Annotated in this window: 81 protein-coding genes; 57 read left to right on the top strand and 24 right to left on the bottom strand. The window is 45.6% G+C overall.

All coding sequences use genetic code 11. The features are described 5' to 3' along the window. The first annotated feature begins 115 nt into the window (after positions 1–115). From J2736_RS11380 to J2736_RS11395, 4 genes are all read left to right on the top strand, one after another. On the top strand, positions 116–2,458 hold the full coding sequence (locus tag J2736_RS11380; protein WP_310226568.1) for a helix-turn-helix domain-containing protein: 2,343 nt from the start codon (positions 116–118) through the stop codon (positions 2,456–2,458). A gap of 124 nt (positions 2,459–2,582) precedes the next feature. Further along, positions 2,583–5,150: an exo-rhamnogalacturonan lyase family protein gene (locus tag J2736_RS11385; RefSeq protein ID WP_310226569.1), complete on the top strand. Its 2,568-nt coding sequence runs from the start codon at positions 2,583–2,585 to the stop codon at positions 5,148–5,150. A 95-nt stretch (positions 5,151–5,245) separates the two neighbouring features. Beyond that, positions 5,246–6,442, top strand: coding sequence for a hypothetical protein (locus J2736_RS11390; RefSeq protein WP_310499099.1), 1,197 nt, complete (start codon positions 5,246–5,248; stop codon positions 6,440–6,442). Between the two features lie 25 nt (positions 6,443–6,467). After that, positions 6,468–7,574 carry a rhamnogalacturonan acetylesterase gene (locus J2736_RS11395; RefSeq protein ID WP_310226570.1) on the top strand — a complete coding sequence of 369 codons (1,107 nt, stop codon included), beginning with the start codon at positions 6,468–6,470 and terminating at the stop codon, positions 7,572–7,574. A 547-nt stretch (positions 7,575–8,121) separates the two neighbouring features. Here the strand turns inward: J2736_RS11395 and J2736_RS11400 are convergent. Beyond that, positions 8,122–10,287 (bottom strand): S-layer homology domain-containing protein, encoded by a 2,166-nt coding sequence (locus J2736_RS11400; protein ID WP_310226573.1) that lies wholly within the window; start codon positions 10,285–10,287, stop codon positions 8,122–8,124. 465 nt (positions 10,288–10,752) lie between these two features. On the opposite strand from J2736_RS11400, the gene J2736_RS11405 reads away from it, so the two are divergent. The 6 genes from J2736_RS11405 (at position 10,753) to J2736_RS11430 (ending at position 21,523) form a co-directional block, all read left to right on the top strand. Beyond that, entirely contained in the window at positions 10,753–10,986 is a 234-nt protein-coding gene (locus J2736_RS11405) for a hypothetical protein (protein WP_310226574.1), read from the top strand. Positions 10,987–11,075: 89 nt separating this feature from the next. After that, positions 11,076–12,809 (top strand): AAA family ATPase, encoded by a 1,734-nt coding sequence (locus J2736_RS11410; protein WP_310226575.1) that lies wholly within the window; start codon positions 11,076–11,078, stop codon positions 12,807–12,809. Between the two features lie 135 nt (positions 12,810–12,944). After that, the gene (locus J2736_RS11415; RefSeq protein WP_310226576.1) at positions 12,945–14,600 is read left to right on the top strand and encodes an FAD-binding dehydrogenase; all 1,656 of its coding nucleotides are present in this window, start codon (positions 12,945–12,947) and stop codon (positions 14,598–14,600) included. Positions 14,601–14,961: 361 nt separating this feature from the next. Beyond that, a complete protein-coding gene (locus J2736_RS11420; protein ID WP_310226577.1) occupies positions 14,962–18,276 on the top strand; it encodes a discoidin domain-containing protein in 3,315 nt (1,104 codons plus the stop codon). 118 nt (positions 18,277–18,394) lie between these two features. Continuing rightward, positions 18,395–19,450: an S-layer homology domain-containing protein gene (locus J2736_RS11425; protein WP_310226579.1), complete on the top strand. Its 1,056-nt coding sequence runs from the start codon at positions 18,395–18,397 to the stop codon at positions 19,448–19,450. Between the two features lie 198 nt (positions 19,451–19,648). Continuing rightward, a complete protein-coding gene (locus J2736_RS11430) occupies positions 19,649–21,523 on the top strand; it encodes an LTA synthase family protein (RefSeq protein ID WP_310226580.1) in 1,875 nt (624 codons plus the stop codon). Positions 21,524–21,928: 405 nt separating this feature from the next. Here J2736_RS11430 and J2736_RS11435 read toward each other — a convergent pair whose 3' ends face one another. The 4 genes from J2736_RS11435 to J2736_RS11450 form a co-directional block, all read right to left on the bottom strand. After that, complete coding sequence (locus J2736_RS11435; protein ID WP_310226581.1) at positions 21,929–22,471, bottom strand: hypothetical protein; 543 nt, start codon at positions 22,469–22,471, stop codon at positions 21,929–21,931. A 389-nt stretch (positions 22,472–22,860) separates the two neighbouring features. Continuing rightward, positions 22,861–23,814: an NAD-dependent epimerase/dehydratase family protein gene (locus J2736_RS11440; RefSeq protein ID WP_310226583.1), complete on the bottom strand. Its 954-nt coding sequence runs from the start codon at positions 23,812–23,814 to the stop codon at positions 22,861–22,863. Positions 23,815–23,843: 29 nt separating this feature from the next. Then, positions 23,844–25,136: a UDP-glucose dehydrogenase family protein gene (locus J2736_RS11445; RefSeq protein WP_310226584.1), complete on the bottom strand. Its 1,293-nt coding sequence runs from the start codon at positions 25,134–25,136 to the stop codon at positions 23,844–23,846. After that, on the bottom strand, positions 25,133–26,119 hold the full coding sequence (locus J2736_RS11450) for a sugar phosphate nucleotidyltransferase (protein WP_310226586.1): 987 nt from the start codon (positions 26,117–26,119) through the stop codon (positions 25,133–25,135). The genes J2736_RS11445 and J2736_RS11450 overlap by 4 nt, the downstream gene beginning before the upstream one ends. A gap of 230 nt (positions 26,120–26,349) precedes the next feature. Between J2736_RS11450 and J2736_RS11455 the strand changes: the two genes are divergently transcribed. Next, positions 26,350–26,802, top strand: a complete 453-nt coding sequence (locus J2736_RS11455; protein WP_310226588.1) for a hypothetical protein — start codon at positions 26,350–26,352, stop codon at positions 26,800–26,802. A 224-nt stretch (positions 26,803–27,026) separates the two neighbouring features. Here J2736_RS11455 and J2736_RS11460 read toward each other — a convergent pair whose 3' ends face one another. Then, complete coding sequence (locus tag J2736_RS11460) at positions 27,027–28,169, bottom strand: glycosyltransferase family 4 protein (protein ID WP_310226589.1); 1,143 nt, start codon at positions 28,167–28,169, stop codon at positions 27,027–27,029. Between the two features lie 19 nt (positions 28,170–28,188). Continuing rightward, positions 28,189–30,135, bottom strand: a complete 1,947-nt coding sequence (locus tag J2736_RS11465; protein WP_310226591.1) for a CotS family spore coat protein — start codon at positions 30,133–30,135, stop codon at positions 28,189–28,191. 339 nt (positions 30,136–30,474) lie between these two features. Between J2736_RS11465 and J2736_RS11470 the strand changes: the two genes are divergently transcribed. The 12 genes from J2736_RS11470 (at position 30,475) to J2736_RS11525 (ending at position 50,425) form a co-directional block, all read left to right on the top strand. Further along, entirely contained in the window at positions 30,475–30,921 is a 447-nt protein-coding gene (locus tag J2736_RS11470; RefSeq protein ID WP_310226593.1) for a DUF1761 domain-containing protein, read from the top strand. Between the two features lie 131 nt (positions 30,922–31,052). Beyond that, positions 31,053–31,787, top strand: coding sequence for a phytanoyl-CoA dioxygenase family protein (locus J2736_RS11475; protein WP_310226594.1), 735 nt, complete (start codon positions 31,053–31,055; stop codon positions 31,785–31,787). A 65-nt stretch (positions 31,788–31,852) separates the two neighbouring features. Then, a complete protein-coding gene (locus J2736_RS11480) occupies positions 31,853–32,689 on the top strand; it encodes an AraC family transcriptional regulator (protein ID WP_310226595.1) in 837 nt (278 codons plus the stop codon). Between the two features lie 473 nt (positions 32,690–33,162). Beyond that, positions 33,163–35,919, top strand: a complete 2,757-nt coding sequence (locus J2736_RS11485; RefSeq protein WP_310226596.1) for a carbohydrate binding domain-containing protein — start codon at positions 33,163–33,165, stop codon at positions 35,917–35,919. Positions 35,920–36,043: 124 nt separating this feature from the next. After that, on the top strand, positions 36,044–37,555 hold the full coding sequence (locus J2736_RS11490) for a response regulator transcription factor (protein ID WP_310226597.1): 1,512 nt from the start codon (positions 36,044–36,046) through the stop codon (positions 37,553–37,555). Between the two features lie 120 nt (positions 37,556–37,675). Next, complete coding sequence (locus tag J2736_RS11495; RefSeq protein ID WP_310226599.1) at positions 37,676–43,477, top strand: S-layer homology domain-containing protein; 5,802 nt, start codon at positions 37,676–37,678, stop codon at positions 43,475–43,477. A gap of 157 nt (positions 43,478–43,634) precedes the next feature. After that, complete coding sequence (locus J2736_RS11500) at positions 43,635–44,960, top strand: ABC transporter substrate-binding protein (RefSeq protein ID WP_310226600.1); 1,326 nt, start codon at positions 43,635–43,637, stop codon at positions 44,958–44,960. Between the two features lie 80 nt (positions 44,961–45,040). Further along, positions 45,041–45,910: a carbohydrate ABC transporter permease gene (locus J2736_RS11505; protein ID WP_310226601.1), complete on the top strand. Its 870-nt coding sequence runs from the start codon at positions 45,041–45,043 to the stop codon at positions 45,908–45,910. Between the two features lie 4 nt (positions 45,911–45,914). Then, on the top strand, positions 45,915–46,742 hold the full coding sequence (locus tag J2736_RS11510; protein ID WP_310226602.1) for a carbohydrate ABC transporter permease: 828 nt from the start codon (positions 45,915–45,917) through the stop codon (positions 46,740–46,742). Between the two features lie 131 nt (positions 46,743–46,873). Continuing rightward, complete coding sequence (locus J2736_RS11515) at positions 46,874–48,655, top strand: sensor histidine kinase (protein WP_310226603.1); 1,782 nt, start codon at positions 46,874–46,876, stop codon at positions 48,653–48,655. Between the two features lies 1 nt (position 48,656). Continuing rightward, positions 48,657–49,454: a response regulator transcription factor gene (locus J2736_RS11520; protein WP_310226604.1), complete on the top strand. Its 798-nt coding sequence runs from the start codon at positions 48,657–48,659 to the stop codon at positions 49,452–49,454. Positions 49,455–49,516: 62 nt separating this feature from the next. After that, positions 49,517–50,425, top strand: a complete 909-nt coding sequence (locus J2736_RS11525) for a phytanoyl-CoA dioxygenase family protein (protein WP_310226605.1) — start codon at positions 49,517–49,519, stop codon at positions 50,423–50,425. Positions 50,426–50,454: 29 nt separating this feature from the next. On the opposite strand, the gene J2736_RS11530 is transcribed toward J2736_RS11525, so the two are convergent. The 3 genes from J2736_RS11530 to J2736_RS11540 form a co-directional block, all read right to left on the bottom strand. Beyond that, positions 50,455–51,309, bottom strand: coding sequence for a helix-turn-helix transcriptional regulator (locus J2736_RS11530; RefSeq protein ID WP_310226606.1), 855 nt, complete (start codon positions 51,307–51,309; stop codon positions 50,455–50,457). Between the two features lie 664 nt (positions 51,310–51,973). Continuing rightward, positions 51,974–52,726, bottom strand: coding sequence for a hypothetical protein (locus J2736_RS11535; RefSeq protein WP_310226607.1), 753 nt, complete (start codon positions 52,724–52,726; stop codon positions 51,974–51,976). Between the two features lie 37 nt (positions 52,727–52,763). Next, the gene (locus J2736_RS11540) at positions 52,764–52,994 is read right to left on the bottom strand and encodes a hypothetical protein (protein ID WP_310226609.1); all 231 of its coding nucleotides are present in this window, start codon (positions 52,992–52,994) and stop codon (positions 52,764–52,766) included. Positions 52,995–53,166: 172 nt separating this feature from the next. Here J2736_RS11540 and J2736_RS11545 point away from each other — a divergent pair, with 172 nt between their 5' ends. The 3 genes from J2736_RS11545 (at position 53,167) to J2736_RS11555 (ending at position 55,676) form a co-directional block, all read left to right on the top strand. Next, positions 53,167–54,261, top strand: a complete 1,095-nt coding sequence (locus J2736_RS11545) for a glycosyltransferase family 2 protein (RefSeq protein WP_310226611.1) — start codon at positions 53,167–53,169, stop codon at positions 54,259–54,261. Further along, a complete protein-coding gene (locus J2736_RS11550; protein ID WP_310226613.1) occupies positions 54,258–54,884 on the top strand; it encodes a glycerol-3-phosphate acyltransferase in 627 nt (208 codons plus the stop codon). The genes J2736_RS11545 and J2736_RS11550 overlap by 4 nt, the downstream gene beginning before the upstream one ends. Before the next feature lie 129 nt (positions 54,885–55,013). After that, complete coding sequence (locus J2736_RS11555; protein WP_310226616.1) at positions 55,014–55,676, top strand: hypothetical protein; 663 nt, start codon at positions 55,014–55,016, stop codon at positions 55,674–55,676. On the opposite strand, the gene J2736_RS11560 is transcribed toward J2736_RS11555, so the two are convergent. Beyond that, a complete protein-coding gene (locus J2736_RS11560; RefSeq protein ID WP_310226618.1) occupies positions 55,670–55,981 on the bottom strand; it encodes a hypothetical protein in 312 nt (103 codons plus the stop codon). The genes J2736_RS11555 and J2736_RS11560 overlap by 7 nt on opposite strands. A gap of 56 nt (positions 55,982–56,037) precedes the next feature. Here J2736_RS11560 and trhA point away from each other — a divergent pair, with 56 nt between their 5' ends. Then, on the top strand, positions 56,038–56,682 hold the full coding sequence (trhA, locus tag J2736_RS11565; RefSeq protein WP_310226620.1) for a PAQR family membrane homeostasis protein TrhA: 645 nt from the start codon (positions 56,038–56,040) through the stop codon (positions 56,680–56,682). A 124-nt stretch (positions 56,683–56,806) separates the two neighbouring features. Next, complete coding sequence (locus J2736_RS11570; RefSeq protein ID WP_310226625.1) at positions 56,807–58,219, top strand: HEAT repeat domain-containing protein; 1,413 nt, start codon at positions 56,807–56,809, stop codon at positions 58,217–58,219. 109 nt (positions 58,220–58,328) lie between these two features. Here J2736_RS11570 and J2736_RS11575 read toward each other — a convergent pair whose 3' ends face one another. Beyond that, positions 58,329–59,168 (bottom strand): helix-turn-helix domain-containing protein, encoded by an 840-nt coding sequence (locus J2736_RS11575; protein WP_310226628.1) that lies wholly within the window; start codon positions 59,166–59,168, stop codon positions 58,329–58,331. 4 nt (positions 59,169–59,172) lie between these two features. Beyond that, complete coding sequence (locus tag J2736_RS11580) at positions 59,173–59,826, bottom strand: TetR/AcrR family transcriptional regulator (protein WP_310226630.1); 654 nt, start codon at positions 59,824–59,826, stop codon at positions 59,173–59,175. Positions 59,827–59,970: 144 nt separating this feature from the next. Between J2736_RS11580 and J2736_RS11585 the strand changes: the two genes are divergently transcribed. Then, a complete protein-coding gene (locus tag J2736_RS11585) occupies positions 59,971–61,470 on the top strand; it encodes an MDR family MFS transporter (RefSeq protein ID WP_310226632.1) in 1,500 nt (499 codons plus the stop codon). Positions 61,471–61,534: 64 nt separating this feature from the next. On the opposite strand, the gene J2736_RS11590 is transcribed toward J2736_RS11585, so the two are convergent. The 3 genes from J2736_RS11590 to J2736_RS11600 form a co-directional block, all read right to left on the bottom strand. Continuing rightward, complete coding sequence (locus J2736_RS11590; protein WP_310226634.1) at positions 61,535–62,989, bottom strand: stalk domain-containing protein; 1,455 nt, start codon at positions 62,987–62,989, stop codon at positions 61,535–61,537. 220 nt (positions 62,990–63,209) lie between these two features. After that, a complete protein-coding gene (locus tag J2736_RS11595) occupies positions 63,210–66,191 on the bottom strand; it encodes a DEAD/DEAH box helicase (protein WP_310226637.1) in 2,982 nt (993 codons plus the stop codon). Continuing rightward, positions 66,188–67,747, bottom strand: coding sequence for an SWIM zinc finger family protein (locus tag J2736_RS11600; protein WP_310226639.1), 1,560 nt, complete (start codon positions 67,745–67,747; stop codon positions 66,188–66,190). Before J2736_RS11600 ends, J2736_RS11595 begins: the two co-directional genes overlap by 4 nt. Positions 67,748–67,980: 233 nt before the next feature. Here J2736_RS11600 and J2736_RS11605 point away from each other — a divergent pair, with 233 nt between their 5' ends. Continuing rightward, the gene (locus tag J2736_RS11605) at positions 67,981–68,355 is read left to right on the top strand and encodes a hypothetical protein (protein ID WP_310226641.1); all 375 of its coding nucleotides are present in this window, start codon (positions 67,981–67,983) and stop codon (positions 68,353–68,355) included. 199 nt (positions 68,356–68,554) lie between these two features. On the opposite strand, the gene J2736_RS11610 is transcribed toward J2736_RS11605, so the two are convergent. The 3 genes from J2736_RS11610 to J2736_RS11620 form a co-directional block, all read right to left on the bottom strand. Next, positions 68,555–69,346 carry a 3'-5' exonuclease gene (locus J2736_RS11610; RefSeq protein WP_310226643.1) on the bottom strand — a complete coding sequence of 264 codons (792 nt, stop codon included), beginning with the start codon at positions 69,344–69,346 and terminating at the stop codon, positions 68,555–68,557. A 49-nt stretch (positions 69,347–69,395) separates the two neighbouring features. Beyond that, positions 69,396–70,547, bottom strand: a complete 1,152-nt coding sequence (locus tag J2736_RS11615; RefSeq protein WP_310226646.1) for an MFS transporter — start codon at positions 70,545–70,547, stop codon at positions 69,396–69,398. A gap of 87 nt (positions 70,548–70,634) precedes the next feature. Further along, positions 70,635–71,429, bottom strand: a complete 795-nt coding sequence (locus J2736_RS11620; RefSeq protein ID WP_310226648.1) for an AraC family transcriptional regulator — start codon at positions 71,427–71,429, stop codon at positions 70,635–70,637. A gap of 127 nt (positions 71,430–71,556) precedes the next feature. Here J2736_RS11620 and J2736_RS11625 point away from each other — a divergent pair, with 127 nt between their 5' ends. The 3 genes from J2736_RS11625 (at position 71,557) to J2736_RS11635 (ending at position 76,914) form a co-directional block, all read left to right on the top strand. Next, positions 71,557–72,396, top strand: coding sequence for a phytanoyl-CoA dioxygenase family protein (locus J2736_RS11625; protein WP_310226651.1), 840 nt, complete (start codon positions 71,557–71,559; stop codon positions 72,394–72,396). Positions 72,397–72,655: 259 nt separating this feature from the next. After that, positions 72,656–75,058, top strand: coding sequence for a collagen-like protein (locus J2736_RS11630; protein ID WP_310226654.1), 2,403 nt, complete (start codon positions 72,656–72,658; stop codon positions 75,056–75,058). A 212-nt stretch (positions 75,059–75,270) separates the two neighbouring features. Beyond that, positions 75,271–76,914, top strand: a complete 1,644-nt coding sequence (locus J2736_RS11635; protein WP_310226657.1) for an exosporium glycoprotein BclB-related protein — start codon at positions 75,271–75,273, stop codon at positions 76,912–76,914. Between the two features lie 58 nt (positions 76,915–76,972). On the opposite strand, the gene J2736_RS11640 is transcribed toward J2736_RS11635, so the two are convergent. Further along, on the bottom strand, positions 76,973–78,700 hold the full coding sequence (locus J2736_RS11640; RefSeq protein WP_310226660.1) for a sigma-54 interaction domain-containing protein: 1,728 nt from the start codon (positions 78,698–78,700) through the stop codon (positions 76,973–76,975). 232 nt (positions 78,701–78,932) lie between these two features. On the opposite strand from J2736_RS11640, the gene J2736_RS11645 reads away from it, so the two are divergent. From J2736_RS11645 to murI, 7 genes are all read left to right on the top strand, one after another. Beyond that, on the top strand, positions 78,933–79,847 hold the full coding sequence (locus J2736_RS11645) for a proline dehydrogenase (RefSeq protein ID WP_310226663.1): 915 nt from the start codon (positions 78,933–78,935) through the stop codon (positions 79,845–79,847). A 33-nt stretch (positions 79,848–79,880) separates the two neighbouring features. Further along, complete coding sequence (gene pruA / locus J2736_RS11650; RefSeq protein WP_310226666.1) at positions 79,881–81,452, top strand: L-glutamate gamma-semialdehyde dehydrogenase; 1,572 nt, start codon at positions 79,881–79,883, stop codon at positions 81,450–81,452. A gap of 159 nt (positions 81,453–81,611) precedes the next feature. Beyond that, the gene (locus J2736_RS11655) at positions 81,612–82,694 is read left to right on the top strand and encodes a lactonase family protein (protein ID WP_310226668.1); all 1,083 of its coding nucleotides are present in this window, start codon (positions 81,612–81,614) and stop codon (positions 82,692–82,694) included. Then, positions 82,694–83,008: an MGMT family protein gene (locus tag J2736_RS11660; RefSeq protein ID WP_310226671.1), complete on the top strand. Its 315-nt coding sequence runs from the start codon at positions 82,694–82,696 to the stop codon at positions 83,006–83,008. Before J2736_RS11655 ends, J2736_RS11660 begins: the two co-directional genes overlap by 1 nt. A gap of 272 nt (positions 83,009–83,280) precedes the next feature. Beyond that, on the top strand, positions 83,281–83,811 hold the full coding sequence (locus tag J2736_RS11665; RefSeq protein WP_310226673.1) for an ATP-dependent Clp protease proteolytic subunit: 531 nt from the start codon (positions 83,281–83,283) through the stop codon (positions 83,809–83,811). Between the two features lie 92 nt (positions 83,812–83,903). Further along, positions 83,904–84,707, top strand: coding sequence for a Cof-type HAD-IIB family hydrolase (locus J2736_RS11670; RefSeq protein ID WP_310226676.1), 804 nt, complete (start codon positions 83,904–83,906; stop codon positions 84,705–84,707). 30 nt (positions 84,708–84,737) lie between these two features. Further along, complete coding sequence (murI, locus tag J2736_RS11675) at positions 84,738–85,511, top strand: glutamate racemase (protein WP_310226679.1); 774 nt, start codon at positions 84,738–84,740, stop codon at positions 85,509–85,511. 55 nt (positions 85,512–85,566) lie between these two features. Here murI and greA read toward each other — a convergent pair whose 3' ends face one another. After that, on the bottom strand, positions 85,567–86,037 hold the full coding sequence (gene greA / locus J2736_RS11680; RefSeq protein WP_310226681.1) for a transcription elongation factor GreA: 471 nt from the start codon (positions 86,035–86,037) through the stop codon (positions 85,567–85,569). 353 nt (positions 86,038–86,390) lie between these two features. On the opposite strand from greA, the gene J2736_RS11685 reads away from it, so the two are divergent. After that, a complete protein-coding gene (locus tag J2736_RS11685) occupies positions 86,391–88,142 on the top strand; it encodes a sensor histidine kinase (RefSeq protein WP_310226683.1) in 1,752 nt (583 codons plus the stop codon). A 48-nt stretch (positions 88,143–88,190) separates the two neighbouring features. On the opposite strand, the gene J2736_RS11690 is transcribed toward J2736_RS11685, so the two are convergent. Continuing rightward, the gene (locus J2736_RS11690; RefSeq protein WP_310226685.1) at positions 88,191–88,709 is read right to left on the bottom strand and encodes a metal-dependent hydrolase; all 519 of its coding nucleotides are present in this window, start codon (positions 88,707–88,709) and stop codon (positions 88,191–88,193) included. A 234-nt stretch (positions 88,710–88,943) separates the two neighbouring features. Between J2736_RS11690 and J2736_RS11695 the strand changes: the two genes are divergently transcribed. The 12 genes from J2736_RS11695 (at position 88,944) to cysI (ending at position 103,127) form a co-directional block, all read left to right on the top strand. Next, positions 88,944–91,649: an alpha-L-rhamnosidase gene (locus J2736_RS11695; RefSeq protein WP_310226687.1), complete on the top strand. Its 2,706-nt coding sequence runs from the start codon at positions 88,944–88,946 to the stop codon at positions 91,647–91,649. A gap of 51 nt (positions 91,650–91,700) precedes the next feature. Next, positions 91,701–91,970: a late competence development ComFB family protein gene (locus J2736_RS11700; RefSeq protein ID WP_310226689.1), complete on the top strand. Its 270-nt coding sequence runs from the start codon at positions 91,701–91,703 to the stop codon at positions 91,968–91,970. Positions 91,971–92,066: 96 nt separating this feature from the next. Next, positions 92,067–92,219, top strand: coding sequence for a hypothetical protein (locus tag J2736_RS11705; RefSeq protein ID WP_310226691.1), 153 nt, complete (start codon positions 92,067–92,069; stop codon positions 92,217–92,219). Further along, positions 92,200–92,367: a hypothetical protein gene (locus J2736_RS11710; RefSeq protein ID WP_157256816.1), complete on the top strand. Its 168-nt coding sequence runs from the start codon at positions 92,200–92,202 to the stop codon at positions 92,365–92,367. The genes J2736_RS11705 and J2736_RS11710 overlap by 20 nt, the downstream gene beginning before the upstream one ends. Next, complete coding sequence (sda, locus tag J2736_RS34300) at positions 92,360–92,530, top strand: sporulation histidine kinase inhibitor Sda (protein ID WP_397340517.1); 171 nt, start codon at positions 92,360–92,362, stop codon at positions 92,528–92,530. The genes J2736_RS11710 and sda overlap by 8 nt, the downstream gene beginning before the upstream one ends. 123 nt (positions 92,531–92,653) lie before the next feature. Continuing rightward, positions 92,654–94,456 (top strand): sensor histidine kinase, encoded by a 1,803-nt coding sequence (locus J2736_RS11715; RefSeq protein WP_310226695.1) that lies wholly within the window; start codon positions 92,654–92,656, stop codon positions 94,454–94,456. A gap of 3 nt (positions 94,457–94,459) precedes the next feature. Then, complete coding sequence (locus tag J2736_RS11720) at positions 94,460–96,049, top strand: response regulator (protein WP_310226698.1); 1,590 nt, start codon at positions 94,460–94,462, stop codon at positions 96,047–96,049. Between the two features lie 126 nt (positions 96,050–96,175). Next, the gene (locus J2736_RS11725; RefSeq protein ID WP_310226699.1) at positions 96,176–97,513 is read left to right on the top strand and encodes an ABC transporter substrate-binding protein; all 1,338 of its coding nucleotides are present in this window, start codon (positions 96,176–96,178) and stop codon (positions 97,511–97,513) included. Positions 97,514–97,594: 81 nt separating this feature from the next. Beyond that, the gene (locus tag J2736_RS11730) at positions 97,595–98,473 is read left to right on the top strand and encodes a carbohydrate ABC transporter permease (RefSeq protein ID WP_310226700.1); all 879 of its coding nucleotides are present in this window, start codon (positions 97,595–97,597) and stop codon (positions 98,471–98,473) included. Positions 98,474–98,488: 15 nt separating this feature from the next. Beyond that, positions 98,489–99,331: a carbohydrate ABC transporter permease gene (locus tag J2736_RS11735; protein ID WP_310226702.1), complete on the top strand. Its 843-nt coding sequence runs from the start codon at positions 98,489–98,491 to the stop codon at positions 99,329–99,331. A gap of 209 nt (positions 99,332–99,540) precedes the next feature. Further along, complete coding sequence (locus J2736_RS11740; RefSeq protein WP_310226703.1) at positions 99,541–101,367, top strand: assimilatory sulfite reductase (NADPH) flavoprotein subunit; 1,827 nt, start codon at positions 99,541–99,543, stop codon at positions 101,365–101,367. Between the two features lie 38 nt (positions 101,368–101,405). Further along, a complete protein-coding gene (gene cysI, locus J2736_RS11745) occupies positions 101,406–103,127 on the top strand; it encodes an assimilatory sulfite reductase (NADPH) hemoprotein subunit (protein WP_310226705.1) in 1,722 nt (573 codons plus the stop codon). Between the two features lie 549 nt (positions 103,128–103,676). Here the strand turns inward: cysI and J2736_RS11750 are convergent. After that, entirely contained in the window at positions 103,677–104,891 is a 1,215-nt protein-coding gene (locus J2736_RS11750; protein ID WP_310226708.1) for a PASTA domain-containing protein, read from the bottom strand. A 509-nt stretch (positions 104,892–105,400) separates the two neighbouring features. Here J2736_RS11750 and J2736_RS11755 point away from each other — a divergent pair. The 4 genes from J2736_RS11755 (at position 105,401) to J2736_RS11770 (ending at position 114,512) form a co-directional block, all read left to right on the top strand. Next, complete coding sequence (locus J2736_RS11755) at positions 105,401–107,047, top strand: hydroxysqualene dehydroxylase (RefSeq protein WP_310226710.1); 1,647 nt, start codon at positions 105,401–105,403, stop codon at positions 107,045–107,047. A 38-nt stretch (positions 107,048–107,085) separates the two neighbouring features. Next, positions 107,086–112,278, top strand: coding sequence for an AAA family ATPase (locus J2736_RS11760; protein WP_310226712.1), 5,193 nt, complete (start codon positions 107,086–107,088; stop codon positions 112,276–112,278). A 147-nt stretch (positions 112,279–112,425) separates the two neighbouring features. Further along, the gene (locus J2736_RS11765) at positions 112,426–113,595 is read left to right on the top strand and encodes an iron-containing alcohol dehydrogenase (protein ID WP_310226714.1); all 1,170 of its coding nucleotides are present in this window, start codon (positions 112,426–112,428) and stop codon (positions 113,593–113,595) included. Next, positions 113,592–114,512, top strand: a complete 921-nt coding sequence (locus tag J2736_RS11770; protein WP_310226717.1) for an EamA family transporter — start codon at positions 113,592–113,594, stop codon at positions 114,510–114,512. Before J2736_RS11765 ends, J2736_RS11770 begins: the two co-directional genes overlap by 4 nt. A gap of 104 nt (positions 114,513–114,616) precedes the next feature. Here the strand turns inward: J2736_RS11770 and J2736_RS11775 are convergent, their stop codons facing one another. Then, a complete protein-coding gene (locus J2736_RS11775; RefSeq protein ID WP_310226720.1) occupies positions 114,617–115,030 on the bottom strand; it encodes a hypothetical protein in 414 nt (137 codons plus the stop codon). Between the last annotated feature and the right edge of the window lie 313 nt (positions 115,031–115,343).

A 115,343-nucleotide genomic window follows, 5' to 3' on the forward strand; every position in this document is an offset into this window, starting at 1 on the left:
GTCGGAAAAGTCATGTATTTCCTCTGGAAATTAACTTACATCCCAGCGCCAATCGTTATACGCTCTAAGTTGAAGTCTTCGCTCCAAACAAAACTTTCGAACGGTTGGTGAGGGCATGTTGCGAGCCATTAAAGAAGGACTAGCAAAAAATTTAAACAAGGTGATCGGCGGTCAAGGACGCTTTTACAAAAAGAGCCTGATCACGATATTCATTGTCTCCGGCATACCAGGGCTATTAATGGGCGTGCTCGTGTATTGGATGGCAGGCGGGCGCGTGGAAAGCGAGTTGCTGCAACTGCATTACAGACAAATTGAACAACGATCGCAAAATATCGATGACCAATTAGCCAATCTAGAGCTGCTGCTATCCCATTGGGCGTTCGATAATAAATTTGACTATAGCTTAAATGGGTATGATTTTGTGCGGAATTTTGAACGGACACAGGATATTACTAGAACGCTAGTCGCGATGCAAGGCTCGAATGCCATGGTGAAGCATGCCGAACTTTACGTAGGTGGAACAAGCTCGGTGCTGTTCAATCCCGAGTACATGAAGATTGATGATCGTACAGCAGAGACCGCAACCAGATATGAACCGCTCATCCATGGTCAAAATACAACCTACTGGACGCAGTGGTCGTTTGATGCGAATCGTCCCGATAACAAGGATTTAACGCTCGTTCATCAAATTCCCGGAGGTAGTCTGAATCCGTTCGGGGTATTGGTTTTCCGTTTTGACAGCCAGAAGATGGCCAATATGCTCAATACGTTGACGCCTTATGATGGCGGGGAGACGTTTCTGATTCAAAATGCTGGAGAGTTGTTCGTATCAGCTAACGGAAATACGTCCACATCGCCTTTTGTAAGCGCTCTTCGTGAGAAAGTTGGCTCACTGGCAGGTAAGAAGGGGTCCTTCTTTATGGATTGGAAAGGCTCTACGTATACCGTTTCATACGGCAGCTTGGCCAGAATAGCAGAGGATTGGACCTATGTATCCGCGTCACCGATTTCGAGTATCACTTCACCGGTCGTTTTTATTTCCAAGTTGATTATTACAGTGAGTCTAGCGGTATTGCTGCTTGCGGCTTTGCTGGCCTGGCTGGCATCTAGACGTATTTATGTGCCTGTCAAAAGGCTTGTTACAATGCTGGGGGGCAGCTCATCGAACCCGCCGCAGTGCGAGTTCACCTTGCTCGAAACCCAATGGATGCAACTGCATAATGAGAGCTTGGCACTGAATACGAAGCTGACAGAACAGCTTCCCCACCTGCAGGATAGTTTTATGCACCAGTTGCTTCAAGGTTATTTGAATGCGTATTCAGAGGACGATCTGCGCCATAGAATGGAGCGCTTTAAGTGGGATGTGAAGAATAAGCAGTTCGTTGTTCTCTACGTCCAACTAATTGGGATGTCCAGCGTGGAAGGAAACTTCCGCCTTGGGGAAGAGGGTCTTGTGACCTTCGCGGCCGTGAATATGATCGAAGAGCTGGCTGCATCTTATTTTAATCAAAGTCATACACTCAATTTCCATGATCTAACGGCAGGCATTCTACTTATCTTGCCAGAGGATCAGTCCTATACAGAAGCTTGCCAAGCCTTTAGTGATGAATTGAAGCAGTCGATTAATCGTATTTTGAAAATGCGCATGACATTGGCCATTAGTCGGCCTGTCCCGTTAATTTCGGATGTCCCTATCGCATTTGAACGAGCCAAACAAGCGGTAAGCTATCGATACTTCGAGAATGTGAACCAGATTATCGATATGGAGCAAGACAATGATGCAGGAGATGAAGACATGGAATTGCAATATCCATTTACACAAGAGCGGGAGCTCATACAAGCCTTACGGACAGGAAAAGAAGGGGAAGCTAGCGAACTGCTGGTCTCCTTCCTGGACGTTTTGACCTGCAAAGGGGCCAAGGAAATTGAGGTACAGCAAGGGATGCTGCATCTGCTTGGGAATGTTCAGCATGCGATTATGGTCTCTGGGATTAATCCGAATCGTCTTTTCAAGGGTGCGAACTTGTATGAACAGCTTTCACAGATTCGGGAGTCCACGCGTATTCTTGCGTGGTTTCAGGAAAAAGTGCTTAAACCTTTTATGAAGGAGATGTCGGGTCGTTCAGATGCACAAGTAAAACGTATTATTGAACAAGCGATGATTTATTTGCAAAATAATTATAGACAGGATATTTCGCTGGATAATTGTGCGGAACATACGGGGACGAATCCTTTTTTCCTCAGCAGATCGTTTAAGCAAGTGACGGGCAAAAACTTTATTGATTACTTGACAGAGCTGCGCATGGACAAAGCCAAAGAGTTGCTGCGGGAATCAGAAATGCGGATTAACGATGTGGCCGATCAAGTGGGCTATCAGCATACGTATTTCAATCGGATTTTCAAAAAGCTGGAAGGCATGACGCCAACACGCTATCGCGAGCTCAGTCGAACTTCCTAAGCAACAATGTATTAATTCAGTAAAAAAGTGCAAACACCGGGATCACCTCCTAGCAATAATGTCCGCTTGTTAGCAAGATCTCCTCTTTTTACAATAGGGCTACATGTGAAAAGGAGATGATCGCTTGGCTTCGGATCTAGCAATTAAGCTGCGTTGGTTAAACAAAGAAGCATCTAACCCTGTAGGGATAACATGGGGAATTCCTTGGCGCGAAGGTGAGCTGGGGCGTGCGGAGTCATTGCGGTTGGAAACTGCCGACGGTCAAGGAGCTGTACCGGTGCAAAGCTGGCCGACGGCTTATTGGCCGGATGGCAGCGTGAAATGGTCCGCGCATTCGGCAACCGTCCTCCCTGAATCAACAAATGACTTAACAATTCGTAAAGGGAAAGGTCCCGATTCCGATCATCGTATTCTCGTAACGGAAACGGATGAGACCCTTACATTGGATACAGGTGTTATGCAATGCACAATAGGCAAGCAGGGGAAACAATTGCTTCACCGTATCGTACGTGAAGGCAACGTAATCTGCAACGGTGGCGTGCTGATTGGTTTGAAAGAAGACGTGAGCGAAGCGTCCGGTGTTCGCATTCGTCGCGAGGAGACGTTCGAAAGTCGAGTCGTACGTACGGTTGTTGAACAAGACGGACCCATTCGGGCCGTCGTTAAGCTAGACGGCAGACTCCGCTCGACGACGGGAACCAGAGAGTGGCTGCCTTTTACACTGCGTATGTATATGTACGCGGGGCAGGAAACGATTAAACTCCTGCATACGTTTCATTATGATGGGAATCCGCACGAGGATTTCATCCAAGGCTTAGGCATTCGTTTCACGTTGCCGATGCGAGGTGCCCAATACAATCGGCATATTCGATTGGCAGGAGATCGCGGGTATTTCAGCGAATCCCCCAAAACTTTACATACCCGTCGAACGAAAGGGAAGTACAGGGAGTTATTTGAGCGTCAAACAGCAGGTGAGCTGACCACTTTTGACCCTGCAAAAGATGCTTATTTTCTTGGACTGCTGGATGATTCAGCCACTTGGGATAGCTTTAAGCTCGTGCAAGATTCGTCGGAGCATTATCGTATTTGGAAGCGTACCCAAGCCGGCTGCAGTTGGGTTAAGGTAACCGACGGCGCGCGAGCTGGTGGTCTGGGCTATGTCGGTGGTGAAGGCGGTGGCCTAGCGGTGGGGCTGCGTCATTTTTGGGAGAAGCATCCTTCAAGCTTGGAGGTACACGGTACAGCGGGGGCGGAGGCTGCGTTTACAATCTGGTTGTGGTCACCAGACGGGGCAGCGATGGACCTTCGCCATTATGATACAGAAACACATGTAGAATCCTCGTACGAAGGAGCGGAAGAACTCCGTGCTACGCCATACGGCATAGCGAACACGAGTGAGTTGATGCTGTGGTGTACCAAGGAAACGCCGGATGCGGAACTTCTTGCGTATATGCAGGAGGAGACGCAGAATCCTTCGCTTCTTGTGTGCGAACCAGCGTATTATCACGCGTCAGGGGCTTTTGGCTATTGGAGTTTACCAGACCGCAATCATCCTGTGAAAGAGCAGTTGGAGAATCGGCTGGATGGGATTATTTCTTTTTATCAAGATGAAGTTGAGCAGCGGAAGTGGTATGGTTTCTGGGATTATGGCGATTACATGCATAGTTATGATCCTGTTAGACATGTGTGGAATTATGATTTAGGCGGCTGTGCATGGCAAAATACAGAGCTCGCGCCTAACATGTGGCTGTGGGTGATGTTCCTCCGCACGGGTCGAGCGGATATTTTTCGAATGGCAGAAGCCATGACTCGTCACACCAGTGAAGTGGATTTGTACCATTTTGGTGAATATGCAGGACTTGGTTCCAGGCATAATGTGGTTCACTGGGGCTGCGGCTGCAAGGAAGCCCGCATTGGGATGGCGGGCTTGCATCGGTATTTCTATTATTTGACCGCTGATGAGCGAATCGGGGATATCATGGATGAAGTGCGTGATTCGGATTTCACGACAGTGAATTTGGATCCGATGCGAGCTTATTTTCCGAAAGATGAGCATCCCACGCATATCCGTGTAGGTCCTGATTGGGCGGCTTTCAGCTCGAACTGGATGACGCGTTGGGAGCGCTATGAGGATACTTCCTATCGCGACAAAATTGTAGTAGGCATCAATTGTATTAAAAACGCTAACTATGGGCTCATTTCGGGACCCACCTATGGGTATGATCCCAAGACTGGCGTGCTCTCGCCGCTTGGTGATGATAATTGGGGCAGGCACTTGGCCATTTGTATGGGAGGACCGCAAGTGTGGTTCGAGCTGGCTGGTATGTTAAAGGACCCTGAGTGGGAAAACATGATGGCAGAGCTCGGCGTGTATTATAACCAAACACAGGAGCAAAAGGATAAGCTGACGTACGGTCAGATCTCGACGAAACATTTTGAGCATCCTGTGCTCAGTGCAGCGATTACTGCGTATGGCGCATTTTATAAGCGGGATGATGAGACTGCGGAGAAGTGTTGGTCCATTTTGCTAGGGAACGAGTTTGCCAAAGTAGACCTTCAAAAGGACGCTACCATCGTTACTCACGTGGACACCTTGCATGAGATCGATTGGATGAACACGAATGAGGCCGCTCAATGGTCATTAAATACGATTATCGCGCTTGAGCTTATCTCGGAATGGCTGCCCCAATAATGGAATGTGAGGAGAGATGTGCTGTGGAAGTTAGAACGAAAGAAGCTTATTTGGTTGGCAAAATAGATATCCGTGCCGCTGGTCCGCGCTGCAAAATGCTCCTAGGTGACCTGAACGGTGACGGTCGCATGGAGATGCTGCTTGTGCATCCCGACAACAGGCAGGATGTTCGATATATTCCCCATCAGGTGCAATGCCTGACAGCAATTGATCTGGAGGGCAATGTGCTATGGCAAACAGGCAAGCCAGATGCAGGAGCAGGCAGTGCGGGGTCTGACTACCCAGCACAGATCGCTGACATCGATGGCGATGGTCAGTTAGAAGTGCTCTGCGTAATGGATGGTCGTTTTCTTATCCTCAACGGGAGGACTGGTGAGGTGAAAGCTTCTCACGATCTTCCGAGTGAGCAAGCCCATGATTGCATCATCGTGGCGAATTTGACCGGTGGAGCGTATGCCAGTGACATTATCTTGAAGGATCGTTATCACACCATGTGGGCGCTCGATCGTCATTTTAATTTATTATGGACGCATGAAGGTAATCCTGGACATTTCCCATGGGTGTATGACTTGGATGGCGATGGCAGAGACGAGGTCATGGCAGGTTATGATTTACTGGACCATGATGGTCAGAAGCTGTGGAGTTGTCGGGATCTTGATGACCATGCCGACTGTATATGGGTCGGGGATGTGAATGGGGATGGACATCCGGAGCTTGTGATCGGCGGAAGTGTTACGGTAATGTATGACCGTTTCGGCAAAGAACTCTGGCGTTACGAAGGTTCTATTGAATCGCAGCATATCGCTCTGGGCAGATTCCGCAGTGATAAACCAGGGTTACAGATTGCTGGATTGGATCGTCTCGTTCGTGAGGATGATGGGAAAGGCTTGAAGGGGAAGGATGCACTGTTTCTCCTCGACAGCGAAGGTGTTGAGATATGGAAGGAAGACCGTCAAACGGACGGTTGGTTAACAATTATCGAGCCACTCCGCGGCTGGGAAGCGGGTGCTGCCGATTTGATACTTGCCTACCGTAGAGGAGGCGGGGTTTGGCCCTCTTTGTATGATGGTGAGATGAACGTTGTTGTTGAATTTCCGCAAAATGGATATGCCGTACATGCCGATGTATGTGGTAGTGGGACGGAGCAAGTCATTATTTATAATGATGACACGGCAGCGATTTATGCAAGTGGACCGCTTGCGTTGGTTGAAGGACGATCCGGCACACAACTGCCGCAGCCCAAACGCTTGTCCAGCTCAACCTTATATCCAGGCGGTGAAATTCCGTTGTAACGTTAGAAGAGGAAGGGAATCTAAGATGACACACGCATTAAAGTTCGATTTCGGGGTGGGGAACCCGGAGGCAGGCTACACGAAGATTACGCCGCATAGTGAGTATGAGAGAACGGCTGGCTATGGATTTAGCAATGTGAAGAATGTGCATGCCAAGGATCGAGACGAGCCTGGTACATTGCGTAGAGATTTCTGTATTCCGCTGGACACGTCGTTTCTTGTGGATGTTCCGGACGGGACATATCGTGTTTCGATCCTACTTGGCGATGAGATCGCTGAAACAGAAACGACGATCACCACGGGCGAAGGAAGGATGTTGCTTCATAAGCAGCGTACATCTGCGGGACATTTTGCGCGTGCGAGCTTCTCGATTTGGGTCACGGATTCGCAACTGAAGTTCACCTTCACAGGTAGAGCACCGCGCATCAATGCGTTGGAAATTGAGCCGATGCCTACAGCTTGTACGTTGTTTCTAGCAGGAGATTCTACCGTGACTGATCAGCCGTCAGACGGATATCCGTACGCGGGCTGGGGTCAAATGCTGCCACTGTTCATCAAAGCCGATGCGGCGGTAGCTAATTATGCTTTGTCGGGGCGGAGCTCATTGAGTTTTATCGGTGAAGGTGTCTTGGATACGATTTGGAGCAAAATCAAACCCCACGATTACCTGCTCATCCAATTCGGTCATAATGACCAGAAGCCAGACGAAGCGCGATATACGGAGCCATTTTCCTCTTACAAGGAAACGCTGAAAATCTACATCGACGGTGCCCGGGCGCGTGGCGCATACCCGATTCTGGTCACATCCGTACAGCGTCGGTTCTTCGAAGAAGATGGCACATTGCGTGATACACACGGTGACTATCTGATTGCGATGCGCGAGTTGGCAGCGGCGGAAGAAGTTCCCTTGATCGATCTGGCTGCAAGCAGCAAGGTATTGTTTGAAGCGCTAGGACCCGAGGGAACGAAACGGCTATTCATGTGGCTTGCGCCAGGTGAGTTCATGAATTTCCCGGATGGCGTGGAAGATAACACGCATTTTCAGCAGTTGGGCGGGATTGAAGTTGCGAAGCTGGTTCATGCTGGCTTGAAGCAATTGAAGCTGCAGCCGCTGAGCTTGTATTTGCGGTGAGGCCGTGCGTAAGAGCGGGGAAGACTAAGGCAGAGCGAGAGGGGAAAAGGAGCTAAGCGCGTATGCGCTTGGCTCCTTTTTTGGTGGTGTCGCTGCGACCAAACAGCGTCCGATTCTTCGCGGCCACCAAACAGCGTCAGAATCTTCGCTGCCACCAAGCAGCACCAGATTCTTCGCGGCAGCCTAGCTGCGCTCGAACACCTCCTCCACCCCCACGCCTCTCGCACTGAAATCCATCGTCAAAGATGCAAAAATACATCTATTTTATGCGAAAAAGCTAAAAATTGGGAAATTAATGCAAAAGTGCAGGCTTTTGCACCAAAAAGAGCCAAAAAGACCTATAACCCCAGAAATACCTGCATATTCGCAGGCATTTCAAATAGAGAGGATACATGCATCCCAAAAGGATGTACTTTTGCATCTTTGATGCGACGAACACGAACACGAACACAGCAATCTGTTTGTAAGTTAAGTGGCAGGTACACGACGCCAATTCAAAAAAGAAGGCCTCCCGCCATATTATGGCTTATGGGAGACCTTCTTTTGATTATTGAATGTTGATTTTCGTAATGGTGGCTCCAGTGCCTTGTAAGGTAATAGGACGGTTTTGTACCAAATTTGAAATGTTGCCTGTAATCGTCACACTGGATGACACGTTGTAGGTCGTTGTCACGTTACTGCCGTTCGTACCGGTTTGATTGATTGTGATGGTTGCCATTTTGCCTTGATTTGTAAAGGTAACACTGTTAAATGTCCCAGAAACACTGAAGTTCTGATTGTTGCCATTGGTAAGCTGTGTGACCTCGGCATAAATGGCTGAGTTATTGTAGGAGCGGAGTTTGACGACATCGCCGGGCTGAAGTGCGGAACCACTGACCTGAAGGCCGCTTCGATAGACGAAAGCTTTGTCATTCAAGGGAATCGCTTGAGCTTGATTGCCACTTACAACAACTAGGAGGCTGTTTGTCGCCGAAATGATGGTGCCGGTAAGTTGGTTGATGGTTGGCTGCGTCACAGCTGTGCCATCCGCGCGATTAAGTACTTCAGCATGCAGGATAACGCCGTTATAGTAATGCGCTTTGATGACTTGGCCTGGCTGTAATACGCCGCTCGTTGTTTGCGTGCCATCCAAGTAAATGGAGGTGTTCGCATGGAGTTGCAGGCTGTAAGATTGGCTGCCGCTCGTTAGTGTAATGGCATTATTGTTGAGCGTCCCCGTAACAGTTCCAGTCAACTCGCCTGTCGTCGTCAATGGTGACACACTCTTGGTAACTTCAATGACGGCTGCCACACTATTGTAGGCATAGGTTGTCAGGACATCGCCAACCTGCAGGGCGGATACGGTCGTGAATGCACCGTTTTTGTACACAATCGTCTGACTGCCAAGTGGAATGCCTTGAAGTTGAGTAGAAGTAGTTACCAGCATGGTGCTATCGCTAATCGGATAAGACAACGTACCTGTAATCGTCGAAGCAAAATTGGTTGGCGTGCCGCTGGTACCCACTGGCTGTGTCACTTCCACATAGCTGACGCCATAGTTATAGGAACGCGTGCTCACGATGTCACCGACTTGAATGCCAGAGGCTGTGGTTGGCGATCCGTTCCGGAAGTACAGCACATTGCTGTTCATAGGGAGTGAGATGGTTTGCCCATTCGTTAAGAGGGTAAGTGTATTCCCTGTAATCGCGCTTGTCACCATGCCGGTCTTTACGCCAATGGCCTGTGTAGGCGTTGAGGGATTGCTTCCGCTTGGCTGTGTGACTTCAATATAAATGATGTAGCCATCATTGGATCGAATCTTCAGGACATCTCCCGTTTGCAAAGCCGATGGGCTGACTTTAGCGCCGTTCCGGTAAATAAACACATTAGGATCCAAGGTCAGATTAAGGTTCTGGCCGTTCGTACGTACGGTCAAAATATTGCTATTGACTGGTGCTAACACGGTTCCTGTTACAAGACCGTCAATATTATTTGGCAATTGATTACCTGCCCGATCCAGCAAAGCAGCAATTTGTGCGCGGGTTACAAGCTGTTTGGGACGGAATGTGTTATCTTCGAAACCATTCACAAGCCCTTTGTCGACAGCAACTTTGACATACCCAACGGATCCAGCAGGAACGCTCGCTGCGTCCGAGAATGGCAGCCTTGCATTCATATTAGCTTCAGCTTCGTCCTGAAGTTTCAATGCTTTGACTAGGAGCGTCGTGGCCCACAACCGATCTGCTGGCTGATTTGGATTGACATTCGTATCGGACTCGGCGAATAGGTCGTTCTCTAGCGCTACCGCAACATATCCGACGGCCCAGGAAGGTACACTCGCTGCGTCGTTGAAATTCAACTTGGTTGCTTTCTCTTCGGCGGATTCAGCTTGATCGCGAAGCCCCATTAATCGAACCGCTGCCGTGATTGCTTCTATGCGAGAGACCGTTTCTTGCGGTTTAAAGGTACCGTCAGGATACCCATCGAAAATGCGTCTAGAGACTAGACTCATGATGTAGTTTAAAGCCCATTCAAATTCTTTACCTTTGATATCTTTGAAGTCGAACTTGATTGCCGCAGAAGGGCGTTTGTCAAAGGATTGGCGTGAGTTGTTGGAACGATCATCGTCTTTGTGGTCGCGACCATTCTGTGCGAAGGCCGTAGTTCCCGTAGCCATCACAAGTGTAAGGGCTAACGTGGGTACAAGCAGTTTTTTCATGCGCGAATACTTCATCTTTTCTTCTCTCCTTAATAAAATAAATGAGTAGAAAATTGCGATTATGCGGTGCTTGCTTGCGATGTTAAGCTAGTTAAACTATTCGGAAATAATTGGGTATTTCTGGGTGTTGACTTGCGAATAAAGGAAATTATTTTTTTATCGCTTCATATCATTAGCTTGGTTGCGCTTACGTGATACAGCGGCTATATAGAAGTGGATTTTCAAAGATTCTGGGGATATCCTCGGTCTTATTTTCAAAAATAAGTAATATATTTTTCTTAAAACCTCATTGAACGAGAAGGAAAATAAAGCTAAATGAAGTAAGTATTAGATTAGGAAACATTTTGGGCTCAAAGGTAGTGCCCACGCCTTTCTCACATGACACTATTCCTAGCATAGTATGTAGGAAGGTGGTGATGAAAAGTGACTAATACACTTGATGGGTGGATAATTTACACATTTTGGGGCATTTTTGGGTTTATGCTTATTGATTTTATTATCGCGTTCTTCAAATCCTTCTGGGAAGGCTCCTTTGGTCCTACACTCGTGTTAGGTTATTTAAAAGATGTCCTCTACTACGTACTGCCACTGACTGTACTATTGTCTATGACTGCCTTTGATCCTACAGGTTGGATTATCGTGATTTTTTACTTCCTGTGCGGTCTCGCTGTGATGATCAAGTACGTGCTAGATATCGTCAAAAGATTCCAATAGTGTCTTTGCTGAGGCCCTGCTTAAGCAGGGCCTAGATATGAGTTTTTCATAGGGATATTCAAACTTTATTATATGAAGGAAGTGTAGCCATGAGGAGATATCAATGGATTAGATGGCGAAAGTTAATCCTCTGGCTTATAGCCATTGCCTTGCTTTTTGGGCTGTTATGGGCAGGTGGGCCAACCGCTTGGGGGATTGCGATTAGTATTGCGACATTATTAATGCAACTGGTTTTCGCAATGGCCTTTATGATTATTCAGTTTGTTGCACTCTTCTGGTTCCTAGCGAGAGGGCGAACGTACTGGATTCTGCCTGGAGAGACGGGATCGACATGGGATGATTATCGTGGGAATCCTGAGATTGTGGAGAATGCGAAACGAATCGTTACCTTGTTAAAAGGAGTCAAGGAGTTCAAGGAGATGGGCGGCGAAGCGATTCGCGGATTGCTGCTCTGCGGACCGCCGGGGACCGGTAAATCCTACTTGGCTCAGGTTATTGCGAATGAGGCACAAGTACCGTTTGCATATGCTTCAGCGCCGAGTTTTCAAAACATGTTCTTCGGTGTTGGTAACTTAAAGGTTATGGGTATTTACAAAAAAGCGCGCAAGCTGGCTCGCGTCTATGGGGCATGTATCATCTTTATTGACGAGATTGATGCGATTGGGATGAGTCGTCAAGGCGGTGCTGGCGGTGGAATGATGGGCATGATGGGGATGGGCGGCGGTTCAGGCCTACTGAACGAGCTACTCCTTCAGATGGACCCTCCTAACATTGACACGTCTAAGATTGTAAAGATGCTTCGTTCACTCGGTCTACGCCGTAAAAAAGCAGAAAGACCTCCCGTACTAACCGTAGCAGCAACCAACCTGCCTGATGTACTGGATTCAGCTTTGTTGCGACCAGGTCGGTTCGATCGGCAACTGTGGGTAGATGTTCCTGACTATGACGGTCGGGTTGATATTTTCCAATACTATTTGAAAAAAGTCAAGCTTGATGAAACCTTAACCGCAGAGAAAGCTGGTCTTGATTCCATTGGATACAGCCCTGCGCAAATTAAACATATCGTCAACGAAGCTGTCGTTATTGCCCATCAACGTGGGGCGCAAGCTGCCAGTTATGAGGATTTCCGTGCCGCTATGGAAACGTATGAGTGGGGGCTCAAACAACCACTCCGCTCGATGCGTGATGATGAGAAGCGGAATGTCGCGTATCACGAAGCAGGTCATGCCGTGGCACAGTTCCTGCTTAAGCCTCACGAACGTGTTTGGAAAGTGACCATCGTTCGGCGTGGCGGCGCTCTTGGACTTTCGGCCACGAAGGAGACGCATGAGCGTTATAATCGCAGTGATTCTGAGATGCTGGCAGAGATTCAGGTTTGTCTAGCAGCTCGTGCGGTAGAAGATGAATTTTTGCACAAGAAATTAAATGGGGTTACTTCTGACCTTCAACATGCAACTCAAATTGCAGGTGCATATCTCGGAATGCTCGGGATGGGCGATGAGCTGTTCAGCTTCTTGGCGGTCGGTTCGCGAACGGACGGACTCAAGGCGCTGCGCCCACAAATCAATGAGCTTCTCAAAGAGCAAATGCTCGAAGTGAAGAAACTCGTACTCGATTATACGGATTTCGTTCATAAGATTGCGGAAGAGCTGTTGAAACGGGAAGATTTGACCGGTGATGAAATTGAAGAGATTTTCACGGAACTGTACGGGGATTCGCGTCCTAGAGCGATTGAAGTGAAACCTGTGGCATTGAAAAAGCTAGCCATGGAGAAATCGTTAGTCGTCATCGATGACATGGAAGAGGATCTCAAGGATTCTTAATTTTCTAATTGATATGGAATAAACTTGGCGTTGCCTCCTTTTTGGCTATTGTGGTCGGAAGGGGGCAATTTGCCATTGGAAGGGTAAGAGATCGATAGCAGCTATCTAGAGACGAGAACAAAGGAGAATTCGATCATGGATTATGATGCAATTGTAGTTGGAGCGGGACTAGCGGGCTTAGTGGCGACAGTGGAAATCGCGGATGCGGGCAAAAAGGTGCTGCTGCTGGATCAGGAACCAGAAGCTTCCTTTGGCGGACAAGCCTGGTGGTCATTTGGCGGTTTATTTTTAGTGAATTCCCCCGAACAGCGTCGGCTTGGAATTAAGGACTCTTTGGATCTAGCTTGGCAGGATTGGCAGGGTGCTGCTGGCTTTGATCGTGTAGACGACGAGGACTATTGGGGCCGCAAATGGGCGGAGGCCTATGTTGAGTTCGCCGCTGGGGAAAAACGTGAATGGCTGAAAGCCATGGGGATCCGTTTCTTCCCCGTTGTCGGATGGGCGGAACGTGGCGGCTACTTAGCGGAGGGGCATGGCAACTCGGTACCTCGTTTCCACATTGTGTGGGGGACAGGCCCTGGCATCATTGCCCCTTTTGAACAACGGATAAGGGAGCATAGGAAGCAGGGGCGCGTCGACTATATGCCCCGGCATCGTGTGAACGAGCTTATTCAAAGCGGTGGGGGCATTACCGGTGTTCGGGGATCTGTGCTTGTGGCTAGCACAGCCGCACGCGGGGAAGCGAGTTCGCGTGAGGTGCTGGGTGAGTTCGAATACCATGCGCAGGCGGTAATTGTAAGTAGTGGCGGTATTGGCGCTAATCACGAATTAGTCCGCCAATATTGGCCGAGTCGGCTGGGTGAAGCTCCCAAGCGGATGCTCTCAGGCGTGCCAGCCCATGTCGATGGTCGCATGCTCGCCATTACAGAGCAATCCGGAGGTCGAATTGTGAATCGGGACCGGATGTGGCATTACACAGAAGGAATTAAGAATTGGAATCCCGTGTGGCATAAGCATGGCATTCGAATTCTCCCAGGTACGTCGTCATTATGGTTGGATGCACGTGGTCAGCGCTTTCCTGCACCTAACTTTCCAGGGTTTGATACTTTAGGCACGTTAGAGACGATCCAGAAGTCTGGTTACGACTATTCGTGGTTTATTTTGACGCAGAAAATAATTGAAAAAGAATTCGCCTTGTCAGGCTCTGAACAGAATCCCGATTTAACGGGAAAAAGCATACGCAAAGTATTGTCCAGAGCACTGCCAGGAGCAATGGCTCCGGTGCAAGCTTTTATGGATAAGGGAGAGGATTTCGTCGTTGCTCCGACATTGGCAGAGCTAGTCGCTGGTATGAATGCAGTGACAGGGGAGACATTGCTTGATTTTGAGCATATTGAACGGCAAATGAAGGCAAGGGATCGCGAAATCGCGAACACCTTTACGAAGGATCTGCAAATCACGGCCATTCGAGGCGCGCGTAACTATATCGGTGATAAATTAATTCGTGTTGCGAAGCCGCATCGTATGCTGGACCCTGTGAATGGACCGCTTATCGCGGTGCGATTGAATATTGTTAGTCGCAAAACCTTGGGAGGCTTACAAACGGACTTATCCGGTCGCGTTCTGAATCAGGCGGGTGAGGCGATTCCTGGCATGTATGCTGCCGGTGAGGCAAGCGGCTTCGGTGGCGGCGGGCTGCACGGGTATCGTGCGTTGGAGGGGACTTTTCTAGGAGGCTGCTTGTTTACCGGACGCGTTGCTGGGCGAGCTGTTGTGAAGGAGCTGGAGTAAGGATAAAAAGTAAGATACGGGGACGATTGCTTGGAATTAATGAATCTTCTTCAGCACAGGCGAGTGCGAAAAAGATAGAACTAATGAATGATTGAACTATCCGGTAAGGTTAGCTCAAACAAACCTAGGAGCATATCAGTTGGCAGCTCTAAGTAAAAATATCCCAATACCTTAAATAACTCTCCTAATCTCCTTAAGTTTACCGCTTTCATTGAAAGCGGTATTTTTCTATGATTAAGGTATCAACTACGAGACAGCATCCTACTTTGCAAGAGGAGAGGGTGATCGGAGAAATTATGTAATCGCTTACCAATAGCATTTGAATCAGGGTTGATCGGTTCTAATCCAAGGGAGGTATACAATGCGTAGTTTCAAGAAAATGGTCTCATCCGTATCCATGATGGCAATTGTTCTAAGTTTGTGGAGTCCTGGTATTTCGAGTGCAGCAACACCAATTGCTGATGCCAATTCATCCATTTTTGGTCCGAATGTGTACGTATTCGACCCCGATATGCCTGCTGCTGACATTCAGAGTGCTGTAAATGCGGTGTTCACAAGACAAGAGTCCAACGAATTTGGGACGGAAAGGGATGCCTTTCTTTTTAAACCAGGAACGTATAATGGGAATTACTTTATTGGGTTTAACACACAAGCGTCAGGGCTGGGACTGAATCCAGATGATGTGTTGATCAATGGTGGACTGAATGTAAATGCGGATTGGGATAACGGCAATGCCACTCGTAACTTTTGGCGTGGAATTGAAAATCTGAGCATTAATCCAACCTTTAATTATACACCGCCTGCACCGGCTCATTTCTCAGCAGGTACGACGCAAATCGCTGTTTCACAAGCGGCACCACTCCGGCGATTACATATCAAAGGGAAATTAAATTTGTTCGATTTTGATGCGGGTTGGGGTGCAGGATGGGCAAGTGGCGGATTCCTCGCGGATTCCATCGTAGATGGTCAAGTAACACCGGCTTCACAGCAACAATGGTTTTCGCGAAATAGTCAGTGGTCGAGTTGGTCGAATGGGGTTTGGAATATGGTTTTTGTCGGTGACAAGAATACGCCAACAGGCAACTTCCCGGATCCGCCTTATACGGTTGTGGAGAACACACCAGTCATTAGAGAGAAGCCGTATCTCTACATCAACAACGCAAATGAGTATCAGGTATTCGTTCCTTCGCTGACTCAGAATACTCAAGGTGCAAGCTGGGCCAATGGTCCAACACCCGGAGATTCCATTGGGATGGACCAATTCTATATTGTTCGCGCCGACGTTCCTGCAACAACAAGTGCTGCGAATATCAATGCTGCTTTGGCGGATGGCAAGAATTTGCTATTCACGCCGGGAATTTATCACATTAATGATACGATTCGTATCACTCGTGCGAATACAGTTGTACTGGGCATCGGGATGCCAACGCTTATTCCAATGACAGATAAGCCAGCTATGACCATTGCCGATGTCGATGGCGTGAAGGTCGCAGGGTTGTTGTATGAAGCGGGGCCCAATGCAACCTCATCCTTATTAGAAGTTGGGCCAGCTGGCAGTTCAACGGATCACTCGGCAAATCCAACTTCGTTGCACGATTTATTTTTCCGCACAGGTGGAGCTGTCGTTGGTGAAAATAAAGCACAGATGACCATTAATAGTGATGACATTATTGGTGATCATTTCTGGATGTGGCGTGCAGACCATGGTGCTGGTGCAGGTTGGACAGAGAACGTTTCAACGAATGGACTTATCGTGAATGGCGATGATGTTACTCTCTACGGCTTATTCAACGAGCATCATAATGAATATCAAACCCTATGGAACGGGAATGGCGGTCGTGTTTACTTTTATCAGTCTGAGATTCCGTATGATGTTCCGAATCAAGCCGCTTGGATGGACGGAAGCAAGAATGGTTATGCCTCGTATAAAGTCGCTGACACCGTCACGACACATGAAGCTTGGGGCTTAGGTGTGTACTCCTATTTCCGAGATGCAGCGGTGAAGCTGGACAATGCCATTGAGGTACCAGATGCACCAGGGGTGAAAATCCATCATGCAACGACCATTTGGTTGAATGGTACGGCGGGAAGCGAAATTACACACATTATTAATGGTATTGGCGGTCGCGTGTATGGCACATCGGGCAGTTCACAGAGACAGACGCTTAACTTCTATGGTACGGATGCTGGTGATACGATAGCGCCAAGTGTGCCTACGAATCTGGTTCTCAAAGAAACAGCAGCACATGATCGTGTCAAAATCGGTTGGACCGCATCGACAGATAACCTCAACGTGACGGGATATGAAGTGTACCGGGATGGTACGCGCATTGGTCAAACCACGACGACAGAATATCTGGATACGACGGTAAAACCATTGACGACTTACAGCTATACGGTGAAAGCCAAAGATGGCGGGAATAACTTCTCCGCTCTCAGTTCAGCGTTAAGTGTAACAACGCCAAAGAGAGCATTAGACCGCTCGACCTGGACAGTGACAACAACGTCTGGAGGTTCGGCAGGCAATCTAATTGATGGTGATCTGGGAACGCGTTGGAGCTCAGGCAAGTCAATGTCGCCGTCGCCAGAGCAATCATTCACCATTGATATGAAAGTTTCAACAACGATCAACAGTATTGAAATGGATTCCTCGGGCAGCAATAATGACTATGCGCGCGGATATGCGATTTACGTATCCAATGATGGTGTCACATGGGGAAGTCCAATAGCAACGGGAGCTGGTACGAATAAGCTTGTGACGGCTGACTTTGCACCACAGCGTGTTCGTTATTTCAAAGTTGTGCAGACTGCTACGAATTCTAGCTGGTGGTCTGTCCATGAGGTGAGAGTGTATGGAGCTATTCCACCTTCAGCAGTCATTGAAGGCCCACCTACGGTTACAAGCGGGCAATCCTTTGATACGACAATAAGTCTGACGGATGTCGTTTCCAGCGTGTATGCACAAGATATTCAATTGACTTATGACGCCGGTTTGCTTGTTTTTGACTCGGTAGAATCTTTGAATCCTGCAATTACGATTATTGGGCAAAAGAATGAAGGCGGACATTTGCGCATTCTGACTGCGAATTTGTTGAATGGGGATGTCAACGGACCTTTGATGACCCTGCATTGGCGAGCTTTAGCACCAGCAGACAATGTGAGCACAACAATCTCGTTGGACAGTTTAGCCCTAGCAGATCTTCAAACAGCAACGAATCTATCCCCAGATTCTCAAACTATTCTGGTCAAAGCGATTATTGACCTGACGATTCTAAACGGTAAGATCGCAACCGCTCAAGCCATCTATGATGGCGCTGTGGAAGGAACGGCGAGTGGTCAATATGCGGTAGGGTCGAAAGCTGACTTGTTAACGGCAATTGATACTGCGCGAAGTGTGGCGGCGAGTCCTAATGTGACGAAGGCGCAAGTCACACAAGCTATAGCTAATCTTCAACAGGCCTTGGAAGACTTTGATGATAAGAAATTCAGTGGTATGGAAGGCGATCTGAATAATGATGGCATCTTTAATATCATTGATTTGGCAAATGTAGCAGCAGCTTATGGTAAGACATCCGCAGACACGGATTGGGCACAGTTTAAGAAAGCGGACTTTAACAAAGATGGCAAAGTAGATCTGGTTGATCTAGCAGCAGTGGCACAACGTATTCTGCAATAAAAGTCGTTAACTAAGCTTAAGCTCGCCCGTTATGATACGTTTCGTATAGTTTTATGGCGGGCGATGCTTCTTGTATAAGAGTGAATTGCTCGGAATGGAATGCTGAAAGGGGAGATGGATGATGGCATTGCGAAAATGGATCACCTCCAGCTTGGTTCTCATACTTGGTATAGGTCTTATTCTTCCTACTATGATTTGGGCCTCTGAGGCCGAACAGTCAGGTACATTTACAATGAAAGTTTCTTCACAGATGCCAAATCAAGGTGACACCATTGAAGTTGTCATACATGCACAGGAATTAATAGATGTTTATGCTTTTGAAATCAATATGGCGTATGATCCTACAAGGTTAACATTTATAGATGCAAAGTCTGATGTCCCTGGCTTCTCGGTTCCACCGCTTGTGAAGGGGACAAACATTCAAATCGCGCATACAAAGATCGGTCAAGGGAAAGGATTAGAAGGAGAGCAGTCCTTATTTAAGATGCATTTTAAAGCGATTAAAAACGGGAGGAGCGATCTCACACTAAGTAGTGTGAAACTTGTAGACTCCAAATTGATAAGTAACACGAAGCTTACGAATACACGAACAACACTGACGATTCACGATCCCTACCATTTTGATGATCTAGATTCTTTCGATTGGGCTGTGGAGGCGATTGAAGCGTTGGCATCAGCAGGGATTGTCAATGGCACGGGGGAAAGACAGTTTAGTCCAGGAGCGGCCGTAACTCGAGCCGATTATCTTGTGCTGTTAATGAGGGCGCTTGGGCTCCAAGGCACAGATCGGGGTGAACCCTTCGATGATATAGAGGAGGGAGTCTACTACGCGCAGCCTGTAACTATGTCAAGGGCTTTGGGCATCGTGCAAGGCGACGAATCGAATCAATTCCATCCGAAAGCTTCCATTACGAGAGAGGATATGATGGTACTTACGGATCGGGCGATGCGCGTTTCAAAACATCTGACTGTTGAGGGGGATCAAGAAGATCTCACAGCTTTCGAAGATAACGCCATGATTTCAGAGTATGCTCGGAAGCCTGTTGCTACTTTAGTTAAAATAGGTCTGGTGCATGGCTATGAGAATGGTGTATTCCCAGTAGAGACGACGAATCGTGCTCAGGCTGCTGTTCTGATCTATCATCTCCAAACTTTTATTAAGGTGAAAAACTAAAGTAACCATTAAATGTTGTGAAATGGCTTGTTGAAAGAACCTTGGGACTGCGTTGTCTCGAGGTTTTTTAATCTGATGAACAGTCCCATGCACAGCTGCTTGTCGCTATATTGCAATAATTGTAAGCAACTTGAGGCAAGAACTTGTGTTAAAATGGGAAAATCGGCTTGAAATCAACAGGTATGAGGTGAAACGTTTTTGCTGCAATTATCATCCTATAAAAGAAGGGGCATCCGCTCCACGCTTCAAAGTTTTTCGCGCATCCTCGTCAGAAACGACAAGCTGTCGCTGTATACGTTCATTGCTATCTTGTGGAAGTCTCAACTTCTACTAGCAGCATTGCATGCACCAGAGAATACGGGAATCAATATTGGGGATATGTATTTTACAATTCCGCCGGTACTTTCCCATTTAATGTTTATTCTGTTTGTAGTTAGTATAGGGCTTTTCTTTAAAAAGAAAGGTCGTCGCTATTATTTGGTAGGGATTCAAGTACTATTTAGTCTACTTCTGATCTGTGATCTCGTTTATTACAGAGCCTATGGCGCGTTCCTATCACTTCGCTTCCTTGTTCACCCGAATGGATTTAACCCGCTTGATTATAATCTTTGGACATTTCTACGTCTATTTGATTTGTGGTTCATCCTTGATCTCGTCGTTATTGGTGGCATTGCACTTTTCCGATATAACAATATGCCAATCATGTCGCGCCGGTTAGAGCGAAAAAGACAGCCAGTACTAGCCATTACGCTAATGCTGCTAGCTGCTGGAGTTGTCTCATATGAGCATTACCGAATTGATGTTAAGGATACGACAGATGGGCAAATGATGTTTTTTAATCTGAGTTGGGCGCCTTTTCAATCTATGTCAGATATGTCACCTATTGGTTATCATTTGTATGACGGATTACGGCTATTCGGTAGTGCCAAAACAATCAAGCTTGCCGATCAAGAACATACACAAGTACAAACCTGGCTTGCAAGTAATGAAGAAGGTTTACCGGATAATAGTTACAAAGGGATGTTCCAAGGGAAGAATCTCATTGTTATTCAGGTAGAATCACTTGAAAACTTCGTTATTGGTGAGAAGGTGAACGGGCAAGAAATTACGCCGAACATAAATCGCTTGCTAGGTAATAGTCTGTATTTTAACCACTTTTATGAACAGGTTAACAATGGGACAAGCTCAGATAGTGATTTACTAACGACGACATCCGTATTTCCAGTGCGATCTGGAGCGAATTTTTTCCGTTATCCAACCAACACCTATAATTCCTTACCTAAACTGATGGAGGGGATGGGGTATCAAACCATTTCCACGCATTCGGAACCCGCGGGCAGCTGGAACTGGGTCGAGGCGCATCATAATATCGGGTACCAAACGAGCTGGGATCTTCGTAGGTATAAGGTAGATGATATCGTTGGACTGGGATTGTCCGATGAATCCTATCTTAGACAACTAGGCGATAAACTGACGGATGTTCAGTCTCCTTTTATGCTCCATGTCATTACGTTGTCTAGTCACGGTCCTTTCGATTTACCGGAGAAAACGAGGAAGCTCCAGTTGGATCCAAGTTTGGATAAAACGATTATGGGTGCCTACTTCCAATCCATCAACTATACCGACAAACAGATCGGTGCTTTCCTAGACAAATTGGATCAGTTAGGCCTGTTAGACCAATCGGTAGTTGCTATTTATGGCGATCATACGGGGGTGCATAAGTACTATCAAGATCAAGTAGACACGATTCCATCCTTGGAAAATGAATCATGGAGAACGCATTCGCTGCAACTTCCTTTTATCGTCTACAGTAAAGGCATACAAGGGGAGCAGATCCCGACAATTGGTGGCCAAATCGACACCTTACCTACGCTTGCTTACCTAATGGGTGTTGATAAAGCGAAATTTGAACCAACGGCAATGGGGAAAATCCTCGTGAACACGAATCGTAATTTCACGATTCTAAATAATGGGACTCTGGTTGGCGAGCCGCGGGATGCGGAAAGAGCGCATATCATGCAATCGTTCCAGATCGCGGATTGGCTGCATGAGAGTAATTATTTTGCGGAGTGAGTGATATGAGGGAGACTGTTAGGGGAGAGAGCAAAGGGGAAGAGCTAAGCGGATGCTTAGCTCTTTTTTTGCGGTGGCGTGCTGGTGGAGCAAGCTGTAAGTCGAATTTATCGACTAACAGCAGCAACATGGCCTCAATCTGTTTCCGTAAGTCGAATTTTTCGACTTCCAGCAGCAACATGGCCTCATTCTGTTGCTGTAACTCGAATTTTTCGACTTCCAGCAGCTACATCGCCTGATTCGCCTCCCGTAACTCGAATTTTTCGAGTTACAGCACGCTATCGCGTCGACTTACCTCCCTCGTCCAGTTCCCGCTCCCCAAAGCTAGCCCCGTGGGGATAGCAACGTGAAAAAGGCTGTTTACAAGTAGTCAATCTACTCGTAAACAGCCCTTATTTCTACTACCTATTTCACTTCTGCAAGAAGGTATTTATCGTTCACTTTTTTCGTTGTATACGTCGCGCCATCTTTTGTCGTGAATTTCACGAGTTCAGCGGTGTTGGCTGCATCAAACGTAATGTCTTCTTTTTTGGTCGTTAAGATATTGGAAGTGAAGTACGACTTCGTGTTCGTAAGGAATGCTGCTCCAGCTTTTGTATCTGTTACATAATGATTCACTAACGTATCAAGCATAGTAGCATCGACGTAGCTAGATAGGAATTTCTTTGCTGTTTCTTTATCTGTTGCTGCAATCGGATTTACAACGAAAGCGCCATCTGCTGATTTGGCTTCAGCGAACAAGTAATCAACTTTCTCGCGAGCAATTCTAGCTGCAATATAGCCTTTCATATTCGTTGTATCTTGCGATACAGCTGCCGTAGCTTGTGGCGTTGCTGTTGTTGTAGCAGCAGGGCTTGGAGAAGTTGCTGAATCTTTGGAAGAACAAGCAGCACCCGTGATTGCCATAGTAAGTATAAGAAGCCCTGCAGCTGTTTTTTTCAATGTCATTTCGGTACACCTCATTATGATTTATCTACTGACTGAAATTGTTAAATCATCCGAATTCTATGTGAATAGGATAGCCAGCAAGATAAAAATATAAACGATGATGTTCAAAATTGCAAACCAATGAGACCGATTTTGGCTTTATAAATGACAAAACATTTGCTTGTTAGCTATGGAAACGCTTGTAATTGTGACGGTTTGTGTGAGACCTAACGGTAATGTTTTCATTTTACGGAATAACAAGGTGTGAAAACGGCACTTTCTAGCTATAAATTACAAGATAATGGTTAATATATGGTTAAATGGGTCAATTCTTTGTCTAAATTACGAATATATTCCGAACGTAAGTTTCAATTGGAGTTAAATTCAGTTTTTCGTCCTATGTAGCCCCTCTATAAATAGGGGGTCTGTGATAAATCTAATATTTCTGCTTGAAGTCCAGTGCGCAAATCTGTTCTGGGCTGATAGCCGAGCAAGGTTTGTGCTTTTTGAATATCTGCCCATGTATGGCGAGGCTCTCCAGATGCTTTCCCCAGTAATTGCATGTCTACTTTCTTACCAAAAAGATCTTCAAGAATAGCAATGCAATCCAGTACCGATGCACGTTCTTTGCCTCCGATATTAATGGTCTCACCTATGATATTGGCTGCGTACGCCGTTGCGGCGATGGCTTCTACGCAGTCACCGACATACGTAAAGTCACGCGTTTGCAGACCATCACCGTTGATGGGGATTGGTTTGTTTTGTCGGATGTGTTGGATAAATCGATGAAAGGCCATATCCGGACGCTGTCTAGGACCGTACACAGTGAAGAATCGTAAGATAACAAGGGGTAACTCGTCTGTTGTCGCGTAAACCTTACAGAGCTGCTCTCCAGTCAGTTTGGTGACCCCATAGGGCGAGAGAGGCTCTGTCTTAGCATCTTCATTCACTTGATTCGTTTTTTCACCGTAAACCGAGGAGGTCGATGCATACACGAATTTGCTAACGGGATATTTCCGACACCCTTCGAGTAGTCGTTGCGTAGCTTCGATGTTATTCGTGACATAGGTTTTGAAATCTTCGCCCCAACTTGAACGCACGCCAGGCATCCCAGCCAAGTGGTAGATGATATCGACACCTGGAAGAATCTCTGACAACGGAACCTGCAATAGATCTTGGTTGATAAAAGTAAATCGATCGTGCGCCAGCAAATACCGAAGGTTATATTCCCTAACATGTATAGGCGTTGGTGATTTATAGACTAACGCATCCAATCCAATGACTTCGTGGTTTGGGTTTTGAAGAAGTTTTTCACACAGATGTGAGCCTATAAAACCTGCTGCTCCTGTTACGAGTATTTTCATTCCTAGTAACTTCCTTTCTTTCAGCTTAGTTATCTATTTCCGATGCCGAAATAGGAATAGCCTAGCTTGGTCATTTCTTTGCCGTCGAGCATGTTTCGTCCATCGAAAATCACTTGTTTGTTCATAACCGTTCGTAATTGCTGCCAGTTGGCTTCGCGATAGTCTTTCCATTCCGAACATAAGATGACGGCATCGCATTGCTGCAAGGTGATTTCGATGGCATCAAACTGTTGAACCGATGCAGAACGCAGATGTTCTGGCAGCTTAGCAATGGGATCATGTACACGGATGTTCGCTTGCTTATCGATTAATTGTTGAATGATGGCTAGTGCAGGAGCTTCTCTTAAATCATCGGTATTGGGTTTGAAGGAGATTCCTAGTATCCCAATGGTTTTATCTCTGAATCCGCACAACTGCTGCTCCCACAGGTTCAAGAAATGGGTAGTTTGTGAGTTGTTAACCGCAACTACTTTATCAAGAATGCTTAGATCTATTTGGTTTTCTTTTGCTGTATATAAAAGCGCCATGCTGTCTTTTGGGAAGCATGATCCGCCATAACCGATCCCTGCTTTTAAGAACTGAGGGCCTATCCGTTGATCCATCCCCATGCCTGTCGTGACGTCAGAAATGTTAACGCCTAAAGTTTCACAAAGTCTTGAGAGTTCATTGACATATGAAATTTTCGTAGCTAAGAACGCATTAGAGGCATATTTAATCATTTCCGCAGTTCGAGGTGTCGTAACAAAAAGGGGGGCTTTGATTTGATCATATAAGGATTGAATGACTGTTGATGCATGCTCAGAAGTACTTCCAATTACAATTCGATCGGGATGAAAGGAATCATATAAAGCACTGCCTTCCCGTAGGAACTCTGGGTTTGAAACAACATCAAAAGGGTGGGGATAGCTTTGTGATTCTTGAACCCATTGCACTAATTTACGGTTTGTGTCTATAGGAACTGTGCTTTTCACAGTAATGATTTTATATTCGTTCATGAATGAACCAATACTTTGGGCAACCCCTCGTACAGCCTGGAGATCGGCGCTTCCATCCTTATCAGAAGGAGTGCCAACACAGATAAAAATAATGGCGTTTTCACGAATACCTTTCTCCGGAGAAGAAATAAAGTTAATATTCCCGGATTCAATGTGTTTTTTTAATAGAAGATCTAGCCCTGGTTCATAAAAGGAGAGTTTTCCCTCAGATAAAGCCTGTATTTTTATCGTATCCGTATCTAACCCCGTAACTTGCCAGCCAAGCTCAGCAAATAACAAACCCGTTGTCACGCCTACATATCCCATACCCATAATTAAAATGTTCATTTGCCTGTCCCTCCATCTTTTTGAACAAAAACTGACTGTGGACTGATAATGGAGTTCGTCATTGGATAATGGTTAGGATTCAAAATGGCATACTCTAACAAAATACTGTTCTCTAATGTACAGCTTTCGAGTCTAACATTGGGGCCGATCGTTACATAAGGTCCGATAACACAGTTGATTAATTCCGCACTAGGATCAATACATACTGGCGGGATAAACGTGTTCCCCGGATGGTGTTCAATCGGACTTGGAAGTAAACCCTCATCATCCATGAGCTGTAACATCCACCTGTTCGCTTCGAGCCAACCTTCCATCGTTCCGACATCGGAAAAATTCTTTGCTGTCATTTGATAGGTGACTGAATATTGTTGATGAATGAGCCACTGAATGGCATCTGTGATCTCATATTCGCCTCTGGCCGATGGTTGGATGGCATGTACGGCTTTGAAAATGCTTGATTTAAACGCATAACTTCCCAGAACCGCAAGATCTGACTTGGGCTCTGAAGGTTTTTCTTCTAGACCAATGATTCTATCTTTATTCACTTCAGCAATTCCGAAAGCTTTGGGATTCGCTACTTTTCTTAATAGAATAGCAGCATCGTGATTGTCTTGGGTGATGGCATGACATAATTCATGGAGATCTTGTGTAATCAAATTATCCCCCAGAAGTAGAATGAATGGCTCATTATCTATGAAAGATTCAGAGAATTTCACAGCGTCAGAGATGCCTAGCGGATTCACTTGGAAAATATATGTGATATTTACATCCCACCGTTCTCCATTACCTACTTCTTCCATAAACATGGTGTGGAGATTGGGCCGGATGACGATACCGATCTCGTTGATGCCTAATTCAACTAGTTTTTCGATTCCATAATAAATTAAGGGTTTATTCGCCACAGGAAGCAGGCCTTTAGGTTTAATATTAGAAAATGGTTGGAGTCTAGTACCCTTGCCTGCACAGAGAATTAATCCTTTCATAAGCTTTACCTCCCTGTCTATATGAAGACATTATTAATTTATGATGAAACTTATGAAAGGTAAGGGCTTTTAACAGGGAAAATACGCTGATATGTAGATTTTTAGTATAATTTGAGCGAACTGGACAAACATAATCCGCGAATTTACTCTATCAACAGCCTAAGCAGGCGATATGAAAAAACATAGTATACAAGGGGAGACAATTAAGTTTCTAATTTAGGCTGAGAGGAATGGTTATTTTGCAAAATCTAGACAAATTAATTAGTTATCTGAAAAGCAATCCAGAAATCACAGAAATTTCTTTGGAGTACGTGGATGGGGAAAAAACTGACGTGGAATTTGAGGATATCGACGATTTAATGAAGGACATTGATTGGGATACTGTTGACGAAGCTGAGGTGGAATTAGCAGACGGATCCAAATTGGAGTTTGGTGAAGAAGATGGAGAAGACGATGAAGATGAAGACGAAGAAGAAGAAGAAGAAGAAGAAGAAGAAGATGAAGAAGATGAAGAAGAAGATTCATACAATGAAGAATCAGATAACGAAGACGACGAAGATGATGAAGAATCTAGCGACTTAGTTGAAGAGTCAGACAATGAAGATGAAGAAAACGATGACGAAGAATCAGACGATGAAGACGAAGATGAAGATGAAGACGACGATGAGGAAGAAGAAGCGTAAGGATAGGCATAAGTTGATTTAAAGCCCGATACCTTAGGGTAATTTATATAAAATAACCTCTTACTCTTGTAATGGCTTCTGCACGTGCTTGCAGAGGTACCATACTCGTAGTTAGGGGTTTTTCTATTAAATAGTAGATGAAAAAAGGCTGACCTTAAGTAGAGTTGACTACTTATTGGACAGCCCTCTTCACCAGTCTCTGATTTGAAAGAGATTAAATCAACTTATCTTTGTTCCCAGACGGCTAGAATTTCCTGAGCAACACGTTCCCAAGGATAATTTTGCTCTGCTAGTCTTCGACCGTTAAGGCCCATTTGACGTGCATGATTCATATCAGATAATAACGAGTTTAATTTTTGTGCATATTCACTCGGGTTTTCTGGATTATCAATGAGCAGTCCGTTGTTATTTTTTACAATCTCTGGATTGCCACCTCTAGATGTTGTGAGGAAAGGTAGTCCAGCGGCCATCGCTTCGTAATGAACACGTGCCAACGGCTCCTGCCAAATAGATGTGCAAACGAAGATATCGCCTGCGCAGAACCAACGGTGAACATCTTGCGCTGGAATATAGCCTGTCGTAATGACAGGAAGAGGCGAGCGTACGGCAAGTGCTCTCACGTATGCGATATAGTCGCTCACGGAGTTATCACTGAACCAAGCGCCTCCAACGACAACGAGAACAGCATCGGAATGTTTGATTTCAGACATCGCACGCACTAACACATGTGGTCCCTTATTGCGGGTTAGCCTTCCGACAAATAGGATGACTTTCTTGTCAGTTAGATTGTGTTCAGCCCTTAGGCTCTCACGAGCGTTTCTTGCCTGTTCGGACTCTAGCCACGGAGCAAAACGATTTAAGTCAACGCCTGAATAAATCGGATTTATTTTGCCAGCTGCTTGGGGATAGTAGTCACAAATGGCCGTTCCAATATATTGACTGATGGTGATAATACGCTCGGTTTGTTCGAGAACGTTAGTCGCCTCGGTACGCTCGATCTTGTGAGGGTTGAACATATCATTGTGCATACTTAGAATAATCCGGGAGGTTGGCGCAACATTTCTAACAGGAAGAACTAGTAAAGGGCGATTGTATATTTGAATAATGTCATAGTGTTCAGCTGTATTTTGTAGAAATTGGACTACGCCTGCTGTGTATGCTTCTAGTAAGCCATATGATTCCACACGAACATAGCGGATGCCATTGCTGACTTCATCGTTGGGTAAAGCGGGGTCGGATCTACCTAAAATGGTAATTCTATGATGTCTACTTAGTAGTGTAGCTACACCATCAATATAAGTTTGGATAGCTCCTCCTCGAATATTGGGGACAGGCAGCTTTTCCGTACAAATCATCAGAATGTTCACAAGTTAACAGCTTCCTTTCTCAGGCAGTCCGTCTTCTGGGTTGAATCTGCCGTTTTTTAAGCGGTTGTGAGGCCTTTTGATCATTTCGCGGTATTACCATTTTTTTCAGATATGGCTTCGTTAATTGTTTAATAGGCTTCTTAGCCCCACTACTTCGTTTCAATTGTTTCTTCTTCGATCTGAGGAGAGGCCGTAGTTTTTTCTTAGTACGCCATTTTTTGCTGCTTTTAATAAGCTTTGCCCCAGAAGCATATTTCCATTTTGCAAGCCGTCTGCGTTTTCTGCGATATAAATAACGTGTTTTCTTGATAATTTTTGTTTTTCTCCGAGCACGTCTCTTTTTCGGAACACGCAGCGTAAATCTCGTCTGTTCTTGAGGCGGTAATGAAATAGGTGCAATTCCAGGATCAGTCAAGAAAGGGATAACGGCTGGTACCTGAGGAATTTCTTGAGCAGATTCAAGTGGCTCACGTGCAGGCGCATCTGAATAGATAGGCTCTTGGAAAGAAGGAACCTTAAGCTTATCTCGCTTAACAGGCGTATCGGAATATATCGGTTCCATGATAGGTTTGGCAGCAACCACATCTGGTGTATCGGAATAAATCGGCTCCATAATTGGTGTGGTGTCAACCATCTCTGGCATATCAGAATAAATCGGCTCCAAGATAGGATCGGCAGCAACTTTATCTGGCATATCGGAATAAATCGGTTCCGTAATTGGATTGGCGGCTATCGGTTCCATGATTGGTGTGGCAGCAACCAGGTCTGGCATATCGGAGTAAATTGGCGTCAGCAACTCGCCTGGAACAACGATTGGGCTTTGAACAATTGGTTTGACGTAATCGGATGAGTATTCTCCAGCAGGGTAGTTGGCTTTATCCTTTTCAAGTTCGCTTAATGCTTGCCATTTACTTGCTTCTGTTGTCATCACTCGTTGAAGAATAGGTGCGAGCTCTGTATCAAGGAATACTTGAGGATTGAACACGATTTCTTTGACATGCTTATAGAATTCATTAGGGAAAGCCATATCGATCCATAAAATTTCGAACGTTTCTTGGTCGATTGGATTAGCCTGATGGTAAGCTTCAATCATGCCACGAATCCACGTTATATCCCACACGCCCATGTCATCCATGGTGCTAGTAATGAGTTTCCGTAGATCTCGAATAGGCAGATCGTAAGAAACGCCGTCTAAGTCGATAACCCAGATCCCGCCGGGTCCCATTTGACCGTTCGACCACCCGAAATCTTGATGGGCAAGCCCCCAGTGAGGTTCACCTTTGGCTAACATCTGGTTGTAAGGGGAGTTTTGGAAACGGAGATACATCTCGTTAGCTTGCCGCTTGAATTCCTCAATGACGGCTAGCAAATCTGCGCTACCTGCAGTATCTGAATAGGCATTGGCGATATCCTGGAACCAGTTGATTTTGGCAATAATTTTTTCGTAATATTTGCCCCAACCGAAGATACGTGAAGACTTCTCCGATCCACTGGGTGGAACATAACCTTTGGAGTTCTTGTGAAACTCGCCGAGACCGAAGCACAGTTGAGATGCGCCTTCGAGGTCGACTTTGGATACAGGCACCAGAGGTTCGATCCAGTCGGTAACGATCCACAGCTTACCACCAGCTTCGACATACATGTGCCCTTCCTTGGTAGGAATGAAAGATGGAACCCGGTAACCTAATCCAGACATGTAGGCTTGAGCGCCGACACTGAAGAGACTTCTTCTAGGCCGTCTATGCAAACATTTGATACTGAGATTACCCTTGCTTGTGCCGATTTTCCAAATTGCGCCGCCTTTATCCGGTTTAGAGGTAATCAAGAGCATATCATGCAACTGCAAGTCATAATTACCCAAGACTTCTCGCGCCAGATTTTCTAAACCAGGAGGTACATACATGTTAGCTACGATTCCAGGATCTAAGACGTCATTAATCCATGGAACGACTTGATAATTGTCCACCACCATCACTCCATCACGTATTTTAAAGTGAATTGTACGTTCTAATACATTTACAAATGCTGCGGTACTGCTCTTGTTCTTTCTTCTGTACGACAACGCACTTCATGCAAAACGAATAATCACCTCACATAAACCAATTTAGGTTTATCTAATTCTATGCATATGTCATTAGGTGAAAGGTTGATATGTACAAGAGTGGAACTTCATGAAAAACGAATAGACTTTTGCATACATAAGGACTGAAACAATGGATTGACGTGAAACCAAACGGTTGTATATAATATAAAACGAAACCAAATGGTTTCGTAAAATTCGAGGGACAAGAATAGGGGATTTGCGATGTTGCTGAGTTCGATTAATTATTGGGCAGTCTTGGTTACAGGAATTTTATCGTTAGTGTTAGGCTTTTTATGGATGGCAGTCTTATGGGCGAAGCCCTATCAGCGACGCATGTATGGCAACATGAATCAAACGGATTCAACCGTGAGCACGTCTGTCAAAATTCAATCTTTTGTCCTGTACATTCTGGTATCCTTCGTCACCTCTATCGCATTTGCTGTCTGTTTAGAGCTGTGGAAAGCTGGTGGACAAGCATTCGCGTACGATGGAGAGCGATTGTCTAATGCGTTCTGGTTTACTATGTTACTAGCAGCGGGCTACACACTTCCATTTACAATTGGCAAAAAGGTATGGCAGTTTAAAAGCTGGATCGTCGTAGCCGTAGACACTTCCTATGAGATTGTTCGTTTCACGATGCTCTTGCTTATTTTCTGGTACTGGGTGTAATACGCTAAGCGTGATATCGTCAACTAATCTGAAGATACGCTAACTTCTTCTAAGCTTACGATAAGCCTCCGGATCCTATTTCAGGATATAGTTAGTGTGTAGATAAGATCACACTTTCAGGAGGAATTACAATGAGCAAATTAACACAAGAAGAAGTCGCATTTTATAAGAAGAATGGGTATTTTCTGTATGATAAGCAGTTATTCTCCGCTGAAAAATTAGCTGAGTTAACGGATGTATTTGAGGATCAGTTGAAGCAAAAAGGCAGCAAACTGTCTGATGAGTTAGACACGCCGCATTTCCGTGAGGATCGCTTGTTGAACTTCTTATTATCCGACGATGTGTTGGATCTTGTTGAGCCAATTATCGGACCTAACATTGGTCTGTGGTCCTCCCATTTTATTTGTAAGGATCCGTTTGTTGGCAGAGCAACGCCTTGGCACGAAGATTCTGCTTATTGGAAAGGCCGTGTCAGCAGCTTCGATAACATTATTACCGTATGGTTGGCTATTGATAATAGCACGAAGGAAAACGGCTGTATGCAAGTCATTCCTGGAACGCACAACAATGGATTCTCGGAATATGAGCAAGTAGACGGTGCTAGAAATCTTTTTAATACACAAATTAAAAATATGGACACCTCCACAGCTGTTCATTTTGAATTGCAAAGAGGTCAGTGCTCCCTGCATGATTCACGTATCATTCACGGTGCTGACCCCAACAAGAGTGAATTCCGTCGCTGCGGCTATACTATGCGTTATTTCTCAACAGATACAAAGGTCTTTCTAGATAAAAATCCAAATCACAAAGTATGGCTCGCTCGCGGCAAAGATCTAGCTGGAAATAAATATGCAAATGTAGAGTAGAAGGGATTTTTACTGCCACTAGCGAAATCTTATGATATACAAAATTAGAAATGAGGAGGACGCGGATGAAGAAACAACCGGTGAGACTAACGAATGAACAATTTATTCAACCTGCATCCTCCTTTCAAATTTACTTTCAGTATATCAATGAGCGTCATGAACTTCATTGGCATGAATTCTATGAGCTTTGCTTCGTAGTTCGAGGCAGAGGTATGAATATAGTGAATGGAACAGAACGTGAGCTGCGAAATGGCAGCTTGTTTCTGTTAACTCCTGCTGATTTCCACGAAATCTATTCGTATCCGAATGAGCCCATGGAGCTGTATAATCTAGTGTTCGATGAGGATTTGCTGGATCAAGAACTGCGAGAGTTCATGTTTGGGCAAGTGGCGGAATATATGGTAGATCTGAACGCAACACATCATGAGATTATAGAGTCTGAGTTTCAACTGATTCGTGATGAGGTTCAAATGAAGAAGCCAGGACATGCTATTTTGATCAAAGGAGCTTTTGAACGAATTCTTTTGTATTTATTTCGAAATTACCACGATCAGAAAGAACAGCTAGAGTTGCCGGTCACGCCATCTCCGTCCTCAACGCTTCAACGAGCGCTTGTATACATGCATCATCATTTTCGGGAACCTCTGCGTTTGGAGGATGCTGCTAAGCAAGCGGGATTGGCGCCGAATTATTTCAGTCTCGTATTTCATAAAATGACAGGCATTTCGTTCCAAATCTACTTGCAAGGTTTACGGTTGCAATTTGCCAAGTCACTGCTGCAAGCCTCTGATATACCGATTACGGAAATTTGTTTCGCATCAGGATTCAATACATTAACGCATTTTGAACGAGCATTTAAGCAGAAATATGGCAGTTCTCCACGAACCTTCCGTTCGCATTAAGGTGTGAGCGGCTCTCCAAATGTGTATAATAGAAGTATCTTATGTACACAAAGGGGACAACTTCTCATGATTACTTGCAAATCGTGTTCCAAACCAACAGAACTCCAGATGCAACGTTGTTCACACTGTGGAGCAATGCTATCATACACGGTTGCTGAGAAATTCGATTTGATGGCTGAGATGGTGGAACAGGCGTTGAAGCAGGAGCTCGAAGCGAGAAGAAGATTGAAGCATTAATCGAAATGGCAAAGCATAGAAGAGACAGGGGCTACCCAGTGCGAGACACCTGACGTGGTCTGGTGTTTTTTTTGTCATTCATAGATTCCAGTTTAAGGTCAAGTTTTTGATGCTGAGTCCAATTCAATCTGGGATTGAACCGCGTATACTTATTTTGTAGGCGCTTACAGTGTCTTCAAAATATGGTGACTGGGGTGATAGTGATGGACACAGGTTTAAGAAGCTTCAGGAGCAGGTTGAAAATCATAAGATGGATTTTGCCACTCTTGCTGCTGTGGGGAATTATGTATACACCGCCAGCGGCAGAAGCGGCCGTGACGGGCTATGTAACGCGATCAGGCAATCAGCTGCAATTGGATGGACAGCCGTTTCGGTTTAGCTCAGCCAATATTTATTGGCTAGGCTTGGATGAGAATGTACCGACCAATGGTACGATCGATTTCCCAACAAACTTCCGAGTAGATGATGCACTCGCAACGGCCAAAGAAATGGGAGCAACCGTTGTACGGTCACACTTGGTCAACTCATTTGGTTGTGCCAAATGTATTATGCCGACACTCGGCAATTACAACGAAGCCGCTTGGCAGAAGGTAGATTATGCCATTAAAGCCGCAGGAGATCAAGGCATCCGACTCATCTTACCAGTTATTGATATGTATAATTACTACCATGGTGGCAAGAAAACTTGGACCAAATGGTACGGGTATCCGGATGATGGCGTTATTTACACCGGGTACGAGTTTTTCAGTGATGCGAATATTATTACAGCGTTCAAACAACATCTGAGTGTCATGTTAAATCGGGTGAACACCTATACGGGAGTTGCCTACAAGAATGACCCGACAATTCTGGCATGGGAGACAGGAAACGAGCTAGGCTGGTTCGACAATCCGACGCAATTGAAGAATTGGACGCAGCAAATTGCCGATTATTTGAAAGGGCAGGATGCTAATCACTTAGTAGCCGATGGGAATTACGGAATTGCTGATGCCCATTTGACGATTTCAAGTATTGATATGTATTCGGATCATTTCTATACATGGGGGAATAAAGGATTATCCGTCCCAGTTCTTCAGACCCAAGCCAATAAAGTTAGAAATGCTGGCAAAGTCATGTTCGTTGGCGAGTATGATTGGAAAAGCGAGCAATTCGGCACTTTAGCCGCTTTCCATACGGCTATCGAGAATGACAATGTAATCGCAGGTGACATGTACTGGGCATTATTTGGCCATAACGATAATTATGGCTATGTACAGCATCCGGATGGCTATACAGTCCACTATCCAGGTGATACCACTTTCATGCGCACACAAGCACAGCAAATGAGGAATCATGCTTACAAAATGCGAGGCATCACAACGCCTCCTGCACATGGCATTCCTGGTGCACCAACCATTACCGGTTCCACAACCTCCGGTGGTAAATATGTGCTGAGCTGGCGCGGTTCTGTGCCATCTGATACCTATACCGTCGAACGCTCCACAGCAGGCAGCAGTGGCCCTTGGACTGTCGCATGCAATCAGTGCGTCACCGATAATCAAACCCCTTGGACCGATACGGGTTCCACAGCAGGTGCGGCAACCTGGTACAGGGTCAAAGGACACAACTTATCTGGCACAGCTGGCGCTTATTCAACGGTGTATGCCATATCGGGTACACAGCTCCAAGCACCTGGAAGCTTTACGCAATCTGCTCCAGCCAGTGGAGCAACAAGTGTGAATGTGACACCATCGTTTACATGGGGCACCGCCACTAATGCGGCTACCTATACACTTGTTGTCGCCGATAATACGTCGTATTCGAATCCAGTTATCAATGTGAGCGGACTTACGAGCACAAGCTACACACCTTCGAATGTGCTAACGAACAACAAAACGTACTATTGGAAGGTAACCGCTGTGAATAGTACTGGCTCAACGAATGCCTCCAATTCGGGAATCGCGTTCACGACGGTTGCACTTCCAGCCCCAACATCGACGGTTGATAATTTCGATGGCTATGCCTCCGATGCAGCCTTGCAGGCCGCCTATGTGAAAAACGCTAGTGGCAACACCTTCACGATGACTCGTGAAGCAACGACGAAGGATGCAGGCGCGTATGGCGCCAAAATCGTCTACACCGTCAACGCAACGACCAGTTATGCAGGGGCTGTACACACACTCAGCAATGCCAATTGGACGGGGAACACAAGCTTCAATCTGTGGGTGAAACCAGATGGATCGAATCGTACGTTAACGATTCAATTTAAGGAAACCAATGGTGAACTATGGGAAACGTATTATACCCTCACTGGTACGACTGCAACGACGTTGTCCATTCCTTTCACGAACTTCCAGCACCCAGGTTGGTATAGTGGAGGCAATGGTGTCATTGATTTGGGCTCCATCGCAGAAAGCAATCTTTATATCAATAAAGGCTCAGGTGCAGATGGCAGCGGCACCATTTATGTAGATTCCATTAGCCTAGGCAATGGCACAACACCTCCACCGCCAACGACAGTTATCATCGATAACTATGAAGGTTACGGTGGCTCCAATCCGAGCGTGCTTGCAGCATATGTGCGTAACACGGATGGAAACGCGATTACACCGACTTTGGACGGGACTAATAAATCGCAGGGTTCTTATGGGTTAAAGCTAGCGTACACCATGGGGACACCTAATTTTGCAGGCGTTGTGCATAGTATTAGTCAGAACTGGTCAGGTAAAACGGGTATCCAATTGTGGCTGAAGCCAGATGGGTCGAACCGTACCTTAACCATTCAGTTCAAAGAACCGAACGGCGAGCCGTGGGAAACCACGTATACGCTATCTAGTACTACAAGCGGAACGATTCAATTTCCGTTCACAGCGTTCCAACATCCACCTTGGTACTCGGGAGGCAATGGGACGAAAGATTTGGGTGCCATTTCTGAATTTAACTTATATGTGAATCAAGGCTCAGGCGGAACAGGCAGCTCTACGATTTATGTGGATGATATTCAAGCTTATTAAGCAGGAGTGTTCGTGATCACAACTGAAGCCGTCATACGGAAATCCGTATGATGGCTTTTGCCTATATGATAGAATGAAGGGGACCAGAGTTGTATGCTGGAATGCCCTCAAGGGTGGGATGAACATGATCCGCATCATGGTTGTTGAAGATGAGAAGGCAATTCGATTGGGCATCGTAAGCATGATAGAGCAAATGGAACTTCATGTCAGCGTGATGGGTTCGTTCGCAAATGGCTTGGAGGCGGTTCAGTTTCTGAGCAAACAAGCCGTAGATGTCATCATTACAGATATCTCAATGCCAAGGATGGACGGGTTCGAGCTTGCAGAGCATGTCCGACTCACGTATCCAGAAACCAGCATCATTATCTTGAGTGGTTACAATCAATTTGATTATGTGCGTCATGCGCTGCGGTCAGGAGTCAGTGATTATTTAGTCAAACCCGTGAATAAGAAGGAACTTCACCAAGTACTTCAGAAGCTAATAAATCAAAGACTGCAAGAGCGAATACGCAAGGGGCACACGACAGATTTGTTGTTAAAAAGCTATTTAGCAGGCGAGTTGAAGATCGATCAACTAGAAGTGCTCTGGGAATCGTTCTCGACCTTTAGCGGATGTGCCATACCTTGTGTATTTGTCGTGTGCAAAGCTAAGCAAACCATACCCTTAACCATTTCACAGACGTCACCTAGGGACACAATCATACCAGAAATGATGGCATGCACACTAACACCTAATCTGCATCTGTACATCGTATTTGGCGTAGGAGATATCGAGGCGTTAGCACAAAAAATCGGAGGAGATGAAACGGTTATACGAGGCATATCGTCCGTCATTTCGCGCTTTGAAGACTGGCCAAGAGGATACTCGGAAGCGATTTCGGCTTATTGCTTGCAGTGGCATAACGGAGATAAACTTCGTATCATTCCTTATTTAGAAGCTAATTACCATCGCTCTGAAATTACCATGATGGTATCTCAGATCGATTCTTTATTGCAGAATTCCTCGAAGTGGATGGACCGACAGGAACTGAATAAATTAAAAGACCAGCTTTTTCTAAGAGCGAGACGCATTCAGATTCATTGGTCTGATTTGTGTCGTGTACTTGGCTACTTATTGTATCAGATGCGAATGCGTATTTCGGACGCAACCAATCGGTCGCTTCATCCTCAACCCGACGCAAATGAGCTTGAGCTGCAGCTATGCGAGCATACGGTTTTGCAGGATGTCTTTCATGATATTTTTGACAGGATGGATCGGATGTTAGGGGAGATGGAACTGGAGCCCGGCTCCTATGAACGTAAAGTGGTGAGCACAGTCAAAAAGAAGATCGAACAAACCTACAATCGTGAGATTGAATTGTCTGAATTGGCGAGTCAAGTGTATTTAACAGCTAACTATGTCAGTTTTCTCTTCCGCAAAGAAACAGGAATGACCATTACCGAATACATGATCGATCTTCGAGTTACGAAAGCCAAGGAGCTGCTCCTTAACCAGTTGGAAATGAAAACCTATGAAGTTGGGCAAGCCGTTGGCTATCCCGACGCAGCTTATTTCAATCGTCTTTTCAAAAAGGTCGTAGGCACCACGCCTCGCATGTACAGGGAACAAACACAAATTACCCAAATGCCCAATTAACGGAAATGGATGGGAGGACAATAGAGTCCAATAAAATGCCAAGCCAGTACATTTCAACTGCCATATATCCCTCCTATAATTAAAATGATACAACATGTAGGATACGAGGGGGATAACGTTATGCAGTTGAAGAGCATGTGTGCGAAGCTTGTAGTTGCCATGCTGGTGGTGTCTATACTCATGAGCGGGTTTGTAGGCATTCCAGAAATGAAAGCGGAAACAAACTCCGTGCTGAACCACTTTATTACCCGATCTGGTGATAAATTGATGGATGGCGCCAATGATTTTCGCTTTATAGGGGCGAATGTACCCACATTGACAATGGTTGAAGATGGCTATTGGCAAGTACCCACAGAATGGGAGCAGCGAGATGCGTTTGAAGCTTTGAAGCAAATGGGAGCGACAGCAACGAGAACGTATGTCCTTTCTGTTAAAAAGAAAACCGATTACCCAGGCATGATACGCCATGTGATGGGTCCAAGACAATTCAATGAGGAAGCCTTCGTTGCGTTAGATCGTGCACTTGCTCTCGCCAACGAGTATGGGATACGTCTTATCATCCCATTTGTTGATCAATATGAGTGGTGGGGCGGAATCGGTGAGTACGCGGAGTTCTACAAGAAGAACAAGGAAGCGTTCTGGACTGATCCTGCAATTAAACAAGATTTTAAGGACACGATCTCGTATGTATTGAATCGTAGAAATACGATAACAAACGTACTGTACAAGGATGATCCTGCCATTCTCGCTTGGGAAACAGGCAATGAATTAACACCGCCAACTGCGGCATGGACGACGGAGATGGGGAATCACATTAAGGGTATTGATTCGAATCACCTGCTCATTGATGGCAAATATGGGATTGACCCTGCCTCGTTAGAAGAAAGTTCGCCGATTGATATCGTAAGTAATCACTATTATCCAAATCATTATGCCAGCTTTGCTGATCAAGTCAATATTGATAAGAATTTGTCCAGAGGGAAAAAACCATTCTATGTAGGAGAATTTGGATTCATTCCAAAATCAGAATTAACCCAATTCTTGAACAATGTGATTGAAAAGGGTACAAGTGGTGCCTTGATCTGGAGTCTACGGTATCACAGTGAGGATGGCGGCTTCTTCCGACATACAGAAGGCACATATGGCGGGACCTTTTATGAAGCATACAAGTGGCCAGGATTTCCGGCAGGAGAGCAAGGCTTTGAAGAAATGTCAGTGCTAAATGTTCTGCGGGATAAAGCGTATGAAATTCGCGGAATTGCCACGAAGCCAACGCTACCCGTGCCGAATGCACCTGTCATGCTGCCGATTGATACCGTTTCTCGTATCGGTTGGAAAGGCTCAACAGGGGCAGCCTCATATACGGTGGAGCGTTCTGTGTATGCCAATGGGCCTTGGGATATTGTGGGAGCTCAGGTGTACGACGCTTACAAAACTGATTTATTTGACGATATGACCTCTGTGACAGGTGCGACCTACTTCTATCGAACGAAAGCAAGAAATACCGTTGGTGAATCCACGTACTCACCAGTCGTAGGTCCAGTCATTGCCAAACATGCCATTCAGGATGAGCTTCTTGATTATAGCAAGATGTATCAATTCTCAACGGATTTGAAATTTACCACAGATGATCTAGATCCGGCGTTGTTCGGAGGAGATCATTATCGACTTAAATTGCAGCCGAATGCGGTTGACCAATTCGTAGCGTACGCGCTTCCTTCGACACCAACGAATTCGAGTGATTTGCGAGCTTTGTCATTAAAGACGACTGCATTCCGGAAGTCTAACCATCCGAATACTGAATTCAAGTTCTGGATTTCTGCGGATGGAACGAATTACACGGAGTTACAGGTAGATCAATCGGATGTTGGCGGTGGTGAGTGGCGTCGAATTGTGTATAGCACGAATACGCTGCCAGTGTCGGCGAAATATTTTAAAGTAACCTTCCCGCAAGGGGATGGAGAGTCTCAGCTAGGCGATATTGAAATCGTATACAATCACACAAGTGGCGAAGAGCTCCTCTATAAAGAAGCAATCTCTAGCGTTGCAATCACGAATGGCGTTCTGGCAGACGAAATGAATAATATGCTGAAAATGGCGGACCACTCGCCGAATTTAGGCTTCGATTCCGGTGGCGCATATTTTGGCAACGATTTGAAACGACTCTTCCGAACAGCTAATACGGCAGAATCATTCGTGTACAAAACGGCAGGGGATATGAATTATTTCGTCATGACGAGCTTTGCTAGACAAGAACCAAGTAAGTACCGACTTCCCAATTTCACCTTTTTAACATCGCCAGATGGTGAGCACTACACGAATGTTAGCCAAGTTCAAGTAGATGAAGTGCCAGGCGAGGGTTGGTGGAGCCGAATGGTGTACACAGCCTACACGTTGCCAACTGGAACGAAATATTTGAAAATTGTGTTCCCCGTTATTCCAGCGAACTTCGCTTCCGAATATTGGAGTCCACAAGTAGGGCGCATTCAAATTGGTGTAGGTTCAGAAAAGTTAGAGCCGCCTTCGAATGTGAAAAGTGATAGTATTGAAAACTTTGAGAGCTATACAGGCTCAGATAGTATGCTCAAAAGTGCGTATTCTGTGAATACATCCGGTTCACCACTCCAATTAAGTTTGGATAACGTTCATAAATCCGAAGGAAATTACAGTTTGAACTTGACCTCATCGCTCAGCAAAGGCTGGGGGGGCATGGAAAAGCAAATTACGAATACGGATTGGTCGGGCAGCAGTGGTATCTCTTTCTGGGTACAACCTGCAGAAGTCTATACTGGCATTTCTATTCAGTTCAATGAAGGAAGCGCTACGAAAGGTGAGGTTTGGAAAAAAGATATTGGGGTATCTGGCACTGAACCGCAGCTAATTAAGTTACCTTTCAGTCAATTTTATGTGCCTGATTGGTGGAAAAACTCGCATCAAGGTGTAGGGAACAATGTGGTGGATCTTTCGTCTATTACGACCTTTAGTATCAACATTGATGGTGCAACCGACGTTCCACGCTCCATCTATTTGGATGATTTCCGATTGTATAAATCACCTGTTGTAGACAATTATGAGGACTATGGTTCGGATAATACGAAGCTGCAAGCTCAATATCATCGCAATACGAGTGGAGATCCGATAACGGCAACTCTTGATGCGGAGACGAAGCAATCGGGGGCATTTGGACTAAAGCTTGCCTTTGATCTGACTGCTGCGAAAGGATACGCGGGTGTAACCAAAACCATCGGAGGAGCGGATTGGTCGGCCAACAACGGTGTCCAACTATGGTTGAAAGCAGGGGAAGCTGGACGCGGAGTTACGATTCAATTGAAGGACGCCAGTGGCGAATATTGGGAAGCCAAATTGTTTCTAGAAAATACGGTAGGATCCCTATTTCAAATACCATTAAGCGCTTTTCATTTGGCTGGTTATCAGAATGTACCCATAAATGGCATACTTGAACTTGCATCCATGAAGGAGTTCTCCATTTATGTAGACAAAGGTTCGAATGCCAATGGGGCTGGTACGCTGTATGTAGATGATATTCAAGCTGTTTCACTACGTGAGATTGATAACTTTGACTTCTATTCAAGTGATGCACAGGTATTGAAAGATTATGTGAAAGATCCGTGGGGAGACGAAATTACGGCTTCACTCGAGAATGGAACAAAGCAAGCAGGGAAACACGCGCTGAAACTTGCCTATACGTTGACAGATGAAAAAGGCTACGCGGGAGTCAAGCGCACACTCGGTGATCTCAACATATCCAGCGGTGGTAATGCACTTAGCTTCTGGTTGCAATCAAGTAAAGCAGGACACGGTCTGACGTTCCAACTAACCGAAAGTGATGGCGATATTTGGGAAGCTCAAACGACGATATCTGCTGCGAATGGAAGTGTTGTCCAAATTCCTTTTGGCGGATTTGCACGAAATAAACAATGGTCAAAAGGTGATGGCAAGCTCAATCGTGCAGCAATTGCATCCTATGCGATTTTTGTCAATAAAGGAGCAGGGCAAGCAGGAGCAAATACCATTTACATCGATTCAATTACGGTTGATCAAGTCCCAACGATTGATGATTTTGATTACTATGGCGGCGGTGAACTCGTTTCAGGCGGTACTTACACGACGAACCCGTGGGGGGGAGACGTCAAGTTGACACCTGTTAGTGATTACAAGGAATCAGGTCCAGCTGGAGGTAAGTATGTCTATGATTTTAAATCATCTAATTTTGCCGGAGTAAACAAACAACTAGGTAGTTTGGATTGGCGCGAGTATGAAGGAATATCTCTATGGTTGAAAAAGGATGCCTCCAATAATCGATTAGTTATTCAATTCTTAGAGTCAGATGGTACGGGTTGGGAATCCAATATTACGTTAGATAATGACCAATCAGGTGTATGGAAGTTGCCATTTAATAAGTTTGAGAAAGCATCTTGGAGTAGCGGTGATAATGTCATTGATCTTGACGCGGTAAAAGAGTTTTCAATTTATGTAAATCAAGGAGAAAAAGGTACACCTAGCCAAGGAACACTGTACTTCGATTCGATTAAGGTTTATAAAAAAGGTGAGGAAACGGATCCAGTAGATCCAGTTGACCCTGTCAACTCAGTAGAACAACCATCATCCGGCGGTTCTATGCCAGCACCAAGTGTAGTTGAGAAGGAAAATCAAGTGAAATTCACGAATGAGGCAATCAAACGCCAAACAATCACAAGTTCCGAAGGTAAAGATGTGCATCAAGCCATCATCCAAGAAGAGGATATGAAGAAGGCATTGGAGCTTCTATTGAAGAAAGAGAAAGGGACTCCATTAGTCTTCACTTACAGCGCTGCGGACATTGATGAAGTCGTGATCCCAAGTGCAGTCTTGTCAAAAGCACTCGCAGCGCACACAGAGCCGCTAAATAACACGGTATTCATTTTGAAAAGTGATATTGGCTCGTATGAAATTCCTTTACGCATCCTTTTGAATCCTGCAGTGCTTAAAGCTTTGGGTACAGACACGGAGGGAGCCCTGCACATTGCCATCACACCTGTGTCACCAGAGCAAACTGAGCAAGTTCGCAAAGATGCTGAGAAGCAGGGAGTAACCCTTATCGGAACGCCAGTTTCTTTCCGCCTTCAGGTGTCTAGTGGAGGCAAACAAATTGAGATTGATGATTTTGGCTCTTTGTTCGTCAATCGAAGCATCATCCTGGACGGCACTGTCGATCAGCGTACAGCTACAGTTGTTGTCTACGACGAAGGAACAGACTCGCTGATGTTTGTTCCAGCGTCATTCCAAACACAGGATGGTGTTCAAGAAGCAAACATCCGTCGAAATGGCAATAGCGTATACGCAATTGCCTCTCATCAAGCTCATTTCACAGATGTTCCGCTTACATATTGGGCTCATTCTGCGATTGGAACCTTAGCATCCAAGCTGCTGTTGAATGGCTTGACGGATACGACGTTCGCACCAGACCGAGCAGTCACACGTGCCGAGTTTACCACGATGTTAGTAAAATCGTTGGGCATCGTACCGTCAAAAGCAACACAAGCCACATTCACAGATGTAGCCGCACAAGACTGGTATGCCTCCGTGATCCATGCTGCAAGTGAGTTAGGTCTCGTAGATGGCTTCGAAGACCATAGCTTCAAGCCGAATACGACCATCACAAGAGAGCAGATGGCTGTCATGCTTAGCCGAGCACTGGCCTTAACGGAGCTGTCTCAAACGGTGAAACCAACTGCAACACTTTCATTCACAGATGCTGCAACGATATCCTCTTGGGCAGAGGAATCCATTCGTCTAGCGACAGCCGCAGGCTTGTTAAGCGGTAATCCAGACGGATCCTACCGACCTCAAGCTTTTGCAACGCGTGCGGAATCTGCCATTGTCTTCTATAACCTGCTGCATAAGCTTGGTTATATAAATTAAACATATGGGGGCTTCGGCCCCCTATTTTACCTCTTTTCCAGCGAAAAGTGGAAATACAGTACAAGGAAAAACAAATGCGTGCCATTTTACTCGAGGCATGGACGTTTTATAATGAAAATGTAAGCGCTACACAAACTAGTTCATTGGGGGAAATAGGATGAAGAAGACATTAGTAGCCACAACATCGATTTGTTTACTCGCAACTTTACTCGCAGCATGCGGATCGGAATCCACGACGACAACAGCCAGCCCATCACCAGAAGCCAAGGCAACAGCAGCGCCTACGGCAGCGGCAGCGACAGAAGCTCCCAAAGCAGCAAATCCGAATGATGATATTAAAGGTAAAATCGTGTTCGCAACGAACCGTACAGACTTAATTGATACGAAGCTGAAAGATTATAAAGCAGCGTTCAAGAAGAAATACCCGAATGCCGACGTGGAATTCGAAGCGCTGAAGGATTATGAAGCCGCTATCAAACTACGCTTGGCTACGGCGGAAGTTCCTGATGTTGTCATGATTCCGAACATTCCGAATACACAGCTCCCTGATTATTTTGCCCCGCTGGATGATCTTGGTCTGAATGATAAAATTCGTTTTAAAGACTACAAGACAGCTAACGGCGGTACCTATGGTCTCGTAACGGGCGGTTCCACAACAGGGATTGTTTACAATAAAAAAGCATTCGCTGACGCTGGTATTACAGCGCTTCCGAAGACATTGGATGAATTCTATGCGGCCTCTGAGAAGTTGAAAGCGAAGGGAATTGTTCCGCTTGCAACTAACTACAAGGACAAATGGCCACTCTACACATGGCAGCACGTAGCAGTAGCGATGTCTGGTAATCCGAACTTCTGGAATGATCGCATCAAGCAAGAGAACGCTTTTGACCCGAATGGTGCTTTCGCCAAGTCCTTAGGCATCCTCAAAACGATGATCAGCAAGGGCTACGTTGAGAAAGATATCAACTCCTCTAACTGGGAGCAGTCCAAGAAAGATGTAGCCTCAGGTAAAATGGCGATGTACCTGCTGCCGAACTGGGTTATCCCGCAAGTTATTGAAAATGGCACAGAAAGCGCGAACGTAGGATTCTTCCCAATGCCATTTGATAACTCTGGTAAGTTGACTACACTAATGACACCTGATTATTTCTATGCCGTAAGCAAAAATAGCAAAAATCTGAAAACAGCAAAAGCCTTCGTTAAATGGCTCATTGAGGAATCTGGCTATGATGATTTCGCTGGCTTCATTCCAGCTTTAAAGGATAAGAAGTCCTCTGTGACACAATTGTCAGACTTCCTAGCAACAAAAGATTTGAATTTCGTTGAAATCGCAGCGGATAACAGTGACGCAATGGCGATTCAAAACAAAGCCCAAATCGATCTGAACGATATTGCACAAGAGGTTGCAGTCACGGATGTAGCCAAAGTATTTGATAAATACAATAAGAAATGGGTAGAAGCGAAGAAAGCGCTAGGCAAATAGGAGAAAACATAGGAGGGCTGAATGGGACTTGGGAAGCATTCGGCCTTTCTTTTCAAATTAACAAGCAATGAGGTATGGAGATGAGCTACCAACAACAAAAAATCACATTGATTGTATCCTTCCTAATCGTGCCACTCGTGCTGTTGCTGACTTTTACCTACTATCCGGCCTTGAGGCTCATTTATTTAAGTTTTACGTCATGGGATGGTTTAACGCCGGGCAAAACATGGGTTGGATTCCGTAATTATCAAGAAATCATGGGGAATATGGAGGTTTTCTATATTTTCCTCCATAATGTTGCTTACTTCGTAGGCGGCATTCTGCAGAATGTAGTTGCCTTTTTCTTCGCGGTTCTGCTAAACAGTAAGCTCAAAGGGCGTAACGTGTTTCGGACCGTATTATTCCTGCCCTACATTATGAATGGGGTTGCCGTAGCGTTCATGTTTGGCTATGTTTTTGATACCAATACGGGTTCCTTAAATTATTTCTTAAGTTTGCTAGGCATTGATCCTATCTCTTGGTTAGGTAAACCTGGACTTGTCAATATTTCTTTGGCTTCGATCAGCGCATGGAAGTTTATGGGTTTTAATATGGTAGTCTACTTAGGGGCTCTACAGTCATTGCCTGAAGATCTCTATGAAGCAGCTAAAATAGACGGTGCACGAAGATGGCAAGTACTTCGCTACATTACATTACCTGGTATGAGGAAAATTATCGAGCTTAATCTGTTTCTGACTGTGATTGGGGCTTTGGAGGTATTTGACCTTCCTTTCGTCCTAACCAAAGGTGGCCCGTTGGCCGCAAGCAAAACGTATGTTCAGCAAACAGTGGAGACCGCGTTCCAATATAACAACTTTGGACTCGCTTCAGCGATGAGTGTCCTATTGATGATCGTTGTCATCGTCGTAGTATCTGCACAACGGAGAATTGTAGGAGGAAAGGAGGAGTGACAGCATGAAAGCCAGACCGATGACAACGACATTGAAATATACGCTTTTGTCGTTCGCAAGCTTTATCATCTTTTTCCCATTGTATATTTTGTGTGTCAATGCGTTTAAGGGAAGTAAGGAATACGGCTTGTCCAGCGCGTTTTCACTGCCGAACTCCTTTCTTTATTTCGAGAATTTCCGCATCGTATTTGAACGAGGGAATCTAGGGCAAGCATTTTTGAATACGAGCATTGTGATTAGCTTATCCTTGATCGGGAATATCGTCATGGGGACGATGGTTGCTTACGTGCTCGGGCGATTCAAATTTCCAGGCCGATTTCTTATTCTTGGACTTTATACCGGAGCAGCGATTATTCCAGTCATTACGACACAGGTAGCGATTTTCTCGATTATCAAATGGTTGGGGTTATTCAATACACATTTCGCCCCTGTGCTCCTGTACATTGGTGCGGACGTCGTTCAAATTTATATTCTTCTTCAGTTTATTCGGAATATCCCGTATGAACTTGATGAGAATGCCATGATTGAAGGATTATCCTTGTACGGCATCTTCTATCGAATCATCATTCCACTGCTAACACCGGCAATTTCAACGGTCATTATTTTGAAAACGATCTCTATTTATAACGATATGTATACGCCATATTTGTATATGCCTTCGCAAAAATTAGGCGTAGTTTCCACGACTTTGATGAAATTCACAGGAACGAATAGCGCGGAGTGGCAATTAATATGTGCGGCAATTCTGATCATTTTACTCCCAACCGTCGTTCTGTATTTATTCTTACAACGGTATATCTTCTCGGGGATTACGAACGGTTCTGTGAAATAATAAGTTTGCAGGACACGGTAACATGTAAGTCGAAATAGTAACCCAAGGCCCTTGCTATGGAGCCATGGGTTTTCTTGGCTTTATAAAAGAAAGGGCTTACATTTCTGCTAGATAGCTGGGGGGAACCTGTTGTGTTAAGCGATATATGGCATTGGATTATCAGGCTATCACTTACTCAAAAGCTGATTACGGTTTTTGTTATTTTGATCACGGTGCCGATTGTTGCGATCTCGATGATCTCCTATTCTAGTTATTCTAAGTCTATAGAGACGAACACGGCCCTCTATGTGAACCAAATATCACAGAAAATTTTGGAGCGGGTTGACCAGTACGTATCTGATATTAAGCGTGTGACTGGGAGTCAAATTTATATGCAGGATATTCAGGAGTCACTCGCCAATCCCAATAAAACGGTCGAAGAGAATAACCGCCTCCAGAACTTCGTCAAAGGTTTAAATAGTTTAAAGAATGATACGGAGTCCGTGTACATCTTTGATAATTATGGCAACATGTACGACAGTACCAAAAATGATACGATTCGCGCCGATATTCGGCAGCAGGCCGTAGATTTACGGCAGCAGGTGCGTAATGCCCAGGGGTCCTCTATTGTGATCTCTACCCAAAAAATGAGGATGGGTCAAACCGATAAATATTACTTTTCGATCGCGCGAGAATTGAAGAATACGAATTCCCTGGAAGGGATTGGCATGATTATCTTTGATTCTAGAATTCAGGTTATTGCGGATGCCGTGCGTGAACTAGATGCGGTAACCGAAGGCCGAACGATGGTTATCGATGATCAGAATACAGTCATTTACGATAGTGAGCAGAAATGGATTTCAACGAACGTAGCAGGCAATGATCTCGTACAGAAAGCTGTCGGCGCACAAGGAAGTTTTAAGGTAACGATCGAAGGAAAGACATATTTGACCTCTTATACGACTTCTGAAGTGACGGGCTGGAAGCAAATCGTTCTCATTCCTGTGGATCATTTAACAGAGGAAACAAGGGTGACGCGGGATTTCACGATGATTCTCGTGTTACTCTCGATCACTGTCGCCTTAGTGACATCCGCCATAATTGCAATTGCGTTGACGCGGCCGCTAAGGACGCTGATGAGGACGATGAAGCAGGTGAATAAGGAAAATTTGGATGTCCAAATTCCCGTGAAGTACTCGGATGAATTTGGCATACTAGCGAAGCATTTTAATAATATGATTAGAAGAATTAATGAGTTGGTGGAAGAAGTCTATCAGACGCAGAATCGCAAACGTGAGGCAGAACTGAGGTCGCTGCAGCATCAAATTAATCCTCATTTCATCTATAATACGCTGGAAGTCATACGCATGACGGCGGAAGTAAAGCGAGATTATGAGATTTCAGAAATGACCTACAATTTAGGCGAGTTGCTGCGATATGGCATATTGCGAGGAACGGATCAGGTGACGATAAAAAAGGAGCTTGATCATTTAGATAAATATCTTTCGCTCCAAAACTTTCGTTTCTCAAAGGACATACAACTTGCTATGAACATCAGTCAGGCGCATCTCAATTACCCCGTTATTAAGCTCTTATTTCAGCCGATTGTGGAAAATGCGATTTTGCATGGGTTTGAAATGAAAGAAGAAGATTGCCTCATCACGATTAGTTCCTACGAAGATAAACAGGCGATCTATTTCACGGTTAGGGATAATGGGTGCGGAATGGAAGAGGGGCAACTGCGAATTATTCGAAATGCAATGCTAGGTGTGCAGCAAGAAAATCGTTCTAACATCGGGATTGCCAACGTGAATGAGCGTATCGTTTTGCAATATGGTGCCCCTTTCGGTTTACGCGTGGACAGTGAAATCGAAGTTGGCACAACGGTGACTATAGTCTTGCCCATTCTAGAGGCATGGAAGGAGAGTGCATGAGATGACGATGAAAATGTTGATTGTCGATGACGAACAGCGGATTCGGCTTGGTCTGCAGGCCATGATTGAAGGAATGGGTTTACCGATAGAAATCATTGGATTATGTGCACATGGCATTCAAGCTTTAGATAAAATGAGCGCCTGGGAAGCGGGGGACTGCAAGGTTCTCCTCACCGATATCAAAATGCCCATGATGGACGGGATGAAGCTGATTGAGAAAACGAGAGCGGAGTATCCGGATGCGCATATTATTCTATTAAGTGGATTTAATGAGTTTGAGTATGCCCGTCAAGCGATTCGGTTCGGTGTGGAAGAATATTTATCGAAGCCAGTGAACAAGAAGGAATTATTTCAAGTGTTGAAAAGGGTTGGGGAGCGCTTGAGTGTGCCTGTTCCGGATGCAAAGGAAAGCACGGATCACATGCCTGCTGAGCCTAAGGTGCACAAGAAGCAAATAATTGCGGATGTCATTCGCATGCTGGAGTCGGATCTCAATCAGGCTTTTGAGTTGAATGAGCTCTCTGCGAAAGTGGGGCTGAATCCTAGTTATTTGTGTAAATTGTTTAAAAGAGAAACGAACAAGACGATCACCGACTATGTCACGGATTTGCGAATGGTGAAAGCCAAGCATATTTTAGAGGATCACCCAGATGTGAAAATGTATGAAGTCGGCTCCCTTGTGGGCTATTCGGATCCGGTTTATTTTACGAAGTTGTTTAAAAAGTCAGTCGGCATGACACCAAAGGAATATCAAAGTGGACAGTGTGCTTTTGGCAACCATAATGCCTGTTTAGACTAAAGATTTTCTCTGATTCTTGCAGTAAAGTAAAGGTATGAAAGATTTCTGAGGAGGTTGTGTATATGAGCCAACAAGAGATTCAAATACCGGAAGCTGATGCTTTATTGCAAGAGGAGATCACGAGTGAACAAGCCCAATTTTTCCTGGATAATGGCTTTCTTGTCATTCGTAATGTAGTGGTTGGGGAAGAGCTTCGACGCTTACAGGAACAAACGATGGAGGCTGTAGAGATTGGGATGGCTGGAAGCGGTGATGAGGATTATTTCTACCGTGTGAGGAAAAATGGTGAACGCAAATATTGGCGGACCGAGTATATTATCGACAAGCAAGAGGCGAATAAGGTGTTGCTTGCGCATCCTTTCATCCTACGTTCTGTTGCGAAAATTCAAGGGATCAACTTCATTCCTACTTGGGATTCTTTAGTTGTCAAAATCCCGAATCAAGCGGCCAGCGTGCCTTGGCATCGCGATGCTTTAGTACCTGTGGGCTGTTCAGATCCACGACCGATTTTCAATGTTGATTTTTATATGGATGAAGCTGATCTGAAGTCATGTTTGTGGGTAATTCCTGGTTCGAACCATTGGGCAGCTGAGGTTGCCGAGGAACGTATTGGGCGTCCAGGCTTCGATGTCAGCGATGCGGTACCCGTACCCATGAATCCAGGGGATGTCATTTTCCACAATATTCAATTGCTCCATGGTTCACCTGAAGGAGATGGCAATGCGCTTCGCCGTACAGTCTATTACGAGTTCCGTCCAGGTGAGATTGAAGCGGAATTTGGGCCGCATACGCTAGAGTATCTATCGTTGAAACAGCATATGCTCGTCGATTGCATCGAAAAGCGCAAAGCAGCGTCATATACGTTGGGAGAAACACCATATGACTATCAGCCAACAGGCGCATTTGCGATAGGGAAGAAGCAAGCACCGAAGACTTACCGATATGCACATTCAGATTATTGGCGTGCTTAAATAACGATGAGGCCGTTCCTCCAAACTAGTTAAGAATAGATCAAATTGGAACAAAACTGGGTTAAACTTTGCCCCGTTTTTTTCTTATACATACGGCCGAATGTATGGACATCCGAATAGCCGACACGATCGGCGATTTCACTGAAGGATAAGCTGCTGTGTATAGCCAACTCCTTCGCCTTGTTGATGCGAATCCATGTCAGGTACTGCATGGGTGACATACCGACATGTTGGCGGAATAAGGTCAAAATGTAGTTTTTGCTCAAACCAGATACGTCTTCCAATTCTTTAATTTGGATTTCTCGGCTGTAGTGCTCGGTGAGATAGTTCTTGATTAAGACGAGTTTGGGCATGGTGAGGGAGTCAGTCTTGGTGCGAGTCGTATTGGACTCGATGGCTTGAGCAGCTTCAGCAAGAATCCGCATGAGTAAGCTTTGGCAATGCATCTGATGCAGGAGTCCTGGCTGGCGATAATGCGAAACAAGCTGAGATAACATCGTTTCCACCGGATGGTCCGCGAAATTCCCGAGCAGATGTTTATGTTTGAATATTTCCTCGTAAGGGAAAGATGACGTCCCAAAATGAAACACGAGTGAAATACACACATAAGGACTATGGTCCTCTTTTATAATCGAGTGGCGTTCATTCGGACGATGAAATAAGAGATCACCGCGGCGCGTCTCATAGGGAATATCGTTAACGGGATAGTGAGCAAAACCATCGACGACATATTGGAGAATGAACTGCGACATCTCTCGATTGCGTATCGCCCATCCCTGCGGAGCATGGAACATATGCGCTAACGTTATGTAGGGTGGAAAATGATAATCGGCAAGCATACCGATCGTTTCTGCCGGCTGCATGGTTGTCAGGTTGGGAGCCATGGGATCAGCACCTTTCTCAATGCTAATTATAGCATGTGAGGTTGAGTTTGCGGAGTGCCTTTGGCAACAGCAGGTGGAGTGAGGGGGGGAAGAAATAGCGCCCTTTTGGGGCGCTAAAGCGCCCGAAGCGGCTGAAAAGCGAGCGCGGCGAAGAAAATAGCGCCCTTTTGGGGCGCTAAATTGAGTTGGTAGCCGCCGCGCGAAGAAATAAGGCCCTTCTGGGGCGCTAAAGCGCCCGAAGCGGCTGAAAAGCGAGCGCGGCGAAGAAAATAGCGCCATTTTAGGGCGCTAAATTGAGTTGGTAGCCGCCGCGGGAAGAAATAAGGCCCCTTTGGGGCGTTAAAGCGCCCGAAGCGGCCGAAAAGCGAGCGCGGCGAACGGAATAGCGCCCTTTTAGGGCGTTAAATTGAGTTGGTAACCGCCGCGTGAAGAAATAAGGCCCTTCTGGGGCGTTAAAGCGCCCGAAGCGGCTGAAAAGCGAGCGCGGCGAAGGGAATAGCGCCCTTTTGGGGCGCTAAATTGAGTTGGCAGCCGCCGCGTGAAGAAATAAGGCCCCTTTGGGGCGTTAAAGCGCCCGAAGCGGCCGAAAAGCGCCATCGTGCTAGCCGCGCAGTCCGCCCCGCAAACCAAAAAGCTTCAGCCCCCTTGGAGGCTGAAGCTCAAATTACTCCGCTACCTTTTGCATCTTCCCCGGATTGTTGATCTTATACGGCACGGGATGCTTGCTTAGTTTCTTAGCAACGATTTTGCACTCGAAGGTGACGGTGTCGCCGACGGCGAGTTCAAGCTTTTTCAGCGTTGCGCTGTGGCTCGACCAAGCAGTGCCGATGTCCAAAGCTGGGTCTAAGATGGATACCGCTTCGTAGATAATCACTTCATCATCGGTATCCGAAAAATTGTTCGGCACAGTCGTAAACTCCGTAACCGTTGCTTTCATTTTCACTTTTTCTTCAGGAAGCTCCAGTTTAGGTGCTTTCTCTTTTTTTGTTTTTTCCTTAGCGGGAGCTTTTTCTACAGGAGCTGCTTGTCCGTCTTCGGAACTTACTTCAGCTTTAGCAGCTTTTGTTGCTTTGGCCGGTTTGGCTTCCGGTTCAGCGGCTTCAAGCTCGTCCGTGGCGGAAGCGTCCTCTGCTAACGCTGCTCCACGCTGGCTGTAATTTGCAGCCTGCATTTCCTTCAAATAAGAGGGGTGAATACAATGCAGCTGCTTTGTATCCAATTCAATGACTGCCGTCATGGGATCTACGAGACCCACAATATGGCATGCCACATTAAGGCTATTCCCTTTATAAAAGAAGGCTTTCGCTTTTGTTGCTTTTTCAGAAACTAATCCCCATTCTTTGCATTGTTCGATCAGCTCGGATTCTTCGTCAAAACGAGTAAACGCAGCTGGTTGAATCGCGAACGCATAATCCATATGTAATCAACCTTTCTATGTCAGCTAGAGGGAAGGCCTACTTCACTTCTTCCTCCGTATTCTCATCTTCATCTTCCGATTCTTCCTCTTCGTCTTCTTCTAAGCGAAAATCATCGGTTTTTTCCCCATCTTCCCAGATTTCCACGAATAGTGCATCACAATTTTCAAAATCGGCAGGCTTGAACGCAAGCGCTTTTTCCTCATCGGGACCGACATAAACATTCTCAAGTGTTTCCCCATCAAAAGAGAGGATGACATAAATTTTCATAATAAGGATGCCTCCAATAAGGTGATAAGCATTATTATAACATACCGAGTGAATTGTTCGCATGAAGAGCGATTGATCTTTCATATACATCTATATAGCCTGTATGTCTTGAGCGATCACAGGGATCGTTCAGGATTCGTCGACACTGGGATGTGAAGGAGGAGTTCGAAGGATGGCATTTCTAATCTTATGTGTCATAGGATGTCTGTCTGGTTTCTTGATTTTTAGAAGACATGTGATACCTCGCAAAACCGATCAAGCTCTCCATGAGGTTAAGCTATCTATTATTATTCCGGCTAGGAATGAAGCGGACAATCTACCCCACCTTCTTCACGCCTTGAAGATTCAAACTTTAGTGCCCTATGAAATTATTGTCGTAGACGATTTTTCGGATGATCATACGAAGGAAATTGCTGAACAATATGGTGTTACTGTAATTTCCAATCCGAGGCTGCCAGACGGGTGGACGGGCAAAAACTGGGCAGTCTGGAATGGTTATTCCCACGCGACGGGTGATCTCATAGCATTTTTAGATGCGGATATCCGATTTGCACCTCGAGCGTTAGAATGCTTGGTTCATACGCGAAATCAATTAGGCGGCGTGCTGTCCGTCGTACCCTACCATTATACGGAGAATATCAGAGAGAGGCTGGCGCTCATTTTCAATGTGCTCGGCGTATTCGCATTTACTTCACCTTTTGAGAAAAAGAACACACAGAAGGGCCTCTATGGGTCCTGTATTTTGACGACTAGGGAAGATTATGAATCGATCAAAGGCCATGAAGGCATTAAAGCGGAAATGCTGGATGATCTGAATCTCGGCGCAACATATGCAAGTGCAGGTATCCCGGTCAATAATTTTATTGGTTATGGACTCGTTTCATTTCGGATGTACCCGCAAGGGATGAAAAGCCAGATCCAAGGCTTCGGCAAGGGCGCCGTTTTAGGAACGTCTAAGCTCAAAGCAGGCACACTTACACTAACGGCCATTTGGGCTGTCGGGTTGATTGTATCTTCAGCATTTCCCTTTTTCCTAGCAACTTCATGGGGCATTCCGCTGTTGATTGGCTACCTCATGTATATGGCACAGCTCTTTTATTTTGTAAAATACGTTGGTATTTTTGGCATGGTCACGCCTGTTTTGCACGGTGTATCGACGTTGTTTTTCATTGTGGTCATGCTGTACTCGATGTATCAGGTCGTGTTTCTCGGGCATGTAGCCTGGAAAGGCCGGCAAGTCAAAGTAGGAAGCAGGCGAGAGCAATGATCATCTTGTGGACGCTTTGTGCTTTTGTATCAGGTGCGCTGATGTTTAGCTATTGGCTTGGTCGCTTGGCTCGGAAAAACCTCCAAACCGTTGGAGACGGTAACCCTGGTGCGCTCAATTTGTGGAAAGCAGCTGGGTATCGGCTGGGGATTGTCGGGATCCTGCTCGATTTTGCAAAGGGATATGTAGTCATCTTACTGGCCGTTGAGGCTGGCGGGATGTCTGGGTACGGATTGATCCCCATCGCGCTTGCGCCGATTTTTGGGCATGCGTTTTCTCCATTCTTACGCGGAAAAGGGGGCAAAGCCATAGCTGTCACCTTCGGCGTCTGGAGCGGGTTGACACAGTTTGAGGTGTCTCTTGCATTGGCTGTTATTTTGGCAGTGATGCTGGGTGGAATGAAGGTTATCAACAAATGGAAGCCCATTTCCTCGGAAGTGGATGGTCAGCAGGTTGTGATCGGGATGCTGCTCTTAGGCGTGTATCTTTATGTGAGGGATGCGGCGGCTGATCTGTTATGGGTTTGGGGCGGGAATACACTTCTGATTATGTTGAAGCATCATAAGGAATTAAGGGCTTTGCTTCGCCGAAAGCGTAAGCAGGGGGAAGGATCAGCAGATTGATTTTTGCTTTGCTAATTACCATGGAATTTGATATGTTGAAGATATCAATCGTGTACAGCGTGAAGCACACGCCGTTAGCTCCCTTTGTTGGAGCTGGCGGCGTTTTTATTTTCTGAGGAGGTCGTCGCTATGTTTGAGAACGTGTATGAAGACTTTTGGTTGGAGCAAATTCGGCATGCAGAAGGTCAGAGACTGGAGATGCTGCGACGAGATTTAACGGGGACGAAAAAGCTTTTGGAGGCGGTGCTGTTTCCTGTTCTCAAGACGTTCGAAGGCTTGGTGCTAGAATTTGAGATGTTAAGTTTGTCGGGCGTGAAAATATATGGGGACGCGTGCCATCCCAAGCTGCGAATCGTGTTCGAGGAGGAAAATTTCATTACCCATGCCGAGAAAATCACGAGAGAGCGGTTCTCATTCGAAAGGGCGCGAGCACGTTCCGTTGCAATGCTGGGGTACACATACTTCCCGTACAGCCGAGATGAATTAGAGAAAAGACCAGAATTCTGCCAGCGGAATTTGTTCGAATGGATTGGCCGATTCGGCAGTATGGAGGGTGGCGGGTTGCACCAGTTGCCGGTGTACGAGCGGGAAGTGTTGAGACTTTCTTTGTTTAGCAATAAACCATTTGGATTAGCAGAAGTATGTGGCTGGCTCCAGTTAACGAAAGAGTCGTGCAGGAAAGTATTACGTGATTTGGAATCAAAACAGTTCATTTACTCAGTTGGCGGGAGTGCGAGTAGATGCCATAAATTTATGATCACGGAAAAGGCGGTGGCACTTTTGCATCAATGAATGTGAGATAAACGAAAGAGAAAAGCAGTGAGATACTCGAGAAATTCGAGTATCTCAGCCCCGCCAGCGCGAAAAGCACTGAGATACACGGAAAATTCGAGTATCTCAGCCGCGCCAGCGCGAAAAGCAGCGAGATACACGAAAAATTCGAGTATCTCGTCCGCGCCAGCGCAAAAAGCAGCGAGATACACGAAAAATTCGAGTATCTCAGCCGCGCCAGCGCGAAAAGCAGCGAGATACACGAAAAATTCGAGTATCTCCTCCGCGCCAGCATAGCGCCAATACGAAATGAAACAATCATACATACGCGCTCCCCTCCTTGGGAAAAACTAGGACATATGTGAAAGGGGTGTCCCGGCTCATGGAGGATCCAATTGTACGCAGAGAAGAACGCTTAAACACGGTCAGCCATGGAATTGGCGTGTGTTTGAGCGTCTATGGGCTGATACTGTTGCTGCAGAGGTCTGCGCTTTTTGAAAATGGGTTGTACACAGCAAGCAACGTGGTTTTCGGTGCTTCCTTTTGTCTACTCTATGTCGCCTCGACACTGCTGCATGGCGGTCGCTCCCCCAAATGGGCTAGACGCTTTGAAAAGCTGGACCACGCCGCGATTTTCATCGCTATGGCAGGCTCCTATACGCCATTCCTGCTGATCACTATCCAAAGCCGACTAGCGATAGAACTGCTCATCGTCATTTGGGCGCTAGCCTTCGGCGGTGTGCGATATGTACATGTCATTATTTCAAAATTTATGCCATGGGGGCTGCTGGTCTATATGGTTATGGCTGCATTCATGGTACTGGTCATCATACCTTTATATGTGCGACTGCCTCACTTGGCCTTCATCTGGCTTGCACTCGGATTGGTGAGCTATATGGCAGGACTGCCTTTTTTCCTTTGGCACAAATTACGCTATCACCATACGATCTGGCATCTCTTTGTCCTGGCAGGAAGTGCTTGCCACTTCATAGCTGTGTATAGTTACGTTATGCCCGCACTTTTATAAGAGGATAATAATACCTTAATTTTGTGCTAGCACGGATTAAGATTGTTTATTTAATGTCCGATTCAACATTCATATAATAAAAGCATGATCCACTCATTCCTTACATGCCAAGGAGGCAGAGACCATGCAAAGCCATACACCATTATTACTTACCGATGAGCAAATGAGAACATTTATTACGAACGGTTGTCTAATTCTCAAAACAGATTTCCCTCGTGAATTCCATGAAAGTCTAGTGGAGCAATTGAACACGGTGTATACCGAAGAAGGCAATCCAGGTAACAACCTTTTACCTCGTATACGTGAATTGGGAAAAGTATTTGATCATCCCGTTGTAACAGGTGCGTTAACGAGTGTGCTTGGACCTAACTATATGATGCATGCGCATCGTCATGGACATTTCAATGCATCTAGCGTAGCTGGTGGTTGGCATAAAGATAGTTATTGGGGTTATAAAAGGATGCGCAACCATCACCCACAATGGGCGATGATTATGTATTTCCCACAAGATACACCCGTGGAATTAGGACCGACTGGTATCCTGCCAGGCACACAAAACTATGAATCTCGTACTTTTGAAGGCAATGAACAAGAAGCTGAGGTGTTGGCTAATGGGGAAGCGGGGACTTTCGCGTTGATCCATTATGATATATGGCACCGCTCCACGCCAAATGTGTTGGGCCAGCCTCGCTATATGCTGAAGTTCGAATTCATGCGCACGGAGCTGCCACTTTCCCCTAGCTGGAACAATCAAGAGCGTGAATGGCGCAAACCGGAAGGCTTGCAACTGCCGATTGCAGAGCATGATCTAATGTGGGAAGAGACGTGGAATTGGTTGTCGGGACAAGTCGGCAGTATCGCCAATACAATTGATTCTAATCCTGATCGGATCAAAGAATTGGCAGCAGCGTTGCGTAACTTTGAACCCCATGCAATTAATGCTGCCTATGAGCTTGCGGCAAGCGGTCAGCAAGGTGTAGATGCATTGCTTCAAGCGCTTCATAGCGATGATAAAAATGTATCGCGCATTGCCGCATATGGGTTATCCGTGGCGGGAAGCGAAGCTGTGAGCGGCTTGGTTGCAGCCTTAACGGAAGAGAGTTCCGAAGAGATCATCTCGCACGCGGTGTTCGCTCTCGGTGAGTTGAGAGGATTGGCAAGCGAGGCTGTACCTGCACTTGTTAATTTAATGCAGCACGCATCAGAGACGATTCGTTGTGCAATTGTGGATGCTCTTGGACTCATGGAAGAAGGACACGCTCAAGTCGTGGACTGTTTAGCTAACTCGCTGCAAGATGAAAGCGCGCAGGTACGATTTATGTCCAGCTTAGCTTTGTCCCGTCTAGGAGCTCATGCAGAGGCGGCGATTCCTCAATTGGCAGTCGCGCTGGATGACGAAAACCGCTATGTTCGTGCACATGCCGCGGAATCCTTGCGCTACGTTGGAACGGAGCGAGCGAAGGATACACTCATTAAGTTCTTGCTAGACGCGCGTTGGTGCCCGACGACGACAGCGAAGAATGCTTTTTATCCTTAATTGGACTAACAACAGTCTAAACGTCTACCAATAAAAAGGGACCCATTCGCCTATAGTGGCGCGTGGGTCTCTTTTGGCTATTTCGTGGCCGTGCCAACGAACCCGAACATTATCGCGGCCGCAAATCGCGGAACGCCGTTGGCTTAAATCCCGTTTGTTCCTTAAACATACGGGAAAAATAAGATAATTCCATGCCGAATGAATCGGCAATTTGGGAGACATTCAGCTCCGTCGTTAGGAGCAGATCTTTTGCTTTTTCCGATCGCAGGTGGTTCATATATTGAATGGGAGAGTACCCTGTAAATTGTTTGAACGCGTTAATAAAATAATTCGGATGATAGTGAGCAAGTTGGGCCAACGTTTCGATTGAAACCTGATCTGCCATATGCTGCTCCATGTAGCGCAGAACGCCATTCATTTTCTCATGCGTAGGCGTCGTTGCTAGATTCAACTTTACGGAAGTATTGCTCTCCATAAATTCAGCGATAAGCTCATGGACGATGCCGGTGACTCGGAATTCAGCGGATAAAGCATCGCTTCGCCGATACGCGATCAGCTTCTCAAACGTTTGTTGGAGCGCTGCTGGATCCTTGACGACAATGAAGGGGTTCGTCTGCACGATCTGAAAAAGATCCAAATCCCCAATTTTCGCTGTGAAATGGAACCAATACTTGCCGAACGTATGATCACTAATCGTCCCATAGGCTTGGTCGCTGCCAGCAGGAAGGATGTAAAGCTCACCGGGCCGCGGGTAGTAGGTTTGATCACCTATTTTAAGAAACCCTTCACCTTCCATAATAAAATATAGCCGATTTACCGGACATGCAGGGATCTCATCATTCCAACTGCGTGATACTTTCGTGTAGGAAGGGTAATCGACATCGATTCTAGCTTTCGCAATATATTTGTTCCAAAATGTGCGCTGGCTAGCATTCATATCTGATTTCATAGCATTATATTCCCTTTACAAAGAGTCGACATATGCCATCCGTAAATTCCTCTTTCGTATAGCCAAGAACGTCTTTATGGTACAAATATTGTTCTGGAAAAAGTGAAATGAGGATCGTATTGACGGTCAGAGTGACATCAATGGCCGCGATCTCACCTTGCTGAACCGCATGGTGCAGGAGTGGAGCCAGGATATTGTTGAGCCGGATAAAGAATGGCTTTTTGTGAATGCTGACGCTTCGTTTGTCCGCATGCATGGATGAGATGACGGACAGAAGCGTGACGTTCTCATCGACGAAATCGATGACGTCATGAATACAGGCGGACACTTGAGCCATGCCAGATTCGGTGGATGCTGTCAGTGTATACTTCGCCTCAAGCGAGTCGATGAACCGTGTGGTTGTGGACTTTATAAGGTCACTACATACATCGCCAATATGTGTATAACGACGGTACAACGTGCCTTGACCCACGCCGGATTCCTTCGCAATTTGATGCATCGTTACATGATCTATATCATTCGTTTCCAGAAGTGAACGAGCGGCAGAAAGGATGCGGCGACGGTATTCCGTATCTCGTTCTCCACGTCGGGTGATAGGAGGTGTGGCTTCCTTATCGGGTTCACAAATTTCGGGATGATGCTCATCTGGATGTTTCATTGTTTCGTTCCTCCTGGTCGATAGATCGTCCATGAAAAATTAATTTGACTTTGCGGACAATTGTCCGTAATATGAGATAGCGGACAATTGTCCCGTAACTATTGTAACACGTGAAGAGAGAGATTGTCTAAGGAGGAGTTAGGAATGAGTCAAAGCGCTGTATCCGGTGGAACAGAGCCGGAGTTTAAGATTACGAGCATTCTCGTGCCGCTAATCGCAATTATTTCAGGCATATTCATGGTTATCCTCGACACGACAGCAATGAACGTTGCTTTGTCGAAGTTGGTCGTTGACTTTAAAACAGATTTACCTACGATTCAATGGGCGGTTACAGGCTACATGCTGGCATCCGCTGCGGTAATTCCCTTAGCAGGTTGGTTATCAGATAGGTTCGGAGCCAAAAATGTCTTTTTGACATCCGTATTGCTGTTCACAATTGCATCCCTCTTATGTGCGACGCCAAACACAGCCGAAATGCTAATCTTTTTCCGCATCTTGCAAGGTTTAGGCGGAGGATTTGTTATGCCTGTCGCGATGGCTTACGTATACAGACTTAGTCCTCCTAGCAAAATCGGGCAAGTCATGGGTATGCTAGGCGTACCTATTCTATTAGCTCCAGCAGTGGGGCCGATCTTGGCAGGCTGGTTAGTTGAATACCACTCCTGGCACTGGATTTTCCTTATTAACTTGCCAGTTGGTATTTTTAGTTTGATATTCGGTTATTGGAAATTGCCTGTTGTTGCTCGTAAAAAGGTAGCTGGCTTCGATCTGCCAGGGATGATCTTGGGTCCGATTGCATTCGCATCGCTATCTTACGGCATCTCACAAGGCGCTTCAGGTTGGACGTCCGATAAAGCGCTTGGCGGTATCATCGTTGGGGCACTTGCCCTGATTGCCTTCGTTATTGTTGAGCTCAAAACGAAAATTCCATTGCTTGAGCTTCGCGTGTTCAAATCATTTGATTTTTCATTTAGTATATTCATTCAATGGGTGATCCAATTCTGTATGTTCGGGGCGATCTTCCTTCTTCCACAATTCCTACAGCAAGCCCGTGGTTACGGTGCGTTTGATACAGGTTTGACACTGTTCCCACAAGCCATCGCATCTGGACTTATGATGCCAATTGGCGGTTATTTATTTGATAAAATCGGCGTGCGTTGGTTAGTTGTCATCGGTCTTACCTTGGTTTCAGGAGCGATTTTCCAATATTCACTGATGGATTTGACCGTTCAAAGAACGGATCTCATTCTACCGCTAGCTATGGCAGGTGCGGGAATGGGGCTCATGATGATGCCAATTAACTCGCATTTGATCAAAAAAGCACCGCAAGACCTTGTCAGCCGGGTTACTTCGTTGACAAGTGCGATGCAGCAGGTTATTAGCTCGTTCGGTGTTGCGATCGTAGTGACGATTCTGACTTCACGTGTTACAACGTTGATAACAGAGCAGAAACTACCTATGGGATCGCCAGCAGACATGCAAAAGTCGATGCTTTCCGTAGCACCAGATGCCTTCGGTTATACCTTCAAATGTATGATGGTTATCGCTCTGTGCGGGGTTGTCCTTGGTTTATTCTTACGCCGTGGCAAAACAGAAGCACATCAAGAAACACGTACAGATGTAGCGTTAGAAGGTCTGCACTAAGGCTCCTAAAGAAAAGACAGCTCGTAAGTAGTGGATTACACTACTCACGAGCTGTCTTTTTGTATTAAGGCAAGCGAACGGAGGCGCGGTACAGCTTGCTATTCCATTCGACCGTGCTTTTGAGCGATTCCGCAACTAAGCGAAGCGGGACATACATCCGGCTGTCACTCATGATTTGCAATGGGACAGGGACTGAGACGGATTTTCCATTTACCGTAGCGACGGAGCTTCCATCTTTCAGCTTCAACGTGACACCCGCATTGGTAATGGTCGCCGTTCTAGTTGCCGTATCCCAGGCAAAAGTAGCATTCATCGCCGTTATAAAAGGACGAATCGGCACAACCGTCGTTTCCTTGTCGATGAAACCCGTGAAATCCGAAATGTATTGACCGTTAATATCAATTTGAACTTTAGGCTTGTCTAGCTTGCGAACAACGAGCACGTTGCTGAGCTTACGCCCCGGATAAGACATCATTGTGCCATTCGCATAAAGCCCTGAGCTGGAGCCGCCATCCATGTTCATGGCTTCTTTCAACCCCAGAGCAATCGCAATGGCGGCAAGCTCGGATAAGGTTGCACTCGGAACTGTCCCCATCACAAGACGATTCGAGCTGTCTATGCCAACGAAGCTTCTGGCTGCGGAAGATTGCGTAACTTTAGGGTCTGTGAACCCATCTCGTTGCACATTAATATCAGAGGCGCCGTTCGTAACGAGCTTGGGCCCAACGCCAATTGCGGACAGCCATGTTTTGGCATCGAGATTACTTCCGCCTTCACCCTTAGCGATAATATCCTTCGTGATTCTGTCACCGACATCTAATTTGGTCAGGACATTTTGCTTATTGTTAGCGCTGTTACCGACAAATAGTACATATCCGCCATCCGGCACCGATACGGAATCTTGTGTAATCCGAGTGACAAGTCCATCGCTGATCACGACTTTAGTCCCATTGGGAAAACCGATCCAACGACCAAAATCTGGCGTATACCAGACAATCTGGTCCGTACTCGTGTCTCCGTAATATTTGTTAATCCCCCAAGGATTAATTGTGTAAGTGCCGCCACCTTCGCTTGTGCGAATCGCTATGTCGAGATTGACGAACTGGATGTCTGGCACCTTATCTTTGTTCAGAAACAGCGTCTGATTCTCCCCAGAATGCATGGGTTCACCTGACTTTAGCAACGTTCCGTTCGGGTAACGGATATAAGGATTGGACTCATAGGCGTTAAAAAAAGTACCATTAATCGCGGCGACTCCGTTCTCTCGCTCTACGATGGCTTGCATCGCTTCATCATGACCGATCCCGCCATCCGCTAGGGCAGGAACGAGCTCCAACGTGGGATCTGTGAGATCAACCATAACGACTGGAACATTGAAGTTTTTGCCTGCGGCATAAACTAATTTCGTAACAGCATTCACAGATGGGGAATAAGCAGCAGATGCTGGTGCCCCTCCGGCAACAAGTGCTGCAGTTAATAGTAGGGAAGTGGCTGGAATGAATAATTTCCTATACAACATATATGGGTCTCCTTTAGTCAATTGAATAGCATGTCGAAACATGCTGAAATATAGACAGCTTAACATACCATTCGGATGAAACATGGCGTTTATGACGCAGTGTGTGGGGAAAGGTAGGCATGGAGAACCAACTGGTGGAGAAGCCCCCCTGGCCTCCTCCACATGCACAAAAAAGCAATCCCCACGCAGATGAATCCACGCTGAGATTGCTCATCTTACACTACCAAGTCTTCCGCAGGGTGAATAAATCCTGCAGTTCATCATTCGAAAGCTCGGTAATCCAGCCTTCAGAAGAAGAGATGACGTTGTCGCTTAGGCTCATCTTGCTTTCGAGCATCTCGTCAATCCGTTCCTCGAGTGTGCCGAGTGAAATGAACTTATGGACCTGCACGTTGCGCGTTTGGCCCATCCGATAGGCGCGGTCAGTCGCTTGATTCTCGACCGCGGGATTCCACCAGCGGTCGAAGTGGAACACATGGTTCGCCGCGGTCAAGTTCAACCCAACGCCGCCGGCTTTCAGCGACAGCACGAAAATATTCGGCCCATCGCCGTCTCCGGCTTGGAACCGATCAATCATGCGGTCGCGCTCCTGCTTCGGCGTGCTCCCGTTGAGGTAGAACACGTGCTCTCCGCGCTGCTTGGAGAGCACATCTGCCAGCATGCGGCCCATGCCCACATACTGCGTGAAAATCAAGCACGAATCGCCCTCGTCCCGCAGCTCATCGACCATCGCAACAAGCCGCTCCAGCTTCGCGGAGCGCTGCACGAGCGCTTCGCGCCCATCCTCGCTTTGCAGCATCTCCTCAGCCAGCTCCGCTTCCTTCGTGAGCAGCATCGGATGATCACACAGCTGTTTCAGCTGTGTCAGAGCGCCGAGGATTGCGCCTTTACGCTCCATGCCCTCGAGCTTCTTCATGCGCTCCATCAGGTCCTTAACGGTCTGTTCGTACATCGCGCCTTGTTCGGCGGTTAAGTTGATGTAGACCTTCATTTCCAGCTTATCCGGCAAGTCGAGTTGGATAGCAGGATCTTTCTTTTTGCGGCGCAGCATAAAAGGTTTAACCAACTGCTGAAGCTGCGCGGTTCGTTCCGCATCCTGATGTTTCTCGATGGGGTTCGCGAAGCGAACTTGAAAGCCACGCTGATTCCCAAGGTAGCCCGGATTGAGGAAATCGTAAATCGACCAAAGCTCTGATAATCGATTCTCAATTGGCGTGCCCGTGAGGGCTATGCGATGAACAGCGTTCAATGAACGAATGGCGGCGGATTGTTTATTTTGCGCGTTTTTAATATTCTGTGCCTCATCCAGACAGAGGGAGCTCCATGTGTAGGGTTGAAGCGTTTCTTGATCCATGAGGGCTGTCGTATAGGAAGTGAGGACGATATCCATGCCTTTCAAAGCATCATCCAGAGCGCCGCCGCTTAATCGACCTTTCCCATAATGCAGCATAACCTTAAGCTCTGGAGCAAAGCGTGCCAGTTCCTTCTGCCAGTTACCAAGTACAGAGGTTGGGCAAATGAGAAGAGCAGGCTGCTCAGAAACGGGTTTGTGCTGCAATAAATAGGTGATGAATTGAACGGTTTTACCAAGTCCCATATCATCAGCTAAGCAAGCGCCGAGCCCGAATTTACGCAGGTAACTCAGCCAAGTAAACCCTTGGTGCTGATAGCTTCGCAGCTCAGCGCGCAGTCCTTGCGGTACAGGAAGCAGCTCAAGATCGGAAGGCTGTGCTAGCTGCCTTAAGATCTTTAAGAGATGCTCATTTAGTTCCACCTCTAGCTGCAGACGGGCTTCTTCTTCCGGGTCGATATCGTCGGGAGGTATGCCATCGCCATCCCATGAGGATTTGGCCTTATCTCGTTCCAACTCACTTAATAAATGAAGCTGGAAAATATCTTGCAGGGACAAGCCCTCAGCCGGATCAATGCTATCCATCAATCTGCGAATCTGATCTAAGAAGGCAGGATCCAAATAGATCCACTGTCCGCGGAAACGAATCAGTCGTTCATTACGACTGAGCAGACTATTAAACTCCGCTTCACTTAATTCGGAATCTCCGATTGCAATCCGCCAATCGAAGTTGACGAGTGAGTTCATTCCGAACAAGGACTCGGTTTTACCGCCACCGCCGCCGCCACCAGCTCCTCCGCCTGCGTCAGCAGCGACCTTAGCGCTCAGTCTAGGCTTTCTTTTGGCAGCAGCTTCCCACCAAGCAGGAAGCATAACGTTCCAGCCATCTTCCAGCAAGATGCGACTGTCCTTGGTCAGGAACGTCCAAGCCGAGTCATCGCTCATGGGATGAGCGAGCAGTTCACCGTCGTCGGCCATGCGAGGCAGCGCTTCTAACAAACGCGTAACCCAACCAGGGGCGCGCTCCATCACGAACGGGCTCCATTCAGATGCCCATGCGCCTGAAGCTGTTCCATCCACATGCAAACGAATTGGTGTGAGAAGTGTGCTGTCATGTTTGTCCTGCAGAACGAGTCGTAGTCGCCACTCGTCTTCCAGTTCATCCGGCTCAAGCAATTGCAACGCTGGGCGGAACGGTGCTAGATCCGGACGCCATCCCATGGTGGAGAGCCATTCATTTTCTGTAAAAGCTGCGGGAGAATCGTCAGCTATGTTCGACTTTCGGTTAGCCGAGAATAAGGCGGGATAGTCACGGCGCAAATCCGCCATAGCGGCGTCATCCCCATAATGCGATTTAAAGACTGCCGCTGAGAAAGCCGCGCGCAATCCTTTTAAACCCTGGCCAAGGTCATCCATGTTATCTAACATAGCCCAATCTATAGCAGCGAGTTCTTCTGTACTGTGATCCCACGTCCAAATTAACTGACCATTGCGGAAGTCTTCGTAGCTCGGAATATACTGACCTTTTTGAGCAGCTTCAAAGAGGAGAGGAGCTACTTGCAGCATACGTTGTGCGGACTCGGTGCCCATTTCCCAACTCGCAATGTCGATGAAGTTCGGAGCTGCAAAGAAAGGGAGCACTTGCTCCACAGGGAGAATTGTTATAGTCAGCTCACCAGCTTGTTGCGTCTCAAGCAGGGTGCCATAGAGGGAAGGTTCGTGCCAGGTGAACAGCAACTTCCGGAAGTGATCACCGGAGACGTCTCTTCCATCTTTGAAGCCCCAAAGCAAGGCATCGCCGCCATCCGTTAGGGACATACATAGTGACATTTCATGCAATTTGGTACTCATTCTAACAGCTTCCCTTTCTTCAATTCTTCCTGCAAGGCGCGCAGCCTGCTAAACCGACTGACGAATTGGGTGAAGAATGCTTCCCAACGTTCGGGTTGCTTCAATTTTTTATAAACTTTTTCTAAGCGTTTCAAAAGCCGTACAGCCGATTTGTAATCATGTCGGTTTTTAAGTCGAATATAGTGTTCGATCGCTTGGTGATAATAAGGGAGGAGTAGCTCAGGCGACTCCTTCTCAATAGGCTGCAGAACATTCACGCGATGTGTGAACGGGTCGTATCCTTGCGCTATTTGCATTTCGATCCATGATTTCCATTTGCGTTGTTCATAATAGAACGCTTCGATGATGCGATAGGAGGCAGGCAGCAGTTCCACTAACGACTCCCACATCAAGTCATCTGCATCAGGAACGTGAGCAATCGCGACTTTCCAATAAGCGGCATAGGATTCGATGTCATGGTGCCTTTTGCCGCTATAGAACGAACTTAATCTGCGCAGCCAATGTACAATTTCTTGCCACTTTTGAACATATTCCAAGTAAGCAAGAAATGGTGTGAAAAGAAGCGATGGCGCATCTTTGAAAGAGGCATGGGATGTAATGGTGCTCCAAGCTTCATCAGACATCGATTGGCGGAGATACAAGAAAGCTCGTCCTGCAATCAACGAAAGAGAGAGCTCAGCAGCTTCCATCGCTTCGAAAGCAGCTACTTCCGCGGCTAGTAAGCCTTCATTCTCTGGCGCTTTAAAAGCCCACAACGTCGAAAATACCCGGAAGTGATGCAGTTTTTTCGGCGATTCAATGGCCATTTGTGCACGAATATAGGTGAAGGTTTGTGTTAATCTTTCCTTATGTTGATCAGCATCCAATGTAACGCTGACAGGCTCTTTTAACCAGTCATCTAGCTCATCACTCAAGTGATAAATGGTTGCGGCTGTGTAGAATGTGACACCAGCTTGTGCGTTCTGTTCTACAATTTTGCGTAAGATAAAAAGTCTCTGATGCAAATCAAAGTAAAACAGATCCGTCTCGGAGAAAGAAATGGCTGTTCGTTTGAGATTCGAGAATTGCCCACGAAGTAATTCAACATAGTTCCATTGATCGTAAGAGGGCTTGAGATGATAGGTGTAGTGCTCCATGAATTTGTGCCAGCCATCTACGGTCATCCCTGGTAATTGTTCCAAAGAGGATACCGAAGAGGATTGAGCGGCCACCCGTTTCAGAGCCATCTTGGCATTCATTATTTGAGAAGCGGGATAGCCTTGTCGATCTGCCAGCTCCATTAAGGCTGCCGCTACATGTTTGCAAGCTGTCTTAACAGGGCAGGTACAAGAGCTGGCTTTAAGCTGGTTGAGATCAATCTCGACCCTACATTTTTCGCCAAACTCTTCCACAACAGCATTAACCTTCTTGTGCTCGGTTGTAATAAGTAAAGATGTGACCATCTGCTGTTTATAAAAATGAAAGCCTCGACTTAGCGTAACTTCATTATACGTTTCAGCTACATATTCAAGTAATTTCGACCATTGGTCATCGTTCAAAACAGGTGTAGAAGACATGAATAAACTCCTTCGGCTGCTTACAATAGGAACACATGTCTCTATTATAAAATGTTGAGATCAACTTGTAAATTTTACAAAGGTAATTTATAATTGCCCAACTACAAAGATCAGACCTATCCCTCTTAAGGAGAGGGGCGTTTCACCAGCGTGTAACGATCACTTGACTTTATATACTGTAATAATTATAATTACAGTATGCAGTAACATTTCTAGTGAAGGTGGCGAGGCGTATGTTGAACGTAGCAATTAGTGATTGGGTTGTCGCAACAACAAGTGAAGATGAAATGGTTCATGGGTATGTAGAAGCGATTGCTTGGCAGCATGGAATCGCGTTCGTACATGTCATCGCGTCTGATCAAGACGAAATCATTGGCCATCTCATTGAAGTGAAGCTTTCCAGTGTGAAGGCATTGCCAACAAGTGGTTTGGATACAGAAGCAAGTGTTCGCAGTATGATCGATATCGCGCTTGAAATCAAGGATGAGCAATGGTTTATGGAGTTAACAGATAGCTTGCTTTCTCTACAATCCAATGAATCCAAGACGCCTACAGATAAAGTGATTCGTGGATCCTATTCGAACCGATTAGGTGTGGATCAGCTGTAAACGTGCTATGCGTAAATGTATAACGATAGAACTCATAGATGTGCGACCGCCAATATACACGATAACTTGCGCTGCAAGCTTATTCGGTAGATTGGCTTTTTGTTTTGTGGATTTCAGCATGTAAAAAGGGATCTTCGATCCGCGGAGAGCAATTATGAAACAATTGCTTCCTCATGTGGAACGTCGATCCCTTTATGGATTAGTTCGTTGTTGCAGAATTCCCTGCTGGCTTCGAGGCAGGCACGCCTTTGGCGACTTCCGCCGCGAACAGCGTCTGCATTTCGGCGATCTTCTTGGCATCGGCAGCCTCGATTTTATCTGCGAAATATTTTTCAACAAATAGCTCCCAGGTAGGAACGACTTTCTGTGTTGTAATGGTCTTTACGGCTGTTTTGATCAGCCGCCGTTCTTTCGCATTCGTAAACATATCCACGTATTGTTGCTTACGATCAAAGTCGAGATCTGTGAAGATTGCGCGGAACACTTCCGCTGTCATGCGGGCATCATCCAAAGCACGGTGCGCAGATCCTTCTGCTTCGATATTAAGATCAAGAAGTGCGGCTTCTACGCTGACGTCATTGGTTACTTTTTTGAAACGAGTGAAGCCTTTGAGCAAATCAAAATAACCTACAGCCATCCAATAGGCATCGTCCAGCTTGTGCATGCGCGTATCAAAGACGATTCGTTTGACATCTTCGCCGCCCCACGTGACCAGCAGCAGTTCCTCACTCCGATTCAGCCACTCCAAGAAATCAGTAATAACTTTGCGAAAACCAGCTGCTTCATCAATATCTTCCTGGGGAATTCCCGTTTTCTTTTTAATAAAGGCATTTAGTTTGGAAAAATAGACTGGTTTGATCAATGCTGAGAATTCATCGACTTGCTGAAGGGAAGCGTCTAGGCGAACAGCGCCTATCTCGATTACCTCCATCGGTAAATCACTGGCGAACTTGCGGCCGTTAAATTCAATATCTAATATAATGTAATCCATGCTGTGGGCCCCCGTTTCATCTCTATCCTATCATTTTAGCAGAAAATGCTTAGGTTGCCAGCTTCTGTTTCCGATACACGGCACGTAATGCTAGGCTGAACAAGAAACCGGAGAATGACATAACCGATACCCAGATAAATAATGTGTGTCCTCCGAACTGTTGATAGAACCATCCGCCTAAGTAAGAAGCGACAATACCCGAAATACCGAAGAAGATAATAGCAAGCACGGTTTGTCCCGTAGCACGCCACTCTTCAGGGACAATCTGATATAAATACTGAATCGCAGCCGAATAGAAAATAGGGAATGTGAACGTTTGGAGAAGCTGGATCGCAACGAGTACATGGGGATCGGTTACCCAAGCGCTGACGAGGAAGCGCAAAAAATAGAAGAAAGCAGCAAATGAGATTAATGCTAATTCTTTCCCTTTACGAAGCCACCAGAAGCTTAAAGCAAATACTAGAATTTCACTGCCAGCTGCTAGGAAGAAAGCAATACCCACCAGATGATTGCTGCCGCCTAATTCTCGAATATAAACCCCTAGAAATGTATCGTTAATCCGTTGTGGAACGGCACAAATGAAAATGAGGACCATGAACCATATCGTTTCTTTATTTCCAAGAAAATTGCGAAGACTACGAAGTGAAATCGGTTTTCCAGTTACTGGTGCATCCGGTAAAGCTAAACAAATGATGAGGGAGATAATACCAATACCGCCAAATAGGTAAGCTAAGCTATGAATTCCGAAGTACTGTGCGGCATAACCGACGATTAGTGACATGACGGCATAGCCGACTGCACCAAAGGTACGGATGGAGCCATAGCTAGTGCCAAGACGTTCGGCTGTCTGGAAATTAAGACTTTCCGTTAATGGATCTAAGGGCATTAAGAAAAAGTAGAGAAGCATTGTAAATAGAAGCAGAATAATAAAGCTCTTGGAGTCATACAGCAGGTAGCCGATGATCGTTGAACAAAATAGAAGAAGTAACATAATTTTCTTAATGGTTTTCGTACGATCGCTAATCATCCCCCATAACGGCTGGGAAAAAATCGCGATGAAGCCACCAGTTCCGATAATGAGCCCAATTCGAGAGGTGGAAAGTCCTTGTGCATCTAAGTAAACAGGTAAAAATGAAACGAATAGTGCAAGTAAAGCAAAGTACATAAAGTTAAATGATCTTAATAAGTTGGATGAATGCATGATAACCTAACCTTCCTTGATGAACTAGCGCATGCTGTTGTAAAGGTACATTCTATCATGTTGTGTAAAAGATGCAAAAATATTTTATCAAGATCGTATCCCAGAAGGCGGAATCCCGGTAACCTGTTTAAATTGGCGGCTAAAGAAATAAATGCTGCGATAACCAAGCGCTTCTGCGACTTCACTTACATTCATGCCAAGCTTTAGCAAATAAGTTGCACGCTCAATTCTTTTGTGAATGAGATATGATTCAATGGTTTGTCCCATAATTTCTTTAAACTTAAGAGAGAAGTAGCGCGGGGAGAGATGGGCTTCCTTGGCTAAATCTTGAATGCGATGTTGTCGCCCGGGATCCTGCCGAATATGAGCCGCGATATCCATGATCACCTTGTTCAGTGATCGTTTGGCTGGGTCACCTAAAGTTTGATGAGCGGATGCTTGACGTTCAAACAGCAAGAGAATCAGTCTAAGCAACCCCTTCGCTTCTTCCTCATGACCAAATGCTTGAGTCAGACAAACATGAACGAATCGATCTAGATAGGTTTCATGGAATTCTGCAGGATCGAAGTGCACAAATGACGGCAAAGACGCAAGTAGAGAAGAATCTCCAGTGGCAGTGAAATGGATATAAGTCACGGTCAATGGGCGTTCAGGATTATGCTTTGCTCGAGTAAGATCACCTGGCTTGAAGAGGAAGCAATCCCCGGATCGTACAGGGTAAACCTTACTATTTAAAGTGACCTCACCTTCACCATCCCATACATACCAGAAATCATAGTCGGTGAAGGGGTCATTCTCGCGACTCCATTTCCAATTGACTTCACAATGTACTTTCCCATAGTAAGTCGTGAGTTCTAGGGTGTGCGATGTGAAAATAGACATACATGTCACTGCCTTTCTATGTAAAATAGTGCAAATAGTTATGTGCAAGAATGCATTTATTTTACTACCTTTCGATTCTATAATAAAGCTATTAGTAGTCGAATTATTTAAACGGAGGGTTATCGCTATGGCTATATTCGAACAAAGCAATCCAACACCTGAAGAAATTTCGGCACAATTGTATCGGTATGATCGTATTGCAGAGAAAATCAATGGGTTTACGAACTGGAATGAGACTCATCTGGTTAATTACTGGCGTGAGGGCTATGCCGCTGTTGAGCATATTTTAAATGAAGAAGAAATTCAGATTTCGAAAGAAGCTTTGTATGATCTTATTTATAAAGATGATAAAGGAGCTCATATTCAGTTCACGAAACCGAAGAGTGAGTTGAAAACGGATGAAGAGAAGGAACTCGCGATAAGAAAAGTGAATGATTTTGTTCAAGTAGAGGAGCGCTTACAAAGGATTGCGGAGCATCCTGCGATTCTAGCCATGGTTCAAGATATTTTGGGGGAGACACCGCGGCTCGTTCAGAACATGGCTCTACTCAAACCTCCTCATGGTGGAGGGGAGAAGCCGTGGCATCAAGATATGGCTTATGGGAATTTGGCTTATGAGAAACCTGTGGTTGGTGTGTGGATCGCACTCGATGAAGCGGCATTAGACAATGGCTGTATGCATGTCATCCCTGGCTCACATGCCGATGGGGCAACGCCTCATTACGCCATTCGAGACTGGCAGCTTTGCGATGCTCACGTGCAAGTAGAGAGGGATGTTGCGGTGCCTTTATTGCCTGGCGGCATTCTTTTGTTCCACGGATTACTTAAGCACGGAACACCTTATAATCTATCGATTAAGAAGCGTCGTGCCTTGCAATTTCATTATGTAGGAGAATCAGCAACGAAACTTACACCGAAAGAGTATAAACGGTTTTTTACGAATGAGATGAGTGGCGCGGAATGTTAATTTAATCATTTATTTAATAGATAATCCTCCTTCCGAGAGTTTGGGCAGGAGGATTATTTGTTATGTATACGCGGTGTTGAAGGAGAGGAATGATGTCATCTTGGTTAAAAAAGATAGACTTTTTTAAATAGTTTAGTGTCTAGTAAATGTTCTAGTAGTCAAAGGCATATTTTACCAATCTTAAAGTCTATTGCCGTATTGTACAAGCGATAATAGTAAATTGTTCATATGATGCATTATTAATTAGGAGGTGTAACTTATGAGTGATGGAGTAACAGGACCAACGGGTCCTATTGGGCCAACGGGTTCGACGGGTCCAAGAGGTGCAACTGGAGTACCGGGAGCAACAGGGCCAACAGGTGCACAGGGAGCGACAGGTGCAACTGGGGCTACTGGTACAACAGGAGCAAAAGGTTCAACGGGGGCCATTGGAGCAACGGGGCCAACTGGAGCACATGGCGCCACAGGAGCAACAGGTGCAACGGGGACAACAGGAGCAAAAGGCTCAACAGGAGCCATTGGAGCAACAGGACCTACAGGCGCGCATGGTGCAACAGGAGCGACAGGGGCAGCAGGAGCAACAGGAGACGAAGGCGATACTGGAGCAACAGGTGCAACAGGACCAACAGGTGCACATGGTGTTACGGGTGCAACTGGACCAGCTGGCGCAGCAGGCGCTGAGGGAGATACCGGAGCAACAGGAGCAACAGGTCCAACTGGTGCAACAGGAGGAACTGGTGCAACGGGACCAACCGGAACGACCGGATCTACAGGAATTGGTGCAACCGGAGCTACAGGAGCAACCGGAGCAACAGGTGCTACTGGTCCTGGCGTAGGTGCAACAGGAGCGACAGGTGCAACAGGAGACACAGGGCCAACAGGACCAACGGGTGAAATGGGATTGCCAGGTGAAGCTGGAGCAGCCGGAGCAACTGGGGCTACAGGAGCAACAGGAGCGACAGGTTCGACAGGCGCAACCGGAGCAACGGGAGATGCAGGATTGCCAGGAGTTACTGGACTTCCTGGAGCTACAGGCTCGACAGGACCAACTGGTCCAACCGGACCAACGGGAGCAACGGGTGACGCAGGATTGGCTGGTGCAACCGGAGCTACAGGAGTAACAGGTCCGACTGGTCCAACTGGAGCAACAGGAGCAACGGGTGACGCAGGATTAGCTGGCCCAACTGGGGCTACAGGAGTAACAGGTCCGACAGGTCCAACTGGAGCAACCGGAGCAACGGGAGATGCAGGATTAGCTGGTCCAACGGGAGCCACAGGAGTAACAGGTCCGACAGGTCTAACTGGAGCAACAGGAGTAACGGGTGACGCAGGAGTAGCTGGCCCAACGGGAGCAACAGGAGTAACAGGTCCGACAGGCCCAACTGGAGCAACAGGAGCAACGGGTGACGCAGGATTAGCTGGTGCAACCGGAGCTACAGGAGTAACAGGTCCGACAGGTCCAACGGGAGCGACAGGAGTAACGGGAGATGCAGGATTGGCTGGTCCAACCGGAGCAACAGGAGTAACAGGTCCGACAGGTGTAACAGGTCTGACAGGTCCGACAGGTCCAACTGGAGCAACAGGAGCAACGGGAGCAACGGGTGACGCAGGATTGGCTGGTCCAACCGGAGCAACAGGAGCAACAGGAGCGACAGGTCCGACAGGTCCAACGGGAGCAACCGGAGTAACAGGTGATGCGGGATTGGCTGGTCCAACCGGAGCAACAGGTGTAACAGGTCCGACAGGTCCAACGGGAGCAACCGGAGTAACGGGTGATGCGGGATTGGCTGGTCCGACCGGAGCAACAGGTGTAACAGGTCCGACAGGTCCAACGGGAGCAACCGGAGTAACAGGTGATGCAGGATTAGCTGGTCCAACCGGAGCAACAGGAGTAACGGGAGATGCGGGATTGGCTGGTCCAACCGGAGCAACAGGAGCGACAGGAGTAACGGGTGACGCAGGATTGGCTGGTCCAACCGGAGCAACAGGAGCGACAGGAGTAACGGGTGACGCAGGACTTGCTGGTCCAACCGGAGCAACAGGAGCGACAGGAGCAACGGGAGATGCAGGATTGGCTGGTCCAACCGGAGCAACAGGAGCGACAGGAGCAACGGGAGATGCAGGATTGGCTGGTCCAACCGGAGCCACAGGAGCTACAGGAGCTACAGGTACAGCTGTACTTTCAGAATCGTTCTCAGCATCTAAAACTTCGTTAAGTACAGATGAGTCAACTCAACTCGATGCTTGGTCCGTTGCAAGCCCTTATTATAATGGAACAACGTTTGATCCTACTACTGGAAACTTCACGGTTCCAGCAACAGGCAGATACCAATTTGAAGCGACAATTAACTACACCACAACCGCAGCATTAACCGTAAGTCTTGGAGCTGGTGTAACTCCATCGTTGGTAATCCGTAGAACATCACCAACGACTACAGATTTACTATCTGCATTGTTCCCTGTATTAAATGTTAACGTCGCGTTAATTTTAACTTTAAGAGCGATTTTAGGAGATGGGACGGTTACAATGTCAGGTACAGTACAATTGACAGCAGGAGATGTAGTTGGTCTCTTCTATGAAGCGGATGGTTTAACGATTTCGCTTAATTTAGGAGCAGGAAGCACGGCTGGAATCGTATGGTCAGCGTTCCGCATATTATAATAAAGTAAAACTTATGCAACAATTTAAGTTGTCCTGGCAAGTTAGTAAGAGCTGACCATGAGGTCAGCTCTTATCCTATACATAACTTATTGCATGTCATATGGACATATAGTCATATGCATATTTTGTGTTGGACAACCATCTATTGCCAAATAGTACAGACAAACCTTGTGCGTAATTCGTATGATGAATCATCACAGGAGGTGTTGTAGTTGAGTCTCTTAGTTGGCAAGAAGAAAAGTGTACTACCGTTGAAAAAACGTGTAACCATTAAAAAAAGTGGAGTTAAGCTCCACAAAGTAGGTGGCTGTGGCTGCCACAAAAAAAGAAAAACTGGAAAAAAAGGTTGTCACAAAGTTGTTGTAGTCAAACTTCGTCGCAGATGTTGTAAGAAAGGCCCGAAAGGAGATCGTGGTCCACGCGGTTTCAGAGGCTTCCGTGGTGAAATGGGTGCGACAGGAGCACAAGGTTTACACGGAGTAACCGGAGCGACGGGAGCAACAGGTGCAGCAGGTACAGGTTCTACAGGAGCAACGGGTGCGACAGGAGCAACAGGTGCAAAGGGTGCAACCGGAGCAACTGGCCCAACAGGTCCGACAGGACCAAAAGGGAAACACGGTGAAGATGGAGAACGTGGGCCTAGAGGTGCAACAGGTGCAACGGGTCCATACGGGGTAGGTCCGATGGGACCAATGGGACCAATGGGTCCAACCGGAGCTACTGGTATACAGGGATTAGCAGGAGCGACAGGAGCAACTGGATCAACAGGAGCCACCGGTGCAGGAACAACAGGAGCAACAGGAGCGACAGGATCAACGGGAGCTACTGGTGCGACAGGACCAGGAGTAGGTGATACAGGAGCTACCGGTGCAACGGGATCAACAGGAGCGACAGGAGCAACCGGATCAACGGGCGCTACAGGAGCAACTGGGGATTTAGGAGATACGGGAGCAACAGGTGCAACTGGATCCACAGGAGCAACTGGTGCAACAGGAAGTACAGGTGCAACAGGAGCAACTGGCGATATAGGTGAAACAGGAGCAACAGGTGCGACGGGATCAACAGGAGATACAGGAGCAACAGGTACAACAGGCGCGACAGGAGCAACCGGAGACGTTGGTGAAACCGGAGCAACCGGAGCAACGGGATCAACAGGAGATACAGGTGCAACTGGAACAACGGGAGCAACAGGAGCAACCGGAGACGTTGGTGAAACCGGAGCAACCGGAGCAACGGGATCAACAGGTGCAACCGGAGCAACTGGAACAACGGGAGCGACCGGAGCAACAGGTGATGAAGGTGCAACGGGAGCAACAGGAGCAACGGGCTTAGATGGATCAGGTTCTATTATTCCTTTCGCATCGGGGCTTCCAGCTACTTTAACTACGATACTTGGTGGTCTAGTCGGAACATCGACACTTGTAGGCTTTGGTAGCAGTGCTCCAGGCGTAAGTATTGTTGGTGGAACAATTGATCTTACAGGTGCTGGTGGAGGCTTGCTAAACTTTGCTTTCTCAGTTCCACGTGCAGGAACAATTAATTCACTTGCTGCTTATTTCAGTAATGTTGTAGCACTTACGCTTGTAGGTTCAACGGTTACAATTACGGCACAATTGTATAGCTCAACTACGCCGGACAATATTTTCACAGCAATACCTGGCGCAGTAGTTACATTGGCACCTCCGTTGACTGGTCTTATCTCACTTGGAGATAATTCAAACGGAGTAGTAACAGGGTTGGGCATTCCAGTTACACCAGAAACACGCTTACTGCTTGTTTTCTCAGCTACGGCTACTGGTGTTACATTGATCAACACAGTTGTAGGATATGCAAGCGCTGGGCTTGAAATCGTTTAATTGTAAGCCAAAGAGAGCTAACCCAGATGGGTTAGCTCTTTCTCTTTTTCAACTTTCGTTACTCGATGTCGAATTCTTTCATTTTATTATAGAGTGTTCCACGCGAAATGCCTAGGAGCTTAGCTGCTGCGCTTTTATTTCCTGCCGTTTTGGCTAGTGCCTCTTCGATTAATGTAATGTCATCACTTATACTCCCTTTTTCCTTTAAAATCATCGTCACTGACTCATCGTCCTGAACCAAGCGCGATTGCTGCTCTTGGAGAGCTGGAGGGAGTTGGTCTAAAGTCAACATTTCATCTTCATTTAAAATAATGCTGCGCTCGATGACATTTTTCAATTCTTGTATATTGCCTGGCCACTCGTATTGTGTTAATGCCAAAATGACTTCTGGTGCTAACGATGGAGCAGGTTTCTGATAGTGCATCGAAAATTGTTTGAGATACATATGAACCATCGCTGGAATATCCTCGATACGCTCACGTAGAGGCGGAATTCGGATGGACACAACATTTAGGGCGTAGTACAGATCTGTCCGGAATTCATGCGCAGCAAGCTTGCTGGCAAGATCCTGTGTCGTAGCAATAATAATGCGTGTCCTCACATTGATAGGTTGGTTCCCACCAGATCGGACAAGTGTCTGCTGTGTGATATAGCGATATAGCTTGGCCTGGAGATCCAGTGACATTTTCTCAATATCGTTAATAAATAGTGTACCCTCTTTGGCCTGTTCTAATTTACCGGGTTGTCCACTTTCGCTTCCGCTGAAGGCGCCGCCTTGATAACCGAAAAGTTCGGTTTCCAATATCCCAGCAGGTACGACACCGCAATGAACGGTTAAGAAAGGCTGTGCTGAGCGCGAACTAGATTGGTGAATGATCTGCGCCAATTGCTCTTTTCCTACCCCGGATTCGCCTATTAGAAGGACAGGGGTTTCGGTAGCGGCGACTTTTTTGGCCCATTGGATGACCTTGCCGATGGCAGGCCCTTTTCCTTTGATTAGAGCAAATGGGTCATCATGTGATGCTTCCAAAGGGAGTCCGACAGACTCGACAGTTGTTAATTGTTCATTCAATCTCACCAATTGTGTAATATCTTGTTCGGTTGCAATTCCGCCAATAATGGTGCCCGCGGCATCTTTGATCGGTGAGGCATTGATAAGGACATGCGTTTCAGGTCGTGGGCGGTGATACGTATTACGGATGAGTCGGCCTTCATCTAACATTTTCAGAACCATCAAAGTTTCGATGTCAAAATGCTCTCCAATCCGCTTGCCCACAATATCTGCTCGCGGCAGTCCGTAAAGATCTTCTGCGACAGGGTTCCAGCAAATGACGGCACCTTCCCGATCAACAACGGTTACGGCATCGGTCACGGTATCTGCTAGCGCAGCGAAGTAGGCGTACCACTTCTGTGCTTCTTTCATCGCATAGTCCGCATACCCAACTGAAGTGAGATAACCAACAATCGTACCTTCTTCATCTAGGCAAAGCAGGTTGCGTTTCATTCGATTTTGGAGTTCGTGCTTATTTGCTTGTGTGGTTAAATGCGCCAGAGCATGCAACGGAGTAGTGAAAAAAGATGTCATTTGCAGTAATTCAGTCACATACACAGCCGAAAAAGCATGCAAAAACGCCATATCCTCAGGAGTGAATAACGCCACGGTTTGATCGGAATGAACAAGTACAGCCGTGCCGTTATGAAGCAAAGCAGTAACCTCCGAAAGCTCCGTCTCAATAGGAAGTGTTTGAAACTGTGTGTTCAATGGAAAGTGTTCAGGAATGAACATGTTGACCCTCTTTTATCCGCCTTATTTGGTATTAATTTACCATGAAAAGGTAGGTGATTCAACACACCTTGGCCCTCGTATGAATATTGTACAGATATGAAACGGTTTTAAAGGTTATATGTACAATTTTAAAATTATTTTGAACAAATAGTGTTCAAAAACAAAAATAAAGTGTATAATCCAATTATAAATTAAACATAAGTGTACAATTTCTTCTTGGAGGCAACCACAGATGGAACTCTTGATGCGTAATATGTTTCAATCCCTAGGAAAAAGTCGCGCAGCCAATCGCTTAGCGAAGAAATATGGACTCCGCTTTGGTGCTGCTCGTTTTGTGGCTGGAGAAACGATCCAACAATCGATTAACGCGGTGCGTGGCTTGAATCAAGATGGCCGCGTAGCAACACTGGATCATTTGGGTGAGTTTGTTTTTAGCGTGGAAGAAGCATTAGAGTCAGCTGCCATGTGCATCCAAACGTTGGACGCAATTGCTGAGTCGGGTGTGCGCTCCAATTTATCTTTGAAAATGACTTCCTTGGGATTGGATATCAGCAGAGATCTATGCGTAAGCAGCATGAAACGAATTCTAGATCGCGCTCGCCTCCATGGGAATTTTGTTCGTATTGATATGGAGGATTATGCGCACTGTCAAGTATCGCTTGATATTTACCGTGAGCTTCGCCAGGAATATGACAATGTTGGGATTGTGATTCAAGCATACCTGTTCCGTACCCTGCAGGATATGGACGATCTGAATCAGCTTGGTGCCAATTTGCGTTTGGTAAAAGGCGCTTACAAAGAGTCTCCAGAGGTTGCTTTTCCAGAGAAAAGTGCCGTCGATGAGAATTACAAAGTTATTATTCAGAAGCATCTATTGAATGGACATTATACAGCTGTCGCCAGCCATGATGAGGCGATTATTCATTTTACGAAACATTTTGTACGTGAGAATAACATTGGAAAAGACCAATTCGAGTTCCAAATGCTTTATGGCATCTGTGAAGATTTGCAAAAGCAGTTAGTGAAAGAGGGATACCGCGTTCGCATTTATGTGCCATATGGTGTGGACTGGTTCGGTTATTTCATGAGAAGGTTAGCAGAACGTCCAGCTAATGTCTGGTTTGTTCTTAAAAATATGTTCAAATAAATCTGCTTTCAATTCGGAGAGGAGCCATTATACATGACTACATTAACAACGAAGGTTACACCATACGCGAATGAAGCGTTTACGAATTTTGCACTAGAGGACAATGTGAAAGCTATGCAAGCGGCGATCGCGAAGGTGAAAGGTGAACTCGGACTTGAGTACCCCCTATACATTGGTGCAGAGAAAGTCATGACTGAAGCGAAAATTACTTCGATTAACCCAGGTAATGTGGATGAAATTATTGGTTATGTGAGTAAAGCGGACCAAGCTTTGGCTGAAAAAGCAATGAACGTTGCACTCGAAACTTTCGAGTCCTGGAAAAAGGTTCCCGCTAGAGAACGAGCGGAATATTTGTTCAAAGCGGCTGCGCTTATGCGTGAGCGAAAGCATGAATTCTCGGCGTTAATGATCCTAGAATCCGGCAAAAACTATGTAGAAGCCGATGTGGATACCGCGGAAGCGATTGATTTCATCGAGTTTTATGCGCGTGAGATGATCCGTTTGAGCCAAATCAATGAAACGCAACCTTTGGTAAGAATTCCTGGTGAGAACAATCAGATTTCGTATATCCCGCTAGGCGTTGGTGTTGTGATTCCACCATGGAATTTCCCTTTGGCGATTTGTGTAGGGATGACAGTTTCTGCTGTTGTTTCAGGTAATACGGTGTTACTGAAGCCAGCGTCTACGACGCCTGTGATCGCGCACAAATTTGTAGCATTGATGGAGGAAGTGGGGCTGCCAGCTGGTGTCATTAACTTCATTCCAGGTAGTGGTGCTGAAGTTGGTGACTATCTGACGACACATCCGAAAACACGATTCATTTCCTTCACAGGTTCCAAAGAGATTGGCTTACGTATCAACAGACTTGCTGCTGACGTTGCCCCAGGTCAAATTTGGATCAAGCGTGTGATCGCTGAAATGGGTGGCAAAGACGGTATCGTCGTTGACGAAACGGCAGATCTGGATGGGGCAGCGGCTGCCATTGTAGCTTCCGCTTTTGGCTTCCAAGGTCAAAAATGTTCCGCGGGTTCCCGCGCCATCATCGTAGAATCGGTCTACGATGAAGTGGTTGAGAAGGTTGTCGCTTACACGAACAGACTGCAAAGCGGACTGCCAGAATTGAACTTCGCGGCAGGTCCGGTTATTGACAAAACGTCGTATGAACGGATTTTGGACTACATCGAAGTAGGTAAAAGCGAAGGCACACTGTTAGTTGGTGGCGGCAAAGCGGAAGGTAATGGCTATTACATTCAGCCAACCGTGTTCGGTGATGTTAGCGGCAAAGCTCGCTTGATGCAGGAAGAGATCTTCGGACCCGTACTCGCGATTGCGAAAGCAGCGAATTGGCAAGAAGCTATTGCGATGTATAATGATACGGAGTTCGGATTGACGGGTTCGTACTTCTCTACGGATGAAGAGCGCATCGCAGAAGCATTGGAAACCGTGCATTGCGGCAACTTGTACATTAACCGTAAATGTACGGGAGCACTTGTTGGCGTGCACCCATTCGGCGGATTCAACATGTCCGGTACGGACTCCAAAGCTGGCGGCTACGACTACTTGATGCTGTTGACACAAGCGAAGATGACTTCGCGCAAAGTGTAAGAGATTGGAAGGCCCCACTTCAGATGAAGTGGGGTTTTTGGTGTAGTTACTTGTTCCAATATGAACTGCCACATACCCCTCCATCTATAAAAAGTTGCCCCGTAGTCAAGGATTTGAGATAATGCACATAGTGAAAATAGATGAATGGGAGTGACATCCGTGGACAAGCAGCAACCGACACAAACACTAGCTTTTATTGGTTCTTACGCCGATGCGAAGAATCCAGGGGTATATACAGCACAATTTGATGCAGAAACAGGGAGTCTGACATTAAAACACAACGTCTCTGGGTTGCAAAACCCAACTTTTCTTGCTGTAGATGCAGACAATGCAAGACTTTACGCACTTGGTGAAGGTGTTGGTACAGAGGGGCAGAAATGTGGAGCAGCTAGCGCCTACACAATTAATCTGGAGACTGGTGAATTAGATCTACTCAATCATGAAAACACCTTGCCAGCTACAACTTGTCACATTCAGTTAGACAACACGAACCAAGTGGTGATGGTGACTAGTTATCATGGTGGTATGGTGGGGTTATCGCCGATTCTAGCGGATGGTCAAATTGGGATTACTGCTGATATTCGGCAGCATGAGGGTGCAAGTTTACTTCCTGTACAGGATCGACCGCGTGCGCATTCTGTTTTCGTAGATCGTGCGAATCGCTTTATCGGTGCTTGTGATTTAGGACTTGATAAAATTTTTCTATATAAATTAGATCTCGTAGCGAAGCGTCTCATCCTACATGATGAAGTCTCAGTCCAACCTGGGTCCGGACCACGACATTTTGTATTTCACCCATCCTTCGAGTTTGGATATGTTATTAATGAGCTTGGATCTACAGTGACGGCGTTTGGCTATGACGAAGAACGAGGACAACTTTCTGAATTTCAAAATATAACAACTTTGCCAGTCTCCTACGATGGTGAAAATGCTTGCGCCGACATCCATATCTCACCTGATGGGCGTTTCCTGTATGGTTCCAACCGTGGACACGATAGCATTGTTGTCTATGCCATTGATGAACTAACAGGCCATCTCACGCTTGTAGAGCATGCACCTACTTTAGGGAAGCATCCGCGTAACTTTGGGATTTCACCAGATGGTAAATTTGTATTAGTAGCGAATAAGGATTCTGACAATATTGTAAGTTTTTCACGTGATGAGGCTACCGGGAAGCTTGTTCCGACTGGGAGTGTGCTCGAGATGTCACAGCCAGTGTGCATTAAGTTTCTCGAGGCATAATGACTCCTTTTACAGAGAGGGTACTCCACGTTATTAAATCTATTCCTGAAGGCAATGTTATGACATATGGTCAGGTTGCGCGGCAAGCAGGAAGTGCTAGAGCGGCAAGGCAAGTTGTACGCATTTTGCATGCGATGAGTAAGAAACATCGACTGCCTTGGCATAGAGTACTTAATGTTCGAGGTGAAATTGCCATCCAAGATGATGAAGGTGCGCAGTTGCAAAGGTTTTTGTTAGAGTCGGAGGGTGTTCATGTTACGGATGAGTTAACAGTTTCCCTTGAGAAATATCAAGTTCGATCGGAAATGGAATAATAAACAAATAATATGACATTGGTCGTGAAGCACATGCCGTTTTTATCATGGTTACTGAGGATGAAGTCCTTTCAGTGATCGTGGTGAGAGCGGCGTTTTGTTTTGCCTTCATAGGAGGAGAGAATGGAAGAGCCCCTCTGGGTCGATGGACATGAAGATCCCGTAGGTAGTTAAACGCCCAAAAATCTGAAAACAACACATAAAGAGTTACAAAGTTTCAAAGTGGCGAATAGACTACTGTAATACAAGGCCATACGGACAGGAGGCATGTTATGAGTGACAGAACCCTTTATCTATTCGATGGCATCAATAAGACCTCAGTGAAACTGATTGTCGAGCAAATTATGAAGATTAATCAAAGTGATGATGACAAAGACAAGAAGGAAAAGGACTTTAAACGCGTGCCCATCGATCTGATCATTAATAGTAACGGAGGCAGCGTATACGATGGCTTTGGTCTGATTAATGTGATCGAGAACAGCAAAACACCCGTTCACACCTATGTGTACGGACTCGCCGCCAGTATGAGTCTGTTGATCGCGGTTAGCGGTCACAAGAGACACGCAGGCAGGCTAAGCACCTTCATGTATCATTCCGTGTCAACACATATTGATGGGCATTTGGAGCATTTGAAGAATCGGGTAGATGAAACACAGAGGCTGCAGAATATCTACGATGAATGTATCTTGTCCAAAACGAATCTGCAAGCCGAAGAACTGGCTCGCGTGAAAGAGCATCAACGAAACTGGTATATGAGTCCTGAAGAGGCGTTAACCTATGGTATCATTGATAGCATCGTATAGGCATAGCGGGAGAGAAGCCCAAGGGATTCTCTTTTTCTTTGTTTTTTTCGAGCATTTGGTGTTTAATTGAGAGAAAGAGACATGGAGCGGCAATGACTGCTTCCGACTGCAAAGGAGAGCCTACTGTGTACAAAATTGTATTTTTTGATATTGATGGCACGTTAATTAATGAGGACAAGCAGGTGCCTGAAAGCACCGTTAAGGCGATTCACGAATTGAAAGCAAGCGGAATTGAACCCGTTATTGCAACAGGACGAGCTCCTTATTTCATCAAGCCACTGGCCGAGCTGCTTGGCATTGATTCCTATGTATGTTTAAATGGCGGATATGCCGTGTACAAAGGCGAGCCACTTTACCACCGTGTAATCGCCAAGAGTGCAATTGAAGCTCTAGTTGCAATAGCTGCTAAGCATCAGCATTCACTTGTATTTGAGGGCCAGCATGCGTTTGCGACGGATGCGCAGGATCACCCATTTGTACATAGCTCAGTTTCCTCGTTAAAAGTTGATTTACCAAGCTATGATCCGCATTTTTGGAAATCGAACGATATTTATCAAATTTTCCTCCATATTGAATCGAAGGATGAACATCTGTACGAAGAGCTGCTTTCGGAGTTTAAGCTCATCCGTTGGCACGAGCATGCGATGGATGTATTGCCAGCCGGCGGTTCTAAGGCGCAAGGTATCGCCGCGATGCTGGAGCTGGTCGGTTTGAAGCCGGAAGACGCCGTTGCTTTCGGTGATGGTTTGAATGATATGGAGATGCTGTCTTATGTCGGTTTCGGTATCGCAATGGGCAATTCCCACAAAGATTTATTGCCATACGCAGATCATGTTACGACACATGTGGATGAAGAAGGCGTACGTAACGGACTTGTCACAGCAGGACTACTATAAGATAGAACGCTAATAAATAGGGTGATTAGGATGAAAATTGCTTTTTTTGATTCAGGTCTAGGTGGAATCACGGTGTTGAACGAAGCCATGAAGAGAATGCCGCATGAAGATTATATTTATTTTGCAGATACGGCGCATGTTCCCTATGGTATTAAATCAAAAGATGAGGTTCTAGCCTTCGTCAAGCAATCCGTTGATACGATTATTCAGGAGGACATCAAGGCGCTAGTCATTGCATGTAATACAGCGACGAGCATTGCGATAGCTGAGCTGCGTAAGATGTATGCGATCCCCATCATTGGGATGGAGCCTGCCGTGAAGCCAGCCCTAGAGATGAATCGCTCATCAGGCAAAAGAGTGCTTGTATTCGCCACGCAGCTTACGTTACAGCAAGCGAAATATAGAGAGCTCGTTTCCCGGATAGATGATATGGGAATGGTAGATTCAGTGCCGCTGCCTGAACTTGTAGAGTTTTGTGAAAATCTCTTGATGGATGGACCGCAGATTATGGATTATTTTAATCAAAAATTGGCGCCTTTCGATCTGACAGCCTACGGTACCGTCGTGCTGGGCTGCACACATTATCCCTTTTATAGCAGGATTTTAAGTCGGATTCTACCGAGTCACATTCACATTGTAGACGGAAGCAAAGGGACTGTGAATCACTTAATGCAAGTGTTACAGGACAGCGAACAGCTGCAGGGCACAGGGGACGCACAAGTGAAATGGATGTGCTCGAGCTCAGATGCCGCTTACATAGCGAAAATGAGAAAGGCGCTAGCCGTTCTGCAAGCTGCACAATAACAAAAAGCAGTCTAAACCTAGAAAAAATAGGTGTAGACTGCTTTTTTGTGATGAATTAGATACGAATCTCGAGAAGCTCGTAACTAATGATGCCCATAGGTGCGTTCACACTAATGACATCACCTACTGATTTATTCATGAGAGAAATGCCAAGTGGGCTTTCGTAAGAAATTTTATTTTCGTTGACATCGGCTTCGGAGCTGCCGACGATTTTGTATTCGATCTTTTCGGCAAATTCCACATCATTCAATACGACCGTAGAACCAACTTGTACTTTGGATGTGGAGGTATTCGTTACTACCTTTGCTTTTTTTAGCATTCGTTCAATCGTTAGAACGCGTGTTTCCATAAAAGACTGGTCATTCTTCGCGGAATGATACTCACTATTTTCCTTGAGATCACCGTAGGAGATAGCCAATTTAATACGTTCTGCTAATTCCCTGCGTTTCACTGTTTTCAGATCTTCAAGCTCTAGCTCTAAACTGCGTAAACCCTCCGGGGTCAATATGATTTCATCATTAGACAAAAGCCAAGCACCTCGTTTCATTCGATATTAGCTATACTACTAAAGTCTATGAGACAAGTAAAGCAATCGGCACAAGGAATTATTTGTGGAGAGAGCACTAGACGGGATGTTTACACGGTAAGGTTGCTTTTATTTCCTAAAATATTCCTACAGAATCTAGGGGATTATGAATATTTAAGTAATTTTAACAGATAAAGGCGGTAAATACTTTTAATTGATAGACAACCTTTTGTTCAGCTACTATACTAACATAGCATGAGAAGTTTCTGCGCCTTCACACAACTGAATATGAAAAAATTTTCGGAAAAACTGTAATTTTTAGCATACAAAATAAGGAAAGTGTGACAACCTACATGAGAATTAATACTAGAATTATTTATATCACTTTTATTATTGTTATTTTGTTGTTAGTTACGAACAATACGTCCTACTATTGGTACACCAAATCACTGTTAACCAAGTCGCTATCCGAGCAGATGGCATCCGCAGCGAACCAAATTCGAACCTCGATTGAGCAGTCGGAGGCAGGGGCCTTTTACGTCGAGGATTTAATTGGCGAACAATTGCGTTCCGCAGCCATCTTTGCTAAGAGTAAGCTTAACCCAGATATTGATAAAGTAACGAATGAGCAATTAGTTGCTCTTGCCGCTGAAGCGAATGTAGATGGATTTTCACTCATGAAGCGAAGTGGTGTTGGGGATGACATTATGGTTGGTAAATCATCTGAACCTAAAGAGCTTTCTATCACAAGTACAAGTTCATTTGGCTATTGGTTCACAGCTTTTGATCAACTGCTAAAATTCAAAAACGTCACCATCTCGGAGGGTTACAAGCTACCGAATTTCTGGACAGGTATTTATGAAGTGCCAGCTTCGGGGTCCAGTGATATTAGCAAATTCGGTTATTATTACGACGGAACGACGAATTATCTCATTTGTGCGTTTGTGAATGCGAATAAGATTCAGAAGTTCAAGGACATCGTTGGTTCAGATACGATAGTGAAAAAAACACTGGCTTCAAACCCAGAAATTTTGGAGATTGCTGGACTTAATGGGAAGACATTTGGAACCCAACCGAAGGAATTTAGAAAGGCTAATGGTGAAAGTTTCGTCTCTGTCTATGATCGCCCCCTGCTCTTCGGTACGTATAATATGAAGAATGTGAATGATTATAACAATTTTAAGCTTGCCATAGCGAACGGTGAACCTGTAAGTGTAGTAGAAAGTTATCATGGGAAGCCGATTCTAAAGACATTTGTGTATGTCCCGATTAAAGCGAAAATAACGGAAGTTCAACGTGAAATTCCTTATGTTATTACGATCGTTTCCGACTATCAGACCATTCAAAAGTCGTTATCCAGCCAGCTTGTTCGTGTATTAATAATCATCGTACTCTTTACCGTGTTTAGCTGTATTCTTGTGATTCTGATATTTGGCTTCTTTTCAATATCACGTGAAACAGCTGTTCAGACCACACAGGAAATGTACATTCAAAATGTGGATCTCATGTTTGCGACGATTCGCAGTCAACGTCATGATTTCCTTAATCACGTGCAAACACTTTATGCTTTATTGACCAATGGAAAGAAAGAAGATCAAATGAAGTACATGGAAGAATTAATTGAGGAAATTAATGAGGTCAATGACATTATTCGAATTGGTCAGCCTGCTATCGCCGCTTTAATTCAATCGAAAATTACTCTCGCCATGAGAACCAAAGTTGCCTTTAGCTATGAATTCAAGGGTCTGGATGGGTTATCACTCGGAGTGAAATCGGTGGATCTCGTGAAAATTATCGGCAATTTAATTGATAATGCTTTTGATGAGGCAAGTAAATTTCCAGTTGAAGAGCGTGAAGTGTCTGTTACCGGTTGGAAGGAAGCGAATGATGTCAAGATTTCCGTGAAGAATCGGGTAAGTTCTGCGTTTAATCTCGAGGAAGAGACGGATTTATTCACAATTGGTTATAGTACGAAGTCAGAAGGTGGGCATCAAGGGCTCGGCCTGCCGGTAGTAAAAGAACGTGTTGAGTATTATAGGGGCACAATCGAGGTTAAGGTAGAAGATGGCTTCATATGCTTCGAGCTTTCGATACCTATGCAATAAATTAAAAAAATCGCTATTTGGCCAGCCAAATAAGCGATTTTTTGTTCATTATGTGAGGGAATAAGGCAAATAGGGCAACACATAGTTCCAGAACGGAATGACCAGACAAGCTACTAGGAGCAGCCAACGAAATACCGTTTCACTCGCTGAGCCCGTATCGATGGCAATCCATTTGGGAACCAAACGTATTTTGAGCGGAATTGGCCAGAATAGCTGGACACCTCGATCATTCAGTAGGTCAATTAATGGATGTGAGGCATAAGCAAGGATGAATACCCAGAAATACAAAGGGGTTAGTGGTAGGCTGATCACCGCTAGCAATGCCATAAAGAGCAAGGAGTGTGTTAATGTTCGATGCTTAATTTTCAAAACATGTAGCAAAGCAGATAACGGGAACAGAACCTTGGCCATCGTGGACCCTGGTTTATCAACGTCGGCTAAGGTGCCCGCCAAGCAACCAAGTAATATGGAGCCTGCGGCATCCCAAGTGAAGAAGCTGATGTCGCCATGAATGAGCACAATTTCGGCAGCAATCATTCCAGCAACACTATGTGTCTTTTGCAGCATAACAAAACGCCTTCCTATCTTATCAATGAGTTCGATATAACTTTATACTATTCGATATATACATGGAAATTAAGGGGATCGCAAGATAAATGTAATATTGTCGTATTTCACCTATATAGATGTCTGGATACACCTTAATTTCAACGGGTTTGATCCATTACAATAGAACGTATAGGTGCCCAAAATGGCACGGACATCGCATACGATCGTTCGTCGAACTAGGAGGAATAGTCCATGAGTTTCATACGCATTTCTACTTTGCATTGTGAGTACCGCGTCAATCCACTCGGATTGGATACCGCTCAGCCACGCTTCACGTGGCAAATTGAAACGGATATCAACGCAACGCTTCAAGCTGCTTATCATCTTCAGGTTAGCACGCATGAAAGTAGCTTCGATCCAGCATATGTCGTCTGGGATACGGATCGAATTGCGTCAGATCAATCTGTTCTTATTGTCTATGAGGGACCAGAATTACAATCGCGAACGCGTTATTTCTACCGAGTCAAAGTTTGGAATCAGTCAGGTGTAGAATCGCCTTGGAGTGAAACCGCTTACTGGGAAATGGGTCAGCTGCAGGCATCAGAATGGCAAGCGGAGTGGATTACACCGGATTCAAACCAAATCGATCCAGATGCAGAAGAAGCCTACTATCTCCGCAAAACCTTTGCTGTGCGTGAGTCAGTTAGCAAAGCGACCATCTATGCCACAAGTCACGGTGTCTATGAGCTGGAGCTGAATGGATCGCGCGTTGGCGATTGGGAAATGACCCCAGGCTGGACCAGTTACAAGCATCGCTTGCAGGTTCAGAGCTACGATGTAACGAACGCGCTGACAGTTGGAACCCAGCACACCATTGGTGCAGTTCTGGCAAATGGCTGGTACAAAGGCAATCTAGCATGGACACATCAGCGAAATATTTATGGAAGCGTAAGAGCGCTGCTTTTGCAAATTCATATTGTTTATGAAGATGGAACAGAAGAAGTGATTCTCAGCGATTCTTCCTGGCGAGCTTCACTCGGTCCTGTTCGGATGTCTGAACTGTATCATGGTGAGACTTACGACGCGGGCTTGGAGCTTACAGGTTGGAGTCTCCCTAGTTATACGGATACATCATGGGCTTCAGTTACTGTACTTAACGAGAGTAAAGAAACACTGGTCATGCAGGAGAATGAGCCATCTCGCGTAACGGAGCAGGTGCAGCCAATCGCTGTGCTAGAAACCCCATTAGGAGAAACTGTGCTTGATTTTGGGCAAAATATGGTAGGGAAAGTGCAGCTGCGGGTGAGTTTACCTGCGGGTAGTCGCATTGAATTGCTGCATGCGGAAGTGCTGGATGCACAAGGTAATTTCTATATTGGCAATCTGCGGTCGGCAAAGCAACAGGTGATCTATGTGTGCAGTGGACGTGGGGAGGAAACGTATGCGCCGCATTTCTCCTTTCAAGGCTTCCGTTATGTCAAAGTTGTTGGATGGCCGCAGGATGTGGCTTTCGATGCCGCTGCCTTCACAGGGTTGGTTATCCATACGGATATGACAGCGAAGGGCTCCTTTGAATGCTCCAATACCCTCTTAAATCAGCTGCAGCGCAATATCGTGTGGGGACAACGCGGCAATTTCCTCGATGTGCCGACCGACTGTCCACAGCGTGACGAAAGGTTAGGCTGGACGGGGGACGCCCAAGTGTTCATAAGAACAGCAGCCTTTAATTATGAGGTGGCGCTATTCTTCAGTAAATGGCTGCGAGACTTGAAAGCCGACCAGCGAGAAGACGGCGGGGTACCTTTCGTTATTCCGCACGTTCTGAATGAGAAGGATCATTCTTCTGCTGCTTGGGGAGATGCAGCTGTGATTTGCCCATGGACGCTCTACCAAGTTTATGGAGATAAGCGAGTTTTGGAAGAGCAATATGAGAGTATGAAAGGGTGGATAAACTACATCCGCCAGCAGGGCGAGAACGAATTTTTATGGCAAACGGGCTTCCATTTCGGGGATTGGTTAGGGCTTGATGCCAAAGAGGGCAGCTATATTGGGGCTACGCCAAAAGATTTAATTGCGACTTGCTTCTATGCCTATTCGACTTCGCTCTTTGTCAAAACGGCTGAAGTACTTGGACACACAGCCGATGTGGCAGCCTACACAGCGCTCTATGAGCGCATTGTTGATGCTTTTACCGCGGAGTTTGTGACGCCAAGCGGCAGGTTGGCTGGACACACGCAGACTTCGCATGTGCTGCCGCTCATGTTCGGCTTAGTGCAAGGGTCAACAAAAGAACGATTAGCAGCTACTTTAGCAGCGTATGTGAAGGAACAAAATTATCACCTGACAACAGGCTTCGTCGGTACACCCTATTTGTGCCACGTACTATCGGAGAATGGCTATCATGATGTGGCTGTTAAACTTGTGCTGCAAGAAGATTATCCTTCCTGGCTGTACCCAATCCATCAAGGTGCGACTACGATTTGGGAGCATTGGGATGGCATCAAACCGGATGGTACGTTCTGGAGCGATGATATGAATTCCTATAATCATTATGCTTACGGTTCCATTGGCGATTGGTTGTATCGGAAAGTAGCGGGTCTAGACTCAGATGATCAGCAGCCAGGGTACAAAAGAGTTCTTTTCCGGCCACGACCAGACTCTAGTCTCACCTATGCCAAGGCTTCCCTCGTCACAAATTATGGGGAGGTTCGGAGTGAATGGCAGATCGAAGAAGATGGTGCTGTCAATTATACGTTCCAACTGCCACCGAATACTAGCGGGGATGTACTCCTACGGGGAACTACGCTTACAGCTGTGACCTGTCATGGGCAAAAGGTAACAGGTATATCGGCACTTCATGGAGCCCAAGAAGTAGAAGGTCATGTATGCATTGAGCTAGGATCCGGTGTCTATCATTTCCGTGTAGAATCTACGACTACCAAATCTTTGTCATTCTAAGTTTATCGAGTATAATAGACGTAATGAATGTTCAAAGAGGAGAGTTGCTAGATGGCTATCGTCAATGCAATGGAAACCGTGGTCACGCAGTTGTTCGAAGAATTTCGGAAAAACTATGAATTGAAGTGTGTTTGTTTAACGTGCCAACAAGATATATTGGCCATAGCGCTGAACCGACTTCCGCCGCGTTATACTTCCAGTGAGAAGGGACATCTATACGTAAAAGGTGAATTTACGGATCGACAATTACAATCAGACGTTATGCGTGAATTAATGGAAGCATCGACTTTTGTTGAGCATCATCTACATCATCGTGAGTAGAGGCAAGGAGCTTGGCATCAAATAGCAGATAGGCATACGCCGCTATCCCCGTTCTAACGAGGATAGCGGCTTTTTTTAGTTACCACATACCCCAGAATGCAAACGAAATTACATAATATAGAAAAAAAAGATGTAAGAGATGCAAAAATAAATGCGCTGTTTTTTTGCGCACTACAAGCTAAGATAGAAGAAGGAATTTCCAAATTAATGAAAATTAGGAGGGGTTCATGTGAAATCAGAGCAATTTAATGGCATTTTTGATTCGGTGTTAACGGATGTTGTACAACAATCTTATGGCAATATATGCCTGCCCTCCGATGAACAAATTCAACAATCGATGAAGAAAATGATGTCTATGTTAGAAGAAAACCCGAAATGGTTGTTGCACAATGAATGATCGCGATAATTTGAAAGCAATATCTAATGACACGCTGGTAGATGCCTATATAAATGCAAGCCGAATGAAGCTCAGCAAGGAATTTCTTCTTTTTTTACTATTAGAAATTCAAGCAAGGCAGATTAGCTTATTTCATGAGAACAGTCTAGAAAGTACAAGTTAATATACACGCCATGAAAGTTCAGTTTTAAAAATGGTATGAATCCTTTACAATGTAACGGACAGGGAGTTCCTGACGTTGCACGTAAGGGATTTTTTTTGTTTCGCAAAAGGGGGCCAAATAAATATGAGCATCATTCATAAGCTAATTCCGACACATTGGTTTCGAAACCAGCGCATTCGATATAAAATCATACTTATTTATTTCCCGCTGATCTTCGTTCCCTTGTTTGTACTTGGTTTTGTTTCGAACCAAGTCTATACGAACGCCATTGTGAAGAAAACGATCAAAAATGTCTCGGACAACTCCTCCCTCATTATTACCCGCATCACGGGTATGTTAACGAATGTAGAGAGCTGTGCAAATATGTTGACGATTAATCTTAATAAGGTTATCGTCGAGGATCCTCTGTCCATGAGTGCGTCGGAGACGAGCCTGCAGATGTACACGCAGATTACGAATCAACTAAGCTTTGCCCTGCTTGTGTTTCCTGATGTCCAGTCAGCGGCTTTCATCGATACGAATAATCGGATTTATGGTTCGAATGTCCTCATGGAGCGAAATCGAGATTGGATCCCAACGAGCCCTATGCTGAAACAAATCGATACATCGAGCGGCAACAATATTTGGTTTCCTATGCAGCGCAGGGATTATTTAACCCAAGGTTCGAACGAGACCGTAATGACGCTGGGGAAACGAATCGTGAATATTTATACAGGTCAGAAGCTTGGCTTACTTGTGCTCAATATCAAGGAGAGCTCGTTATCGGCGATTTATCAGAAAATCGGCTCCATCCAAGACGGGAGCTATTTTATCGTGGATGATGAAGGTATCGTAATTTCGTCTCAGCATCCTGCGGATGTGCTCCAAGAAGTTGCGATTCCGGAGATGAAGCGTTGGATCACTTCGAGTAAGCATGCCTCTGAGCCCACCTCTTTTGAATATGAGAAAACGCTAGTGGTCAGCTCCGATGTACCTAGCTTTGGATGGAAATTAATTTCAATGGCACCACTAGCCTCGTTAACGGCAGATACCCGCAAAATTACGTTGCTTATCGTGCTGCTAGGTATCGTTTGCCTCTTTTTTGCCCTTCTTGGCGCAGGCTTGCTCTCGCAATTGATTGCCAAGCCCATTATGGGACTCACGAAATACATGAAGAAGGTCAAGGAAGGCAGCTTAGACATGGAATTTCAAGTGAATTCAGAAGATGAGATTGGCATGCTGTCCTCTGGGTTTAATGCCATGATTCGGAGAATTCAAGAGCTTTTGACCAATATTAATTGGGAGCAAAAGAAGAAACGGGAATACGAGCTGGCGCTCATTCAAGCGCAGATTAAGCCGCATTTCCTCTATAATACGTTGGATGTCATCTATACCTTGTCTGAAATGGGACGAACCCGTGATGTGCAGCGGACGACGAAAGCGTTGGCAGATTTCTACCGCGCAGCGCTTAGTAAAGGCCGTGAAACAATCACAATTGAAGAAGAGATTCGTAATGTGAAAGACTATTTATCCATACAGCGAATTCGCTATTCTGATGTATTTACATATGAGTTTGAGATTCATAACGATGTGCTCCAAGGTCAAATTCCGAAGCTGACTATTCAGCCGCTAGTTGAGAATGCCATTTATCACGGGCTCAAAACAAAAGGAAGCCTTGGGCTTCTCAAAGTAACCGGTGAAATTGTCGATGCCAAAATAAAAATCATTGTCGCCGATGATGGCGTGGGCATGGATGCTGATCGTCTCACGGCTATCGTAAAAAAGACGGAGACACCTCAGGAGGCCGTAGGATATGGTTTCAAAAATGTGAATGACCGTATTCAGTTGTATTATGGGGACGAATATGGCTTGCAAATTACAAGTGAACTGGGACAGGGCACGGAAGTGACACTATGGTTGCCTTTTGGGTGTGAGGAGAAGGAGTAGAGCATGCAGAAAATATTAATCGTGGATGATGAATCCATTTTTCGAGAATATTTGCGTTCAGCATTAGATTGGGAGGCCTATGGGTTTGAGCTTTGTGCGGAAGCGAAGAACGGGATCGAAGCCCTTGAACAAGTTCAATTGCATCGGCCCGATATCGCGCTTGTAGATATTACAATGCCTTTTATGGATGGTTTGACCCTAACAGAACAATTAAAGGAGCATTATCCAGCAACGAGTGTGGTGCTCATTACAGGTCACAATGAATTTGATTATGCGCGTAAAGCGCTTAAATTAGGTGTAGAGGATTATATTTTAAAACCCTTCTCCAAGGATGAACTTGTGTTAACGCTATTAAAGTTGCAGAAGGAGCACGAAAAAGCACGCGAAGAAAGATCCACGCTGAAAGAAAATCAACAATTGATGAAGGAAAGTTACTTCAACCATTTACTCAGCAGTGAGTATCACCATTCTCCAGAGGAAACGTCGCTGAAGCTCCAGCAACTAGGAGAGTCGTTCGCTTCATCCTTGTTTGTCGTGGCTTGTATCGAGATTGACCATATGGATGTCAAATGGAATCAAGTGAGCGAACGCTTGCTGTGGAAATATGCGGTTACGAATATTTTGAATGAAGCGCTGGAGGAAACGGGTCATCATCTCATCTTCAACGGGCCAGAGGGGCGGATTATTTGTCTGGTCGAGCACCAAGGGGCAAAGGATCTTGAGGTTCCGGCGTTAGAGGGGTATGAGAAGCTTATTTTTCTAATCAAAAAATACTTGAAATTCACGATCACCATCGGTGTTGGTCGCAGTCAGTCTGGCTACGGCGGTATTCGAATCTCGTATATAGAGGCGCTAGAAGCACTTCAGAACAAGTTCGTATTAGGCAATGATCGTGTGATTGCCTACGGTTCCAATGTGCTTGATTCTGGCAAGCAGGCTCTCTACCCGACGGAAGTCAACGAGGAACTACTTGTGCTGTTACGCATGCATAATGCGGATAAGCTAGAAGAGAAATTGGAAGAAGTTTTCCAATCCATTCGCGAGCAACGCCTTTCTTTAGAATATACCTATGTGATTTCAATGGGTTTAATCTCTGTTTGCCTATCTTACGTCACCGAGATGGGGCATCCCATTGCAGATTGCTATGGTGAAAACTTTTATCCGTATAGTGAAATCAAACGATTAGGATCAATTGAGAGTACGTCAGCTTGGATTAAAGAACTTTTCGCGAAGGCGATTCAATATACGAATAAGCACAAGAAGACGAGATCCTCGAAGATCGCGCAATCAGCCAAAGAATACATCGAGGGGCAATATATGAATTCTGAGCTTCAGTTAGATCAGATTGCCCAGCAGGTGTTTATTAACCCCAGCTATCTCCGAGCCTTATTTAAGAAAGAGATCGGCATGACGGTAACGGATTACGTGACGCACGTTCGCATGCACAAAGCGAAGGAATTACTGGGCAAGGGAAACATTCGCTTGGCGGATATTGCGGAGCAGATTGGGGTCAATGATCCTAGTTATTTTAGCAAAAGTTTCAAGAAATTCTTTGGCTACTCGCCTAGTGAGTATGAGAATAATCGCTTATAAGTGCTGCACACGAATGTGCGGATTTTACAAGAAGCCCTCAGTTATTCCATTATCACTGGGGTTTTTTCCTTCTATACTGAGGATGTAAATAGGAGAAACGCACAAGAATTCCTGGGAGGTCTTCACATGAAAAAGATGGCAGTTACTCTCGTAAGCTTACTCGCGGCAACTAGCCTAGCAGCTTGCGGTTCCACAGAAACACCGAAGGAAACAACCAGCGCGGCACCAGCAGCAACAGCTGCAGCAACGACGGCGCCAGCTAAGACGGATGCAAAACCAGTTAAATTAAGAATTTATGCTCAGTATGCAGATGAAGATACGAAAACACCTTATGACTATGCAGTAGCTGAGTTGAAAAAGGAAATGCCGAATGTTGAGCTAGAGCTGGATATTCAAGCACAAGATGATGGACAGAAGTTGAAGACATATGCAGCGACTGGTAATTTGCCAGATATTTTCCAAGCGGGTCTAGACATCATTGATACGTTCAAAAAGTCCAATAACATCTTGATGTTGGATGAGTATGTCACGAAGTTTGGCTTCAAGGATAAAATGCAGCCAAGCGCCATGAACACATTGGTGACGGATGATGGGCACACGTACGCATTCCCGTATGCAGGTAATGAAGTAGCACTCCTGTATTACAACAAAGACTTGTTCCAACAAAACGGCGTGAAAGTACCGACAACGTACGATGAAATGATGACAGCTGTTAAAACGTTCAACGGTAAAGGGATTACACCGCTTTCCATTTTCGCCAAAGAAAAATGGCCTTGCGTAGCGCTGTATGACATGTTTGTAACTCGTGCTGATGCAGGCGGTATCAACAAGCTGGATAAAGGTACAGCGAAAGCAGAAGACGCAGCCTACAAAACAGCAGCAGATAAAATTATCGAGCTTGTAAAAGCAGGCATGCTGCCAAAAGGCGCAACGAACTTGAACTATGATCAAGCCGCTGCACTTTACCATGAAGGTAAAGCAGCGATGTTCATCAACGGTCAATGGGAAATTGAAGCTGCAACCAAAGCACTTGGCGACAAAGCCGGCTACATGTACTTGCCAGCGGCGGATGCAGCTGCGTATGAAAAAGGCAAAACAGCGTTCAGCGGTAGCGGTGGTCCTGGTGGATACGCAGTATCCGCAAACACCAAAGATAAAGAGCTAGCAGCGAAAGTTGCTTCATTCATCTCCTTGAAATATGCCGAGTACAAGTATACGAACCGCAGCAACCCGATCGTAGCAACGAAAGTAGACAAACCGATTGTGAAGCAGTTCCCTCCAATGATGGATCAGCTTTCCAAGGATATTCCGAAAATCACAAGCACAACAGCGTTCTCATGGGGCTTGTCCAATCCGAAGTTCAAAGCAGCACTTGAAGATGCTACACAAAACCTAATGACAGGTAACTACACGTCCGATCAATTCGTGAAAGATCTGAATAAAGCAGCTGTACCAGCGAAATAAATGTGATTCTATGACATGGAAGACTCACCGTGGAGCGTCAGTCCTTAGGTGAGTCTTCTACTCTACAAGGGAAGTGATGACATGCGCAAATTCTTGGGAAATAAAGCGGCCATTATGCTGTTTACGCTGCCGGCTCTCCTTTTGTATACAGTGATCGTGTTTTATCCGATTTTACAGACCTTTTACCGCAGTACCTTTGAATGGGATGGCCTCAGTGAGGGCACGTTTATTTTTCTAGACAACTACACGCGATTGTTTCAAGACAGTATTTTCTACACGTCCCTCTATAACGGACTCGTGTTTGCAGGCATCCTAGCCGTTGTACAAATTGGGATTGGCTCGGTGCTCGCTTTTGCCGTAGCAGAGGGTTTCAAAGGGAGTAAGATTCTACGCATTTCCTACTTTATACCGGTTGTGCTTTCGATTACCGTTGTCTGTCAGCTCTGGTTGGCGATGTATAACAGTGAATATGGGCTGATCAACAAGGTGTTTGAAGCGCTGGGGATCTCCTATCGTCAAGATTGGTTGACGAACAGTAAAACTGCGATTTTCGCGATTGCTTTCGTAAATGCATGGCAGTATATGGGCTACCAGTTCGCTCTGCTTCTTGCCGCTGTGAAGTCTGTACCTGAACAGTACTTAGAGGCTGCCCGTATCGACGGCGCATCCAAATTCAAAGCACATATGAAAATTACGATTCCGATGTTGGCTGAGACGTATAAATTTTGCTTAGTCCTCGCGATTACAGGCGGGTTGAACGCTTTTGCTAACATGTTTATCATGACAGGCGGCGGGCCAGGGAACTCCACTTATACATTGACTTACTTGATGTACCGTTCCGCTTTCCGCGTAGGCGAGTTCGGCTATGGCAGTGCAGCAGCAGCGTTCCTTGTTATTGAATGTTTGATTGTCACATTAGCAATTAACAAACTTATCGCACGTGAACGTATTACCTTTTAAAGGAGGATGTTAGAGATGAACGGTCTACTCAAATTGCGCAAAAAAAATCCGCTCCTTGGCATCCTTCTATGGGTGTATGCGGGGTTGTCCGTGTATCCGTTATTGTGGATGATTTTCTATTCACTGAAAAATAATAATGAAATTTTCGTAACGAATCCTTTCGGGATTCCCACCCATTTTCGCTTTGAAAATTATGTGGATGCATGGTCCAAGTTTAATGTACCGCAGTACTTTAGCAACAGCTTGTTAGTTGCAGCATGTACGGTTGTAGGGACGATAATTCTCTCTGTCACTTTTTCCTATGCGGTAGCTCGCATGCACTGGCGATTCAAAGAGGTGGCCAGAATCTATGTGGTCATCGGGATGTTCATTCCCGTCCAAGTCATCATGATCCCATTGGCTATTCTTGTTCGTGATTTCCACTTAGCTAACACATATGGTGCACTCATCGTTCCTTATATTGCCTTTAATATATCGTTCTCCAGCATGGTGTTCTATGGCTTCTTCCGTTCCATTCCTGTTGAACTAGAAGAATCTGCGTGTATGGATGGGGCAAGCATATATCGGACGTTTTATACCATTATTTTACCCATTATAAAACCGGCAATGGCGACGATGGTCATTTTCGTATTCTTATCCTCTTGGAATGAATTCACGATGGCACTCATTTTAATTACGAAAGAATCGCTGAAAACCTTACCGCTGGGATTACTGTTCTTCCAAGGTCAGTTTACAACGAATTGGGGGGCAATGGGGGCAGCAATGACAATTGCCAGCTTGCCAACCGTGCTCGTTTATATCCTCTTTAGTGAGCAAGTGGAGAAGGCGATGACCGTCGGGTCTGCCGTGAAAGGATAATAATGGATATAAATGTTGGAATGACCCCATTTTGGGGTCATTTTTTGCATGAAAAGTACTCATTTCACCATATATCAATTCCCCTTATAAGTCTCATAAGATGATTCTAATTGACCTATGGTGCGCACGTATGATAGGTTTCAATGGAGAGTAAAAATAGTGCGAAAAATAGCAAAGCTTATCAATACATGCTGATGAGGTGGATTTTGTTGGAACTTCAAGTCTTAAACAGTCCTTTTAACCAAGAGCAAGTTGAATTGCTCAACCGTGTCCTACCAACGTTAACGGATACTCAACGTATTTGGCTGAGTGGCTACTTAACAGCTCAACAAGGTTCGACAAATTCCGCGGCAGTGCCGGCAACTTCCGTTCCAACGGCTGTGGCTAGTCAAGCTGTCATTTCCAAAGAAGTAACTGTCCTTTTCGGATCACAAACGGGTAATTCCCATGGCTTGGCGAAAAAGCTAGCTAAAAAACTAGAAGAGCAGTCGTTCCAAGTAACGCTCTCCTCGATGAGCGACTTCAAACCGAACAACTTGAAAAAGGTTCAAAACCTTTTGATGATCGTTAGTACGCATGGCGAAGGTGATCCACCGGACAATGCGATCTCATTCTACGAATTCCTTCATAGCAAAAGAGCACCTCAATTAGAAGAACTTCGTTATTCCGTTCTTTCCTTGGGTGATACATCGTATGAATTCTTCTGTCAAACAGGTAAAGACTTTGATAAGCGTTTGCAAGAACTTGGCGCTACATCCTTAACTGAACGTGTTGATTGTGATGTTGATTTTGACGAGCCAGCTGCAGCTTGGGTTTCTGGCGTTTTGGCTGCTTTGAACGCTGCATCGGCTAGTGCTGTTGTTGGTGGTTCTGCTGCAACGGCTGGAAGTGCCCCTTCCACGGAGTCGGAATACTCCAGAACGAATCCGTTCCAAGCGGAAGTGCTTGAGAACTTGAACTTGAACGGCCGCGGTTCCGATCGTGAAACGCGCCATGTGGAAATCTCCTTAGAGGGTTCCAATCTCCAATATGAACCAGGTGACAGCTTGGGTGTATACCCGGAGAATCATCCGCGTCTAGTTACTGAACTGATTCAAGCCATGGACTGGAATGCCAGCACACCAGTTGCTGTAAACAAAAATGGAGAAGAGCGTCCGTTACAAGAAGCGCTTACTCGTAACTTCGAAATTACGGTACTGACGAAACCTTTGCTCGAGCAAGTGGCAAAGTTAACGTCTAACGAGAAGCTTCATACACTTGTTGCCGCTGGCAATGAAGCTGAGTTGAAATCGTACATCGCTGGCCGCGATCTATTGGATCTCGTGCAAGACTTCTCCTTACAAGGTGTGTCTGCTAGTCAATTCGTAGCCGTGCTTCGCAAATTGCCTGCTCGTTTGTATTCGATCGCAAGTTCATCCAAAGCTTCACCGGATGAAGTACACATCACTGTACGTTCGGTTCGCTATGAAGCGAATGGTCGCAACCGTTATGGCGTCGCTTCCGTTCACTTGGCTGAGCGCGCACTATCAGGTGCAGCATTACCGGTTTACATTCAGAGCAATCCGAATTTCAAATTGCCTGAGAGCCCAGAAACGCCAATTATCATGATTGGACCTGGTACTGGGGTAGCGCCATTCCGTTCTTTCCTCGCAGAGAGAGAAGAGACGGGTGCAGATGGCAAAACGTGGTTATTCTATGGAGATCAACACTTCGCTACAGACTTCTTGTACCAAGTTGAGTGGCAGCGTTGGTTGAAAGATGGCGTACTAACGAAGTTAGACGTAGCTTTCTCCCGGGATACGGATCAAAAAGTATACGTGCAGAACCGCATGTTAGAAAAAAGTCGCGAGGTTTATCAATGGCTGCAAGAAGGCGCTGTTGTCTATATTTGCGGTGACGAGAAGAAAATGGCACACGATGTGAATGCTGCGCTGCTCACGATTATTGAGCAAGAGGGCGGTTTAAATAACGAAGAAGCCGTGCAATATTTGGCTAATATGCAACAGCAAAAACGTTATCAACGGGATGTTTATTAAAACAGGATCCCCGCGATCGGTAGAGGAGAAAGCTCAAGATGTCAGAAAATAATTTACTATCGAAGAATAGTGCGCCGCATAGTGATGTTGAACAAATTAAAATCCGCAGTAATTATTTGCGCGGCAGTTTAGAAGAAACACTTGAAAATCGCATCACCGGTTCCATCCCCGAGGATGACAACCGTTTGATGAAATTTCATGGCAGCTACATGCAGGACGACCGTGACTTGCGTAATGAACGTGCGAAGCAGAAGCTAGAGCCTGCTTATCAGTTCATGCTGCGCGTACGTGCTGCTGGCGGTATCGTAACTTCTGACCAATGGTTGATGATGGATCGTGTTGCTCAGAAGTATGCAAATGGTACGATTCGTCTTACGACTCGTCAATCTTTCCAGTTACATGGTGTAATCAAATGGAACATGAAGAAAACGATTCAAGAAGTTAATGCGTCCATGCTAAGTACACTTGCGGCATGTGGTGACGTGAATCGTAACGTGATGTGCAACCCGAATCCTTACCAATCCGAAGTTCATGGCGAGGTGTATGAGTGGGCGAATCGCATCTCCAACCACTTGGACCCACGTACGAGAGCGTATCATGAGATTTGGTTAGACGGCGAGAAAATCGTGGATAGCCGCGACGGTGAAGAGCAAGAACCAATTTACGGGCCAGTGTACCTGCCGCGTAAGTTCAAAATCGGTATCGCAGTTCCGCCATCTAACGATGTAGACGTGTACTCGCAGGATCTTGGCTATATTGCGGTCATTGAAAATGGCCGTTTGGTGGGCTTTAACGTATCCGTCGGTGGCGGTATGGGGATGTCTCACGGAGATGTCAAAACGTATCCGCAAGTTGGTCAAGTGATCGGCTTCATTAAACCGGAGCAAGCTGTTGATCTAGCTGAGAAAACGGTAATGATCCAACGTGATTACGGTGATCGTTCCGTTCGTAAACACGCTCGTTTCAAATATACAATCGACGATCGCGGCATTGAGTGGTTCGTGAATGAACTGCAAACGCGTCTTGGTTGGAACCTGGAACCAACTCGTGCATTCCATTTTGAATCAAATGGAGATCGTTACGGTTGGGTAAAAGGCAGCAACGGAAAATGGCATTTCACGATGTTCATTCAAAATGGCCGTGTCATGGATGATGGGGACTACCGTCTGATGACAGGTCTTCGCGAAATTGCGAAGATCCACACGGGTGATTTCCGTCTCACGTCGAATCAGAACTTGATCGTCGGCAACGTAAGCGCTCAGAAAAAGAAGAAAATCGAAGAGATAATCAAAGAGCACGGCATTACGGATGGTCTTCACTTCTCTGCCTTGCGCAGAAACTCGATGGCTTGCGTGGCGTTCCCGACTTGCGGACTTGCAATGGCAGAATCCGAACGTTACTTGCCTTCTTTGATTACCAAAGTCGAAGCTATTCTTGAAGGTGTAGGCCTTCGCGAGCAAGAGATTACAATCCGGATGACGGGTTGCCCGAATGGCTGCGCACGACCAATGCTAGCTGAGCTTGCATTCATCGGTAAAGCGGCAGGGAAGTACAACATGTATCTAGGTGGCGGATTCGCAGGAAACCGTTTGAATAAATTGTACAAAGAAAACATTGGCGAATCCGAGATTCTCGATTCCTTGCAAACGATTATCCCTCACTACGCCAAAGAGCGTCAAAGTGATGAGCACTTCGGTGACTTCGTCATTCGAGCTGGCTATGTGAAGGAAGTTCGTTCCGGTCAAGATTTCCACGCGTAATTGGAGAAAGAGCAGATTAAGTAGGTTACTACTTGAACTGCTCTTTTTTTTGTTCGGTGAGAGTGGAGGAGATGAAATTGTAATAGGGGGATTGAAGTAAGATAATGGAATGACGTGAGTTGAAGTGTGGTGAGTTAAACTAAGGCGATGTGAGAGTAGTTTAGACAAGTGAAGATAAGGATTGCGACGTGAGATTACATGCACCGAGTGAACTGATGTGAGTGAATGGAGGAAGGGTTGTCGTAGTTGAATAAATGGAAAAACTCCATCTATTTCCTTTGATCTCGTATGAAATTTCATAATAACTGGAAAAACTCCAGTTAATTTCAGGGAAATGCTGAGAGATCCGCAAACAACTGAAATTTAACTGTAGTTTTTCCATCTAAATGCCAAAAAGAGCGAATATGAGAAAAATTAACTGTAGATTTTACAGTTAACCTGAGCGGGGAGCTCGAGTTACTTCTCCTGAGTCCCGTAGCTCCTCCCGTTGCGCGTGCGAATCATCCGAGTCGCACAAGGCGCCTCTTCTTCACACTCAACGCTATCCTATCACTGTGCCCCCTTGCTCACCCAAAACGTTACATTATCCTCTTTTAAGCTCTCTGTACCAGCTTTTGGTTCCTGCTTTGTGACAATGCCTTTGGCTTGTGTGCTAGTTTCAATGAGAAAATTATAGTGGAGTCCAGCGGCTAAGGCCATCTGCTCCGCAGCCTCTTGTGTTTGGCCGACGAGATTCGGTACGACGGTTTTCTCGGGTAGCTCCTTTGTGTCCGTCAACTTCGCAGTCACGGTGGCGCTTGGACTTACGCTCGCGTCAGGCGTACTCGTAGGTGTAGGCGAGATGATGACGACGGTTTGGACGACTTTAGGCTCCGGCCAAAGATACCATACGGCAAAGCCGCCTACAACTAGTGCCGAAACGGCCCCTAGTGCAATTCGTTTTGCTGAACGCGTTGAACGCGTAAGGCTCTCAGTGTCAAAGCGCGAACGCTGTGCATCAGGCTGAGTATCAACGGCCGCTTCCACTGCTCCGAGCTGGAAAGGGGCCGTTATCTGCTCGCTGATACTGCTTGGTGCGGCAGGAGGTAAGCTCCGAAGTCCGAATACGAGCGAAGAAAGGGATGATTGCCCATGGCAGATAAATTTGATGAGGCGAATAAGCGCAAGTTTCTGCTCTGTCGTTGCACTTGGAATGGAAGCCCGCTCCAGACTCGTATGCATAACCTCGAACCTATCGGAGATCATTTCATTCCCGGTAAGTAACTGAATCATTAAGCGGCAAAGCCCAATGGCACTCTGCTCTTCGTGTTCATCAGCTTCCCAGTAGTTGATGATGGAAAGTTTGTTCTGATCCGTAATCCATAGGTTATTTGGACGGACGGAAAAGCCTGTAATCTTTTCCTCCATCGCATCCAACAAAGAAACACCCAGGTCGCTAATGATAGCGACAACGGCTGCGTAAGACCATTTATGTTTGTACATCGTATCGGAAAAGAGGGAACCACTTTTGGCTTGCAAGATAATGGTGACAGCATCTTCAGCGATAGATGTATCCAACATGTGATGAAATCCGTCGTGAATAAACGCAGCTTTATCCTGGAGTGAGCTTATGTAATCGACACCGAGTTGATTGTGACGAAGCACGTTACGATACAGTAATACTTTGCGGGTCAGAAATACATCATCACCATAATGGAGAGTTCCATGAGGGAAAGAGACGATTTGTGTACTTGGCACGTATCGTGTACCTATTCGATCGGGCATGGAATAACCATCCTCTCTGGCGTGTGTGATTGGTTTGCACTTACACTTTATTATAAAGGATTCGAAGGCGGATAGGAATTTAGGAGTACTCGTTACAAAAAAATACAGAAGCAAGTGAAAAATTTGTGGAATTTTATCAAAATAGTTCGAAATACCTGTATGGCGATGGCATGGATGATAAAGCGAGTCCAACATCGAGTAATGTGCCAAAATGGCTGCACATTAGTAAGGCTTCAGAAAGGAGCTATAACCCCATTCCCGTATTTGAACGGTTTGGACGGCGTTTGTGGACTATGGACCATGTATAAGAGCTCCTTATACTTTACTGTACAACTTTTTCCTGCATTTTGGAATAATCTTGTGAAAATTGTGTGAAAAGATGGGAAGTGCTATCCGTGTGGTACTAGAAAGGTTTTGTTTTACTAGGATTCTTCTATGATTCAAATGTCCTAAATGATATGATAAGAGAATCAGAATAATTTACATAAAACGCCAATCGAGGGGGAAATGTGTTGAAAAAGGTTGCAATTTTGGGTGGCGGAGTCGCTGGTTTAAGTGCTGCTCACGAATTAATCGAAAGAGGTTATGAAGTATCCGTTTATGAATTTAAACAAATACCTGGTGGGAAGGCCAGAAGTATGCCTTATGTCGGCAGTGGGACTGGCGGACGAAAGGATTTGCCGGGCGAACATGGTTTTCGATTATTTCCACGATTCTATCGTCACGTCATTGATACTTTGAAACGAATTCCCTACGAGAATGGAACAGTTTACGATAATTTAACTGAAGTCACTCGGCTAGATATCGCTACCTATACCGCGCCGTTATTGCCTTTATTAGCCAAAATAGAATTTAGCTTAGACAATTTATTGGTTCTGATCAAAGATCTTTTTGATAATAATTTGGGACTTTCCATAGACGATATGGAACAGTATGGCCGTAAGCTGTGGCAAATCATGACGAGTTGCGACGAACGTATTCGTGAGGAGTACAATTTAATAGATTGGTGGGAATTTATCGAGGCAGAGCAGCAATCCCCTGCATTTCAGAAAATTTTTGCTGGTTTTACGAAAACGCTTGTCGCTTGTCAATCTAAAATTGCAAATACACAAACAGTTGGACCAGTCGCGGTTCAAATGACATTAGATATAACGACCCCTGGCACGAGTTTTGTAAGACTGTTGAATGGTCCAACAAACGACAAGTGGATTTATCCATGGTTAACTTTTCTTCAGGATCAAGGGCTGCACTATCATTTAGGTGCAAATGTAGAACGAATTAATTGTCAAGATGGCCAAGTCCGTAGTGCGACAATAACCTTGAATGGCGAGACTTTCGATATTGACGCCGATTACTTTATCGCTGCCTTCCCTGTTGAGGTGATGGGTAAAATGATAACCGATGAAATGCTGGAAATAGACCCTTCACTTCAAGGTGTGCAGAAGCTGGTAGATTCCGTTGCGTGGATGAACGGGATTCAATATTACTTGCGTGAAGAATTACCCATTACGCATGGACATGTGATTTACTTGGATGCTCCGTGGTCGCTCACTTCGGTTTCACAGAAACAATTTTGGCCTGATGTCAATTTGAGTGAGTATGGCGATGGTACGGTGAAAGGTATTTTGTCTGTTGATATCTCAGATTGGGATACACCGGGCATCCTTTTTGGTAAAACAGCGAAGCTTTGTACGGCTGAAGAAATTAAAGCAGAGGTATGGGCTCAAATGAAGCTGAGTTTAAATATTGACGGAGCTGTCATCCTGGAAGATTCTGTACTCCACTCGTGGTTCTTAGATACAGATATTCAATTCGTTAATCCAGAACATGCCTGTACGAACATGGAACCTTTGCTCATTAATCGTGTAGGGACCTGGGAAGATCGTCCAGAAGCTCTAACGGGTATACCAAATCTATTCTTAGCGTCCGACTATGTGCGTACCAACACAAATTTAGCGACAATGGAAGGCGCGAATGAAGCGGCACGTAGGGCTGTTAATGCGATTTTGCTATGTGATGAATCAGAAGAAGAGCCTTGTAAAATTTGGGAGATGTACACCTTCGAATTGGGTCATATCGATGTGTTGAAGATGTATCATATCCATGATAAAAAACGCTTGGACAAGGGTTTGCCTTGGGATGGAAAGATGCTCTAATTCATGTTATTAGCAGCGAGACTTACTAGGGGGATATCATGATCATATTACCGGAATATGAGATTATTAGGCAAATCTATCATGGCGAGCGGCATTTATTATACCGTGCGGTTCACAAGTCAACTGGCGAGAAAGTCATCATTAAAACAATGAGCTCTGACTTCCCGGTTGCGGCGGATATCGCTAGGTTGAAGCGTGAGTATGAAATTGGGCATATGTTGGACATCCCCGGCATTGTTAAGCCGCTATCGTTGCCTAAGTATCACAATAGTGTGGCATTAGTGATGGAGGACTTCGAAGGGGAAACCTTGTCAACGTATTTTTCTTTGTTTCAACAATCGTTTCAAGCGTTTCTACAGGCAGCTATCCAATTAGCCAAAATCGTTGGCGAAGTTCATCAACGTTTTATCATACATAAGGATATTAAACCTAGCAATATTATTATGAATCGGGCGAAACAAATTATGAAGCTTGGCGATTTCAGTATTTCGTCGTTTATGCGAGAACGTCAAGAAATGCTGGACCCGTTAATGTTGGAAGGGACGCTCAGTTACATGTCCCCCGAGCAGACGGGGCGAATGAATCGGATCATCGACTATCGCACAGATTATTACTCGCTTGGCGTGACATTCTACGAAATGATCACGGGACGACTTCCTTTTCAATCGGAAGATCCGTTGGAACTGTTACATGGACACTTTGCTGTGACTCCTATACCTCCTGACAGTGTAAGAAAAGGCATCCCTAAGCCAGTATCCGATATTATTATGAAGTTGCTATCTAAGGATGCGGAGGATCGCTATCAAAGTGCCTATGGCATCATACAAGATCTAGAACAAGTGATGCTATATAGTAATTCTGGTGAAGATATGTCCGATTTCAAAGTAGGTCGCTATGATATGACGGATATGTTTCAAATTCCTCAGGGCTTGTATGGGCGATCTGCCGAAATAAATAAGTTGCTGAATGTCTATACAAATGCCGTACATGGCTCATTGGAAACGGTATGGGTGACTGGGGAGTCTGGGTATGGCAAATCCTTTCTCATCGCCGAAACGATGAAGACGATTATGAAGGATGATGGCTGGTTCTTATCGGGTCGCTTCGAACCGAATAAACATCATGTCTCGTACCATGCGATTGCCAAAGCGTTGCGAGCGCTCGTCAGGCAGCTTTTGACAAGCAAGGATGAACAACTCGCAGAATATCGCTTGCGCTTGCTGAGAGTGCTAGGTACAAACGGCAAAGTATTAATTGATCTCGTGCCTGAGCTCGAGCTGCTGATAGGCGAACAGCCTGCTGTAAAGTCGTTGCCTCCGCAGGAAACGCAAAATCGTCTACACTTTTTATTGCAGCAGTTTTTGCTTATTTTCTGTGCGAAAGATCGTCCTATCGTTTTGTTCTTGGATGATCTGCAATGGGCGGATGCAGCGTCCTTGCAGGTGTTGGATCTACTTTTGAATGATTCACAATTGAAATATTTCTTGTTTATTGGCTCCTATCGCAGTGAATATGAGAAGAACAGTCTTTCTTCTATGTATGTTCAACTCCTTGACAGATTGCCAGCGCGTCTGGTCGAAGAACGCATTGTGTTGAAAGCCCTTGGTTTGCAAGATGTTGAGCAATTAATTGCCGAATCGTTAAAATCGGAGTTGGGTCAAGTTGGCGATTTGGCGAAACTCGTCTTACTCAAAACCGGTGGCAATCCATTTTTCGTTAAACAATTCTTAAGTGCGTTGCATGAGCAAGCGTTGCTTCAATTTAATTATGAGATGAATCGCTGGCAATGGGATATGAACGAGATTCAGAAGCTTCGCATCACCGATAACTTAATGTTTCTTCTCGCTGAGAAGCTAGAACGTATGCCTGCGAAAACACAACATGTACTGCGATTAGCTTCTTGTCTAGGCGCTTCTTTTGACCTGGAGGCTTTAGGGATCATTATGCAACTCCCCTTTGCTGATGCCTTGCAAGAACTTGAAGGAGCTATTCAGAATGGATTAATTATCCCGGTGGGGATGGATTATAAATTTTATCATGAGTCCATGGGTAAATTAGTCGCTCGTGAAATTCGGTTTATTTTTGTACATGACTCTATTCAAGAAGCTATTTATGGATCTGTTGATGAGTCTAAACTTAAGGAAATGCATCGCGGTATCGGTCAGATGCTTCTCAGTGAATTGTCGGAAGAAGACATTGAGCTGCGTTTATTTGAAATTGTCAATCATTTGAATATAGGTTCAAAATTGATTACGGAGCATTCATCTTATTTACAACTTCTAGATTATAACGTGAGTGCAGGTCGTAAAGCTAAAGCCTCCAATGCGTACCGTTCTGCGCTTCAATATTACAATAAAGCTTTGGATGTATTGAAGCAGATTAAGGGTATGGAATTAGATGAGCTAAGTTATGCAATTCGTTTGGAGAAATCTGAGGTCCTCTATTTGAATGGTCAAGCTGACGAAGCGGAAGCTTCCTATGAACAGCTATTGTTAGAGGCGAAAACGATGGAACAAAAGCTTGAGTTGTATAACCTGCAAGTCATCTTATACACCAATGTCGGCAAGCAGCATCAGAGTGTTAAACTGGGTTTGAAAGTGCTGGCGGAACAAGGGATTCGGATACCTGAAGCACCTTTAAGTGCAAGTATTTTCATGGCGTATCTGGATGTGAAACGGAAAATCGGTTTGAGAAATACGTTGCAGCTCTATGATTTACCGATTATGGAAGATAACTATCGCACGAAATTAATGAATCTTATGATGAGTGTTGCTATATCGGCTTATTTCGTGAATACGAATTTATACGTGCTGTTTATGCTTAATATGACCAAGCTAGCTCTGGAATTTGGTAATTCACCGGCTATGGCGTATGTGTATGGCTCGTATGGCTTGATATTGGGCTCGGGATTCGGCGATTATCAACGCGGTTATCTATATGGACAATTAGGCAACCGGATGAACGAGCGATTTCAGTCACATGAATTCCAGAGTAAAAGTTATTTTTCGTTCGGTTTGTTTGTCACCCCTTGGGTGAAGCCGCTTCCTAATAGTCTGGAGCTTCTGAAGGATTCTTTTCGAAGCGGAATTGAAGACGGTGACTTGGTATTTGCGGGATATGCGCTTACGTACCAAGTTTTGGTCAAAGATTTGCAAGGTGTTGTTCTCTCTGAAGTGTATGAAGATTTAGTGAGAAATTACCGAATTCTGGAACAAACCAATCATCATGATACGTTACTTATGATGGAAATGCTGCGTTTGGTCATATTGAATTTGGAAGGAAAGACGCTGAATCCGTTACTTATAGGGAATGATGAGGTAGAGGAGAAAGAATTTGTTCGGAAATTAGAAGTGCATTCCAATCAAGTTATCATTCACGTATATAGCGTTAAGAAAATGATGCTTTCGTTCTTGTTTGGACACTATGAAGATGCGGTAGAAATGGGCAGAACAGCAGAATCACGTCAGTCCGCCTCTTTCGGATTATTTCATATGCCAGAGAATTATTTATATTTTGTTCTTTCGATTGCCGCTCAGTACCCGGAAGCTTCGCTCTCTGATCGTAAATGGTTCGCTAAACAAGTGAAGAAAATGCTTCGGAAAATGGACAAATGGGCTTCGCATTGTCCAGAGAATTTCTTGCACCTCAGTCAGCTGATGCGAGCAGAATGGGATCGTGTGACAGGCCATGGACAGCAGGCGGAGCAAGGGTATGAGAATGCCATTCGGCAAGCAAGGGAACAAGGATTTATCCAACATGAGGCCATCGCCTCAGAATTAGCGGGGAAATACTATAAGCAAGCTGGACGCGAGAAAATCGCCAAAACCTATCTCATAGATGCGTATTATGGTTATGTGAGTTGGGGGGCTAGAGCGAAAGCGGACCATCTCGTGCTGAAATATCCTACCTATTTCTCCAACTTGAGTGGGTCTCCAGATTGGGCCACGACCAAAATTAGTGATTATTCCTTACAAGCGATAGATTTTCAAACCATTATGAATACATCTCGTTCACTTTCTAGTGAAGTTAATTTGGAGCAGCTAATCAAACGCTTGATGGAAATCGTTACGTATTCTTCAGGTGCAGAGAGAAGTATTCTCGTCCTTAAAGACAAGGAAAGTCTGTACGTTGAAGCGGAGATGCTTGCAAGTGCTGGGAAAGACTCTTGCATCGTTAGCTCAGTCTTGTTGGAGTCACGCGACAATGTTCCGCAAGCCGTGATCCAATATGTTGCACGCATGAAAGAAGGCATTGTTCTGGATGATGCGGAGAATTCGACGCTTTTCGCGAACGATCTTTATATTAAACAATCGGAGAGTAAGTCGATCTTCTGTGAACCCATTTTACATCAGGGTAATTTGGTCGGTGTCTTTTATTTGGAAAATAATTTGATTCGTAATGCATTCACTTCAGAGCGTTTGGATGTGATTAAATTATTATCCGCGCAAGCCGCGATTTCGATTGAAAATGCGCGATTATACAATGATCTCGAATCGAAGGTGAAAGAACGAACGAATGAGTTAATCTTGATGGAGACTTCGCGGCGCGATCTGTTATCGAATATTTCGCATGATTTAGGGACGCCGCTGACATCAATTCAAGGTTATGTAGAAGCTATTTTGGATGGTGTGATTCATGAACCGGAGGAGCAGAAGAAATACTTGTCCGTGGTTCACATGCGCATCGTCGGGATTCAGCGATTAATTATGGATTTATATCAACTGAGTCGATTAGAAACGAAGCAGTTTCATTTTAGGCTGGCGTCAACATCTTGCGCGAGCGCGGTTCGTCAACTTTTTGCCAAATATGAATTAGATGCAACGAATGCGGGGATCACCTACACACTGAATATGGCTCTGATGAATGGACAGGAAATGTTGACTGTAGATATGGATCGGATTGAACAGGTGTATGCCAATCTTATTTACAATGCGATTAAATTCTCATCAAGCGGCTGTGCCATCGATGTTCACGTTGAGATTAGGGAGGAGCCTTACGAGCTCGTCATTCGGGTGTGCGATACAGGTGTTGGGATTAGTGAGGAAGATCTTCCTCATATATTCGAACGTTTCTATAAGGTATCCAAATCGCGCAGTAACTCTGGTGGAAGCGGGTTGGGTCTAGCGATAGCAAAGGAAATTGTGCAATATCACGGTGGGCAAATATGGGCGGAAAGCCGCTTGGGCCATGGCTGCACCATCTCATTCTCCCTGCCTTTACACCGCATATAAGTGCAAGAAAACGTACACCTTACTAAGAGGTGTGCGTTTTTTTGTTATGGAAAGGATGTGTTGTCAACGTAGGGGTTACCAATGCTATTGATTTCGACTTGTGATATACTTCTGTAGATATTAGTCATCGAAGGAGTTTACACACACATGCAATCATTTATTCAGTACAATCCAACCCGATTATGGTTTGGTGAAGGTCAGATCAAGCAATTGCACCAGGAGCTAGGAAATGACGGGAAACGCGTACTTCTTGTTTATGGTGGAGGTAGCATTCGGCAAAATGGCGTATACGATGCTGTGATGGAGCAGCTTCACAATAGGCAAGCGACAGTTGTTGAAATGTCAGGCGTGGAACCTAATCCCAGGCTGACAACCGTGAAGAAAGGGATTGAGCTATGCCGTAGCGAGCAAATCGATCTCATCTTAGCTGTCGGTGGAGGAAGCGTGATTGATTGCGCCAAGGCCATCTCTATAGGCGTATATTACGAAGGCGATGTCTGGGACATCATCACAAGGAAGGCTGAGCCCACGCGATCTCTTCCCTTTGGGACGGTTTTAACCCTTGCCGCGACAGGTTCGGAGATGAATAACATTTCGGTTATTACGAATTGGGATCGCAATGAGAAGCGCGGCTGGAGCAGTCCGTTCGCTTATCCGACTTTTTCTATTTTGGATCCGGCCTATACGAAATCAGTCCCCTTGGACCAGACGGTATATGGCATTGTAGATATGATGTCACATGTGCTTGAACAATATTTTCACCGCACCGAACATGCTCCGATGATGGATCGCTTTATGGAATCCGTCCTGCTGACTGTGATGGAGGCGGCGCCAAAGTTAGTGGCCAATTTGGAAGATATTGAGCATCGGGCGACGATTATGTATGCGGGAACTACGGCTTTTAATGGTTTGTTGTCGAGCGGGACAGATGGAGGAGATTGGGCGTCTCATCAAATTGAGCACGGATTATCTGCTGTCTATGATATCCCTCACGGAGGCGGACTAGCCATTGTGTTCCCGAACTGGATGTCTCATTGTGCGGAAGACGATCCTTCGCGTATGAAGAAGTTAGCCATGGCTGTGTTCGGCATTGATGCCACTGGTAAAACAGATCATGAAGTTGCGATGGAAGGTATTCAAGCCTTACGTCAATTCTGGAATTCCCTTGGAGCGCCAAGTCAACTAGGGTATTACGGCATTGATGATCAGAGGATCGAGGAGTTAGTTCATAAATCATTTATGAAGCCTTCGATTGGGCAGTATAAAATTATGACAAGAGACACCGTCAGAGACATTCTGATGAGGTCGTTAGCATGAAATACTACATTTACGTACTCATAGGTGCCTGCAGTTTCGGACTGTTGTCGACCTTTGTGAAGAAGGCTTATGAATCAGGTTTTCATGTGGGTGAGGTAGTGGGTGCACAAATCTTCTTTGGTCTGATCATGCTGTGGATTATGGCGTTCGTGACAGCTAAATCAGCTAAGATGGGTTCACCTGAAGCCAAAACGTTTCGTGTCTCACCTCGTCAAGCGCTTGTGCTTATGCTGGTGGGTACGAGTTCAGGATTAACGGGTATCTTTTATTATGCGGCATTACAATATGTATCTGCGTCCTTTGCCATTCTTTTATTGTTCCAATTCACATGGATAGGTATCGTCTTAGAAGCGATTATAGATCGGAAGCGTCCTAGTAAAGATAAGCTTATTGCACTTATTTTCTTATTTATCGGAATCATTATGGCAAGTGGTTATTTAAAAGGAAACCTAGAAGCGCCCTCATGGCTCGGTGTTGGTTTAGGATTACTTTCCGCTTTGACGTATGCGTTATTTATCGCGATGAGCGGCAGGGTAGCGAAGCAAATTGCCCCAATAACCCGAGGTGCAGTGATGCAAACAGGTTCATTTATTATTGTGATGCTCATCTTCCCGCCTCATTTCCTATGGAATGGATCCTTGCATGAATCGTTATTGCCATGGGCATTGCTGCTAGCTTTGTTTGGGGTGGTTATCCCGCCATTATTTTTCGCCATTGGTGTACCCCGAATCGGTGGTGGCATGGCGACAATTATGAGTGCAGCCGAGCTGCCCACTGCGGTAATCATGTCGTTTATTGTTCTTCACGAGTCCGTGAGCGGGCTTCAATGGATAGGTGTACTCATAACCATGTTAGGTATAGCGTTGCCGGAACTTTTGAAACGAAGACAACGAGTACGACGACTTCAAACGGAATGAAACAGGTGGATCTCCGCTCAGTTGAGGGGGATCTACTTTTTTTGTGCGCAAAAAAAGGCCGATTGGCCTTTAAAGAGATTATATTTGCAATTGAACATTCAAAATTAGACAAGAGCAAGTTCCTTCAGTTCCAATCGCACGGTTGTAAGATGGGTAAGCTCTGGAAGAGAGAAGTGCTCGGCTAGACGACGAAGCCGCATGTAAATCGTTCGAAGAATGACAGAGTCGAGCTCAGTGATCATCGCTCTGTTAGCGACATAGTCAGACATGCTCATTCGAATTAAATAAGGGCTTGATCTTAAATTGGTCAGTACGGTAGGTTGAAGAGGTTTTCCTGAGTTAGTTACATATTTCGATTGCTTCAAAGCGGCTTGGAACCGTTCGACACAAGTTTTGGATACGTGTATGTACCTTTTGCCCCCCATGGCATCAGACACAGTAAGCAGTTGTTTTTTTTCATCTAAGGAATTCGCTTTTAAATACACGATTTCGTGAGCAGCGACGCCCTCGAGTAACAAACGAATAATAATGGCATCTTGCGGATTGATACATTGTGTCTCGATACTTTGGATTTTCTCTAGAGTAAGAATACGAAATCAGCATCCCTTCAAGTTTGAACTTAGTTTTCTGCAAAAATTACATTTTGGTTTTCAGAAATAAGTAACTATACATGATATGAGATGGGTGGGGTGATTATGCCAAAAAGTTTGTTATGAGGTAACTATAGCCGAAAGAAATGGAAGGGACAATGAGGGAAAAGCCCTAAATAATGTTAGTCGAATTTCGACAATTTCATGGTGTGAACCGAAAATGAGTTGCGAAAAAAGGGAA

Source organism: Paenibacillus qinlingensis, assembly GCF_031455095.1.
Lineage (GTDB): Bacteria > Bacillota > Bacilli > Paenibacillales > NBRC-103111 > Paenibacillus_E > Paenibacillus_E qinlingensis_A.

Excerpts from the sequence above, each read along its gene's own strand:
- J2736_RS11620 (WP_310226648.1), bottom strand. The coding sequence starts at position 71,429 with ATGTCTATTTTCACATCGCACACCCTAGAACTCACGACTTACTATGGG.
- J2736_RS11470 (WP_310226593.1), top strand. The coding sequence starts at position 30,475 with ATGTTGCTGAGTTCGATTAATTATTGGGCAGTCTTGGTTACAGGAATT.
- J2736_RS11725 (WP_310226699.1), top strand. The coding sequence starts at position 96,176 with ATGAAAAAGATGGCAGTTACTCTCGTAAGCTTACTCGCGGCAACTAGC.
- J2736_RS11495 (WP_310226599.1), top strand. The coding sequence starts at position 37,676 with ATGCAGTTGAAGAGCATGTGTGCGAAGCTTGTAGTTGCCATGCTGGTG.
- J2736_RS11625 (WP_310226651.1), top strand. The coding sequence starts at position 71,557 with ATGGCTATATTCGAACAAAGCAATCCAACACCTGAAGAAATTTCGGCA.
- J2736_RS11700 (WP_310226689.1), top strand. The coding sequence starts at position 91,701 with ATGGCTATCGTCAATGCAATGGAAACCGTGGTCACGCAGTTGTTCGAA.
- J2736_RS11575 (WP_310226628.1), bottom strand. The coding sequence starts at position 59,168 with ATGAAATCAGATATGAATGCTAGCCAGCGCACATTTTGGAACAAATAT.
- J2736_RS11590 (WP_310226634.1), bottom strand. The coding sequence starts at position 62,989 with ATGTTGTATAGGAAATTATTCATTCCAGCCACTTCCCTACTATTAACT.
- J2736_RS11690 (WP_310226685.1), bottom strand. The coding sequence starts at position 88,709 with ATGCTGCAAAAGACACATAGTGTTGCTGGAATGATTGCTGCCGAAATT.
- J2736_RS11600 (WP_310226639.1), bottom strand. The coding sequence starts at position 67,747 with ATGTCTTCTACACCTGTTTTGAACGATGACCAATGGTCGAAATTACTT.
- J2736_RS11705 (WP_310226691.1), top strand. The coding sequence starts at position 92,067 with ATGCAAACGAAATTACATAATATAGAAAAAAAAGATGTAAGAGATGCA.
- J2736_RS11545 (WP_310226611.1), top strand. The coding sequence starts at position 53,167 with ATGGCATTTCTAATCTTATGTGTCATAGGATGTCTGTCTGGTTTCTTG.
- J2736_RS11580 (WP_310226630.1), bottom strand. The coding sequence starts at position 59,826 with ATGAAACATCCAGATGAGCATCATCCCGAAATTTGTGAACCCGATAAG.
- J2736_RS11630 (WP_310226654.1), top strand. The coding sequence starts at position 72,656 with ATGAGTGATGGAGTAACAGGACCAACGGGTCCTATTGGGCCAACGGGT.
- J2736_RS11410 (WP_310226575.1), top strand. The coding sequence starts at position 11,076 with ATGAGGAGATATCAATGGATTAGATGGCGAAAGTTAATCCTCTGGCTT.
- J2736_RS11670 (WP_310226676.1), top strand. The coding sequence starts at position 83,904 with ATGACTGCTTCCGACTGCAAAGGAGAGCCTACTGTGTACAAAATTGTA.
- J2736_RS11735 (WP_310226702.1), top strand. The coding sequence starts at position 98,489 with ATGAACGGTCTACTCAAATTGCGCAAAAAAAATCCGCTCCTTGGCATC.
- J2736_RS11685 (WP_310226683.1), top strand. The coding sequence starts at position 86,391 with ATGAGAATTAATACTAGAATTATTTATATCACTTTTATTATTGTTATT.
- J2736_RS11525 (WP_310226605.1), top strand. The coding sequence starts at position 49,517 with ATGAGCCAACAAGAGATTCAAATACCGGAAGCTGATGCTTTATTGCAA.
- J2736_RS11530 (WP_310226606.1), bottom strand. The coding sequence starts at position 51,309 with ATGGCTCCCAACCTGACAACCATGCAGCCGGCAGAAACGATCGGTATG.
- J2736_RS11405 (WP_310226574.1), top strand. The coding sequence starts at position 10,753 with ATGCTTATTGATTTTATTATCGCGTTCTTCAAATCCTTCTGGGAAGGC.
- J2736_RS11605 (WP_310226641.1), top strand. The coding sequence starts at position 67,981 with ATGTTGAACGTAGCAATTAGTGATTGGGTTGTCGCAACAACAAGTGAA.
- J2736_RS11550 (WP_310226613.1), top strand. The coding sequence starts at position 54,258 with ATGATCATCTTGTGGACGCTTTGTGCTTTTGTATCAGGTGCGCTGATG.
- J2736_RS11615 (WP_310226646.1), bottom strand. The coding sequence starts at position 70,547 with ATGCATTCATCCAACTTATTAAGATCATTTAACTTTATGTACTTTGCT.
- J2736_RS11400 (WP_310226573.1), bottom strand. The coding sequence starts at position 10,287 with ATGAAGTATTCGCGCATGAAAAAACTGCTTGTACCCACGTTAGCCCTT.
- J2736_RS11535 (WP_310226607.1), bottom strand. The coding sequence starts at position 52,726 with ATGGATTATGCGTTCGCGATTCAACCAGCTGCGTTTACTCGTTTTGAC.
- cysI (WP_310226705.1), top strand. The coding sequence starts at position 101,406 with ATGTCAGAAAATAATTTACTATCGAAGAATAGTGCGCCGCATAGTGAT.
- trhA (WP_310226620.1), top strand. The coding sequence starts at position 56,038 with ATGGAGGATCCAATTGTACGCAGAGAAGAACGCTTAAACACGGTCAGC.
- J2736_RS11595 (WP_310226637.1), bottom strand. The coding sequence starts at position 66,191 with ATGAGTACCAAATTGCATGAAATGTCACTATGTATGTCCCTAACGGAT.
- J2736_RS11435 (WP_310226581.1), bottom strand. The coding sequence starts at position 22,471 with ATGACATTGAAAAAAACAGCTGCAGGGCTTCTTATACTTACTATGGCA.
- J2736_RS11610 (WP_310226643.1), bottom strand. The coding sequence starts at position 69,346 with ATGGATTACATTATATTAGATATTGAATTTAACGGCCGCAAGTTCGCC.
- J2736_RS11695 (WP_310226687.1), top strand. The coding sequence starts at position 88,944 with ATGAGTTTCATACGCATTTCTACTTTGCATTGTGAGTACCGCGTCAAT.
- J2736_RS11770 (WP_310226717.1), top strand. The coding sequence starts at position 113,592 with ATGAAATACTACATTTACGTACTCATAGGTGCCTGCAGTTTCGGACTG.
- J2736_RS11390 (WP_310499099.1), top strand. The coding sequence starts at position 5,246 with ATGCTCCTAGGTGACCTGAACGGTGACGGTCGCATGGAGATGCTGCTT.
- J2736_RS11645 (WP_310226663.1), top strand. The coding sequence starts at position 78,933 with ATGGAACTCTTGATGCGTAATATGTTTCAATCCCTAGGAAAAAGTCGC.
- J2736_RS11665 (WP_310226673.1), top strand. The coding sequence starts at position 83,281 with ATGAGTGACAGAACCCTTTATCTATTCGATGGCATCAATAAGACCTCA.
- J2736_RS11510 (WP_310226602.1), top strand. The coding sequence starts at position 45,915 with ATGAAAGCCAGACCGATGACAACGACATTGAAATATACGCTTTTGTCG.
- J2736_RS11395 (WP_310226570.1), top strand. The coding sequence starts at position 6,468 with ATGACACACGCATTAAAGTTCGATTTCGGGGTGGGGAACCCGGAGGCA.
- J2736_RS11765 (WP_310226714.1), top strand. The coding sequence starts at position 112,426 with ATGCAATCATTTATTCAGTACAATCCAACCCGATTATGGTTTGGTGAA.
- J2736_RS11585 (WP_310226632.1), top strand. The coding sequence starts at position 59,971 with ATGAGTCAAAGCGCTGTATCCGGTGGAACAGAGCCGGAGTTTAAGATT.
- J2736_RS11750 (WP_310226708.1), bottom strand. The coding sequence starts at position 104,891 with ATGCCCGATCGAATAGGTACACGATACGTGCCAAGTACACAAATCGTC.
- J2736_RS11540 (WP_310226609.1), bottom strand. The coding sequence starts at position 52,994 with ATGAAAATTTATGTCATCCTCTCTTTTGATGGGGAAACACTTGAGAAT.
- J2736_RS11715 (WP_310226695.1), top strand. The coding sequence starts at position 92,654 with ATGAGCATCATTCATAAGCTAATTCCGACACATTGGTTTCGAAACCAG.
- J2736_RS11570 (WP_310226625.1), top strand. The coding sequence starts at position 56,807 with ATGCAAAGCCATACACCATTATTACTTACCGATGAGCAAATGAGAACA.
- murI (WP_310226679.1), top strand. The coding sequence starts at position 84,738 with ATGAAAATTGCTTTTTTTGATTCAGGTCTAGGTGGAATCACGGTGTTG.
- J2736_RS11760 (WP_310226712.1), top strand. The coding sequence starts at position 107,086 with ATGATCATATTACCGGAATATGAGATTATTAGGCAAATCTATCATGGC.
- J2736_RS11640 (WP_310226660.1), bottom strand. The coding sequence starts at position 78,700 with ATGTTCATTCCTGAACACTTTCCATTGAACACACAGTTTCAAACACTT.
- J2736_RS11480 (WP_310226595.1), top strand. The coding sequence starts at position 31,853 with ATGAAGAAACAACCGGTGAGACTAACGAATGAACAATTTATTCAACCT.
- J2736_RS11425 (WP_310226579.1), top strand. The coding sequence starts at position 18,395 with ATGATGGCATTGCGAAAATGGATCACCTCCAGCTTGGTTCTCATACTT.
- J2736_RS11720 (WP_310226698.1), top strand. The coding sequence starts at position 94,460 with ATGCAGAAAATATTAATCGTGGATGATGAATCCATTTTTCGAGAATAT.
- J2736_RS11730 (WP_310226700.1), top strand. The coding sequence starts at position 97,595 with ATGCGCAAATTCTTGGGAAATAAAGCGGCCATTATGCTGTTTACGCTG.
- J2736_RS11455 (WP_310226588.1), top strand. The coding sequence starts at position 26,350 with ATGGTTATTTTGCAAAATCTAGACAAATTAATTAGTTATCTGAAAAGC.
- J2736_RS11505 (WP_310226601.1), top strand. The coding sequence starts at position 45,041 with ATGAGCTACCAACAACAAAAAATCACATTGATTGTATCCTTCCTAATC.
- J2736_RS11450 (WP_310226586.1), bottom strand. The coding sequence starts at position 26,119 with ATGAAAGGATTAATTCTCTGTGCAGGCAAGGGTACTAGACTCCAACCA.
- J2736_RS11440 (WP_310226583.1), bottom strand. The coding sequence starts at position 23,814 with ATGAAAATACTCGTAACAGGAGCAGCAGGTTTTATAGGCTCACATCTG.
- J2736_RS11555 (WP_310226616.1), top strand. The coding sequence starts at position 55,014 with ATGTTTGAGAACGTGTATGAAGACTTTTGGTTGGAGCAAATTCGGCAT.
- J2736_RS11415 (WP_310226576.1), top strand. The coding sequence starts at position 12,945 with ATGGATTATGATGCAATTGTAGTTGGAGCGGGACTAGCGGGCTTAGTG.
- J2736_RS11380 (WP_310226568.1), top strand. The coding sequence starts at position 116 with ATGTTGCGAGCCATTAAAGAAGGACTAGCAAAAAATTTAAACAAGGTG.
- J2736_RS11420 (WP_310226577.1), top strand. The coding sequence starts at position 14,962 with ATGCGTAGTTTCAAGAAAATGGTCTCATCCGTATCCATGATGGCAATT.
- sda (WP_397340517.1), top strand. The coding sequence starts at position 92,360 with ATGAATGATCGCGATAATTTGAAAGCAATATCTAATGACACGCTGGTA.
- J2736_RS11520 (WP_310226604.1), top strand. The coding sequence starts at position 48,657 with ATGACGATGAAAATGTTGATTGTCGATGACGAACAGCGGATTCGGCTT.
- J2736_RS11475 (WP_310226594.1), top strand. The coding sequence starts at position 31,053 with ATGAGCAAATTAACACAAGAAGAAGTCGCATTTTATAAGAAGAATGGG.
- J2736_RS11500 (WP_310226600.1), top strand. The coding sequence starts at position 43,635 with ATGAAGAAGACATTAGTAGCCACAACATCGATTTGTTTACTCGCAACT.
- J2736_RS11490 (WP_310226597.1), top strand. The coding sequence starts at position 36,044 with ATGATCCGCATCATGGTTGTTGAAGATGAGAAGGCAATTCGATTGGGC.
- J2736_RS11560 (WP_310226618.1), bottom strand. The coding sequence starts at position 55,981 with ATGTATGATTGTTTCATTTCGTATTGGCGCTATGCTGGCGCGGAGGAG.
- J2736_RS11660 (WP_310226671.1), top strand. The coding sequence starts at position 82,694 with ATGACTCCTTTTACAGAGAGGGTACTCCACGTTATTAAATCTATTCCT.
- J2736_RS11445 (WP_310226584.1), bottom strand. The coding sequence starts at position 25,136 with ATGAACATTTTAATTATGGGTATGGGATATGTAGGCGTGACAACGGGT.
- pruA (WP_310226666.1), top strand. The coding sequence starts at position 79,881 with ATGACTACATTAACAACGAAGGTTACACCATACGCGAATGAAGCGTTT.